Origin of the sequence: Sodalis praecaptivus (assembly GCF_000517425.1) — a bacterium.
Lineage (GTDB): Bacteria > Pseudomonadota > Gammaproteobacteria > Enterobacterales > Enterobacteriaceae > Sodalis_A > Sodalis_A praecaptivus.
Map to the genome: position 1 here is coordinate 3049279 of NZ_CP006569.1, position 115343 is coordinate 3164621.

At 60.4% G+C, this 115343-nt stretch carries 99 protein-coding genes and 1 riboswitch (2 of these 100 only partly in view); of the genes, 40 read left to right on the forward strand and 59 right to left on the reverse strand.

The window, feature by feature from the left end; genetic code table 11:
* Nucleotides 1-991, reverse strand: partial view of a 3-phosphoserine/phosphohydroxythreonine transaminase gene (serC, locus tag SANT_RS13430; protein ID WP_025422807.1) — the 5' portion only. It extends 95 nt beyond the left edge of the window; 991 of the gene's 1086 nt are visible here — the first part of the coding sequence; it begins with the start codon at nucleotides 989-991; the stop codon falls past the left edge of the window.
* A gap of 159 nt (nucleotides 992-1150) precedes the next feature.
* Here serC and ycaO point away from each other — a divergent pair, with 159 nt between their 5' ends.
* The 5 genes from ycaO to SANT_RS13455 all read left to right on the forward strand — a co-directional run bounded on the left by ycaO (nucleotide 1151) and on the right by SANT_RS13455 (nucleotide 9380).
* Nucleotides 1151-2917, forward strand: coding sequence for a 30S ribosomal protein S12 methylthiotransferase accessory factor YcaO (gene ycaO / locus SANT_RS13435; protein ID WP_025422808.1), 1767 nt, complete (start codon nucleotides 1151-1153; stop codon nucleotides 2915-2917).
* A 408-nt stretch (nucleotides 2918-3325) separates the two neighbouring features.
* Nucleotides 3326-4183 carry a formate transporter FocA gene (gene focA / locus SANT_RS13440; protein WP_025422809.1) on the forward strand — a complete coding sequence of 286 codons (858 nt, stop codon included), beginning with the start codon at nucleotides 3326-3328 and terminating at the stop codon, nucleotides 4181-4183.
* A gap of 53 nt (nucleotides 4184-4236) precedes the next feature.
* The gene (gene pflB, locus SANT_RS13445) at nucleotides 4237-6519 is read left to right on the forward strand and encodes a formate C-acetyltransferase (protein WP_025422810.1); all 2283 of its coding nucleotides are present in this window, start codon (nucleotides 4237-4239) and stop codon (nucleotides 6517-6519) included.
* Between the two features lie 171 nt (nucleotides 6520-6690).
* Nucleotides 6691-7431 (forward strand): pyruvate formate lyase 1-activating protein, encoded by a 741-nt coding sequence (gene pflA / locus SANT_RS13450; RefSeq protein ID WP_025422811.1) that lies wholly within the window; start codon nucleotides 6691-6693, stop codon nucleotides 7429-7431.
* Between the two features lie 191 nt (nucleotides 7432-7622).
* Complete coding sequence (locus SANT_RS13455) at nucleotides 7623-9380, forward strand: ABC transporter ATP-binding protein/permease (RefSeq protein ID WP_025422812.1); 1758 nt, start codon at nucleotides 7623-7625, stop codon at nucleotides 9378-9380.
* Nucleotides 9381-9645: 265 nt separating this feature from the next.
* On the opposite strand, the gene SANT_RS13460 is transcribed toward SANT_RS13455, so the two are convergent.
* From SANT_RS13460 to lrp, 6 genes are all read right to left on the reverse strand, one after another.
* Nucleotides 9646-10791, reverse strand: a complete 1146-nt coding sequence (locus tag SANT_RS13460) for an MFS transporter (RefSeq protein ID WP_025422813.1) — start codon at nucleotides 10789-10791, stop codon at nucleotides 9646-9648.
* Between the two features lie 171 nt (nucleotides 10792-10962).
* Nucleotides 10963-12255, reverse strand: a complete 1293-nt coding sequence (gene serS / locus SANT_RS13465; RefSeq protein WP_025422814.1) for a serine--tRNA ligase — start codon at nucleotides 12253-12255, stop codon at nucleotides 10963-10965.
* Between the two features lie 120 nt (nucleotides 12256-12375).
* Nucleotides 12376-13719 (reverse strand): replication-associated recombination protein A, encoded by a 1344-nt coding sequence (locus tag SANT_RS13470; protein WP_025422815.1) that lies wholly within the window; start codon nucleotides 13717-13719, stop codon nucleotides 12376-12378.
* A 7-nt stretch (nucleotides 13720-13726) separates the two neighbouring features.
* Nucleotides 13727-14338 carry an outer membrane lipoprotein chaperone LolA gene (gene lolA / locus SANT_RS13475; RefSeq protein ID WP_025422816.1) on the reverse strand — a complete coding sequence of 204 codons (612 nt, stop codon included), beginning with the start codon at nucleotides 14336-14338 and terminating at the stop codon, nucleotides 13727-13729.
* 152 nt (nucleotides 14339-14490) lie between these two features.
* Nucleotides 14491-18039, reverse strand: a complete 3549-nt coding sequence (locus SANT_RS13480) for a DNA translocase FtsK (RefSeq protein ID WP_025422817.1) — start codon at nucleotides 18037-18039, stop codon at nucleotides 14491-14493.
* A 124-nt stretch (nucleotides 18040-18163) separates the two neighbouring features.
* Complete coding sequence (gene lrp, locus SANT_RS13485; RefSeq protein WP_025245352.1) at nucleotides 18164-18658, reverse strand: leucine-responsive transcriptional regulator Lrp; 495 nt, start codon at nucleotides 18656-18658, stop codon at nucleotides 18164-18166.
* A 509-nt stretch (nucleotides 18659-19167) separates the two neighbouring features.
* Between lrp and trxB the strand changes: the two genes are divergently transcribed.
* From trxB to infA, 5 genes are all read left to right on the forward strand, one after another.
* Entirely contained in the window at nucleotides 19168-20136 is a 969-nt protein-coding gene (gene trxB, locus SANT_RS13490; RefSeq protein WP_025422818.1) for a thioredoxin-disulfide reductase, read from the forward strand.
* A 451-nt stretch (nucleotides 20137-20587) separates the two neighbouring features.
* Complete coding sequence (gene cydD, locus SANT_RS13495; protein WP_025422819.1) at nucleotides 20588-22351, forward strand: heme ABC transporter permease/ATP-binding protein CydD; 1764 nt, start codon at nucleotides 20588-20590, stop codon at nucleotides 22349-22351.
* Between the two features lie 2 nt (nucleotides 22352-22353).
* Complete coding sequence (gene cydC / locus SANT_RS13500; RefSeq protein WP_025422820.1) at nucleotides 22354-24147, forward strand: heme ABC transporter ATP-binding protein/permease CydC; 1794 nt, start codon at nucleotides 22354-22356, stop codon at nucleotides 24145-24147.
* Between the two features lie 11 nt (nucleotides 24148-24158).
* Entirely contained in the window at nucleotides 24159-24881 is a 723-nt protein-coding gene (aat, locus tag SANT_RS13505; protein WP_025422821.1) for a leucyl/phenylalanyl-tRNA--protein transferase, read from the forward strand.
* 92 nt (nucleotides 24882-24973) lie between these two features.
* On the forward strand, nucleotides 24974-25192 hold the full coding sequence (gene infA / locus SANT_RS13510; RefSeq protein WP_002211347.1) for a translation initiation factor IF-1: 219 nt from the start codon (nucleotides 24974-24976) through the stop codon (nucleotides 25190-25192).
* Nucleotides 25193-25617: 425 nt separating this feature from the next.
* Here the strand turns inward: infA and clpA are convergent, their stop codons facing one another.
* Both clpA and clpS read right to left on the reverse strand, forming a co-directional pair.
* On the reverse strand, nucleotides 25618-27891 hold the full coding sequence (gene clpA, locus SANT_RS13515) for an ATP-dependent Clp protease ATP-binding subunit ClpA (protein WP_025422822.1): 2274 nt from the start codon (nucleotides 27889-27891) through the stop codon (nucleotides 25618-25620).
* Between the two features lie 27 nt (nucleotides 27892-27918).
* Complete coding sequence (gene clpS, locus SANT_RS13520) at nucleotides 27919-28239, reverse strand: ATP-dependent Clp protease adapter ClpS (RefSeq protein ID WP_025245344.1); 321 nt, start codon at nucleotides 28237-28239, stop codon at nucleotides 27919-27921.
* A 317-nt stretch (nucleotides 28240-28556) separates the two neighbouring features.
* On the opposite strand from clpS, the gene cspD reads away from it, so the two are divergent.
* From cspD to ltaE, 4 genes are all read left to right on the forward strand, one after another.
* Nucleotides 28557-28778 (forward strand): cold shock-like protein CspD, encoded by a 222-nt coding sequence (gene cspD, locus SANT_RS13525; protein WP_025245343.1) that lies wholly within the window; start codon nucleotides 28557-28559, stop codon nucleotides 28776-28778.
* A gap of 283 nt (nucleotides 28779-29061) precedes the next feature.
* A complete protein-coding gene (locus SANT_RS13530) occupies nucleotides 29062-29973 on the forward strand; it encodes a lysine exporter LysO family protein (protein WP_025422823.1) in 912 nt (303 codons plus the stop codon).
* Nucleotides 29974-30095: 122 nt separating this feature from the next.
* A complete protein-coding gene (gene poxB / locus SANT_RS13535) occupies nucleotides 30096-31817 on the forward strand; it encodes a ubiquinone-dependent pyruvate dehydrogenase (protein WP_025422824.1) in 1722 nt (573 codons plus the stop codon).
* A gap of 81 nt (nucleotides 31818-31898) precedes the next feature.
* A complete protein-coding gene (ltaE, locus tag SANT_RS13540) occupies nucleotides 31899-32951 on the forward strand; it encodes a low-specificity L-threonine aldolase (RefSeq protein WP_025422825.1) in 1053 nt (350 codons plus the stop codon).
* Here ltaE and SANT_RS13545 read toward each other — a convergent pair.
* On the reverse strand, nucleotides 32913-33761 hold the full coding sequence (locus SANT_RS13545; protein WP_025422826.1) for an N-acetylmuramoyl-L-alanine amidase: 849 nt from the start codon (nucleotides 33759-33761) through the stop codon (nucleotides 32913-32915). The two genes, ltaE and SANT_RS13545, sit on opposite strands and share 39 nt — an antisense overlap.
* A 145-nt stretch (nucleotides 33762-33906) precedes the next feature.
* Between SANT_RS13545 and SANT_RS13550 the strand changes: the two genes are divergently transcribed.
* From SANT_RS13550 to artM, 5 genes are all read left to right on the forward strand, one after another.
* Nucleotides 33907-34458 (forward strand): lipoprotein, encoded by a 552-nt coding sequence (locus SANT_RS13550; protein ID WP_025422827.1) that lies wholly within the window; start codon nucleotides 33907-33909, stop codon nucleotides 34456-34458.
* A gap of 208 nt (nucleotides 34459-34666) precedes the next feature.
* Nucleotides 34667-35395 (forward strand): arginine ABC transporter ATP-binding protein ArtP, encoded by a 729-nt coding sequence (artP, locus tag SANT_RS13555; RefSeq protein ID WP_148296293.1) that lies wholly within the window; start codon nucleotides 34667-34669, stop codon nucleotides 35393-35395.
* Between the two features lie 20 nt (nucleotides 35396-35415).
* Entirely contained in the window at nucleotides 35416-36147 is a 732-nt protein-coding gene (artJ, locus tag SANT_RS13560; RefSeq protein ID WP_025422829.1) for an arginine ABC transporter substrate-binding protein, read from the forward strand.
* 9 nt (nucleotides 36148-36156) lie between these two features.
* The gene (artQ, locus tag SANT_RS13565; protein ID WP_025422830.1) at nucleotides 36157-36873 is read left to right on the forward strand and encodes an arginine ABC transporter permease ArtQ; all 717 of its coding nucleotides are present in this window, start codon (nucleotides 36157-36159) and stop codon (nucleotides 36871-36873) included.
* On the forward strand, nucleotides 36873-37541 hold the full coding sequence (gene artM / locus SANT_RS13570; protein WP_025422831.1) for an arginine ABC transporter permease ArtM: 669 nt from the start codon (nucleotides 36873-36875) through the stop codon (nucleotides 37539-37541). The genes artQ and artM overlap by 1 nt, the downstream gene beginning before the upstream one ends.
* Before the next feature lie 82 nt (nucleotides 37542-37623).
* Here artM and rlmC read toward each other — a convergent pair whose 3' ends face one another.
* The 8 genes from rlmC to rimK form a co-directional block, all read right to left on the reverse strand.
* Nucleotides 37624-38772, reverse strand: coding sequence for a 23S rRNA (uracil(747)-C(5))-methyltransferase RlmC (rlmC, locus tag SANT_RS13575; protein WP_025422832.1), 1149 nt, complete (start codon nucleotides 38770-38772; stop codon nucleotides 37624-37626).
* Between the two features lie 62 nt (nucleotides 38773-38834).
* Nucleotides 38835-39332: a YbjO family protein gene (locus SANT_RS13580; protein WP_025422833.1), complete on the reverse strand. Its 498-nt coding sequence runs from the start codon at nucleotides 39330-39332 to the stop codon at nucleotides 38835-38837.
* A 70-nt stretch (nucleotides 39333-39402) separates the two neighbouring features.
* Complete coding sequence (gene potI / locus SANT_RS13585) at nucleotides 39403-40248, reverse strand: putrescine ABC transporter permease PotI (RefSeq protein WP_025422834.1); 846 nt, start codon at nucleotides 40246-40248, stop codon at nucleotides 39403-39405.
* Nucleotides 40245-41204, reverse strand: coding sequence for a putrescine ABC transporter permease PotH (gene potH, locus SANT_RS13590; RefSeq protein WP_025422835.1), 960 nt, complete (start codon nucleotides 41202-41204; stop codon nucleotides 40245-40247). The genes potI and potH overlap by 4 nt, the downstream gene beginning before the upstream one ends.
* Before the next feature lie 14 nt (nucleotides 41205-41218).
* Nucleotides 41219-42355, reverse strand: a complete 1137-nt coding sequence (potG, locus tag SANT_RS13595) for a putrescine ABC transporter ATP-binding subunit PotG (protein ID WP_025422836.1) — start codon at nucleotides 42353-42355, stop codon at nucleotides 41219-41221.
* A gap of 126 nt (nucleotides 42356-42481) precedes the next feature.
* On the reverse strand, nucleotides 42482-43591 hold the full coding sequence (gene potF / locus SANT_RS13600; RefSeq protein ID WP_025422837.1) for a spermidine/putrescine ABC transporter substrate-binding protein PotF: 1110 nt from the start codon (nucleotides 43589-43591) through the stop codon (nucleotides 42482-42484).
* Between the two features lie 710 nt (nucleotides 43592-44301).
* Nucleotides 44302-44781 (reverse strand): YbjN domain-containing protein, encoded by a 480-nt coding sequence (locus SANT_RS13610; RefSeq protein WP_025422839.1) that lies wholly within the window; start codon nucleotides 44779-44781, stop codon nucleotides 44302-44304.
* Between the two features lie 244 nt (nucleotides 44782-45025).
* Nucleotides 45026-45916, reverse strand: a complete 891-nt coding sequence (gene rimK / locus SANT_RS13615; RefSeq protein ID WP_025422840.1) for a 30S ribosomal protein S6--L-glutamate ligase — start codon at nucleotides 45914-45916, stop codon at nucleotides 45026-45028.
* Between the two features lie 284 nt (nucleotides 45917-46200).
* On the opposite strand from rimK, the gene SANT_RS13620 reads away from it, so the two are divergent.
* Nucleotides 46201-46467 carry a GrxA family glutaredoxin gene (locus SANT_RS13620; RefSeq protein WP_025422841.1) on the forward strand — a complete coding sequence of 89 codons (267 nt, stop codon included), beginning with the start codon at nucleotides 46201-46203 and terminating at the stop codon, nucleotides 46465-46467.
* 76 nt (nucleotides 46468-46543) lie between these two features.
* On the opposite strand, the gene SANT_RS13625 is transcribed toward SANT_RS13620, so the two are convergent.
* A complete protein-coding gene (locus SANT_RS13625) occupies nucleotides 46544-46912 on the reverse strand; it encodes an inner membrane protein YbjM (protein ID WP_025422842.1) in 369 nt (122 codons plus the stop codon).
* Nucleotides 46913-48589: 1677 nt separating this feature from the next.
* Here SANT_RS13625 and SANT_RS13635 point away from each other — a divergent pair.
* Nucleotides 48590-49873, forward strand: a complete 1284-nt coding sequence (locus SANT_RS13635; protein ID WP_025422844.1) for an HAAAP family serine/threonine permease — start codon at nucleotides 48590-48592, stop codon at nucleotides 49871-49873.
* 132 nt (nucleotides 49874-50005) lie between these two features.
* Here the strand turns inward: SANT_RS13635 and SANT_RS13640 are convergent, their stop codons facing one another.
* The gene (locus SANT_RS13640; protein WP_038668579.1) at nucleotides 50006-51199 is read right to left on the reverse strand and encodes a serine hydrolase; all 1194 of its coding nucleotides are present in this window, start codon (nucleotides 51197-51199) and stop codon (nucleotides 50006-50008) included.
* 531 nt (nucleotides 51200-51730) lie between these two features.
* Between SANT_RS13640 and SANT_RS13645 the strand changes: the two genes are divergently transcribed.
* Nucleotides 51731-52357: a glutathione S-transferase gene (locus tag SANT_RS13645; RefSeq protein WP_025422846.1), complete on the forward strand. Its 627-nt coding sequence runs from the start codon at nucleotides 51731-51733 to the stop codon at nucleotides 52355-52357.
* A gap of 14 nt (nucleotides 52358-52371) precedes the next feature.
* On the opposite strand, the gene SANT_RS13650 is transcribed toward SANT_RS13645, so the two are convergent.
* Complete coding sequence (locus tag SANT_RS13650) at nucleotides 52372-53487, reverse strand: PQQ-dependent sugar dehydrogenase (protein ID WP_025422847.1); 1116 nt, start codon at nucleotides 53485-53487, stop codon at nucleotides 52372-52374.
* 246 nt (nucleotides 53488-53733) lie between these two features.
* Here SANT_RS13650 and SANT_RS13655 point away from each other — a divergent pair, with 246 nt between their 5' ends.
* Complete coding sequence (locus tag SANT_RS13655; protein WP_025422848.1) at nucleotides 53734-54564, forward strand: 5'-nucleotidase, lipoprotein e(P4) family; 831 nt, start codon at nucleotides 53734-53736, stop codon at nucleotides 54562-54564.
* 75 nt (nucleotides 54565-54639) lie between these two features.
* Here SANT_RS13655 and gsiD read toward each other — a convergent pair whose 3' ends face one another.
* Genes gsiD through SANT_RS13680 form a run of 5 tightly spaced genes read right to left on the reverse strand, consistent with a single transcriptional unit; the run spans nucleotide 54640 to nucleotide 60958 of the window.
* Nucleotides 54640-55545 carry a glutathione ABC transporter permease GsiD gene (gsiD, locus tag SANT_RS13660; RefSeq protein ID WP_025422849.1) on the reverse strand — a complete coding sequence of 302 codons (906 nt, stop codon included), beginning with the start codon at nucleotides 55543-55545 and terminating at the stop codon, nucleotides 54640-54642.
* Between the two features lie 9 nt (nucleotides 55546-55554).
* A complete protein-coding gene (gene gsiC, locus SANT_RS13665) occupies nucleotides 55555-56475 on the reverse strand; it encodes a glutathione ABC transporter permease GsiC (protein ID WP_025422850.1) in 921 nt (306 codons plus the stop codon).
* 11 nt (nucleotides 56476-56486) lie between these two features.
* Nucleotides 56487-58025 carry a glutathione ABC transporter substrate-binding protein GsiB gene (gene gsiB / locus SANT_RS13670; RefSeq protein WP_025422851.1) on the reverse strand — a complete coding sequence of 513 codons (1539 nt, stop codon included), beginning with the start codon at nucleotides 58023-58025 and terminating at the stop codon, nucleotides 56487-56489.
* 30 nt (nucleotides 58026-58055) lie between these two features.
* Nucleotides 58056-60002 carry a dipeptide ABC transporter ATP-binding protein gene (locus SANT_RS13675; RefSeq protein ID WP_025422852.1) on the reverse strand — a complete coding sequence of 649 codons (1947 nt, stop codon included), beginning with the start codon at nucleotides 60000-60002 and terminating at the stop codon, nucleotides 58056-58058.
* A complete protein-coding gene (locus SANT_RS13680; protein WP_025422853.1) occupies nucleotides 60002-60958 on the reverse strand; it encodes an isoaspartyl peptidase/L-asparaginase family protein in 957 nt (318 codons plus the stop codon). The genes SANT_RS13675 and SANT_RS13680 overlap by 1 nt, the downstream gene beginning before the upstream one ends.
* Nucleotides 60959-61308: 350 nt before the next feature.
* On the opposite strand from SANT_RS13680, the gene moeA reads away from it, so the two are divergent.
* Nucleotides 61309-62550, forward strand: coding sequence for a molybdopterin molybdotransferase MoeA (gene moeA / locus SANT_RS13685; protein WP_025422854.1), 1242 nt, complete (start codon nucleotides 61309-61311; stop codon nucleotides 62548-62550).
* 9 nt (nucleotides 62551-62559) lie between these two features.
* A complete protein-coding gene (moeB, locus tag SANT_RS13690) occupies nucleotides 62560-63315 on the forward strand; it encodes a molybdopterin-synthase adenylyltransferase MoeB (RefSeq protein WP_025422855.1) in 756 nt (251 codons plus the stop codon).
* A 20-nt stretch (nucleotides 63316-63335) separates the two neighbouring features.
* Here the strand turns inward: moeB and rlmF are convergent, their stop codons facing one another.
* The 3 genes from rlmF to ompX form a co-directional block, all read right to left on the reverse strand.
* On the reverse strand, nucleotides 63336-64376 hold the full coding sequence (rlmF, locus tag SANT_RS13695; RefSeq protein WP_025422856.1) for a 23S rRNA (adenine(1618)-N(6))-methyltransferase RlmF: 1041 nt from the start codon (nucleotides 64374-64376) through the stop codon (nucleotides 63336-63338).
* A gap of 220 nt (nucleotides 64377-64596) precedes the next feature.
* Nucleotides 64597-66192 (reverse strand): ABC-F family ATPase, encoded by a 1596-nt coding sequence (locus SANT_RS13700; RefSeq protein WP_025422857.1) that lies wholly within the window; start codon nucleotides 66190-66192, stop codon nucleotides 64597-64599.
* Nucleotides 66193-66781: 589 nt separating this feature from the next.
* Nucleotides 66782-67300, reverse strand: a complete 519-nt coding sequence (ompX, locus tag SANT_RS13705) for an outer membrane protein OmpX (RefSeq protein WP_025422858.1) — start codon at nucleotides 67298-67300, stop codon at nucleotides 66782-66784.
* A 1493-nt stretch (nucleotides 67301-68793) separates the two neighbouring features.
* Here ompX and dps point away from each other — a divergent pair.
* From dps to SANT_RS13725, 4 genes are all read left to right on the forward strand, one after another.
* Nucleotides 68794-69297: a DNA starvation/stationary phase protection protein Dps gene (gene dps, locus SANT_RS13710; protein WP_025422859.1), complete on the forward strand. Its 504-nt coding sequence runs from the start codon at nucleotides 68794-68796 to the stop codon at nucleotides 69295-69297.
* Between the two features lie 122 nt (nucleotides 69298-69419).
* Complete coding sequence (locus SANT_RS13715) at nucleotides 69420-69686, forward strand: DksA/TraR family C4-type zinc finger protein (RefSeq protein WP_025422860.1); 267 nt, start codon at nucleotides 69420-69422, stop codon at nucleotides 69684-69686.
* Nucleotides 69687-69922: 236 nt separating this feature from the next.
* Nucleotides 69923-70564, forward strand: a complete 642-nt coding sequence (locus SANT_RS13720) for a flavin reductase family protein (RefSeq protein WP_025422861.1) — start codon at nucleotides 69923-69925, stop codon at nucleotides 70562-70564.
* Nucleotides 70565-70716: 152 nt separating this feature from the next.
* Entirely contained in the window at nucleotides 70717-70947 is a 231-nt protein-coding gene (locus SANT_RS13725; protein WP_025422862.1) for a hypothetical protein, read from the forward strand.
* A gap of 114 nt (nucleotides 70948-71061) precedes the next feature.
* On the opposite strand, the gene SANT_RS13730 is transcribed toward SANT_RS13725, so the two are convergent.
* The 9 genes from SANT_RS13730 to osmF form a co-directional block, all read right to left on the reverse strand.
* Entirely contained in the window at nucleotides 71062-72921 is a 1860-nt protein-coding gene (locus tag SANT_RS13730; RefSeq protein ID WP_025422863.1) for a M3 family metallopeptidase, read from the reverse strand.
* Nucleotides 72922-72955: 34 nt separating this feature from the next.
* Nucleotides 72956-73936: a DNA-binding protein YbiB gene (ybiB, locus tag SANT_RS13735; RefSeq protein ID WP_025422864.1), complete on the reverse strand. Its 981-nt coding sequence runs from the start codon at nucleotides 73934-73936 to the stop codon at nucleotides 72956-72958.
* A gap of 32 nt (nucleotides 73937-73968) precedes the next feature.
* The gene (locus tag SANT_RS13740; RefSeq protein WP_038668583.1) at nucleotides 73969-74589 is read right to left on the reverse strand and encodes an FMN-binding negative transcriptional regulator; all 621 of its coding nucleotides are present in this window, start codon (nucleotides 74587-74589) and stop codon (nucleotides 73969-73971) included.
* Nucleotides 74590-74684: 95 nt separating this feature from the next.
* Nucleotides 74685-76826, reverse strand: coding sequence for an ATP-dependent DNA helicase DinG (gene dinG / locus SANT_RS13745; RefSeq protein ID WP_038668586.1), 2142 nt, complete (start codon nucleotides 76824-76826; stop codon nucleotides 74685-74687).
* Nucleotides 76827-76829: 3 nt separating this feature from the next.
* Complete coding sequence (locus SANT_RS13750; protein WP_071882027.1) at nucleotides 76830-77378, reverse strand: GNAT family N-acetyltransferase; 549 nt, start codon at nucleotides 77376-77378, stop codon at nucleotides 76830-76832.
* A gap of 243 nt (nucleotides 77379-77621) precedes the next feature.
* Nucleotides 77622-78365: an ABC transporter permease gene (locus SANT_RS13760; RefSeq protein ID WP_025422866.1), complete on the reverse strand. Its 744-nt coding sequence runs from the start codon at nucleotides 78363-78365 to the stop codon at nucleotides 77622-77624.
* Nucleotides 78362-79303: an ABC transporter ATP-binding protein gene (locus tag SANT_RS13765; protein WP_025422867.1), complete on the reverse strand. Its 942-nt coding sequence runs from the start codon at nucleotides 79301-79303 to the stop codon at nucleotides 78362-78364. The genes SANT_RS13760 and SANT_RS13765 overlap by 4 nt, the downstream gene beginning before the upstream one ends.
* Nucleotides 79300-80448 (reverse strand): ABC transporter permease, encoded by a 1149-nt coding sequence (locus SANT_RS13770; protein ID WP_025422868.1) that lies wholly within the window; start codon nucleotides 80446-80448, stop codon nucleotides 79300-79302. Before SANT_RS13770 ends, SANT_RS13765 begins: the two co-directional genes overlap by 4 nt.
* Before the next feature lie 97 nt (nucleotides 80449-80545).
* Nucleotides 80546-81478 (reverse strand): ABC transporter substrate-binding protein, encoded by a 933-nt coding sequence (gene osmF / locus SANT_RS13775; protein WP_038668589.1) that lies wholly within the window; start codon nucleotides 81476-81478, stop codon nucleotides 80546-80548.
* 215 nt (nucleotides 81479-81693) lie between these two features.
* Here osmF and SANT_RS13780 point away from each other — a divergent pair, with 215 nt between their 5' ends.
* Nucleotides 81694-82008, forward strand: a complete 315-nt coding sequence (locus tag SANT_RS13780; protein WP_025422870.1) for a hypothetical protein — start codon at nucleotides 81694-81696, stop codon at nucleotides 82006-82008.
* Here SANT_RS13780 and idi read toward each other — a convergent pair.
* The 3 genes from idi to bglX all read right to left on the reverse strand — a co-directional run bounded on the left by idi (nucleotide 82005) and on the right by bglX (nucleotide 86101).
* Nucleotides 82005-82547, reverse strand: coding sequence for an isopentenyl-diphosphate Delta-isomerase (gene idi, locus SANT_RS13785; RefSeq protein ID WP_025422871.1), 543 nt, complete (start codon nucleotides 82545-82547; stop codon nucleotides 82005-82007). The genes SANT_RS13780 and idi overlap by 4 nt on opposite strands.
* A 373-nt stretch (nucleotides 82548-82920) precedes the next feature.
* Entirely contained in the window at nucleotides 82921-83796 is an 876-nt protein-coding gene (locus tag SANT_RS13790) for an oxygenase MpaB family protein (RefSeq protein WP_025422872.1), read from the reverse strand.
* 13 nt (nucleotides 83797-83809) lie between these two features.
* Nucleotides 83810-86101 carry a beta-glucosidase BglX gene (gene bglX, locus SANT_RS13795; RefSeq protein ID WP_025422873.1) on the reverse strand — a complete coding sequence of 764 codons (2292 nt, stop codon included), beginning with the start codon at nucleotides 86099-86101 and terminating at the stop codon, nucleotides 83810-83812.
* A 444-nt stretch (nucleotides 86102-86545) separates the two neighbouring features.
* On the opposite strand from bglX, the gene SANT_RS13800 reads away from it, so the two are divergent.
* From SANT_RS13800 to SANT_RS13810, 3 genes are read left to right on the forward strand one after another with little or no spacing between them, the layout of a single operon-like run.
* Nucleotides 86546-87523 carry a Gfo/Idh/MocA family protein gene (locus SANT_RS13800; RefSeq protein ID WP_025422874.1) on the forward strand — a complete coding sequence of 326 codons (978 nt, stop codon included), beginning with the start codon at nucleotides 86546-86548 and terminating at the stop codon, nucleotides 87521-87523.
* Nucleotides 87523-88002, forward strand: coding sequence for a GNAT family N-acetyltransferase (locus SANT_RS13805; protein WP_025422875.1), 480 nt, complete (start codon nucleotides 87523-87525; stop codon nucleotides 88000-88002). Before SANT_RS13800 ends, SANT_RS13805 begins: the two co-directional genes overlap by 1 nt.
* 21 nt (nucleotides 88003-88023) lie before the next feature.
* Entirely contained in the window at nucleotides 88024-88716 is a 693-nt protein-coding gene (locus SANT_RS13810) for a glutathione S-transferase family protein (RefSeq protein ID WP_025422876.1), read from the forward strand.
* Between the two features lie 112 nt (nucleotides 88717-88828).
* Here the strand turns inward: SANT_RS13810 and pbpG are convergent, their stop codons facing one another.
* Complete coding sequence (gene pbpG / locus SANT_RS13815; protein WP_025422877.1) at nucleotides 88829-89791, reverse strand: D-alanyl-D-alanine endopeptidase; 963 nt, start codon at nucleotides 89789-89791, stop codon at nucleotides 88829-88831.
* 323 nt (nucleotides 89792-90114) lie between these two features.
* Here pbpG and SANT_RS13820 point away from each other — a divergent pair, with 323 nt between their 5' ends.
* The 4 genes from SANT_RS13820 to SANT_RS13835 all read left to right on the forward strand — a co-directional run bounded on the left by SANT_RS13820 (nucleotide 90115) and on the right by SANT_RS13835 (nucleotide 95034).
* The gene (locus SANT_RS13820; RefSeq protein WP_025422878.1) at nucleotides 90115-91488 is read left to right on the forward strand and encodes an HlyD family secretion protein; all 1374 of its coding nucleotides are present in this window, start codon (nucleotides 90115-90117) and stop codon (nucleotides 91486-91488) included.
* Nucleotides 91485-93053: a DHA2 family efflux MFS transporter permease subunit gene (locus tag SANT_RS13825; RefSeq protein WP_025422879.1), complete on the forward strand. Its 1569-nt coding sequence runs from the start codon at nucleotides 91485-91487 to the stop codon at nucleotides 93051-93053. The genes SANT_RS13820 and SANT_RS13825 overlap by 4 nt, the downstream gene beginning before the upstream one ends.
* Before the next feature lies 1 nt (nucleotide 93054).
* Nucleotides 93055-94626: an efflux transporter outer membrane subunit gene (locus SANT_RS13830; RefSeq protein ID WP_025422880.1), complete on the forward strand. Its 1572-nt coding sequence runs from the start codon at nucleotides 93055-93057 to the stop codon at nucleotides 94624-94626.
* Nucleotides 94627-94746: 120 nt separating this feature from the next.
* Nucleotides 94747-95034, forward strand: coding sequence for a YjcB family protein (locus SANT_RS13835; protein ID WP_025422881.1), 288 nt, complete (start codon nucleotides 94747-94749; stop codon nucleotides 95032-95034).
* A gap of 344 nt (nucleotides 95035-95378) precedes the next feature.
* On the opposite strand, the gene SANT_RS13845 is transcribed toward SANT_RS13835, so the two are convergent.
* Nucleotides 95379-97817: a membrane-bound PQQ-dependent dehydrogenase, glucose/quinate/shikimate family gene (locus SANT_RS13845; RefSeq protein ID WP_025422883.1), complete on the reverse strand. Its 2439-nt coding sequence runs from the start codon at nucleotides 97815-97817 to the stop codon at nucleotides 95379-95381.
* A gap of 221 nt (nucleotides 97818-98038) precedes the next feature.
* Here SANT_RS13845 and gpmA point away from each other — a divergent pair, with 221 nt between their 5' ends.
* A complete protein-coding gene (gpmA, locus tag SANT_RS13850) occupies nucleotides 98039-98812 on the forward strand; it encodes a 2,3-diphosphoglycerate-dependent phosphoglycerate mutase (RefSeq protein WP_025422884.1) in 774 nt (257 codons plus the stop codon).
* Nucleotides 98813-99117: 305 nt separating this feature from the next.
* Here the strand turns inward: gpmA and SANT_RS13855 are convergent, their stop codons facing one another.
* The gene (locus SANT_RS13855) at nucleotides 99118-100029 is read right to left on the reverse strand and encodes a DMT family transporter (RefSeq protein ID WP_025422885.1); all 912 of its coding nucleotides are present in this window, start codon (nucleotides 100027-100029) and stop codon (nucleotides 99118-99120) included.
* A 37-nt stretch (nucleotides 100030-100066) separates the two neighbouring features.
* Between SANT_RS13855 and SANT_RS13860 the strand changes: the two genes are divergently transcribed.
* Nucleotides 100067-100609 (forward strand): MarR family winged helix-turn-helix transcriptional regulator, encoded by a 543-nt coding sequence (locus SANT_RS13860; RefSeq protein ID WP_420480344.1) that lies wholly within the window; start codon nucleotides 100067-100069, stop codon nucleotides 100607-100609.
* Between the two features lie 370 nt (nucleotides 100610-100979).
* Here the strand turns inward: SANT_RS13860 and SANT_RS13870 are convergent, their stop codons facing one another.
* From SANT_RS13870 to moaA, 14 genes are all read right to left on the reverse strand, one after another.
* Nucleotides 100980-101693 (reverse strand): amino acid ABC transporter permease, encoded by a 714-nt coding sequence (locus tag SANT_RS13870; protein WP_025422888.1) that lies wholly within the window; start codon nucleotides 101691-101693, stop codon nucleotides 100980-100982.
* Nucleotides 101683-102441, reverse strand: a complete 759-nt coding sequence (locus SANT_RS13875; protein ID WP_025422889.1) for an amino acid ABC transporter permease — start codon at nucleotides 102439-102441, stop codon at nucleotides 101683-101685. Before SANT_RS13875 ends, SANT_RS13870 begins: the two co-directional genes overlap by 11 nt.
* Complete coding sequence (locus SANT_RS13880; protein WP_420480360.1) at nucleotides 102438-103256, reverse strand: amino acid ABC transporter ATP-binding protein; 819 nt, start codon at nucleotides 103254-103256, stop codon at nucleotides 102438-102440. The genes SANT_RS13875 and SANT_RS13880 overlap by 4 nt, the downstream gene beginning before the upstream one ends.
* Nucleotides 103257-103270: 14 nt before the next feature.
* Entirely contained in the window at nucleotides 103271-104098 is an 828-nt protein-coding gene (locus SANT_RS13885) for an ABC transporter substrate-binding protein (RefSeq protein ID WP_025422891.1), read from the reverse strand.
* A 714-nt stretch (nucleotides 104099-104812) separates the two neighbouring features.
* Nucleotides 104813-105619: a class I SAM-dependent methyltransferase gene (locus SANT_RS13890; RefSeq protein ID WP_025422892.1), complete on the reverse strand. Its 807-nt coding sequence runs from the start codon at nucleotides 105617-105619 to the stop codon at nucleotides 104813-104815.
* A gap of 119 nt (nucleotides 105620-105738) precedes the next feature.
* Nucleotides 105739-106686, reverse strand: a complete 948-nt coding sequence (gene dusC, locus SANT_RS13895; protein ID WP_025422893.1) for a tRNA dihydrouridine(16) synthase DusC — start codon at nucleotides 106684-106686, stop codon at nucleotides 105739-105741.
* A 225-nt stretch (nucleotides 106687-106911) separates the two neighbouring features.
* Complete coding sequence (rhlE, locus tag SANT_RS13900; RefSeq protein WP_025422894.1) at nucleotides 106912-108396, reverse strand: ATP-dependent RNA helicase RhlE; 1485 nt, start codon at nucleotides 108394-108396, stop codon at nucleotides 106912-106914.
* A 216-nt stretch (nucleotides 108397-108612) separates the two neighbouring features.
* On the reverse strand, nucleotides 108613-109365 hold the full coding sequence (gene tcyN / locus SANT_RS13905; protein WP_025422895.1) for an L-cystine ABC transporter ATP-binding protein TcyN: 753 nt from the start codon (nucleotides 109363-109365) through the stop codon (nucleotides 108613-108615).
* On the reverse strand, nucleotides 109362-110360 hold the full coding sequence (locus SANT_RS13910; RefSeq protein ID WP_025422896.1) for a D-cysteine desulfhydrase: 999 nt from the start codon (nucleotides 110358-110360) through the stop codon (nucleotides 109362-109364). The genes tcyN and SANT_RS13910 overlap by 4 nt, the downstream gene beginning before the upstream one ends.
* 17 nt (nucleotides 110361-110377) lie before the next feature.
* Nucleotides 110378-111088 carry a Bax inhibitor-1 family protein gene (locus SANT_RS13915; RefSeq protein ID WP_025422897.1) on the reverse strand — a complete coding sequence of 237 codons (711 nt, stop codon included), beginning with the start codon at nucleotides 111086-111088 and terminating at the stop codon, nucleotides 110378-110380.
* Nucleotides 111089-111239: 151 nt separating this feature from the next.
* Nucleotides 111240-111731, reverse strand: coding sequence for a molybdopterin synthase catalytic subunit MoaE (moaE, locus tag SANT_RS13920; RefSeq protein ID WP_025422898.1), 492 nt, complete (start codon nucleotides 111729-111731; stop codon nucleotides 111240-111242).
* Complete coding sequence (gene moaD / locus SANT_RS13925; RefSeq protein ID WP_025422899.1) at nucleotides 111732-111977, reverse strand: molybdopterin synthase sulfur carrier subunit; 246 nt, start codon at nucleotides 111975-111977, stop codon at nucleotides 111732-111734. It lies immediately after the preceding gene.
* Nucleotides 111974-112456 (reverse strand): cyclic pyranopterin monophosphate synthase MoaC, encoded by a 483-nt coding sequence (gene moaC / locus SANT_RS13930; RefSeq protein ID WP_025422900.1) that lies wholly within the window; start codon nucleotides 112454-112456, stop codon nucleotides 111974-111976. The genes moaD and moaC overlap by 4 nt, the downstream gene beginning before the upstream one ends.
* A 19-nt stretch (nucleotides 112457-112475) precedes the next feature.
* Nucleotides 112476-113462, reverse strand: coding sequence for a GTP 3',8-cyclase MoaA (gene moaA / locus SANT_RS13935; RefSeq protein ID WP_025422901.1), 987 nt, complete (start codon nucleotides 113460-113462; stop codon nucleotides 112476-112478).
* Nucleotides 113452-113593, reverse strand: a riboswitch (molybdenum cofactor riboswitch). It overlaps the preceding gene by 11 nt.
* Before the next feature lie 250 nt (nucleotides 113594-113843).
* On the opposite strand from moaA, the gene SANT_RS13940 reads away from it, so the two are divergent.
* The gene (locus SANT_RS13940; protein WP_025422902.1) at nucleotides 113844-114755 is read left to right on the forward strand and encodes a gluconeogenesis factor YvcK family protein; all 912 of its coding nucleotides are present in this window, start codon (nucleotides 113844-113846) and stop codon (nucleotides 114753-114755) included.
* Nucleotides 114756-114981: 226 nt separating this feature from the next.
* Here SANT_RS13940 and uvrB read toward each other — a convergent pair whose 3' ends face one another.
* Nucleotides 114982-115343 carry the end of an excinuclease ABC subunit UvrB gene (uvrB, locus tag SANT_RS13945; RefSeq protein WP_025422903.1) on the reverse strand. It continues 1648 nt past the right edge of the window, so the window shows 362 of its 2010 coding nt (coding positions 1649-2010); the start codon falls outside the window, past its right edge; it ends in the stop codon at nucleotides 114982-114984.

Consider the following 115343-nt stretch of genomic DNA (forward strand, 5'->3'; position numbering starts at 1 on the left):
CCACCACCCGGTGTCCCTTCAGGGCATGCAGGCCGGAGGCCTGGGCCTCCTGCAAGAACAGCGCGTCCAGATTACTGTCCGCCAATTGGAACGGCACATTCATGCGCGAACGGTTGGCCGGCGCGACGCGATTACGATAAAAATCGCTCTCGTCGATGGTGCTGTACAGCAAGGACGCCTTGGCCTGATTGCGTTTATCCATTTCCGCCAGCCCGCCCTGCGCTTTCAGCCATTTGAATACCAGCCCCGAGAGATACCAGGCGAAGGTCGGCGGCGTATTGAACATGGAATCGTTTTCGGCCAGCACGCTGTAATCAAGAATGGACGGCAACGCTTTGCTCGCGCGGCCCAGCAGATCCTCGCGCACGATGACCAGCGTCAGCCCGGCCGGCCCGATGTTTTTCTGCGCGCCGGCGTAGATTACGCCAAAACGGCTGACGTCCAGCGGGTGCGACAAGATCGTGGAGGAGAAATCCGCCACCACCGCCCGATCGCCGAAATCCGGCAATTCATCAATGGCCAGGCCATCAATGGTTTCATTCGGGCAATAATGGACATAGGCGCCATCAGCGGATAAGGCCCAGTCGCGCATCGGTTTAATTGCGCGCAGGCCGTCTATGTCGGTGGTGACATCAATCACCCGCGGGTCGCAATATTTTTGCGCTTCTTTTATCGCGCTGTGCGCCCAATAGCCGCCATCGATATAATCGGCGCTGGCGGCATCCCCCAGCAGATTCATCGGCACCGCGGCGAATTGCGCGCGCGCGCCGCCGTGGCAAAACAGCACCTTATAATTGTCGGGGATCGCCAGCAGCTCGCGCAGGTCTTGTTCTGAGGATTGCGCCACTTCGAGAAATTCTTTACTGCGATGGCTGATTTCCATGACCGATGTGCCCAGGCCATGCCAATTACACAATTCCTGCTCCGCCTTGCGCAACACTTCCGCCGGCAGCATTGCCGGGCCAGAGCTAAAATTAAACACCTGATTCATTTTCCCTCACCACGATTTGCCAGTAATACCGCGAAATAACCTACCATGGTTGTAACACCGCCCACGGCCGGCCGCAACGCCTGATGCTTAAGAGAATACATGGAGCCGGGGGAGAAAACACCGTATTATGGCGGTTTCCGTTGATAATAAGTGACCCTGATGACACAGACCTTTATTCCAGGCAAAGATGCGGCGCTGGAAGACTCCATTGCCCGCTTTCAGGCGCAGCTCGGCGCACTTGGCTTCACTATCGAAGAAGCCTCCTGGCTTAATCCCGTGCCCCATGTCTGGTCGGTGCATATCCGCGATCGCGACTGCCCGCTATGCTTTACCAACGGCAAGGGGGCGACCCGAAAAGCGGCGCTGGCCTCGGCGCTGGGCGAGTATTTTGAACGCCTCTCCACCAACTATTTTTTCGCCGATTTTTATCTTGGCGCAACGGTCGCCGGCGGCGAGTTTGTGCATTATCCCAACGAACGCTGGTTCGCGCTGCCGGCCGACGGCGGGCTGCCGGACGGCATCCTGGACGATCATCTGCGCGCCTTTTACGATCCGGACCAGGAATTGACCGGGCGCGATCTGGTGGATTTGCAGTCCAGCCATAGCGAACGCGGGATTTGCGCCCTGCCCTTCAGCCGCCAGTCCGACGGCGCCACGGTCTACATTCCGATGAACATTGTCGGTAACCTGTATGTTTCCAACGGCATGTCGGCGGGCAATACCGCCAGCGAAGCCCGGGTGCAGGCGCTGTCTGAGGTGTTTGAGCGCTACGTCAAAAACCGCATCATCGCAGAGGCTATCAGTTTACCGGCCATTCCGCAGCCGGTTCTGGCGCGCTATCCCGGCGTGGTGGAAGCCATCGCCACCCTTGAGGGCGAGGGGTTTCCCATTTTTGCCTTCGATGCCTCGCTGGGCGGGCAATTTCCCGTTATCTGCGTCGTGCTGTTCAACCCCGCCAACGGTACCTGTTTCGCCTCTTTTGGCGCCCATCCGGATTTCGGCGTGGCGCTGGAGCGCACGGTAACTGAGCTGCTGCAGGGGCGCGGCCTGAAAGATCTCAACGTCTTCACGCCGCCGACGTTCGATAATGAAGAGGTCGCCGAACAGACCAATTTGGAAACCCACTTTATCGACTCCAGCGGCCTGATTTCTTGGGATATGTTTAAGCAGGAGGCGGATTATGCCTTCGCGGACTGGGATTTCAGCGGCACCACCGCAGAAGAGTTCGCCACGTTGATGGGGATATTCCAAGCGCGCGGAACCGAGGTTTATATCGCCGATTATCAGCATCTGGGGGTTTATGCCTGCCGTATCCTGGTTCCGGGTATGTCTGACATTTATCCGGCGGAAGATTTGTTGCTGGCCAACAATGCCATGGCCATCGATCTGCGCGCCACCCTTTGCCAACTGCCCGCCAGCCGGTGGCCACAGGCGCGCTATCTGGCGCTTATCGAGCAGATTGACGCGCTGGGTCTGGACGATTTCGCCCGGGTGCGGGAACTCCTGGGTCTCGCCACCGGCAGGGATAATGGCTGGTTTACCCTGCGGGTGGGCGAATTGAAAGCCATGCTGGCGTTGGCCGGCGGCGACCATGAACAGGCGCTGCTGTGGACCGAATGGACCCGGGATTTCAACGCGTCGGTGTTTAGCGCGGAGCGGGATAATTATTACCGCTGCCTGCATACGCTGTTGCAATTGAAAAACGAGGGCGGACGCGCGGCGGCATCCTACCAGCACGCCTTTGCCCGCATGTACGGCGCCCAGACGCTCGCCGCCGCCACGGCGGCGCTCGCGGGGGAAAACCCTTTTTACGGCTTGATGCCGCTGGATGAAGACCTGCGTGCGCTGCCGGCGCATCAGGCGCTGTTGGCTGCGTATGAAAAATTGCAGCAGGCTAAGCGCCGCTTTTGGTCGGCGCAGCGGTAGCGGCCGCGGGGCGACGCCGGCGACGGGAGGCGATCTGCGGCCACCCGTCGCCGCCCGTTTTCGTGCGCTGAGTTGACTTAAGCCACGCGACTCTTTTATAGGTGACAGGCTAAGGCCAATTGTTTCAATAAAGTAAAATCCAACAGATAATAAAAGCAAATAACTACAACTGCGCCACAATTTTTATAAATCCAGCGCGATAATTGGTGCAAAAAATGTGATTTTCAACTCATTTTATAAATTTTAAAAATTATTTTTTCGATATTAATCAATAACTTAAACTAGAAACCCGTACTGAATGTGGTGTATTTCCCCCTTCAAGTTTGGCCGCCTATGATCCATGTCAATTTTTGCCCTATACTGACTTGGTAGAATTAACCCGTAAATTAATTCCACGAAAGAGTTAGCATGAAAGCCGACAACCCTTTTGATTTGTTATTACCTCCGGCGGCAGCAAAAGTGGCTGAGGAGGCGGGCGTCTATAAAGCGACGAAACGCCCCAGCACCACCTTTTTCCTGGCGATAACCGCGGGCGTCTTTATTTCCATCGCGTTCGTCTTTTACATTACCGCGACCACCGGCACCGCCGCCGTTCCTTACGGCTTCGCCAAACTTATCGGCGGTTTTTGTTTCTCTCTAGGGTTAATGTTGGTCATCATCAGCGGCGCCGATTTGTTTACCTCGTCGGTACTGATTGTCGTGGCCCGGGCTAGCGGCCGTATTAGTTGGGCGCAGCTGGTGCGTAACTGGATCAATGTTTATATCGGCAACCTGATCGGCGCGCTGTTATTTGTGGCCCTCATCTGGTTTGCGGGTCAGCATATGGTGGCCAACGGCGCCTGGGGTCTGAACGTATTGCAGACCGCCGATCATAAAATGCATCACACCTTTGTCGAGGCGGTCTGCCTCGGCATTCTGGCAAACTTGATGGTTTGCCTGGCGGTCTGGACCAGTTATTCCGGCCGCAGCATGTTCGATAAAATGTTCGCCATGATTATGCCGGTCACGATGTTTGTCGCCAGCGGGTTTGAGCATAGCATCGCCAACATGTTTATGATTCCGATGGGGATCGTTATCAAGAATTTTGCCCCGCCAGCGTTCTGGCAGGCCATAGGGACGGCGCCGGAGCAGTTCGCCAACCTGACGGTCGCCAATTTCATCACCGACAATCTGATTCCGGTCACGATCGGCAACATTATCGGCGGTGGTTTACTGGTAGGGTTAACGTATTGGGTAATTTATCTGCGCGGTGACAACCAGCACTAAGTTGTGCCGCCAAAGCCGGATTGTCGAAATCCACATTAGAAGGTAGGTGTATAATGACCGATCTGAATAACAAACTGTCCACGGCCTGGGAAGGTTTTGCCGCAGGCGACTGGCAGAAAGAAGTCAACGTGCGTGACTTCATCCAAAAAAACTACACTCCCTATGAAGGCGACGAAGCTTTCCTGGCGGGCGCCAGCGCCGCCACGACGTCGCTGTGGGAAAAAGTGATGGAAGGGATCAAAATCGAGAACCGCACCCATGCGCCGGTCGATTTTGATACCGATGTCGCCGCCACCATTACCTCCCATGACGCCGGCTATATCAATAAAAAACTGGAAAAGATCGTCGGCCTGCAAACCGATGCGCCGCTTAAACGCGCCATTATTCCGTTCGGCGGCATCAAAATGGTGGAAAGCTCCTGCAAAGCGTACGATCGCGAGCTGGATCCGGGCCTGAAGAAAATCTTCACCGACTACCGTAAAACCCATAACCAGGGCGTTTTCGATGTTTACACCCCCGATATCCTGCGCTGTCGCAAAGCGGGCGTGCTGACCGGTCTGCCCGACGCTTACGGCCGTGGCCGCATCATCGGCGATTACCGTCGTGTTGCCCTGTACGGTATCGACTATCTGATGAAAGATAAATTCGCCCAGTTCCAGTCGCTGCAAACCAAACTGGAAAACGGCGAAGATCTGGAACAGACCATCCGCCTGCGCGAAGAAATCGCCGACCAGCACCGCGCACTGGCTCAGATTAAAGAGATGGCCGCCAAATACGGCTGCGATATCTCAGGGCCGGCCACCACCGCGCAGGAAGCCGTGCAGTGGACTTACTTCGGTTATCTGGCCGCCGTGAAATCCCAAAACGGCGCCGCGATGTCCTTCGGCCGCGTGTCAACCTTCCTGGACGTGTTCATCGAACGCGATCTGAAGGCCGGCAAATTGACCGAAGACCAGGCTCAGGAACTCATCGACCATCTGGTCATGAAACTGCGTATGGTGCGCTTCCTGCGTACGCCGGAATACGACGAACTGTTCTCGGGCGACCCGATCTGGGCAACCGAATCCCTCGGCGGTATGGGCGTCGATGGTCGTACCCTGGTAACCAAAAACAGTTTCCGTTTCCTGAATACCCTCTACACCATGGGTCCGTCGCCGGAACCGAATATGACCATCCTGTGGTCGGAAAAACTTCCGATGAACTTCAAGAAGTTCACCGCGAAAGTGTCCATCGACACCTCGTCCGTGCAGTATGAAAACGATGACCTGATGCGTCCGGACTTCAACAACGACGACTACGCTATCGCCTGCTGTGTCAGCCCGATGGTGGTCGGCAAACAAATGCAGTTCTTCGGCGCTCGCGCCAACCTGGCGAAAACCATGCTGTACGCTATCAATGGCGGCGTGGATGAAAAACTGAAAATGCAGGTCGGTCCGAAATGGGAACCGCTGGCGGATGAAGTACTGGATTATGATCGCGTGCTGGAACGTACCGACCATTTCATGGACTGGTTGGCCAAACAGTATGTCACCGCGCTGAATATCATCCATTACATGCATGACAAATACAGCTACGAAGCCTCGCTGATGGCGCTGCACGACCGTGATGTCTATCGCACCATGGCCTGCGGCATCGCCGGTCTGTCCATCGCCGCCGACTCGCTGTCCGCTATTAAATATGCCAAAGTCACCCCTATCCGCGACGAAGACGGCCTGGCTATCGACTTCAACATTGAAGGCGAATACCCGCAGTTTGGTAATAACGACCCGCGCGTCGACGACATCGCCTGCGACCTGGTTGAACGCTTCATGAAGAAAATCCAGAAGCTGACCACCTACCGCGGCGCGGTCCCGACCCAGTCGATTCTGACCATTACCTCCAACGTGGTGTACGGTAAGAAAACCGGTAATACCCCGGACGGCCGGCGCGCCGGCGCGCCGTTTGGACCGGGTGCCAACCCGATGCATGGCCGTGACCAGAAAGGCGCCGTCGCCTCGCTGACCTCGGTGGCTAAACTGCCGTTCGCCTATGCGAAGGACGGGATTTCCTACACCTTCTCTATCGTGCCGAAGGCGCTGGGTAAAGACGACGACGTACGTAAGGCCAACCTGGCGGGTCTGATGGATGGTTATTTCCATCATGAAGCCGGCGTTGAAGGCGGTCAGCATCTGAACGTCAACGTGATGAACCGGGAAATGCTGGTGAAAGCCATGGAACATCCGGAAGATTACCCGAACCTGACCATTCGCGTGTCCGGTTATGCGGTACGCTTCAACTCGCTGACCAAAGAGCAGCAGAAGGACGTCATCACCCGTACCTTCACTGAATCAATGTAATTTCCCACACCGTCTTAAAGGGCGTAAAATAAAGGCTCCACGAAAGTGGGGCCTTTTTACTCGGCGCGGCGCGCCCAATGGAACAGCGCGTTTTGTCTGACGGCTATACTTACCGTAAGCAGGCTTTCAGCCAAAACTTATTATTCCATTATCAATGGAGAACTCCCTGCCATGTCTGTTACTGGTCGTATCCATTCCTTTGAATCCTGCGGTACCGTCGATGGCCCCGGCATTCGTTTTATCATTTTTTTCCAGGGCTGCCTGATGCGCTGTCTGTATTGCCACAATCGCGATACCTGGGATACCCACGGCGGGCGAGAGATCACCGTTGAGGAGATCATGCGCGAGGTGATCACCTATCGCCATTTCATGAACGCGTCCGGCGGCGGCGTTACCGCGTCCGGCGGCGAAGCGATTTTGCAGGCGGAGTTCGTGCGCGACTGGTTCCGCGCCTGCCATGCCGAGGGCATCAACACCTGTCTGGATACCAACGGTTTTGTTCGGCGCTACGATCCTGTGATTGACGAGCTGCTGGAGGTCACCGATTTGGTGATGCTGGATATCAAAGAGATGAATGACGATATCCACCAGAATCTGGTCGGGGTGTCCAATCACCGTACCCTGGATTTCGCCCGCTATCTGGCCAAGATCAACAAGCGTACCTGGCTGCGTTATGTGGTGGTGCCGGGCTGGTCGGACGACGATAAATCGGTCCATATGCTTGGCGAGTTTACCCAGCATATGAGCAATATCGAGAAAATCGAGCTGCTGCCTTACCACGAACTGGGCAAGCATAAATGGATCGCCATGGGCGAGGAGTACAAGCTGGAAGGCGTTAAACCGCCCACTACCGAAACCATGAATCGCGTACGCGATATTTTGGCGGGCTATGGCCACAAGGTGATGTACTAAGGCGAGCGCGCCGAGCGGCAGCCCGCCGTGGGCGGGCCGCGACCTGTCGCCCCCCCCCCCGTGACGCGCTCTGGCGTTTCGCCAGCCCCGGTGTATTACATGTTTACTTACTAATCCTGCAAATTTATGAACAAGGCATAATGTCTAATGTCGTATCATATTTGTTTGAACAATAAATGTGATTAGAGGTTATGAAAGCAAACCACATTAAAGCAGCCCGCTGGCGGGACATTTGGCGGCTCATTGCGCCGTATTGGCGTTCAGAAGAAAAATGGCGAGCCTGGGGCCTGTTGGCCGTCATTATCATTCTGTCTTTGGCTATCGTTTATTTAAGCGTGTTATTCAACCAGTGGAACCGGGTGTTTTATGACGCGCTGCAAACGAAAAACTTCCCGGTGTTTAAAAGCCAACTGTTCAAATTCACCTGGCTGGCGCTGCTGTATATCCTGCTTTCCATCTATAAGATCTATCTCACTCAAGGGTTGCAGATGCACTGGCGCCGCTGGATGACTCGGCAGTACATGGAAAAATGGTTGTCTCATCACGTTTACTATCATACGGAACAGCAGCAAACGGTGGATAACCCCGATCAGCGTATCGCCGAAGACTTGAACGCCTTGACCAACGGCACCCTTTCGCTGACCCTCGGCCTGCTGTCCAGTGTGGTCACTTTCGTCACCTTTATTTCAATTCTTTGGTCGGTAAGCGGCCCGCTGAGTTTTGTGTTCAGCGGCCATCACGTGACCATCCCGGGCTATATGGTCTGGTTTGCCATTTTGTACGCCGGCGTCGGTTCCCTTATTATTTGGAAAGTGGGCCGCCCTCTGGTGAGCTTGGGCTTTATGCAGGAGAAGTTTGAGGCAAATTTCCGTTTCGGGCTGATCCGCATTCGCGAAAACAACGATGCCATTGCGCTTTATCAAGGTGAACCGCGCGAGGCGACACAGCTGGACGACCGCTTTGAGTCGATCAAGGATAACTGGTGGTCCATCATGCGCGTCGGTCGCCGGCTGAACGTCGCCAGCAACTTCTATGGGCAGTTTGCCATTATTTTTCCCATCCTGGTGGCCGCCCCGCGCTACTTCTCCGGCGCTATCCAGCTCGGTACGCTGATGCAGATTAACTCCGCCTTCGGCCAGATTCAGGGCTCGCTGTCCTGGTTTATCGATGCCTTTACCCAATTGGCTAATTGGAAAGCCTGCATCAACCGTTTGGCGGGTTTTAACGCCGCGGTAGACCGCCATAGCAGCCAAAATACGCCTATCGAACGTGCGCGAGACCCGCTTCAAGCGCTATCTTTGCGGGCGTTAACGCTCAACGTTCCCGACGGCCGTGCCCTTTTTGCGCCGGTCACCGCGTCCATTGCTCCCGGCGAGCGGGTGCTGGTGGCCGGGCCGTCCGGCTGTGGTAAATCCACGCTGCTGCGGGCCATTGCCGGCATTTGGCCCTATGGCAGCGGCGGCATTTCTCTGCAAGAGGATCGTAAGCTGCTGTTTTTACCGCAGCGCAGTTATATTCCCATCGGCACACTGAAAGGCGCGCTGTGCTACCCCGATGCGCCGGATCACTTTACCGAAGCGCAAATGCATGAAGTGTTGGTACAGTGTCGCCTCAAACATCTGCTGCCGCGCCTCAATCACGAGGCCAATTGGAGCCACTGGCTTTCGCCCGGTGAACAGCAGCGGCTGGCGTTCGCCCGCGCCCTTCTGATAAAGCCGGAGATTCTGTTTTTAGATGAAGCGACCAGCGCGCTGGACGATGAGAATGAGCAGCTTATGTATCGTCTGCTGATTGACACCTTGCCGCACATTACGCTGGTTAGCGTGGCGCATCGCAATAGCGTCGCGCGTTATCACACCCGCTGCTGGCGCTTCACGCGTCACGATGATGACGAGCAGGCGCAAATGCAACCGAGCGCGCTGCCGCAAACGCTGGCGGAAAACGTTTAGTACCAGGGCGCGGTGCCGCCCCCCTCAACCGCGCAACGGCGAGTCAGACCGCGCTGGCGGCAAAAGCCGACGGCAGGACCGCCGCCGCGGCGTAAGCCAGCCGGCGCCAGAGCGGACTCGGAGGCGGCAGGCCTGGCCGTTTCTGGTGCGAGAAAAGCGCGTCGGCGGCGAATCGGTACGCAGGGCAAAAGCGTGCCGGCGCCGGGAGCAGACGCGCTCACGCCGGCTAAGTCATTGGCAGGATGCCCCTCAGCCGGCGTCGCTCTCAGGCGGTGGCCACCGGCGTATGGTGGCGATCCGGTTTGCGCAGCAGCATCACCAGATACACCAGCGCCACCGCCGCAATCATGACAAACAGCAGATGATCCGAATAACGCTGCATCAGCATGGCGGTCATCGACGGACCGAACAGGCTGCCGAGGGTATAGCTGAGCAATAGCGCCTGGTTCATGGCGACCAGTTCATCCGGGCTGACCTTTTCGCAGGCCCAGGACATCGCCACCGGATAAAGAGTAAAACCGGAGCAGCCAAGCACAAACAGCGCCGGCGCCATCGCGGCATGACTCAACATCGCCAGACTGCCGAGGATAACCATAAACACCAGCACCCGCAGCACCATCAAACGACCGTAGCGGTCCGCCAGGCGCCCGACCGGCCATTGGCCAAGGATACCGGCGCTGACCAGCAGCGCCATCCAATAGCCGACGTGACCATCGCTCAGGCCGAGGTGGGACAGATAAAGCGGCATCAGGCCGTACAGCGAGCCGAGCACGATGCCCGAAATGATACAGCCGTTGACACCCAGCCTGGCGTTGCGGCGCAGCAGCATCGGCCAGAGCGCGACCCGCGGCGCACTCGCGCTGGGAGGCGCCAGTGGGGCGAACCACAAGGGGAGCATCGCGCTCACCATCAGGCTGACCGCCCACGGCAGTACCGCCGTCAGCGCGGTGGCGACGCCGCTTAGCAGCAACTGCCCGACGACGGTGCCCAAATAATAAATCATCATATAGGCCGCCAATAGCTGGCCGCGGCTATGAACGGTACCGCTGCGCATCAGCGCGCTTTCCACCACCACCCAAATCAGCGCGCAGGCAACGCCGGCCAGGAACCGCAGCAGCAACCAGCTAGGGAACCCATCCGCCAGCCCCAACGCCGCGGTGGCCAGCGCGAACAGCAAACAGGCCATATGATAACTGCGGGTGAAGCCGAACCGTTTAATCAGCACCCCGGCGAGCAAGGTACCGGCCAAATTACCGGTAAAATAGGACGAACTGACCAGGCCGACCTGCCAGGTGGGCAGCGAGGCGTGGCTGAGCCAGAGCGGCACCAGCGTGTTCAGCACGGCAATGGAAATCGTCAATAACAAGAGGCCCGCGAGCAGTAAGAGCACCGGGCGAGAATAGGCGGACATGGTATGGGAAACGCAGCCTCAGAGAAGAGATTGCGCGCATCATGCCACTACGGCATAAAAAGTCAATCGGCCAAAATCTGTCGCCGCATTTTTTGCGCAACAACAGGAAACAGGCCTGATGGTGCGCAAAAAAAAACGCGCCTCGGCGGGCGCGTTGCGATCGTCGGACCCTTAACCGATATGGGTCAGCCCGTTCATGTAGGGCCGTAGCACCGCCGGTATTTCAATGCGGCCATCGGCCAGTTGATGGTTTTCCAGCACCGCCACCAGCGTGCGGCCAACCGCCAAGCCAGATCCGTTCAGCGTATGCACCAGCTGCGGCTTTTTGTCGGTCCGGCTGCGGTAACGCGCCTGCATACGGCGCGCCTGGAAGTCCCCGATGTTGGAGCACGAGGAGATTTCGCGGTAGGTATTCTGCGCCGGCAGCCAGACTTCCAGATCGTAGGTTTTACAGGACGCGAAACCCATATCGCCGGTACACAGCAGCACTTTGCGGTACGGCAGTTGCAGCAGTTGCAGCACCTTTTCGGCATGGCCGGTCATCTCTTCCAGCGCTTGCATCGACTGCGCCGGTTTGACCACCTGCACCATTTCCACTTTGTCGAACTGATGCATACGGATAAGCCCGCGGGTATCGCGCCCGTAAGAGCCGGCCTCGGAGCGGAAGCACGGCGTATGGGCGGTCATTTTCAGCGGTAGCGCGTCTTCCTCGATGATCTCGTCGCGCATCAGGTTGGTCAGCGGCACCTCCGCGGTCGGGATCAGCGCATAGGCGCTGGTTTCCGCTTCTTCGCTGAGCGGCTGGGTATGAAACAAATCCTCGGCAAACTTCGGCAGTTGGCCGGTGCCGTACAGCGAGGCGTGATTGACCAGATAGGGCAGATAGTGCTCCAGATAGCCGTGCTGCTCGGTGTGCAGGTCCAACATGAACTGCGCCAGCGCCCGGTGCAGGCGGGCGATTTGGCCGCGCATCACCACAAAGCGCGCGCCGGTCAGCTTCACCGCCGCGGCAAAATCGAGCCCGCCCGCCATTTCACCCAGCTCCACGTGGTCGCGGATGGGGAAATCGTACTGGCGCGGTTCGCCCCAGCGCGACACTTCCCGATTGTCATTTTCATCACGGCCGTCGGGCACCTCGTCGGCGGGGATATTGGGCAGCGACAGCGCGTAATCGCGGATCGCACCCTGCAGGGCGTCCAGTTCCGTCTTGGCGGCGCTCAAGCGCTCACCCAGCTGATTGACCTCCTGGCGCAGTGGCTCGATATCTTCCCCGCGCGATTTCGCGGCGCCGATGGCCTTGGAGCGGGCATTGCGTTCAGCCTGCAGATTTTCGGTTTCCACCTGGAGCACTTTGCGGCGCTCCTCCTGCTGGCGCAAGGTCGCCACATCCAGTTTGAATTTCCTGCGAGCCAATTTTTCGGCGACTGCGTCGAGCTCGTTACGCAGTAGATTGGGATCGAGCATGCTAGTCCTGTGCTTATGATTATCTGATGTACGTTGACGATGTAAGTCTATGGCCGCGCGGCGCCCAGGGCGGGGCCGCGTCATGAATTCAGCACTGCTAACCTTACCGCAACGGTGGGGTTATCGGTAGCGTTTTGTCGGGCTATTTTGATCCAGCGCGCCCAGCCAGGCGAGCTTTTCAGCGATTTTGCCCTCCAGCCCGCGTGAGCTGGGCTGATAGTAACGGGTATGCGCCATCTCGGGCGGGAAATAGTCCTCGCCGGCGGCGTAGGCGTTGGGTTCATCGTGAGCGTAGCGGTATTCGGCCCCCATTCCCATCTCCTTCATCAACCGGGTCGGGGCATTGCGCAGATGCGCCGGCACATCGTAATCCGCTTTCTCGCGCGCATCGCGCATCGCCGCTTTGAAAGCGGTGTAGACCGCATTACTTTTTGGCGCGCAGGCCAGATAAACAATCGCCTGGGCAATGGCTCGCTCCCCCTCCGCGGGCCCCACGCGGGTAAAACAGTCCCAGGCGGCGATGGCGACCTGCATGCCGCGCGGATCGGCGTTGCCCACATCTTCCGAGGCGATAGCCAGCAGACGGCGCGCGACATACAGCGGATCGCCGCCGGCGGTGATTATGCGCGCGTACCAATACAGCGCCGCATCGGGGGCGGATCCGCGCACCGATTTATGCAGCGCCGAAATCAGATCGTAATAGCGATCCCCTTTGTTATCAAAGCGCGCGTTGCGCTCGCCGGCTATCTCGTTTAACAGCGCGGGAGTAAGCACCCGTTGGCCCTCGGCGTCGGTTTCCGCCATGTCCGCCATCATCTCCAGGCTGTTGAGCGCCCGACGCGCGTCGCCGTTCACCCACGCCGCCAGCAGGCGGCGGGTTTCCGGTTGCAGCACGATATTCTGGCCGCCGTAGCCGCGCGCGTTGTCCTGCATGGCCTGATCGAGCACCAGGCCGATGTCGTCGGCCGTCAGGCCTTTCAGCAGATAGACCTTGGCGCGGGAAAGCAGCGCCGAATTCAGCTCAAAGGAGGGGTTTTCGGTGGTAGCGCCGATGAAGGTGATGGTGCCCTCTTCAATATGCGGCAAAAAGGCGTCCTGCTGGCCTTTATTAAAACGATGCACCTCATCGACAAACAGGATGGTGCGTCGCCCGGCATCGCGATTGCGCCGCGCCCGTTCGATGGCCTCGCGGATCTCCTTGATACCGGAGGTCACCGCCGACAGGCGCTCCACGTCGGCCTGGCCATAGCGGGCAATAAGTTCCGCCAGGGTCGTTTTGCCGGTCCCCGGCGGTCCCCACAAAATCATCGAATGGAGCTGGCCGTTTTTGATCGCCCGCGGCAGCGGTTTGTCCGCCGCCAGCAGATGGCTCTGACCGATATACTCCTCAAGCGTCGACGGGCGCATGCGCGCCGCCAGCGGTTGGAATGCGTTTTGGGAAAAGTCCAGGGACAGGTTACCCATAGTTACCTCACTGGCGCTGGTCGTCCAGCGTCACGCCTTTCGGCAACGTAAAGTGGAATTTGGCCTCCTCCACCGGGCCGTTCTTTTGGCTTTTCAGCTCATAAGCACTGCGCTGGCCATCCTGCTCCACGGCGGTGAAACCTTCAATAGTACCGTTGGCGGTCACTTTAATCGTAAACTGCTTCAGATTACCGTTATCGGACTTCGGCACCAGCGAGAAACTGTCGCCCTGCTGCTTCACGTTGTACTGACGCCAGTCGGCGGCGCTGTTGCGGGTTATCAGCATGAACGGCGTATTGCCGGTGGCGTTTTTCAGCCAGTTGGCGGTCGCTTGTTCAACGAAAGGATTATAGAACCACAGGGTTTTGCCGTCGGAGACCAGCACGCTTTCATCCGGCGCGGTCATATGCCAATTGAACAGATTCGGCCGTTTCACCCACAGTTCCCCTTCACCTTCCTGGACCGCGCCGCCTTCGGCGCCGGTCACCCGCTGGGTAAAGCTGGCGTGGAAACTATTGACCTGATTCAGGCGGCTTTGCAGCGCGTCGGCATCGTCGGCAAAAGCCGGGGCCGCCAGCACGGCGGCAAACAGACAAGCGGTCATCAACCGTTTTTTCATTATGGGCATTCCTTGAAAGAGTGAACCCGCGCGCTCCCTTTCGAGGCGCGGCGACAGCGTTAACTTTATCGGAAGACGGGCGGGACGCCATAGGAATATCCTCTGAAACGTCCCGGTTTACGCATCTTTGCACGCGCGCTCCGGCGTGGGGCCTACTCCTGCGACGGCGGGGACAGCACTTCGCGGTTGCCGTTGTGCCCGGGCGAGCTGACAATGCCCTGCAATTCCATTTGCTCAACGATGCGCGCGGCGCGGTTGTAGCCGATGCGGAACTGGCGCTGCACGCCGGAAATCGACGCCCGGCGTTTGTCGATAACGAAAGCCACCGCCTGGTCGAACAGCGGATCCAGCTCTTCGTCGCCGTCCAGACCGCCGCCACCGCCCTCGCCCTCATCGCCGGCGCTGGTGATGCTGTCGATATATTGCGGCCGTCCGCGGGCTTTCCAGTCGTTGACCACCGCATGCACCTCTTCATCGCGGACAAAGGCGCCATGGACGCGCACCGGCAGCGAGGAGTTGGGAGCCAGGTAGAGCATATCCCCCATACCCAGCAGCGACTCCGCGCCGGTCTGGTCGAGAATGGTGCGGGAATCGATTTTGCTTGAAACGGTAAAGGCAATGCGCGTCGGGATGTTGGCCTTGATAAGACCGGTGATAACGTCCACCGACGGCCGCTGCGTCGCCAGTACCAGATGAATACCGGCGGCGCGCGCCTTCTGCGCCAGGCGAGCAATCAGCTCTTCCACTTTCTTGCCGACCGCCATCATCAGATCGGCGAATTCATCCACCATCACCACGATATAAGGCAGCTTCTCCAGCACCGGCGGCGTTTCCGCCATGCCGTCGCCCGGTTTCCAGAAGGGATCCGGCACCGGCCTGCCCATGCCGTCCGCCTGTTCAATACGCTCATTGTAGCCCGCCAGATTGCGCACCCCGAGGGCCGACATCAGCTTATAGCGCCGTTCCATTTCGCCCACGCACCAGCGCAGCGCGTTGGCGGCGTCCTTCATATCGGTAACCACTTCGGTCAGCAAATGGGGGATGCCTTCATACACCGACAGCTCCAGCATTTTCGGGTCGATCATGATAAAGCGCACCTCTTTTGGCGTCGCTTTATACAGGATGCTGAGGATCATGGCATTGACCCCCACCGATTTCCCGGAGCCGGTGGTTCCCGCCACCAGCAGATGCGGCATTTTGCCCAGATCGGCAATCACCGGCTGACCACCAATGTCCTTACCGAGCACCAGCGCCAGCGGCGAGGCGGTGTCGCGGAATTTCTCGCAATCCAACACTTCGCGCAGATAGACCGTTTGACGCCGTTTGTTGGGCAACTCCAGGCCGACGTAGGGTTTACCGGGGATCACTTCCACCACCCGCACCGCCATCGCCGACAGCGACCGCGCCAGATCGCGCGACAGATTGGAGATGCGCGCCGCTTTCACCCCGGGGGCCAGATCCAGCTCGAAACGGGTAATGACCGGCCCCGGCGATATGCCCACGACTTCCGCCTTGACGCGATAATCAGCCAGCCGGGCTTCCACCAGACGCGCCGTCTGCTCAAGTGCGAACATGTCCACCGGCTCTTCCTCACGCGGCGGCGGCGTGAGAAGATCCATGGTCGGCAGCGGCGTGGACGGTTTTTGCCGCGGCTGCTCCTGACGCATCAGGAACGGATGAATCAGGCTATCCATGGCCGGCGTCTGCGGCGCGGGCTGGCCGAAGGGGTTGTCCTGCGGCGGCGCGTCATCGTCGTGCCAGGGGGCATCGTCGTCCGGCCAGCTATCGTCATCGCTCGGATAAGCGGCGGATTGCCCGCGTTCATCGTGGCGGGACGGCGTAAACCGCGCGTCCGGCGCCGCGAAACCCGCCTCATGGCGGCGATCCATACCGGCCGCTTCACGGCCGCGATTATCATCGCCCGCCGACGCAAACCCTGACTCAGGGCCGCGGTCGTTGCCGGGCGCAAACTTCACCTCATGGCGGCGGTCATTGCCGGGCGCCGTCGATAGCGGCGAGGCGCCGCCGTCAAGATCACTGTCGTGCCCCGCCGGGGCGGCGCCGGGATAGCGCTGCCTCTGCTGTTGGGCAAAATCTTCCGCCAGACGCTGCTGCTCATCCCAGGCCGCGGCTTCGTCCGGGGAGGCGAACGCCGGTTTCGACGCGCCGTCGGCTGATGGCGCGTCGGAGTACTGCGCCACCGTCTGGCGATCGTCGACGTCGGCAGCCGGCGCGTCCCCCGCCTGAGGTGCTTCTTGCCGTTCCTCCAGCGCGGGTCGCTGCTGAGAGGGGATCTTGATCCCGTACGAGGCGAGTTCGCGTCGCGTCGGGATGCGCACCGGTTTCGGGCGCGGCAGTTCCGGGCCGATGCCCTGTTTTACCTGCGGATTGTAATCGTTGCCGCTGGCGGAAAAAGCCGGCATGAAGGTCAGCGGCGTGCCGCTTTGCCCCGCGGCGGCGGCGCCGGCCGCCAGCGCACCGCTGTTTTGCTGGGCTACGGTGAAATCATAAGGGGTATGGGGCGCATCCAGATCCCGTTGCCAGTCGCCCAGACGCGGCCCGTCGTCCTCCGCGGCCAAAGCGTGCGAATCGGCCGGCGTGCCGGGCAATTCAAAACGGTAATGCGGCACCTGGTCGGCCTGCGTCGGCGGCAGGGCGGAGGATGGCGCCTGTTCGGCCCAGGCGCCCTGCGCGGGATAATCCATGCGTGCACCGTCGGCACCGACCTGACCCGTCGCGCCGGCGGCCGGCGACATGGCGCTCGCCCCCAACGCGCCGGACAAGGCCTGGGGAGCGACGCTGCCGGCGCTGGGGGGCGTCGACAGCGGGTCATCGCTGGGCGGCTCAACCTGCGGATAAGCAGCGACGGCCGGCCCGGCCAGACCGTGGCCGCTCTGCGCCGCCTCGCTCCGGCGCGCCGCGATCGCCGCGGCCGATGGCCGCAGCAGCGGATCCGGGTTTACTTCCTGCGCCGCGTACGGACGCAGCAGCGGGTCGTCGTCGTCGCCGAAGTGGCGCGCATCATCCTCATCATCGTGCGCGGCGCGGGAGCGGCGGCCGCCGTCATCCTCTTCATCATCGCGCCGGCTGCGGTTGGAGACAAACGTCAGACAGCCCAGCACCACCGCACCGATTTTTTCGGCGATGGTCAGCCACGACCAGCCGGTGAACAGAGTAAGCCCCGACGCCCAGACGCACAGCAGCGCGAGGGTGGCGCCGATACCGTTGAACCACGGCAGAATCGCGTTGCTCAGCAGGCTGCCGATAACGCCGCCGGAGGCGAAATAGTAGAGATCGTCGACGTTAAGCGCGGCCAGGCCGCAGGAGGTGAGCAGCAGCGCCAGGCTGCCGATAAGCCGCAGCGACAGGCCGAATAAATCCACATAGTCACGCCTGTCGCGCTGGGCGAAAGCGCTCCAGCAGAAAAACAGCATGATAGGCGGCAGCGCATAGGCCAACACGCCGAAGGTGAAAAACAGGGTATCGGCAAACCACGACCCTACCCCGCCGCCCAGATTGTGTATCGGGCCATGCCAGGCGGTCTGCGACCAGCTCGGATCGGAGGGGCTGAAGCTGACCAGCGCCACCATCAAATAAAACGCAAAAATACCCACAACAACCAGCACAGCCTCCAGTAGCCGGCGGCCGCTGCTGAGTTTTTTGAGGGCGATGTCTTTATCTTCTGTATATTCCTGGCTCAAGAAAGGCTCTCCAGGTTCCTGTTAACCGATATAATAACAGCGCCGAGGTGCTGTCCGGCGCTGGGACTGTATGAATTCACAGGAGTGTAACCAAAACAAACCGTATTTGCACCTGGAATGCTCCTTAACGCGTCTTTATGACCAGACGATTACTCTGTTTCACTTCTTCCATGACCACATAGGTCCGGGTGTCGTTCACGCCGGGCAGGCGCAGCAGCGTCTCGCCGAGCAGTTTACGATAGGCGGACATATCCGGCACGCGCGTTTTCAACAAATAGTCGAAATCGCCTGAAACCAGATGGCACTCCTGAATTTCTTCCAGCTTCTGCACCGCGGCGTTGAATTGCTCGAACACATCCGGCGCGCCGCGGTTGAGGGTAATCTCAACAAACACCAGTAACGACGCATCCAGATAGTGCGGGTTCAACAGCGCGGTATATCCCTGGATGAAACCCTGGCGCTCCAGGCGGCGCACGCGTTCCAGACAGGGGGTGGGCGATAAGCCGACCCGCTTCGATAACTCGACATTGGAAATCCGTCCGTCTTTTTGCAGCTCGTTCAGGATATTGCGGTCGATACGATCGAGATCTTTCCCCGGGCGCTTTTTATTGTCTACCATCATTAGTGTCTCTCTCAATTCCTTCCCTGTACTTGCCATACCCTTACTTACTTCATTGTGTCAGGGGTTGTCTAAAGACCTATTATCGGTTTTTTTTAAGGTCAACCTTTTCTGGAACCATTTAGAACCTGTCTGTCAACATACTAAACGGCATCAGGGAGCGCGTGACGCGCCTTAACGGCTTAACGCGCGCGGCAGCGCAAACCCACCGTGCTGCCCAGCACGGGCGGCCAGCCTCGGCCTGTTTATTTGCCCGTCTAGATGTTTTCGCAAAAGCGCAGCCGATTGTCAAAGTAAAACGTTAAAAATCAGAACAACATACCGATTGTTAGCGACAACCTTCGCCACAGGGCGGGTTTAGCGGGGTTTTTTCCCCGATTATGCCCTGCTGGCGGCATCGATAGCCGCGATTAATTGGAAAAATCGTTAACTACTTTTTGCATCCTTTTTTAACTCTGGTAATTTTCTTACAATGCCCTGGTTATTGAGGCGATGACAACGAGGAAAACATGTCTACGGTGAAACACAGTAAATTACTCATATTGGGTTCAGGGCCGGCGGGCTATACCGCCGCGGTCTATGCCGCACGCGCCAATCTGAATCCGGTTTTAATCACCGGTATGGAGCAAGGCGGGCAGCTGACCACCACCACCGAGGTGGAAAACTGGCCGGGCGACCCCGAAGGGTTGACCGGGCCGCTGTTGATGGAGCGCATGTACGCCCACGCCACAAAATTCAACACGGAAATCATTTTCGACCACATTACCCAGGTGGATCTGCACAACCGTCCGTTCCGCCTGGTCGGCGACAGCGGCGAATACACCTGCGATGCGCTTATTATCGCCACCGGCGCCTCCGCGCGCTATCTGGGCCTGCCGTCCGAGGAAGCCTATAAAGGGAAAGGGGTGTCCGCCTGCGCCACCTGCGATGGTTTCTTTTACCGCAACCAGAAAGTGGCGGTGGTCGGCGGCGGCAATACCGCCGTGGAGGAAGCCCTGTATCTGGCCAATATCGCCGAAGAGGTGCATTTAATCCACCGCCGCGATACCTTCCGTTCGGAAAAGATCCTCATCGACCGGCTGATGGATAAAGTCAATAATGGCAATATCGTCCTGCATACCAACCGGACGCTGGAAGAGGTGTTGGGTGACGAAATGGGCGTCACCGGCGTGCGGCTGAAAGAAGTGGCCGGCACTGCTCATGAAGATTTGGCGGTCGCCGGGGTCTTTATCGCTATCGGCCACAGCCCCAATACCGCCATTTTCGGCTCGCAGCTGGCGTTGCAAAACGGTTATTTGCGCGTGCAGTCCGGGATTAACGGCAACGCGACCGCCACCTCGATTCCGGGCGTTTTCGCGGCCGGCGACGTCATGGACCATAACTACCGCCAGGCGATTACCTCCGCCGGGACCGGCTGTATGGCGGCGCTGGACGCCGAACGTTATCTCGACGGTCTGGCGCAGGCCGGCTCACTCTAACGTGCAACGTCTGTGTGCGGCAGGGCGAGTGGCGCATGCGATGGCCGCCTCGCTCAGCAGGGCGGCCTCGGCCGCCTTTTCTTTATCTTTGCCTGGGTGGAGGAACACGCCTACGCTCGGCCGCCGACCGCACGCGTCCGTACTCTCTCCTGTGCGTTGCATGCGCCAAGGCGCAATAAGCGGGTCCGGGCGCTCATCTTCACGGCCGCTTGGCGCGCGCCGGCGCAACCCTCGGTGGCGCGTTAAGATTATCCGAGCGCTCCCCCCCTCCGTCGACCGCGGCGCAGCCTGAAGGCCCCATCCGCGCTAATTGCCCGGCAATGATTTTCACCTCGCGCGCAACAGGGTAAGATGTCGGCGCACCGGCAAGCTTCAGGTCATTCCGGTCTCGCTTCCCGGCATGGGATTTCCAATGTTAACGCTTGCCGCTCCGGCTGGAAACTGACGTTCAATGAATAAGAATCGACAACACATCCTGGTACGCTGGCTCAATTCGCAAAGTCAGCGGGTGAACCGCTGGCTGCGCCTTTCCATGCTGCTCGGCCTGCTAAGCGCCTTAATTATCGTTGCCCAGGCCTGGGCACTGGCCGCCCTGCTACAGGCATTGATCATGGAGAATATCCCGCGCGCCAGCCTGACCGGCCACTTTGTGGTTCTGGCGGCGTTATTCGCGCTGCGCGCGGCGGTCAACTACGTTCGTGAGCGGGTAGGCTTTATCGCCGGCAGCGTGCTGCGCCGCCAAATCCGCGCTCAGGTGCTGGATCGCCTCGAGCGGCTGGGGCCGGCCTGGATCCGCGGTAAACCCGCCGGTAGCTGGAGCAGCATGCTGCTGGAACAAATCGAGGATATGCACGACTACTACGCCCGCTATTTACCGCAAATGACGCTATCGGTACTGGTACCGTTAATGATCCTCATCGTGGTATTTCCCCTCAATTGGGCCGCCGGGCTGATTCTGTTTTTGACCGCGCCGCTCATTCCACTGTTCATGGCGTTGGTGGGCATGGGCGCCGCTGACGCCAACCGGCGCAACTTTCTGGCGCTGGCGCGCCTGTCGGGGTATTTCCTCGACCGGCTGCGCGGGCTGGAAACCCTGCGGCTGTTTTTTCGCGCCGAGGCGGAAACGGAGGATATCCGCCGCGCCACCGAGGCCTTCCGTCAGCGCACCATGGAAGTCTTGCGGCTGGCGTTCCTGTCGTCCGGCGTATTGGAATTCTTCGCCTCGATATCCATCGCCGTCGCGGCGGTGTATTTCGGCTTCTCCTACCTGGGCGAGCTGCATTTCGGCAGTTACGGCACCGGCGTCACGCTGTTCGCCGGCTTTTTGGTGTTGATCCTGGCGCCGGAATTTTTCCAACCCTTGCGCGATCTGGGCACCTTTTATCACGCTAAAGCCCAGGCGGTGGGCGCCGCGGAATCGCTGGTTTCTTTTTTGGAACACGACGACGCAAGCCAGGGCGCCGGCCAGGAAACGCCTGCCGCGGGGGCGGTCGGTTTACTCGCCCGCGATCTGTGGGTGCTGGCACCGGACGGAAGCGAGCTCGCCGGGCCGCTGAATTTTTCCCTCGCGGCGGGCCAGCGGGTGGCTATCGTTGGCGCCAGCGGCGCGGGCAAGAGCTCGCTGCTCGGCGTGCTCCTGGGGTTCTTGCCCTACCGCGGCTCGCTGCAGGTTAACGGCCTGGAGCTGCGTGCGCTATCGCCGCGCCTGTGGCGTGAACGGTTAAGCTGGGTCAGTCAGAGCCCGGCGCTGCCGGCGGCGACCCTGCGCGACAATGTTCTGCTCGGCGCCCCGACGGCGACGGCCTCGCAGTTGGCGCAGGCGCTGGAGGAGGCCTATGTGACGGAGTTCCTTGCGGGGCTGCCGGACGGCCTGGACAGCGCCGTCGGCGAAGATGCCGGTCTTCTGTCCGTGGGCCAGGCGCAGCGTGTCGCCCTGGCGCGCGCGTTAATCCGCGCCCCGGGGCTGCTGTTGCTGGATGAACCCACCGCCAGCCTCGACGTCCACAGCGAACGGCTGGTTATGCGCGCGCTGGACAGCGCCACGCGTCGCCAAACCACGCTGCTGGTCACGCATCAGCTACAGGCCATAGCGGATTACGACGCCGTGTGGGTGATGGCCGGCGGTATCATCGCACAACAGGGCCGCTATGCCGACCTGGCCGCCTGCGACGGGCCGCTGGCAGATTTGATTGCTTCCCGAGCACAGGAGCTGTAACCATGCGCGCCTTACTGCCCTATTTGACCCTCTATCGCCGCCATGGCGGCCAACTTGCCCTTGGCGTTGCGCTCGCTATCGTCACGTTGCTGGCCAGCATTGGTCTGCTGACCCTCTCCGGCTGGTTCCTCGCCGGCGCGGCGACGGCGGGCGCCGCCGGCCTCTACAGCTTCAACTACATGCTGCCCGCCGCCGGCGTGCGCGGCGCGGCGATTACCCGCACCGCCGGCCGCTGGGCGGAGCGGGTGGTCAGCCACGACGCCACCTTCCGCGTGCTGCAGCATTTACGGCTTTATACCTTCAGCCGTATTCTTCCCCTTTCTCCCGGTGCGATTGCCCGCTTCCGCCAGGCGGAACTGCTTAATCGGCTGGTGGCGGATGTGGATACGCTGGATCATCTTTATCTGCGGGTGATCTCTCCGCTGGCGGGGGCGCTGGTGGTAACGGTTGCGGTGACGGCCGGCCTATGTCTGCTGGACCCGCGATCGGGCCTGGCGCTCGGCGCGGTAATGCTGGTGATTCTGGCGCTGTTCCCGCCGCTGTTTTACCGCGCCGGCAGGCCGGTGGGCGAAGCGCTGACCGCACTACGCGCCGAATACCGCCTGCGGCTGAATGCCTGGCTTTCCGGCAACGCCGAACTCACGCTGTACGGCGCCGCCGAGCGCTACCGCCAACAATTGGAGGCCACTGAGCAACGCTGGCAAGGGCATCAGCGCCGCCAGAGCGGCCTGGGCGCCGGCGCGCAAAGTTTGCTGCTGCTGCTGACCGGCTTGACGTTAACGCTGGTGCTATGGCTCGCCGCCGGCGGCGTGGGCGGCGATGGATCGTCCGGTCCTCTCATTGCGCTGTTCGCCTTCGCCACGCTCGCGGCCTTTGAAGCGCTGGGTCCGGTGGCTGGCGCGTTTCAACATCTGGGGCAGGTGATGGCCGCCGCCGCGCGTCTCAACGTGGTCATCAATCAGTCGCCAGAAGTGGTTTTCCCCGCCGCCGGCCCTGCGCCGGCCGCGAGCGTCGCCCTCAGCGCCAGCCGGGTGCGGTTTCGCTATCCAGGGCAGGCGGCGCCCGCCATCGATGAGCTGTCGCTGACGGTTGCCGCCGGCGAGCATATCGCCCTCCTCGGCCATACCGGTAGCGGGAAATCCACTTTGCTGCAATTATTGACCCGCGCCTGGGATCCCGAGGAGGGTGATATCGCGCTCAACGGCGTGCCGCTGCGGGAGTGGAGCGAAAGCGCGCTACGCGCGATGACCGCCGTGGTGCCGCAGCGCGTGCATATATTCAGCGCGACATTGCGCGATAATCTTCGCCTGGCGGCGCAGGACGCCGACGATGAACAACTGTGCGCGGTAGTGCGGCAGGTCGGCCTGGAGAAGCTACTGGCGGGCGAGGGATTGAACGCTTGGCTTGGCGAGGGCGGCCGCGCGCTCTCCGGCGGCGAACAACGCCGTATGGGCATCGCCCGCGCGCTGCTGCACGCCGCGCCGCTATGGCTGCTTGACGAGCCAACCGAGGGGCTGGATGCCGTCACCGAGCAGCAGATACTGCAATTGTTGACCACGCTCGGCCAGGGACGGACGGTTATCATCGTCACCCATCGGCTGCGGGGATTGGAACGTTTAGATCGTATTTGTATTATGGATCGCGGTAGCCTGATTGAACAAGGTAGCCATCAGGCGCTGATGGCGCAGCGCGGGCGCTATTATCACTATCACCGGCCGCTAGAGAGAGAGGCGACGGAGGATAGCCGACGCCCGTCGGTCTCGCCACGCCGATTGTATTCAGACGGATTGGAGTAATTAACGGCAGCATGCGACTTTACCGGCTTTCACCCGATTCTGTGCATTTTCCACCGCCGCAGACGGCGCTTAGCGAGCCCAACGGCCTGCTGGCCTTCGGCGGCGATTTGTCGCCACAGCGGCTGCTGGCGGCCTATCGGCAGGGGATTTTCCCTTGGTATTCCCCTGGCGACGCCATTTTGTGGTGGTCGCCGGATCCGCGCGCGGTGCTGTTTCCCCATGAGTTCCATCAAAGCCGCAGTTTTAGCCGCTTCGTTCGCCGCTGCCGCTGGCGCGTCACGTTGAATCAGGCGTTCGCCGAGGTGGTCTCCGCCTGCGCCGAACGCGGTGCGGAGGGAAGCTGGATCGGTAGCGAAGTCGAAATCGCCTATAGTCATCTGCATCAGCTCGGCCACGCCCACTCGATCGAGGTGTGGGACGATGAGACGCTGGTCGGCGGCCTGTATGGCGTAGCGCAGGGGGCGCTGTTTTTCGGCGAGTCGATGTTTAGCCGACGGCCGAACGCATCAAAATTGGCGCTGGGGTGTTTTTGCCGTTATTTTATGCATCAGGGCGGAAAAATGGTAGACTGCCAAGTATTGAACTCGCATACCGCATCGCTCGGGGCGCATAATATTGCGCGCGGCGATTTTCTGGCTATGCTTACGCAATTACTACCTTTATCGCTGGCGGCCGGCTGCTGGCAACCGCAAACCCTCTTTACCGTCCTTCCTGATTCTGAAAGCGGCAGATGATGCGGCTTTCTTCATCATTTCTTTACATAATGAGGGTTTTTCGGCATTATCTTGCCGGTTAAAAACTATGGTATTCACACCTAGAGGATTCGATGGCCAAAGAAGACAATATTGAAATGCAAGGCACCGTACTGGACACGCTGCCTAACACCATGTTCCGCGTGGAATTGGAAAACGGACATGTGGTGACCGCACATATCTCCGGTAAAATGCGCAAGAACTACATCCGTATCCTGACGGGCGACAAAGTCACCGTTGAGCTGACCCCGTACGATCTGAGCAAAGGCCGCATTGTCTTCCGCAGCCGCTGAGATTATCTGAGCGCGTTGCCCGGCCGGTTCCGGTGACGATTATCCTCGGCATGATGCGCGATAATTCCCCCTGCCGCGACGCCGGTGAGTATTTCTACCCGCCATAACGGCTGAAGAAGGCGATGACCCCAGCACCGGCTATCCGGCTGCGCTATCCGGGCTATCGCCCCTCTCCGGCTTGAGGGCGTGTGCCGCCCCGTTTTCCCCCTGACGCACGGCTTACCCGCCGAGCCGGTATTCCGCCTGAGCTGCTGTTTCGTTCGCCCCCGGCATCTTCCTGCATCCCCTTATGCATCGCGCCCTATAGCGCCACCGCGTTGCCACGGCCAACGCGCAGCAGATTGCGCGCTCCCGCGGGCGCTGGCATAAAAAAAGGCGATACCCTAAGGTATCGCCCTGCGTAGCTCCTGCTCAACCGCCGGGAGTTAGTGCACCGCCCCTTCGGCCTTACGTTTTTGCGCGCTGAGGAACTGGTATTTGAGCGTTTGGCTCTCTTTGTCCAGTTCCACCCGCACCGAGCCGCCATCCACCAGCGAACCAAACAACAGCTCGTTGGCCAACGGTTTTTTCAGGTTCTCCTGCATGACGCGGGCCATCGGACGGGCGCCCATGGCTTTGTCGTAGCCTTTGTCGCTGAGCCAGTTGCGCGCGTCGTCGCTGACTTCCAGCGAAACGCCCTTGGCATCCAGCTGCGCCTGAAGCTCGACGATAAATTTGTCGACCACCTGCTGGATAACCTCGGTAGAGAGATGGTTAAACCAAATCACATTATCAAGACGGTTGCGGAATTCCGGCGTAAACACCTTCTTTATCTCCGACATGGCGTCCGTGCTGTTATCCTGCTGAATCAGCCCTATCGACTGGCGCTGGGTTTCCTGCACGCCGGCGTTGGTGGTCATCACCAGTATCACATTGCGGAAATCCGCCTTGCGGCCGTTATTGTCGGTCAGCGTACCGTTGTCCATCACCTGTAACAGCAGATTGAAAACGTCCGGATGGGCCTTCTCGATTTCATCAAGCAGCAGCACGGAATGGGGATGCTTCAATACAGCATCGGTCAACAGGCCGCCCTGATCGTAGCCGACATAGCCGGGAGGCGCGCCAATCAGGCGGCTGACGGTGTGTCGCTCCATATATTCAGACATGTCGAAGCGCAGCAGCTCAATATCCAGCGCTTTGGCCAACTGCACCGTCACCTCGGTTTTACCGACGCCCGTGGGACCGGCAAACAGGAAAGATCCCACCGGTTTATGCTCCTGCCCCAGCCCGGCGCGGCTCATTTTGATCGCCTCGGTCAGCACCTCGATGGCTTTGTCCTGACCAAAAACCAGCATCTTCAGCCGGTCACCCAGATTTTTCAGCACGTCGCGATCGCTCGCTGAAACCGTTTTCTCCGGAATACGGGCGATGCGCGCCACTACCGACTCGATATCCGCCACGTTGACGGTCTTTTTACGCTTGCTGACAGGCATCAGCCGACTACGCGCGCCCGCCTCATCGATGACATCGATAGCTTTGTCCGGCAAATGGCGGTCGTTAATGTATTTCACCGCCAGCTCCACCGCTGCCCTCACCGCCTTGGCGGTATAGCGCACATCGTGGTGGGCTTCATATTTGGTTTTCAGCCCGGTCAGGATCTGCACCGTTTCCTCCACCGTCGGTTCCGTAATGTCTATCTTCTGGAAACGACGCGCCAGGGCGCGATCTTTTTCAAAAATATTGCTGAATTCCTGGTAGGTGGTGGAGCCCATCACGCGGATTTTGCCGCTGGAGAGCAACGGTTTAATCAGGTTAGCGGCATCCACCTGCCCCCCTGAAGCCGCACCGGCGCCGATGATTGTGTGGATTTCATCGATAAACAGAATGCTGTTCTGGTCCTGCTCAAGCTGTTTGAGCAGCGCCTTGAACCGTTTCTCGAAATCGCCGCGGTACTTGGTGCCGGCCAGCAGCGAACCGATATCCAGGGAGTAAATGGTGCAATCGGCGATCACCTCGGGCACTTCGCCGCGCACGATCCGCCAGGCCAGCCCTTCCGCGATGGCGGTTTTACCCACCCCAGATTCGCCCACCAGCAGCGGGTTGTTTTTCCGACGGCGGCACAGGACCTGAATGGCGCGTTCCAGCTCACGATCGCGGCCAATCAGCGGGTCGATGCCGCCGACGCGCGCCAGTTGATTAAGGTTGGTGGTGAAGTTTTCCATACGCTCCTCCCCGCCTGACTGCTCTTCGTTGACCGGCGTTTCAGGCCCGGGTGCCTGCGTCTCGTCTTTACGCGTACCGTGGGAGATAAAATTCACCACATCCAGCCGGCTGACGTCATGCTTGCGCAGCAAATAGGCCGCCTGGGATTCCTGCTCGCTGAAAATCGCCACCAGCACGTTGGCGCCGGACACTTCGCTACGCCCGGACGACTGGACATGGAACACCGCGCGCTGCAATACGCGCTGAAAACTGAGCGTGGGCTGCGTTTCGCGCTCTTCATCACTAGCGGGTAAGGTCGGTGTGGTTTGTTCGATAAAGGCTTCCAATTCCTGGCGCAGGGCCACCAGATCGACCGTGCACGCCTCCAGCGCTTCACGCGCCGCAGGGTTGCTGAGCAGGGCAAGCAGCAAATGTTCCACGGTCATAAATTCATGCCGGTGCTCACGCGCTCTGGCGAAAGCCATGTTTAAACTGAGTTCCAGTTCTTGATTGAGCATTGGCACCTCCCCAAATAGATTGCCCTTTCAGGCTTTTTCCAGCGTACAAAGCAACGGATGCTCGTTTTCCCGGGCGTAGCGGTTGACGTGAACCGCCTTGGTTTCCGCGACCTCAGCGGTATAGATACCGCAAACGGCCTTTCCCTGATAATGCACCCTAAGCATCAGTTGCGTTGCACGTTCAACATCATAAGAAAAGAACTTTTGCAATACGTCAATAACAAATTCCATTGGAGTATAGTCGTCATTGATAAGTATGACTTTATACATAGACGGGGGTTGTACCGCATCTTTCACCTGTTCTTCAGCTAGATGGCGCTCATCCAGCCTGTCGCTTGTCTTACCCATCGTGTTGTTCCAACGCTAAATCATCACCGCTGCGCTAGAGCAGCCCCTTTCTTTCATCTTACCATTGGATAATCAAAATAGCCGCCGGCGGCGTCAGGATTTTGTCCGGGTGTGCCGGCAACCGTCCGGAAAAAACGGGTTAAAGCGTTAACTGCTTCAAAGTTTGATAATGTCGTCAGCCAACTCTTTAGCCTTCGCTTGATCTCTTATCGCTATCCTCTAGAGTGTAGAGGCATAAGCGGATGCGGGTAATCAGCCGCTTACGACGTCAACTATCCTCATCACATAAAAGCTTCGGTTGCGAGGGATGTAGAAACATGGAGACGGGTAAAGTTAAATGGTTCAATAACGCCAAAGGTTTTGGTTTTATCTGCCCGGAAAACGGCGGCGAGGATATCTTTGCGCACTATTCAACGATCCAGATGGACGGTTACCGGACGCTGAAAGCGGGGCAAGTCGTCAGATTCGAGGTTCATCAGGGGCCCAAAGGGAACCATGCGAGCCTGATTGTGCCTGTTGAAGCCGAGACTGTTGCCTAATAACGCGCCTCGCAATTAAAGGTGTCACCGCATGAAATGCCAGCCTGACGCTGGCATTTTTTTGCCGCTTGCGCCTGCATACTATCAAGTTATAACACTTTTCTTTTACGACGCAAGTTTAATTATGCGATAAATCCCCCGGCGCGGCGCCATCGCCGCCGCCTTATGGCCCTCGTGGAGGGTGAGGTGTTTTTTCCACAGCGCTGCCCTTTACAGCGCCGGCGCTTTTCGCTAGCGTGTGGCGGTCCGTCGCCTCGCGGCGTCATAAGGAAGTGGTCCGTTCATGTATGCCAGTCTGTTGCTCATTCTCGTCCCGCTGATTATCGGCTATCTGCTGCCCCGTCCGCCCGTCCGCTGGCTACAGGCCGTGAACCGCGCTTTAAGCGCCATGGTGTACGTTATCCTGTTTTTGATGGGCATCAGCCTGGCGTTTTTACCCAATCTCGCCAGCAACCTGCTGCGGATCGGCATGATTACCGCCGTCAGCGCCTTATGTATTCTGGCGATGAATGCGCTGGCGCTGGCAGTGCTGGAAAAACTCCTGCCCTGGCCCGCCGCCGCCGCTCTCGCGCCGCCGCCCTCACGCTGGCGCATGGTTCTCGACTCGCTCAAGCTTTGCGCCGTGGTGGTCGCCGGCTTCGCGCTCGGTCTCACGCATTGGTCCGGGTTCAGCCTAGCGACCCAGGCCAGCGAGCTGCTGCTGATCCTGTTGCTGTGGCTGGTGGGCATCCAGCTGCGCAACAGCGGCATGACGCTCAGACAGATCATCCTCAACCGCCGCGGATTGCTGGTGGCGCTGGTGGTCGCGCTAAGCGCCCTGGCCGGCGGCGCCCTGGCCGCCATGCTGCTGGGGCTGCCGTTGACCACCGGGCTGGCTCTTGCGTCCGCCTATGGCTGGTATTCGCTATCGGGTATTCTGATGACCGATGCATTCGGGCCGGTTATCGGCAGCGCGGCGTTTTTCAACGACCTGCTGCGTGAACTGCTGGCGATTATGCTGATCCCGCTGCTGATACGACGCCGACGCCATACGGCGCTTGGATTGTGCGGCGCCACCTCGATGGATTTTACCTTGCCGGTGCTGCAGCGCAGCGGCGGGATGGAAATCGTGCCCGCGGCGATCGTACAGGGCTTTTTGCTCAGTTTGTTGGCGCCGGTCCTCATCGCCCTGTTTTCGGTGCACGCCAGCGGCTAAGCGGCCGCGGGCACCATGCCGCGCGGTCATATTGGCTTACCCCATGCCGTCGATAAGGTCTACCCTATAACCAGACGGCCGCCCAGCACGGTGCTGCCGCGACATTCTCTGCGGAGGTAGGCATGAAATACACTGTGGCGGCAATGATTGCCCACACGCTCGAACGGGCGGGGGTGAAGCGAATTTGGGGTGTCACCGGCGATTCGCTTAATGGTCTGAGCGACAGCCTTAACCGAATGGGTACGATAGCGTGGCAGGGCACGCGTCATGAAGAGGTCGCCGCGTTTGCGGCCGGCGCCGAAGCGCACGTGACCGGCGAGTTGGCGGTGTGCGCCGGCTCCTGCGGTCCCGGTAACCTGCATCTTATCAACGGGTTATTCGACTGCCACCGCAACCAAGTTCCGGTTTTGGCTATCGCCGCCCATATTCCCTCCAGTGAAATCGGCAGCGGCTATTTCCAGGAGACGCATCCCGAGTCGCTGTTCCGTGAGTGCAGCCACTACTGCGAATTGGTGTCCAATCCGGAACAACTGCCGCAAATACTGGGCATCGCCATGCGCAAAGCCATTATCGATCGGGGCGTATCGGTGATTGTCCTGCCCGGCGATGTCGCGCTCAAGCCGGCGCCGGAAGGGCAACGGCCTGACTGGTACTCCCCGCGCGCGCCGCTGGCGGTGCCCCCGGTGGACGAACTCTCGAAGCTTGCCGCCCTGCTCAACGAGGCCGAAAATGTCACCCTGATGTGCGGCAGCGGCTGCGCTGGCGCCCATGATGAGGTCGTGGCGCTGGCCCAGCAGTTAAAAGCGCCGGTGGTGCATGCCCTGCGCGGTAAGGAACATCTTGAGTGGGACAATCCGTATGATGTGGGCATGACCGGCCTTATCGGTTTTTCGTCCGGTTATCAGGCGATGATGAATGCCGATACGTTGGTGCTACTGGGAACCCGCTTTCCGTATCGCGCCTTTTACCCTCAAGATGCCCGCATTATCCAGATCGATATCGCGCCGGGCAGCCTGGGCGCCCATTGTAAGCTGGACATGGCGCTGCTGGGGGATATCAAGTCCACCCTGGCGGTGCTGTTGCCGCGGCTGCGCGAGAAAACCGATCGGACGTTTCTCGATAAGGCGCTGGCGCACTACCGCGACACCCGCCGCGATCTGGATGCGCTGGCCCAGCCCAGCGGGGAGAAAGCGATCCATCCGCAATACGTCGCGCGCGAAATCAGCCGGCTGGCGTCCCAGGACGCCGTGTTTACCTGTGATGTGGGAACGCCGACGGTGTGGGCAGCCCGCTATTTGACGATGAACGGCCGCCGCCGGCTGCTGGGATCGTTCAATCACGGCTCAATGGCCAACGCCCTGCCGCAGGCGCTGGGCGCGCAGGCCGCCTGTCCCGGTCGGCAGGTGGTGGCGCTGTGCGGCGACGGCGGCTTTACCATGCTGATGGGGGATTTTTTGTCGTTGGCGCAGATGAAATTGCCGGTGAAAATCGTTATCTTCAATAATAGTGTGCTGGGTTTTGTTGCGATGGAAATGAAAGCTGGCGGCTATCTAACCGACGGCACCGATCTGCAAAACCCCGACTTCGCCGCCATCGCCCGCGCCGCGGGCATCAAAGGTCTGCGGGTGGAAAAATCCGCTGCGCTACCCGCCGCGCTGACGGAGGCGTTTGATCATGACGGTCCGGTGGTGGTGGACGTGGTCACCGCCAAAGAAGAGCTGGCGATGCCGCCGCAAATTAAGTTTGAACAAGCCAAAGGCTTCAGTCTGTATATGCTGCGCGCCATCATCAACGGCCGTGGCGATGAGATTGTGGCGCTCGCCAAAACCAACTGGCTGCGTTAAGCGCCGGCCGGGATTGCCGTTTGCCGCAGTGCCGGGCCCCCTTGAGCGGCCTTCGGTCCAATACGTTAGGATGGGATTAGCATGATTGATTTACGCAGTGATACCGTGACCTTGCCCACCGACGCAATGCGTCAGGCAATGGCCGCCGCTGAAGTCGGCGATGATGTGTATGGCGACGATCCCACGGTAGCGGCGCTCGAGGCCGACGGCGCGCGGCTGGCCGCCAAAGAGGCCGCGCTGTTTTTCCCCAGCGGCACCCAGGCCAATCTGGTGGCGCTGATGACCCATTGCCAGCGCGGCGAAGAGTATATCGTCGGGCAAAAAGCCCATAATTATCTGTTCGAGGCGGGCGGCGCCGCGGTGCTCGGCAGTATCCAGCCGCAACCGCTGGACTTTGCCGATGACGCGACGCTGCCGCTGGACAAAGTGGCCGCCGCCATCAAACCGGACGATTTTCATTTCGCCCGCACCCGGCTGCTGAGCCTGGAAAATACCCACAACGGTAAGGTGGTCCCCCAGGATTATCTGCGCCAGGCGTGGGCATTGACCCGCGAACGGCGGTTGGCCCTGCACATCGACGGCGCGCGGGTGTTTAACGCCGCGGTAGCGCAGGGCATTGCCCTTAGCGAAATAAGCCAATATTGCGACACGCTGACAATATGCCTCTCCAAGGGGTTGGGCGCCCCGGTGGGATCGCTTCTGTGCGGCAGCGAAGACTACATCGCCCGCGCCAGGCGCTGGCGCAAGATGGTGGGCGGCGGAATGCGCCAGGCGGGTATTCTGGCCGCCGGCGCACGCTATGCGCTGGCGCATCATGTGACCCGTCTGCAGGAGGACCACGATAACGCCCGCTGGCTGGCGCAGCAACTGGCGCAACTGGGGGTCGACATTGTCGCGCCGGGCGCGCAGACCAATATGTTGTTTATCCGCCAGTCCGCCGATTTAGCGGCCAGACTGACGCCCTGGATGCGCGACCACGGTATCATTATCGCCTCGGGTACCCTCACCCGGCTGGTGACGCATCTCAACGTCAGCCGCCAGGACCTGGAGAAAGTGGTTGACCGTTGGCGCGAGTTTCTCGCCCACCATGACAAATTAGCCGCCGCGCCGCTCACCGGCGTCTATTTCCAATAACGCCTGCAGGACCGCCAGCGTCTGAGCATCCGGCAAGCCGCGGTAGTCGCTGGGTCGATAATGCATCTGAAACGCCCGCAGCGCCCGACGCTGCAGCGTTTGCGGCATATCGGGCGTGACGTCATAGCCCAGTTGCGCCATACCGCGCAGTATCGCCGCCGCCGGTACCGGCGCCTGCGGGTCGCGGCCCGCCAGGAAGTAGCGCACCCGTGCCGCCGGCGGCCAGACGCCAATACCTGCCGCCGCCAGTTGCTGCCAGGGAAACAACGGGCCTGGGTCCTGCTTGCGTCGCCAGGCGATGTCGCTGTGCCCCACGACATTGAGCGGCGTGATGGGATGGCGGCGCAGAATGTCGCGACACAGCGCCACCACCACCGCCACCTGCTGCGGCGGCCAGGGCGCCCACTGCAACGCGCCGTCGGCGCCGCGTCGGTAGCCGTCGTTTTCCATTTCGATGCCGATGGAGGTATCGTTAAGATGCGTGCGTCCGCGCCAGCTGCTCTCTCCCGCATGCCAGGCGCGGCGCGATTCATCCACCAATTGCAGTACCGTCGGCGCCCGGCCGTCCTGCGGCACGGGCACCAGATAATGGGCGCTGACCGGGCCCTGGGCCAGCGTGGCCAATGAGCGATCGAAGTCGTCAGCGGTATAGTGCAGCACCAGCACCGTAATGCGGTCATCCTGACTGCGCGCCTGATGCGACGTGTCCAGCCGGTAGCCGCGCGGCTGACAGCCGGCCAGTAGCCATAGCGCCATAAACAGCGTAAATCCCAGGGGGCGCCACGGCGCGCGCGGGAAGAAGGGTGACATAAGGTTCCTCATTTCACGGGCCCGGGGGGCGGCCACCGGGGCGGGCAACCCCCTGCGCAATAGCACGGCGGGTGCTACAACCCCCTGATAATTATCTATACTGTAGAAGAACAGGCTCCCTTACACTTCACTTTTAAGGCCGACAATGAAAAATAAATCGCTGGTCCTGTTTCCCGTGATGCTGGCCCTCAGCGCGTGTAGCGCGGTCGACCCCGCCTATCCTGACGTGGGCAGCCGCAGCGCGCCCTGCGTGCAGGGCGGCCCCGATAGCGTGGCGCAGCAATTCTATGATTTGCGTCTGCAACAGGGCAATCAGGGCAAACCTGATGCCGCCACCCTGGCCCGCTATCGCCCCTATTTGAGTACCGCGCTGTATCAAAGTCTGGCCGAGGACGGCCACGGTACGCAAAAGCTGGCGCGTTTGCCGGCGATGGACATTTTCAGCGGCGACAGCCTGGGCCCTACGTCGGTGACGGTGCGCAGCGCGTCGCGTATCCCCAATACCGACGCTAAAAATATCCCGCTGCGGGTCGCTATGTCGCGGCATCAGGCCGGCGACCGGCCGGATGTCGCTTGGCAGGCCGAAGCGCTAATGATCCGTGAAGGCACCTGCTGGGTGTTGGACGATGTGCGCTACCTGGGGGCCGCGCCGCCCGCGACGGCCGGTACGCTGCGCCAAACGCTGGAGACACGTTAACCTGTCTGTTTCGCCCCGGCGCACCGGGGCGCTATAGCGCGTTCGCGCCCCCCTGAAGCATAACCCGACGGAAAAACGGCCGTTGCTGCTGCTTTGTACTGTCATTCGTATTATTATCTTCCTAATTGTAAATTTTCAACGTGGTGGATTGCATCGACGCTGGCGCGACGGTACCATCTGCCCCCCAATGGCTATTCAGTTTATTCGCATGAGTATTCAACTTAACCGCATCAACTGCTTTTATGGGGCGTATCAGGCGCTGTTCGATGTCACCCTGACCTGCCCGGCGGGTGAGACGCTGGTATTGCTCGGCCCGAGCGGCGCCGGGAAAAGCTCGCTGCTGCGCGTGCTTAACCTGCTGGAAATGCCCCGCGACGGTGAACTGGATATCGCCGGTAATCATTTCGACTTTCGCCGCACGCCGGACGTGAAGTCTATCCGCGCGCTGCGCCAAAATGTCGGCATGGTGTTTCAGCAATACCATCTGTGGCCGCATCTGACGGTGCGCCAGAATCTGATTGAAGCCCCTTGCCGGGTCCGCGGCCTGGACCGTCCGGCGGCCAATGCCCGCGCGGACAATTTGCTGGCGCGCCTGCGGTTGCAGGATTATGCCGATCGCTTCCCGCTGCATCTGTCCGGCGGCCAACAACAGCGTGTGGCTATCGCCCGCGCGCTGATGATGGAGCCGCAGGTGCTGCTGTTCGATGAACCGACGGCGGCGCTGGATCCGGAAATCACCGCGCAAATCGTCAGCATCATTCGTGAGCTGGCGCAGACCGGCATCACCCAGGTGATCGTCACCCATGAAGTGGAGGTGGCGCGCAAGACTGCAAGCCGGGTGGTGTATATGGAAAACGGCCGCATTGTGGAACAGGGCGACGCCAGCCATTTCACGCAACCGCAAACCGCCGCGTTTGCGCAGTATTTATCGCATTAATCTTTTCGGGAATCACACCAATGAAAAAGACCGTTATTGCCGCGCTGCTGGCCGTTGTATCCACCGGCGTTAGCGCCGCGCAAACCGTGCGTTTCGCCACCGAAGCCACCTATGCGCCGTTCGAGTTTGTCGGGGCCGACAATAAAATCCAGGGCTTCGATATCGACCTGGCCAATGCGCTGTGTAAGCAGATGGAAGTGGAGTGTACATTTACCAATCAGGCGTTTGACAGCCTGATCCCCAGCCTGCGCTTCCGCCGCTTTGACGCCGTGATTTCCGGTATGGATATCACCCCGGATCGTCAAAAGCAGGTCGCGTTCACCCAGCCCTATTATGAAAATTCGGCGGTCTTTGTCGCCCAGAAAGGCAAATTCACCGATTTGGCGTCCCTGGCCGGCAAACGCGTCGGGATGCAAAACGGCTCCACCCATCAGAAATACCTGATGGATAAACACCCCGAAATCACCGCGGTGCCCTACGACAGCTATCAGAACGCGATCCTGGATCTGAAAAACGGCCGCCTGGACAGCGTGTTCGGCGATACCGCCGTGGTGAACGAATGGCTGATGAAGGACGCAAGCCTGGCGACCGTCGGCGAAAAAGTGACCGATAAAGCCTATTTCGGTACCGGCCTCGGTATCGCCGTGCGGCTGAATAATACGGCGCTGGTAGATAAGTTCAATCAGGCGCTGGACAAGGTCAAGCAGGACGGTACCTATCAGAGCCTGTATCAGAAATGGTTTAAGCAGTAAGTTACTTTGATGACGGAACTCTACCCCATCGCCACCGCCGCGGGCACGACCCTCGGCCTGGCGCTGTGCGCGCTGGTCATTGGTCTACTATTGGCCATGGGCTTTGCCGCGCTGGAATCGGCGCGCTGGCGCTGGCTTGCGTTGAGTGGGACCGCGCTGGTCACGTTGCTGCGCGGTCTGCCGGAAATCCTGGTGGTGCTGTTTATCTACTTCGGCGCCTCGCAGCTGCTGGTGACGCTGGCGGATGGCGTTACCTTGTCTTTGGGATCATTGCGCTTCTCGCTCGCGCTGCCCATCGACAACTTCGATGTCAGTCCTTTTCTCTGCGGCGTCATCGCGCTGGCGCTGCTGTATGCCGCCTACGCCTCGCAGACCCTGCGCGGCGCGTTGAAAGCCATTGCGCAGGGTCAGTGGGAGTCGGGGCAGGCGCTGGGCATGAGTAACGGCGCAACGTTTTTTCGGGTGATTCTGCCGCAAATGTGGCGCCACGCCCTGCCCGGTCTGGGAAATCAGTGGCTGGTGCTGTTAAAGGACACGGCGCTGGTGTCGCTGATTAGCGTTAACGATCTGATGCTGCAAACCAAAAGTATTGTTAGCTTTACGCAACAGCCGTTTACCTGGTATCTGCTGGCGGCGGGGGTCTACCTGGTGATTACGCTGTTCAGCCAGGCCGTCCTGCGCGCCTGCGAAAGGCGCGCCACGCGATTTGACAAGAGGGCATCCTGATGGCCGGTTATTTGCTGGCGCTGCTGCCCGGCCTACCGGTCAGCCTGTCGCTGACGGCGGCCGCGGTGCTGGTGGCGCTGTTGCTGGCGCTGCTGTTTACCCTGATCCTCTCGCTGCGTACGCCGGTGCTCTCGCCGCTGGTGACGGGGTATATCACGCTATTTACCGGCACGCCGCTGCTGGTGCAGATTTTCCTTATCTATTATGGACCGGGTCAGTTTGCCTCCCTGCGCGACATCCCCTGGCTCTGGTCGCTACTGTCACAGCCCTGGTTATGCGCCATGGTAGCGCTGGCGCTTAACAGCGCGGCCTACAGCACGCAATTGTTTGCCGGCGCGATGCGCGCCATTCCTGATGGTCAGTGGCAGTCCTGTGCGGCGCTGGGCATGAGTCGGTTCCAGTCGCTGCGGCTGCTGATGCCGTTTGCCATCAAGCGCGCCCTCTCCTCTTACTCCAACGAAGTGGTGCTGGTGTTCAAAAGCACCTCGCTGGCCTATACCATCACCCTGATGGACGTGATGGGACAGAGTCAGCTGCTTTATGGCCGGACCTATGACGTGATGGTGTTCGGCGCGGCGGGGATTATCTATTTGTGCGTCAACGGCGTGTTGACGCTGCTGATGCGCACGCTGGAGCGGCGGGCGCTGCGCTTTGAGCGCCGCAACTGATTTCCGGCGGCGGGCGCGCTGACCGCACCGCGTTAAGGGGATACGGCCAGCCCGCCTCTGACACTGGCGGGCGGCCGCGGACTTAGCCTGCCGCTATCGGCGTCGCCGCGCGGCGCTCCAGCAGCACCAGCGTTTCATAATGGGCGGTATGAGGAAACATATCGAATAGCCGGACGCGGCACACCCGATAATCCTCCAGCTCGCCGAGATCCCGCACCAGCGTCGCGGCCTGGCAGCTGGAGTACAGGATCCAGCGCGGCGCCGTGGCGCTAAGCCAGGCGCACAGGTCATGGCCGATGCCGCGCCGCGGCGGATTGACCAGCACCAAATCCGGCGCCTCGCCGTTTTGCACGGCAAATTGGGTGGAATCCAGCGCCTGAAACGAAACCTGCTCCAACCCTAATTGATGTGCCGACTGACGCGCGCTGGCGATGGCCTCCGCGCTAATTTCAATGCCGGTCAGCTGCATGCCGGGACGGCAAAGGTGCAGGCCGAAGCAGCCCACGCCGCAAAACAGATCCCAAAGCCGCGTCACCGGCAGCGCGGCGACCCAATCGCGGGCGGTAGCGTACAGGCCGGCGGCGACCTGTGGGTTGGTCTGGAAGAAGCTCTTCGGCCGAATATACAGCGGTACCTGGTTAAGCCGCTCCTCCAGCGCACGGTCCGGCGTCAGCACGATTTCCCGCTCCCCTTCGAGGACCGCCATCGGTACCGGCTGTAGGTTGACCGAAATCACCCGCAGCTGCGGCAAGCGCGCCTGTAGCCAGGGCAAGGCCGCGCGTAACTGCGCCAGCTTGGCCTCGGAACGCAGCACAAAGCGCAGCATCATCGCGCCATCATGGCGGCTCTCGGTCAACAGCAAGAATTTGAGTTCGCCGCGCCGACGCGCCACATGGTAAGGCGTCAGCCCCGCGCGCGGGATAAACTGTTTCACAACGGCGAACACCGGCGCAAAACTGGCCGGATAAAGCGGACAGGCGCACAGGTCCACCCCGCCATCGGCATCGGCAATGCCCAGTAGCGGCCGCTCAACGCTGCCGCTCACCACCATTTTGGCTTTATTGCGCATCCCCTGCGGCGCGGAGCCCATCGCCGGCTGCCAACCGTCGTCGGGTACGGCAGGCAACAGCGCGGCCAGCCGGCGCTGTTTTTCCGCGAGCTGCTGGCCATAGGGCATGGCAAGCCACTGGCAAGAGCGGCAGCGTTCGGAGGTGAAAAGTTCGCAATGCATGGGCGGTTTCGGATATTGGCAGGCAGAACGGGGGCGCATTGTAGCACCGCCCCCGCGTCAAATCATCTACGGCGGGCGAAAAAACGGCGGCTGGACGGGGCACCGAACAGCAGCGCGATAATCAGCAGATCCGGCAATTTCAGCATCAACACCTCATAGCTGATTTGCCCGGCGCTGTCGCCCGGCAGCATAAACATTTCCGGATAAAAACCCCGCCAGGTGGCGAAAAACAGATAGAGGGCGCTTATCATCTGGCAGCCTAAATAGCACCAGCGGGTCCAGGGCACGGCGCGCATGACACCAAAGCCGCAGCGGATTTCGATGAATACCATGGTCAGGCTGGCCAGGAAGAGGCCGGTCAGATCCCAAGCGCGGCTGCTGTTGCTGACAAAACTGTGCATCCCGTTGACGCCAAACGCATTAAACAGCAGCACCACGTCCAGACAACGAATGGTAATTAGCGCGATCCCGGCTATCATCACCGCCACCGGCGTGCCGATGGGCACCCGAACCCGGGGCCGGGCGCCAATGGTGGTGCTGTTTCTCAGTATCTCCGACATCGCCTCTCTCCTTCATGCTCGCGCCGTTTGCCGCCGGCGCACTCCCTAAGATTAGCAGCGATTCCGTTTATCAGCCACGCGCGGCGCGCTGACGATCGCGCTGATGCTGTTTTTCCTTACGGGACATCAGCCACCAGGCAATAAGGCCTATCACCCCCACCACCGCTAGGATGAGCGTGGCCAACGCATTAATCTCCGGATTGACCCCCATGCGCACGCTGGAGAAAACCAGCATCGGCAGCGTGGTGGAGCCGGGACCGGCGACGAAACTGGCGATAACCAGATCGTCAAGGGACAGGGTAAACGCCAGGAGCCAGCCGGAGATGATGGCCGGGGCGATCATCGGCAGCGTAATGATGAAAAACACTTTCACCGGGGTCGCGCCTAAATCCATCGCCGCCTCTTCGATCGACTGATCCAGCTCGCGCAGGCGCGAGTTCACCACCACCGCCACATACGCGGTGCAAAAGGTGACATGCGCCAGCCAGATGGTAAACATACCGCGCTCGGCGGGCCAGCCTATCGCGTGCCCCAGCGCCACAAACAGCAGCAGCAGGGACAGACCGGTTATCACGTCCGGCATCACCAGCGGCGCGGTCAGCATAAAGGCAAACCCGCCGGCGCCGCGAAAACGGCCAAAACGGACGATCACCACCGCCGCCAGGGTCCCCAGCACCGCCGCCATGGTGGCGGTCGACGCCGCCAGGGTCATACTCAGCGTCACGGCGCTAATCATCGCGTTGTCATGCACCAGCACGTGGTACCACTGGGTGGACCAGCCGGCCCAGACCGTGACCAGCCGCGAACTGTTGAAGGAATAAATCACCAGCATCAGCATCGGCGCGTAGAGAAAGGTGTAGCCCACCAGCAAGATCACGATGCGCCAGGGCGAACGGACCACCGGTAACTGATTCATCGCTGATCCCCCATGGCTTTGTTCTGATGTTTATGGAACCACATGATGGGCGCTATCAGCAGCACCAGCATCACCACCGCCACCGCCGAAGCCACTGGCCAATCGCGGTTATTGAAAAACTCCTGCCACAAGATCCGTCCGATCATAATACTGTCGGGCCCGCCGAGCAGCTCGGGGATCACATACTCCCCCACCGCCGGAATGAAGACCAGCATCGAACCGGCGATAATGCCGCCTTTGGTGAGCGGCACAATAACCTGGAAGAACGTTTTCAGCGGCCGCGCGCCCAGATCCAGCGAAGCTTCCACCAGCGAATAATCCAGGCGGGTCAGCGCGGTATAGATAGGCAGGATCATAAAGGGTAAATAGGCGTATACCACGCCAATATACACCGCGAGATTGGTGTGCAAAATGACCAGCGGTTGGTCGATAACCCCAAGCCACATCAACACATTATTCAGCACGCCGTTATTCTTTAAAATGCCCATCCAGGCATAGACCCGAATCAGAAACGAGGTCCAGGAGGGTAAAATCACCAGCAGCAGCAAAATATTACGCGTCGATGCCCGGCTGTGCGCCACCGCCCAGGCCATGGGATAGCCCAGCAGCAGGCAAAAGAAGGTCGACACCGCCGCGACCTGCAGGGATTGCAGATAGGCTTCGATGTAGAGCGGATCGTCCAGCAGCTGCATGAAATTGGCGAGGTTGAGCGAAACGGTCAGCGTACCGTCCAGCCACGCAACCAGATCGGTATAGGGCGGAATGGCGCGCGCCATTTCGGCCAGACTGATTTTAAAGACAATCAAAAACGGCAACATAAACAGCAGCAGCAGCCACAGGTACGGCAGAAGAATCACCGCCTTGCGGCCGTGGGCCATCTGCAAGCGCGTCAGCAGGCCCGGGATCACCACGCGCCGCGCGCCGCCGATCGGCGATTTAGGGTTGGCGTTGGACATACAATTCCCCTCCCCTAGACGGTAAGCACAATACAGCTATCCGCATCCCAGCACAGGTTTACCTGGTCGCCCCAGGTGGGCGCGCCCTTGCGGTAACGGTGGGCATTGGTCAGCTGGGCGCTGATAATCTGGCCGCTGTTCAGGCGGACGTGGTAAATGGACAAATCCCCCAAGTAGGCGATATTGATCACTTCCCCGACGGCGAAGTTACAGCCGTCCGCCGGCGCGCCCTCGCACAGCATAATTTTTTCCGGCCGCAGCGCTACGTGAACCGGCACGCCGTCCACCACCGAAACATCGGTATTGACCCGCAGCGGAGACAGCAGGCCCGGGCTTTGCAAAATCAGCGCATTGTCGGAACGCGCTTTAAGCAACCCCTCGAACATATTTACCGAGCCGATGAATTCGGCGCTGAACCGGCTGTTGGGGTGCTCATAAATTTCCTCCGGCTCGCCGATTTGCACAAACTTGCCGCGGTTCATGATGGCGATACGGCCCGCCATGGTCATCGCTTCTTCCTGATCGTGGGTGACCATGACGCAGGTCACGCCGACCCGCTCAAGAATGTCCACCACTTCTAGCTGCATGCGATCGCGCAGTTTCTTATCCAGCGCGCCCATCGGTTCATCCAGCAGCAGCAGCTTGGGCCGTTTGGCCAGGCTGCGCGCCAGCGCCACCCGTTGCCGCTGGCCGCCGGACAGCTGATGGGGTTTACGCGCCGCGTATTCCTGCATATGCACCATCGCCAACATCTCATCCACCCGCTGTTTTATCTCCGCGCGCGGCAGCTTGTCCTGTTTCAGGCCGAAGGCAATATTCTGCTCCACCGTCATGTGGGGGAACAGCGCATAGGATTGGAACATCATATTGATCGGACGCTGATAGGGCGGCGTATGGGAGAGGTCCTGACCATCAAGAACAATGGCGCCGTGAGTCGGCGTCTCGAATCCCGCCAGCATCCGCAGCAGAGTGGACTTGCCGCAGCCGGAAGCCCCCAACAGGGCGAACATCTCCCCTTTATAGATAGTCAGACTGACATCATCCACCGCCATCTGTCCGTCAAAGCTTTTGGTCAGATTGCGGATTTCCAGCAAAGGCGTCACCATTTTGCGGGCGCTGTTGGACGGCGGACGGGGTAGTGCATCGTTCACTAACATCACTCTCCGGTATCGGCGGGGACAGCGGACCGGCTCGGCCGGCGCATTGCCGCGAACAAAGCATAACAGGCGGGGGTGAGCCGCCTGTCGGTTAAGGTAAGCGTAGCGTAATTCGCCGGGTTATTTGCCGCTTTTTACTTTCGTCCAGGAGCGGGTAATCACGCGGTCGATTTTCGGCGGCTGCACTTTCAGGGTAAACAGTTTGGCGCGCACCTCCGCCGGCGGGTAAATACCTGGGTTGTCACGCACTTCCGGGTTTACCAGCGCCGTGGCCGCTTTATTGCCGTTTGCGTAAAAAATTTGATTGCTGGCGTCGGCAATGACCTGCGGCTCCAGCAGATAGTTGATGAACTGGTAGGCTTCATCGAGGTTTTTGGCGTCCGCCGGAATAGCCAGCACGTCAAAGAACGCCAGCGCCCCCTCTTTCGGAATCGAATAGGCGATATTAACGCCGTTTTTCGCTTCCTTGGCCCGGTTGGCGGCCTGCATCACATCACCAGCCCAACCGATGGCGACGCAAATATCACCGTTGGCCAGATCGTTAATGTACTGCGAAGAGTGGAAGTAGCGAATGCTCGGCCGCAGTTTCAGCAGCAAATCGGTGGCCGGCCCGGTGTAGTCGGCAGCGTTGTCGCTGTTGGGGTCTTTACCCAAGTAGTTGAGCACCGTTGCGTAAATCTCGGAAGGAGCGTCGAGGAACGAGACGCCGCAACTTTTCAGTTTCTCCAGGTTCTCCGGCTTGAGCACCAGATCCCAGCTGTTAACCGGCGCATCTTTGCCCAGCACCGCCTTCACCTTATCGACGTTATAGCCGATGCCGGTGGTAGCCCACATGTAGGGAACGGCATATTTATTATCGGGATCGTGGCGGCTGATAAGCTTGAGCAACTCTGGGTCGAGGTTTTTGTAATTGGGCAGTTTGCTCTTATCCAGCGGTTGGAATACCCCGGCCGACAGCTGGCGCTCCAGGAAACTGGCGGAGGGCACAACGATATCGAAGCCGGTGCTGCCGGCCATCAGTTTCCCTTCCAGCACCTCATTGGAATCGAAAACGTCATAGACCACCTTGATGCCGGTTTTCTTTTCAAAATCAGGCACCGTATTCGGCCCGATATAGTCCGACCAATTATACACGTGCAGCGTTTTCTGCTCCGCGAACGCAGAGGCGGAAACGGCCATCAGTAAGCCGGCAATCGCACCGGTAAGCCATGTTTGACGTTGGGTGAACATCCGTTACTTCCTCCCTAAACCTTCATCTAAAGGCGGCGTTAATGTCGCTGCACCGATCCCGCCGATTGGCAATAAGCGCGAGCCCGGCATTCAAGGGTGGCCCGTGCGGTAAAACCGCCGCTCAACGGCCGGTGGCTTGCGCGAGGCGGCGCCGCGGTTGCACGCGCTAACCTCCCGCGTCAGACGCCCGCAGAGCCGATCGCCAGCATAACCGTACAGGCGTTCCCGCGCCAGTATTCGGCGTAAAAAACGACTTTAAGTGATTAATTATGCATTTCCCCGCATTTTCGGGCGTAACCGGCCGGCGTAAGGCAAATAAAATAGCGCATACTGTCCCTTAGGCAGTATAAAGGAATACGACACTTGCGATCGGCAGGATAACACCTTGGCGCGGCCGATAGGACCATCGGCCATGATGCGGCCAATCAGGCCGCGGGCCGGGCGGCAGCGGTTAAGCCTGGGGTAATGCAACACGCGACGGTGGTAGGAACGGGCGGAACGCGGCAGACCCGATCGCGGGCCGGGCGGCAGCGGTTGAGCCTGGGGTAATGCCACACGCGACGGTGGTAGGAACGGGCGGAACGCGGCAGACCCGATCGCGGGCCGGGCGGCGGCGGTTAAGCCTGGGGTAATGCCACACGCGACGGTGGTAGGAATGGGCAGAACGCGGCAAACCATGAGGTATGCCGGGCACGCGGACCCGAGGCGAGTTAATGAATCACCGGCGTTGAAGGGGCATGGGCGTCGCTGTCGTCCTCTTCACCCATAAATAACAGATCGTTGGCGCGCGCCTCCATAATCAGCATGGAAATCTGCTCCTCCGCCTGCTGCATAAAGTGGCGAAACTGGCCGAGGGTCACCCCGGCGGCGCTGACCAGGGCCTGGCAGGCCACAAGTTTGGGCAAGTTGTCGTCTTGAATATCGATGAACGCTTTCACCGTCAGCGAACTGGCGTTGATCTGGCTCAAATCCCCCACCAGGGCGATAAGGGCCGTCGGCCGTACCTCCGCCATAGCGGAAAACAAGATGACATTGTCAACCAGATCGACCTTGGCATCAAAAATACCGTCGAAATTCTGCATATGCGGCAAGTGCAACGCCTGGCAAGAGTCACATTCATAGAATGATAAATTCAGCTTCTCCAGCCAGCGCCTCAGGATATCCAGATCCGGTACGACAAGTGAATCCATATAAGGCCAACCTCTTCTCTAGTATGAAACGGGGCATAGCTTACGGAATAATAAATAGTAGCGCTATGGTCAAATGCAGCAATTTCACCTTCCCTTACCGGAGATTGGCGACGACGAGACAAATCCGGCCGCCGCTGACCGCGTCGGCCGGGGAACAGGCGATTGATTTTTAAGCAATCCCCAGGCGCGCGGCGGCGACGACGCCCCGCGCGCCGGTTTTATCCGAAAAACGGGTTATTCTAGCTTACCGGCAGGGTCGAGCGGCGAGACGGGCTTCAATAAAGGCGATCATCAGCGTGGCGATATCGAGATCGCTCGCGGTTTCTATGCCTTCCAGCCCCGGTGACGCATTCACCTCCATGATCAACGGCCCCCGCTTTGCGCGCAGGATATCCACGCCGGCCACGTTCAGGCCCAGCGTTGCCGCCGCGCGAATCGCCATCGCCCGCTCCGCCTCGCTGATGATTACCGGCCGCGCGCTGCCGCCGCGATGCAAATTGGAACGAAAATCGCCCGCTTTGGCCTGGCGCTCAATCGCCGCCACGACTGTATCGCCTATCACCAGACAGCGGACATCGCGCCCATCGGCTTCGGCGATAAACTCCTGCACCAGAAACTGCGCTTTCAGGCCGCGAAACGCGTCGATGAGGCTTTCCGCCGCCTGTCGGGTCTCCGCCAGCACCACGCCTATCCCCTGCGTCCCCTCCACCAGTTTGACCACCAGCGGCGCGCCCCCCACCATCGTTATCAGATCGCCGGTATCGTCCGGCGAGTCGGCAAAACCGGTGATAGGCAGGTCAATCCCCTGGCGCGCCAGAAGCTGTAGCGAGTGCAGTTTGTCGCGCGCGCGGGTAATGGCGGCGGACTCGTTCAGGGCATAGCTGCCCAGCATCTCGAACTGGCGCAGCACGGCGGTACCGTAAAAGGTCGTCAAGGGACCGATACGCGGAATGACGGCATCGTAAAACTTAAGCCGCCGGCCGCGATAGTGAATCGAAGGGGCCGCGCTATTGATATTCATATAACAGGAAAGCGGATCGATAATGTCGACCTTATGGCCTCTGGCCTGAGCGGCTTCGCGCAGCCGGCGGCAGGAGAACAGGGTCCCATCGCGGGAGAGAATGGCTAGTTTCACACTTTATCCAGGCAAAATATCGCGTTGGCGACATCATAATCCCCCCGCCGGCGGGGGTCGAGAAAAGATTCGGGCGGCGCCCGGGGCTACCACAGGGCAGCGTTGCGCCCGCGGTTCACGCCCCGCGGACGCCCGCTTGACGCCAAAGATTGGCTACGGCCATGAAATCGAGAGGTAATTTCTGCTTTTTTTTACCCGCCGGGGCAGGCATAGTGAATCGCGGCAAAACAGCGGCGTACGTCGCGCTTGCCGTTTCGATATTCGTTCATGTAAGAGGAGTGGTTATGTTTGCAGTCATTTTCGGTCGTCCGGGTTGTCCTTATTGTGTTCGCGCTAAATCGTTGGCTGAAAAACTGACCGCGGAACGGGATGACTTCACCTACCGTTATGTTGATATCCACGCCGAAGGCATCTCCAAGGCCGATCTGTCCAAAACCGTTGGAAAACCGGTGGAAACGGTGCCGCAGATTTTTGTCGATCAAATTCATATTGGCGGCTGCACCGATTTTGAAGCCTATGCCAAGGAAAATCTGAGCCTGTACCCGTCCTGACGGCGGCTACCGCCCGCCGGTGGGGTGCTTTCACCCGGTGGGACGTCGGCGCCACGCCGCCGTTTCAGCCGGCGCTTCAATGGGCCGGATGGTGCATCAGCATCCCGGCGAAGCAGCAGCCCAGCGCGCCAAAACCGCACCAGAACACGGCGCTCAACAGATAAGTCAGCTGATGCCACAGGCTGTAGCCGGTCGTAACGCCGATATTGAACAGCAGCCAACAGACCGCCGCGGCCAGCAGTGCGCCCAGCGACGGGTAAACCAGCTTATTGTTGCCCGCCAGCAGTGCGCCGAGTATACCGGGCAGCATAAACAGCAGCAGGCCGAATTGCCCGCCGTGGCCCTCTGCGGCCAAGGACAGCAGAGCGGTTTTTTGACTGATGAAAATAAGCACAAAAACCAGCGAGCTGACCGCAATGCCCGCGTTATACCGATGAATCGCCATAGTTGCCTCCCTCATAGATACCCGCCACGATGGCGGCAATAATGCCTGTTTCCCGGTGAAAAAAAGCAAGCGCCCCCGGGTGGCGGGGGCAGAAATCCCGGCAGACGGCCGTTACGCCCGTCTGACTTTTGGCATTCATGTGCCTGTATGCGCGTCGCAGCAAGTAACGTCGCGGGAGGTCAGGCAAGCCTGGCCGCCGGTGAGATTGGTCAAGTAAATTTAACGGTTAACTTCAACTATATCAAGGCGTTGCAGGTAAAATATCGGTTACGCGTTCGGGTAAATCCGGTCATATTTTTGTTACGGCGCGCTGCAAAAGTGTTAGTGATTTGCTGCCGGGCGCGGGCGTCAATGGCGGTGACGACAGTGCAACGTCCCGCCAACACGATAAAAGGATTGAGCTTTTCCCCTGTTAACCCGATGGCCCAACGCCATCAACGCCGGCGCTATTTTTTCCGGCGACGTCCCCGGGGGTTATTTACTGGTTAACGGACTGTCACCGTTTTTGAGGGACTTTTGCCCCGGCGAGCGCAATTTTCGGAAATTTCCCTAATACATGGACGTTCAATCAGGCAGGGGCATTGGGCAAGTGTGGTCCGTCGCGCTACGGCTATGACCGCCAGTCAGGTTCAGTTACCTTGTCAAGCAAGGAGTGCGGCAGTCGCCAGACGCCGTGGCGACAACGTTACGCAAGCGTCACCCTCAGAAGCGGGTTAGGAGTGTTTGCTGTCAGGCCGCGCGGGCCGCGTGGGTCTCGAGGGATCCCGCCGACAGGCTTAGGCCGATAGCGGCCGCGTTAAGCAGCCGATGATAGCCGGACCCGCGCCGCCGATACGCGGCGGCTTAACGGAGAGTAAAAAATTATTTCTCGCGGCGGCAGAACTTTTGCCCCGCCTCCCGGTCTTACTTTATGCCACTGCTTTTCTTTGATGTCCCCATTTTGAGGAGCCCGAGCGTCCCGCCTATTAGGTTCAAGACGCTCGGGTTTTTTATTTTGCTTCGTCCCTGTCCTTTTATCATCCTCGCCGCCGCGACTTCCTTGGCCGTAATATCGATTTGCGTTACACCAATAGACACGGCGAGCGTCAGCAACTTGCGCCAAACGGTCGCGTCACAGGCACTAACCCGTCAATAGCGACCGTACAAGGCGTGTTATCAACCAAACAAAGCCAGCATTTTATGCGCTGTTGTCCTTATTGCACAATTAATCACCACAACTGGGGTGTATTTTCTTCACGTGATATATTTCCCGGAATAGCGTCCCGTTATGCGTATTATTTAGCCACTCTTCATGACACGTAAATTTTACATGTAACCTGCGCAATTAACAAAAAATAACCTAGAGACGAAAAAGAGAAAACTAAATTTTAACCTATTGAAATATAAGCACTACCTTTAAACTTTTATAGCATGAACGCCAATGTATTCGCTCATTGATTGACTCATGCCAGAGAATATTATGCCATAATCGGTTATTGCAATTAAATATTCGACCGGTGTCAAAAAAAATGGCATTAACGCTGGCAGTGGCAAATAAACGCATTATTATTCCCCCGAAGATTTTCGATAAATCCAAGACGGATAATTGAACCACCTCAATATAATTATTCAAAACAGAGTAACGGCGGCGGCGAGAATTTATTGCCCGCCAGCCTTTGCGTTTTATTCGGAGAATTTATGGACATAACAAAAGCTTCCCCCGCGCGGGCTATCCCGTCCGACGCGGCCTGGCGCAAAACCGATACGGTATGGATGTTGGGACTTTATGGCACGGCTATCGGCGCCGGCGTTTTGTTCCTGCCCATTAATGCAGGTATCGGCGGGCTGCTGCCGCTGCTTATCATGGCGCTTATTGCCTTTCCCATGACCTTTTTCGCCCACCGGGGCATGACGCGGTTCGTGCTGTCGGGCAACGGTAAATGCAACGACATTACCGATGTGGTGAAGGAGCATTTCGGTAACCGCATGGGTAACCTTATTACGCTACTGTATTTCTTCGCCATCTATCCGATCCTGCTGGTCTACAGTGTCGCTATCACCAATACCGTCGAGAGTTTCATCGTGCATCAGCTCGGCTACAGCGCGCCGCCGCGGGCTTTGCTGGCGCTGCTGTTGATAGTGGGGCTGATGATGATTATCTGGCTCGGGAAGGACATTATCGTCAAGTCAATGAGCGTGCTGGTGTTCCCTTTCGTCGCGGTGCTGGTGTTTTTGTCGTTCTATTTAATTCCGTACTGGAGCGGCGCGATATTTCATGCGCCGCTGGTGCAGCCGCAGGCCGACGGCGGCGGGCTGCTCAGCACCCTGTGGTTAGCGGTGCCGGTCATGGTGTTTTCCTTTAATCATTCCCCTATCATCTCGTCATTCGCCATGTCTAAACGCGAAGAATATGGCGATGCGGCCGAATCGAAATGCTCCCGCATCCTGGCCTGTAGCCATGTAATGATGGTGTTGACCGTGATGTTTTTCGTTTTTAGCTGCGCTTTAAGCCTTTCGCCGGAAAACATGCAGGAGGCCAAGGAGCAAAATATTTCTATGCTGTCGTATCTGGCCAACCATTTTGATAATCCCTTTATCGCCTCGCTCGGGCCGATTATCGCTTTTGTCGCCATCGCCAAATCCTTTTTGGGGCACTATCTCGGCGCCAGCGAAGGGTTTAGCGGGCTGGTAACCTCGGCCCTGCAGGCGCGCGGCAAGGAAATTTCCGCCGGCGCCATGGGCAAGATAACCGCCGTATTCATGCTCTTGACCGCTTGGCTGGTCGCCACTATCAACCCAAGCATTCTCGGGATGATTGAAACCTTGGGCGGCCCGGTTATCGCCATGCTGCTGTTCTTGATGCCGATGTACGCCATCAACAAAGTGCCCGCTATGGCGCGCTATCGCGGATTGGCGAGCAATTATTTTGTTTGGGCGGTTGGGCTCGTCGCGCTGACCGCGACCGTCTATAAGCTCATGTGAGGCGTTGCGCCGGCGATGTCTGTCTAAAGCGGCAGCGTCGCCCGACGGCACAGCGCCGGCGCAATCAGCCGACGGGCGCTAACGGGAGGCGCCCGCGGCGGTGCCAGCGTCGGCAGATTGCATAGGCGGAGTTTAGCTGAACAAACCGTGGATCTTCAGTAAGATCCAGTCCCACAGCGTGCGGAAAATGCCGCCTTTCTTCACCTCCTCCATCACCACCAGCGGGCGCTGCTCGATGACATTGCCGTCCAGACTGAAGTTGATGGTGCCCACCACCTGATCCTTGGCCAGCGGCGCTTCCAGATGCGGGGAGGAGAGCGTGAAGGACGCCTTCAGGTTTTTCAATTGCCCTTTCGGCAAGGTAATCGCCGCATCCTGCGCGACGCCTAAATTCACCTGGCTGCGATCGCCAAACCACACCCGCTGTTGAGTAAAGGGGCGGTCTTTCGGAATAGGCATCACGGTTTCATAAAACCGGAATCCCCAGGTCAACAACTTCTCACTCTCGCGAAAGCGAATACCATCGGTCGGCGCGCCCAGCACCACGGAAATGAGCCGCATGCCGTTATCGGTGGCCGACGCCACCAGATTGTGACCGGCGCCGCTGGTATAACCGGTTTTCACGCCATCGACGGCCAAATTACCGCTCCACAACAGACGATTACGGTTAGGCTGTTTGATTTTGTTGTAGGTGAACTCTTTCTCTTTGTGCAGCGCGTACTCGTCCGGCGCATTGCGAATCAGCGCCTGGCTGAGAATGGCCATGTCGCGCGCGGTGCTGTACTGCCCTTGCGCATCGAGGCCGTGTACCGTCAGAAAATGGGTGTTCTTCAGCCCCAGCGCCGCGGCGTACTGATTCATCAAACTGACAAAGGCGTCCTGGCTACCGGCAACGTGGTCCGCCAGCGCGATGCTGGCGTCATTGCCGGATTGGATAACAATACCTTTATTGAGATCATCGACCGTCACCTGTTCGCCCGGTTTCAGGAACATCAGCGACGAGCCGCGCAGAACCGGATTGCCGGTGGCCCAGGCGTCTTTACCGATCGTCACTTTGTCCGCCGGATGAATTTTGCCGGCCTTCATCGCCTGCCCAATGACATAGCTGGACATGATTTTGGTGAGGCTCGCGGGGTCTAGGCGCTGATCGGCATTGGCTTGTGCCAGCACCTTGCCGCTTTGGTAATCCATCAGGATATACGCGCGGGCGTTGATTTCCGGCGCGGCGGGCGGGGCCTCAGCGGCGTGGGCAACAGGGATGGCAAGAACCAGTAAGGTGCCCAAAGCAAGGGCATAACGTTGAGTGCTGAAAACAGGTTTCATCATGACGAGGCCAGAGTATCCATTCAATAAGAGTCACCGCGGGTAATCCGGTGGCGGATGTTGCGCGCATGGCCGGCAGGGGCCGCGCGCATGTCTATATCATGTTCTAGCAAATCTACTCTAATCGAAACCGTTTAACTTTGCCGCATTGGCGCGCGCCTGTCAGCCCTTTTATTGTCAATTTTTTCAGCGACCACGCGGTATTGAGGAAATAAAACCCTTCCGGCGCGGGCAATTGATTAAACGCCGCTAATACGTCACAGTATAAGAATTATTAACTAATAACTCCATTTGCAATCAAATAGATTGCAAATAGACATAATCAGTCAAGCCGGCGGCATCCCCGCGCCGGACGAGGCATCATCACCTGCGTAGCGTCCAAGAACCCGCCCGCGCCGTCTGCCGTGTTTTCTGGCGATCGGCGCGCGGCCGTCGGCGCCGCGGCTTGGGCAGGGCACATCGCTGAACGTAGCCTACCCGCCGTAATTGCCGACAGGAAAAGCGTAACAACCATCATTTCGCTGTGGAGGCGTTATGTTAACGATTTGGGGTCGTGAAAATTCGGTCAACGTCAAAAAGGTACTGTGGTGCGCGGCGGAGCTGCAGCTGGTGTTTAATTTCATCCCGGCGGGGGGCCAATACGGTAAGAATCAGGATGCCCCCTTCTTGTCGCTGAATCCCAACGGGCTGGTCCCCTGCCTGCAGGATGATGAAAACGATTTGGTCCTGTGGGAATCCAATACCATTGTACGCTACCTCGCCGCTCGCTACGGTCAGGATGTCTGGCTGCTCAGCGATGCCGCGGAGCGGGCGCGCAATGAAAAATGGATGGACTGGACGCTGTCGTTACTGGCCCCCGCGCTGCAGCCGCTGTTTGTCAGCCTGGTGCGCACGCCCGCCAAACAACGCGACCCGGCGGCCATCGAGCGCGGTATTGCGGCCTGTGAGAAGCTGTTCGCCATCGCCGACGGCGCGCTGGAGAAGCAGCCGTGGTTTGCCGGCGACGCTTTCGGCATTGGCGATATTCCTCTCGGATGCCTGGCCTATAATTGGTTCAACCTGGCCATTGAGCGGCAACCCCGCCCGCGCTTGGAGGCCTGGTATCAGGCGTTGTGCGAACGAACGGCCTATCAACAGCGGGTCATGCTGCCGCTCAGTTGAAGCCGGCGCGCGACTTAGTCCTCCTCCAGGCCCACCCGCAACAGCTTACCGTTGCGATCATCGGTCAGCACATAGAGGTAACCGTCGGGGCCGGCGCGGACATCGCGGATACGCTCGGCGCGATCCGTAAGCAAGCGCTGCTCCGACACCACATCGTTTCCCTTCAGGCTAAGGCGCAACAGCGCCTTGGTTTTTAGCGCGCCGATGAACAGCGAATGGCGCCAGGCGGGAAAGCGCTCGCTCTGATAAAACGCCATTCCGCTTACCGCCGGTGAATGTTGCCAAAACCAAACCGGCTGATCGGTCCCCTCGACGATGCCGCCGCGCGCCTCGGGGATCTTCAACCCGGAATAATTGATGCCATAAGTGGCGATCGGCCAGCCGTAATTGGCGCCTTTATGCAGGATATTTATTTCGTCTCCGCCGCGCGGGCCGTGTTCATTCTCCCACATATCGCCGGTCCAGGGATTCATGGCCAGCCCCTGCGGGTTGCGGTGGCCGTAGGTCCAGATTTCCGGCCGCGCGTTCTCCTGATGCACAAAGGGATTGTCCTCCGGCACCTCGCCGTTGGCGTGCAGGCGCACTACTTTGCCCTGATGCTTGCTGAGGGACTGAGCGGTGGGGCGGCGATTGTTTTCCCCCAGGCTGATATAGAGCATGCCCTGGCGATCAAACGCCAGCCGGCCGCCGAAATGCTCGCCGCTGGACAGTTTCGGCCCCTGGCGAAAAATGATGTTGAAATCGGCGAGATGGCGGTTGTCTTCCGACAGACGACCATAGCCGACCGCGGTGCCCGCATCCTGTTTGCCCTGCTCGGCGAAGCTGAGGTAAATCCGTCGGGATTGGGCGAAATCCGGCGCGGGCAGGACGTCGAACAGCCCTCCCTGCCCGTGGGCATACACCGCCGGCACGCCGCTGATCGGCGGCGACAGCGACGCACCGGGCTGCCAATAGCGCAACCGGCCCGGTCGTTCGGTGATAAGCATCCCGCCGGCATCGTTTAGAAACGCCAAAGACCAAGGGTGTTCCAAACCGCCGAGTACTTCCGTGACCTGGGTGCGGGCGGCATTGGCCGCCAGGGGCAATCCCAGCAGGCCGGTGGCAAATAACAAAACGAGCAACCCTCGCATGGTGAATTCTCCCGGTGACATGATGTGTTAAGCGTAGAAATGTTGCGTCGGATCCGCGACAGCGAAACGGCGGTTTTACATTTACTGACACAGGACTTTCCTCGTCGCGGGCTTTTACTATTTATAATTAATAACTAGCGTGTTATTAATTATTTAAGGCTTTTATTGCACAATAGGATTATTTGCGCCGGCGTGACGCGTCACGCAGCGGCGGTGGATGATGTTGGGAAAGCAACAGGAGTGACAATGCAGAGGTTAACCCGCGGTATCGCCCTACTCGCCCTTGGCTGCCTAATAAGCGGCTGCGCCCCGCGTCAGCCACCCGCCGCGACGGCGTCGACGGCCCAGGCGCAATTGACCAGTCAAACGGTCATGGCGGTGAACTGGATGCAGCAATCCGGCGAAATCAGCGCGCTCGCCTATCAGGCGTTTAACAGCGCCCAAACGGCGTTTTTACAAGCCAAGGCGCGGCCGGGGATGAAGAAAGCCGTGGTGGTGGATTTGGATGAAACCATGATCGACAACAGCGCTTATGCCGGTTGGCAGATTAAACACGCGCAACCGTTTAGCGAGCAAACCTGGAGTCAATGGACCCAGGCGCGCGAAGCCAAAGCCATGCCGGGCGCCGTGGCCTTTTCCCAATTCGTGGCCCAGCATGGCGGACGCATGTTTTACGTCTCCAACCGCGCGCAAGCGGATTTCGTCGCCACCGTGGATAATCTGAAAGCGCTGGGCTTTGCCGACGTGACGCCGCAAAGTCTGCTGCTAAAACCCTCCAGCGGCAGTTCCGACAAAACCGCCCGCTTCCACGAGGTGGAGCAGCAGGGCTACGACATTGTCGTCTATGTCGGGGACAATCTGAACGATTTCAGCGGCGAGCCCTATCACCGGCTTAATAGCGAACGTCGGGATTTCGTCAACCGTCATCAGGGCGATTTCGGCCGTAAATACATTGTGCTGCCTAACCCGAGTTACGGCGATTGGGAAGGCGGGCTGTCGAAGGATTATTGGCCCGCCAGCGATGAGCAGAAGCTGAAAATCCGCGCCGAGCGCATTGATGCCTGGGACGGCAAATAACCCGCGTCGCGCCTCGGCAGACGCGGTCGGCCCGCGCCGCGCCGGGTGACGCCGGCGCGGTCATCGCGCGGCCCCTCAGCCCTTTAGCCGCGAGTCCAGCGCATCGCGTAAACCGTCTCCCAGCAGGTTAAACGCCAGGACGGTCAGAAATATCGCCAGACTGGGGAATAGCGCGACATGGGGCGCAACGACCATATCGGCCCGCGCTTCATTAAGCATCGCGCCCCATTCCGGCGTCGGCGGCTGTGCCCCGAGCCCGAGGAAGGACAGACTGGCGGCGGTAATGATCGACGTGCCGATACGCATCGTGAAAAACACCACAATGGACGACAGCGTGCCCGGCAGAATATGGCGCAGAAGAATGGTCCTGTCCGTCGCGCCGATACTGCGGGCGGATTCGATATAGGTCTGGTGCTTGAGCACCAGCGTATTGCCACGCACCAGACGGGCGAAAGCCGGGATGCTGAAAATGGCCACCGCGACAATCACATTCGACATGCCGCTGCCCATGATCGCCACCACCGCAATCGCCAGCAAAATACCCGGGAAGGCGAACAGCACATCACAGATACGCATGATAATGCGGTCCCAGGCGCCTTCATAATAGCCGGCCAGCAGGCCGAAAAAGGTGCCGGCGGCCATCCCGATAATGACTGAAAACACCCCCGCCGCCAAAGAAATGCGGGCGCCCATCAGTATCCGGCTAAAAATATCCCGTCCCAGCGAATCCACCCCCAGCCAGTGAACGGCCGAGGGCCCCTCGTTCAGGCGGTCGTAATCGAAGTAGTTTTCGGCGTCAAACGGCACCAGCCAGGGCGCCAGCAGCGCCGCAATAATGAGCAGCACCACGAATATCCCCGCCGCCACCGCCACCGGCTGCTGGCGGAAGCGACGCCAGAATTCGCGCCAGGGCGTGCGTATACGCTGGGGAGCCACCGTGGGCATCGCCGCCAGCGCGGCGTTGCGTCGCCAAAATTGCATCACGTTTCGTTACCTGTAGCGAATGGAGGGGTTAATGGCGGCATACAGCATGTCCACCATCAGATTAATGAGGATAAACTCCAGGGAAAACAACAGCACCTCGGCCTGGATAACCGGATAATCACGCAGCGTGACCGAATCCACCAGCAGACGGCCCAGGCCGGGCCAATTAAATACCGCTTCCACCACGATCGATCCCCCCAGCAGGAACCCGAATTGTAAACCCATCATGGTCACCACTGGGATCATGGCGTTGCGCAGGCCGTGCTTAACCACCACCAGACTCTCGCGCACCCCTTTGGCACGGGCGGTGCGCATATAATCTTCTTGCATCACTTCGATAAACGAAGCGCGGGTAAAACGCGCCATAATCGACGCCACCGCCGCGCCAAGGGTAATCGACGGCAGGATATAGTGGCGCAGCGAGTCCGCCCCGACCGTGGGTAGCCAGCCCAACTGCACCGAGAAAATTTGCATCAATAGCATGCCGAGCGCGAAAGCGGGAAAGGAGATACCCGATACCGCAAGCGTCATCCCTAATCGATCGGGCCAGCGGTTACGCCACACCGCGGACAGAATGCCCAGCGACATGCCAAAGATAACTGACCAGACCATACTGGTCACGGTCAGCCACAGCGTGGGCATAAACCGGCTGCTTATCTCGCTGCTTACCGGTCGCTTGGAAACCATCGAGGTACCAAAATCGCCCCGCACCGCATGGGTGAGAAAGCGCCAGAACTGCGTCGGCAGCGGTTGATCCAGCCCGAGATCGTGGCGCACCAGAGCCACCACCGACGCATCCGCTTCCGGCCCCGCCGCCAGCCGGGCGGGATCGCCCGGCAACAGATGGACAAACCCGAACACCAGCACCGCCACAATCAGCAGCGTCGGGATGAGCCCCAACAATCGCTTGATGAAATAATTCAGCATAACGGCCTGGATTATTTCATATCGGCGTGCGAGAACTCGAAGGAGCCGTCCGGCATCACATAGAAGTCGCTCAGGTTTTTATTGCGCGCATACACCAGCTTTTCGGTCGCTAGGAAAATCCAGGGGGCATCGGCCCAGAGGGTATCCTGCGCGTCTTTATACAGCCGGGCTTTTTCTTCGCGCGAGGTAGTTTTCAGCGCGGCGGCCAAATCCTGATCCACTTTCGGACTGCTGTAAAACGCGGTGTTGAATAACGCCGGCGGCGCCGATTGGCTGGCGAACAGCGGTGAAATGGCCCAATCCGCCTCGCCGGTGGACGCGGACCAGCCGGAGTAGAACATCCGCACGCCGGTCTCTTTCACGCCCTTGCTCTCCACCTGCGCCACGCGCTGGCCGGCGTCCATCGCCGTTACCGTGGTTTTCACCCCCACCTGATTCAACTGCTGTTGCACGAACTGCAACACTTTCTGGCTGGTGCTGCTGTTGTTGTACGACCACAGCGTGGTGGCGAAACCGTTGGGATAGCCGGCTTCTTTCAGTAACGCGCGCGCCTTGGCCACGTCATAAGGCCAGGGCTGGTATTGCGTCGAGAAATCAATGCCTTTCGGCACCGGCCCCTGCGCCGGCGTGGCGTAGCCGGAGAACGCCACTTTGATCAGCGCGTCTTTATTGATGGCGTAGTTTAACGCCTGGCGCACTTTGACGTTATCAAACGGCTTTTGCGTGACGTTGAGGCTGATATAGCGCTGCACAATCGACGGCGCGGAGATAAGCTCCACCTTGCTATTATTGTCCAATACCTTGGCCTGCTCATAGGGAATCGGATACGCGAAGGTCGCTTCGCCGGTCGCCAACATGGCCGCGCGCGTGTTGTTATCCACCACCGGGCGCCAAGTGATGCTGTCGAGCTTGTTTTCCCCCTGCTGCCAGTAGCCGTCGAAGCGCGTGACTTTGACGAAGTCGGTTTGATTCCAGGTATCAAACCGATAGGGACCGGTACCGACCGGGTGGAAACCGATCTCTTTGCCGTATTGTTTCAGCGCCGCAGGAGAGATCATGGCCGCCGCCGGGTGCGCCAGGTTATTGATAAAGGCCGAGAACGGGGTTTTTAGGGTGACTTTAACCTGATAGGGATCAATGACCTCCGTCTTGGCGATCATTTTAAACAGGTTATAGCGCTTGAGATGGTTATCCGGGTTGCTGGCGCGATCCAGGTTCACCTTCACCGCTTCGGCATTGAAATCGGTGCCGTCCTGGAATTTCACCCCCTGGCGCAGCTTGAAGGTGTAGGTCAGGCCGTCATCGCTGGCGGTATAACTCTCCGCCAGGACATTTTGCCGCTTCATATCTTTATCGAAGCCGAACAATCCCTGATAAAACGATTTGGCCACCGCCTGCGACAGCGTGTCGTTGGCGTCATAGGGATCCAGGGTGGTGAAATTGGAGTTCACCGCCACGACGACATCTTTGGCGGCCCAGGCCGGCGCGGCGGCCAGCGTGGTTAACACCGCCGTGGCCATCAGCCAGTTACGCTTACCATGTTGCTGCATCATTCGCTACTCTCTCCTTGAAAAGACCTGTCAGTAAGCGCCGCCTATCCCGTGGCGGGCGACATAATGTCCCTCGCCCACCCGTTCGAGCGGCGCAACCACCGGTTCATCATCCAGCGCCCGGATGGGGCTGGGGATTTCGTCTGCCTGTAACACGCGATCGCGGCGACGGCGCTCGGGATCGGCCACCGGTACCGCGGACATCAATTTGCGGGTATAGGGATGGCTGGGATGCTCGAAGACCTGCCGGCGCGGACCGATTTCCACGATCTGCCCCAAATACATCACCGCCACCCGGTGGCTGACCCGCTCCACCACCGCCATATCGTGGGAAATAAATAAAAACGCGATGCCGTATTCCCGCTGCAGATCCAGCATCAGATTGACTATCTGGGCCTGGATGGAGACATCCAGCGCCGACACCGATTCGTCGGCAATCACCACCTTGGGATTAAGGGCCAGCGCGCGAGCGATACAGATCCGCTGCCGCTGTCCCCCGGAGAATTCGTGGGGATAGCGCGCGGCGTGCTCCGGCAACAGGCCGACACGTTCAAGCAGCGCCGCGACCCGCAGCTCGGCCTGCTTGCCCTGCGCCACGCCGTGTACCAGCAGCGGCTCCATAATGGAATAGCCTACCGTGAGGCGCGGATCCAGTGATGCGTAGGGATCTTGGAAAATAAACTGAATATTGCGCCGCAAATGCTGCAACGCGTTACCGTGCAGGCGGTTGATGGACTGGCCGTCAAACACGATATCGCCGCCCTGACTTTCCACCAGACGCAATAACGCGCGGCCGGTGGTGGATTTACCGCAGCCGGATTCTCCCACCAGCCCCAGCGTCTCGCCGGGGTAGAGAGAAAAGCTGACCTTTTCCACCGCGTGTACCCGGCGCTGGATGCGGTTAAAGATACCGCCGCGGATATCGAAGCGCGTGACCAGATTGCGCACCTCCAGTATCGGACCGCCGTCGGTGCGCACCGTATTCTGCGGCCAAAGGGAGTGCGCCGCGGCGTCAACGGGCGCTGTAGCGGGAACAGCAGGCGACGGCGCTGCCGTGGCGCTGGCCGCGCGCAGGAGCGGGAATTTCGCCGGGTAATCGCTGTCCGCCATCGAGCCCAGCCGCGGCACGGCGGCCAGCAGCGCTTGCGTATAGGGATGGCGCGGCCGGTGAAACACGTCGCTGACCGCGGCGGATTCCACGTCATTGCCCTGATACATCACCAGCACCCGATCCGCCATTTCCGCCACCACGCCCATATCGTGGGTAATAAACATCACCCCCATGCGCATCTCTTGCTGCAGCAGCCGAATCAATTGCAGGATTTGCGCCTGAATGGTGACATCCAGCGCGGTCGTGGGCTCATCGGCAATAAGCAGCGCCGGCCGGCACGACAGCGCCATGGCAATCATCACCCGCTGGCGCATCCCGCCCGAAAGCTGATGCGGGTAGCGATCGAGAATATTGCGCGCTTCGGGGATCCTCACCAAATCCAGCATATGCAGGGCTTCTTGTCTGGCGCTGCGATGATCTTTACCCTGGTGCAGACGCAGGGATTCCGCTATTTGTTCCCCGACCGGGAATACCGGATTCAACGAGGTCATCGGCTCTTGGAAAATCATCGCCATATCCGCGCCGCGCAGCGAGCGCAACGTCGGCGCAGAGGCGCGGCGCAGATCCACCACCTGCCCCGAGCGCCGGCGGAACAGCAGCGTACCGCCCTCGATGCGCCCGCCACCGAGCTCCACCAAACGCATCACCGACAGCGACGTGACGGATTTCCCCGACCCCGACTCGCCGACGATAGCCAGCGTCTCACCGCGGTTGACGTCGAAAGAGAGGTTACGCACCGCTTCGATACGCCGTCCTTCCCGCTGGAACTGGACGCTGAGATTGCGCACCGATAATACCCGGTCCCCCGGCAGCGCCAGGGCGCCGTTGTCGGCGGCGAACGTCGCGGCGGCATCTGACGGCGCCATCAGCGGTAAATTCCTACGTCCGGCGCCTGGCCCACATAGCCGACCGCGCGATACATGCCTTCGCTGTTGAACGGCAGCGCCACATGACCGGCGGCGTCCACCGCGATAAGCCCGCCCGACCCGCCCAAGGGCAGGATTTGATCAAATATTACCCGCGCGGCCGCCTGCTCCAGCGTCAAGCCGGCATAGGCCACCAGCGCCGCCACGTCATGCGCCGCGGCGGTGCGGATAAACACTTCGCCGCTGCCGGTGCAGGAGACGGCAACGGTGGCGTTATCGGCATAACAGCCGGCGCCGATGATCGGCGAATCTCCGACCCGCCCCGCCTGCTTATTGGTCATTCCGCCGGTGGAGGTGGCGGCGGCCAGATTACCCTGGCTATCGCAGGCCACGGCCCCGACGGTACCCAATTTCCGATCCGGGTCGATAGGATCCGTCGCGGCGGCCGCCCCGTCGTGATCGAGCAGCGCCCCGCTGTCCGCGGCCAGGGCGCGCTGGAGTTGCTGATACCTTTCAGGCGTCGAGAAAAAGGCGTTCTCCACGCGCGCCAACCCCCGGTTGAACGCGAACTGCTCCGCGCCCTCGCCGGTAAACATGACATGGGGGCTGTGCTCCATGACCGCCCGCGCGGCCAAGATGGGATTGCGAATATGCCTGACCCCGCAGACGGCGCCCGCCGCGCGGTTGCGGCCGTCCATGATGCTGGCATCGAGTTCGTGGGCGCCCTGATGGGTGAACACCGCCCCGATGCCGGCGTTGAACAACGGGCACTCCTCAAGCAACCGTACCGCTTCCGTAACGGCGTCCAGAGCGCTGCCGCCGTCGGCCAGGATCGCTTGGCCGCTGCGGGTGATAGCGTCAAGCGCCCGGCGGTAGTCGCGTTCTTTTTCAGCGCTCATCGTCTGACGCGACAGTGCGCCGGCGCCACCGTGGAGTGCTATCACTGCTTTGCTCATTGCAACGGTTACCCTGTCGATACGTAATGATGGGCTCGCCCTGCCAGGGTTCCGGCACGGGTCGCGGACAATAACGGTTCAGGCTATTAAGTGTTAGGCTAAACGTTAACATGTTATCGATTTTGACTATATGGACGCGCTTGGCTGCTGTAAAGTAGAAATACGTGATATTAATCACTGAGGTGATATTGTTCCCGAGCGCAATGCTCCGCCAGCGCGTCGGGCATCACGTCCTGAACCTGAGCGCAGCATCGCCGGCCCGGTTCTCTGGTATCGGGTTCTCTGCCATAATAGGGGCAGCTTAAAACCCGGCGGCTCGCGAGGAGTACTCGCCGCCTACAGGAGTTGTCATGGTTACCCCCTCTTCTTCTCTGCTGACGCTTGAGCAAGCGTTGGCCACGATGCTCGACGCCGTAGCCCCCGTCACGGTGGCCGACACCGAAAATGTGCCGTTAACCGAGGCCTGCGGCCGTATCAGCGCCGAGTCCATCGTGTCGCCGGTCAACGTCCCGCCGTTCGATAACGCCGCGATGGATGGCTATGCCGTCAGGCTGGCAGACCTTACGCCGGGCGCTCTCCTGCCGGTCGCGGGCCGGGCGCTGGCGGGCGTCCCCTTCACCGGCCAATGGCCTGCGGGCAGCGCGCTGCGCATCATGACCGGCGCCCCCACCCCGGCGGGCGCCGAGGCGGTGATCATGCAGGAATATGCCCAGGTCGATGAACAGGGCGTACGGTTTAGCGTTGCCCCGGCCGCCGGCGAGCATATTCGCCGGGTGGGCGATGATATTCGCCAGGGAGATGAGGTGTTGCCGGCGGGCCGGCTGTTGCAGGTGGCGGAGCTGCCGCTGCTCGCCTCCCTGGGCATTGCCTCGGTGCGCGTTTGTCGCCGCCTGCGCGTGGCCCTGTTCTCCACCGGCGACGAATTGCGGCCTATCGGCGCACCGCTGGCCGCCGGCGAGATCCACGATACCAATCGCTTCGCCATCAGGCTGATGCTTACCCAATTGGGCTGCGAGGTTATCGATTTGGGCATTATTGCCGATGACGCCGCCGCCCTGCGCGAAGCGTTTCGCCAGGCGGACAGCCGGGCGGACCTCCTCATCACCAGCGGCGGCGTGTCGGTCGGCGAAGCGGACTATACCAAAACCATGCTGGAAGAGTTGGGGCAGATTCATTTCTGGAAACTGGCGATGAAGCCCGGTAAACCCTTTGCCTTTGGCCGCCTGGGCCAGGCCTGGTTTTGCGGCCTGCCGGGCAATCCGGTATCGGCAGCGATCACGTTCTATCAGTTGGTGCAGCCGCTCATTGCCCGACTGGGGGGCCGTCGGGACTGGCGCACGCCGCCGCGCCTGCGCGCGCGCGCGCTCACCCCGCTCGGTAAAACCCCCGGCCGCCTGGATTTCCAGCGCGGCCGCTACCGCCTCGACGACGCCGGCGAGCTCACGGTTGAAACCACCGGGCCGCAGGGATCCCATGTCTTTAGCTCTTTTGCCTGCGCCAACTGCTTTATCGTACTGGAGCAGGCGCGCGGCGACGTCGCCGCCGGCGAATGGGTGACGATTGAACCGTTTAACGCCTTGTTGCAGGGCTAGGGAAGCAGCGTGGCGGAGGAATTGAGTCATCAGGAAATGCTGCGCTATAACCGCCAGATAATACTGCGCGGCTTCGATTTTGCCGGCCAGGAACGGTTAAAAGCCAGCTGTGCGCTGATTGCCGGCCTGGGCGGGCTGGGCAGCGCGGCGGCGCTGTATCTGGCCGCCGCCGGCATTGGCCGGCTGGTGCTGTTGGATTTCGATACCGTCTCGCTGTCGAATCTACAGCGTCAAGTGTTGCATACCGATGAGCGTATCGGCCAGACGAAAGTCGCCTCGGCCCGCCAGGCGCTCGCGGCGGTCAATCCGCACGTCACGCTGACCACGGTGGACGACGTGCTGGACGATGACGGGCTGTCCGCGCTACTGGCCGAATGCGATATCGCGCTGGATTGCACCGATAATGTTGCGGCGCGCGAACAGCTCAACCGCTGCTGTTATCCGCGGCGCCTGCCGCTCATTTCCGGCGCGGCGATCCGAATGGAGGGGCAAATCAGCGTCTTTCGCTATCGGCCGGATGAACCCTGCTATCGCTGTCTGAGCCGGTTATTCGGCGCCGAAAGCCTGACCTGCGCCGAAGCGGGGGTGATGGGGCCGCTGGTGGGGATCATCGGCGCGCTACAGGCGATGGAAGCCATCAAGGTGCTAACCGATTACGGGCAATCGCCCTCGGGAAAACTTCTGATGTTGGATGCGATGACGCTGCAACTGCGGGAAATGCGGCTACCGCGACATCCCGATTGCGAGGTGTGCGGCGCGCCCTAACCTTAGCACCCGCCGCGCCATCAGTCGCGCCAGCGGCGCGCGGCCCACTCCGCCTGGCCCGTTGCATCATAAAAACTCCAGGCGACAAAACGGCTGATTTTCTGTCCCTGCCCCATTTGCACCGTGCGCACCGCGCTGGCGCCCGCTTGCTCGATGGCGCGATACAGCGGCGCTAACGAACTGCTCTTCGACAACAACGCCGTGAACCACAGGCAGTGACGCGCATAGGCAACGCTTTCCGCGACCATACGGCGGACAAATGCCAGCTCGCCGCCTGGACACCATAGTTCATTATGCCGACCGCCAAAATTGGCTGCCGCCGCGTCGGTGTGGCGCACCGGGAAACCGTCGCCCGCTGCGCCACCCCGATCCCCCGCACCGAGGGTGCTTCCCCGCCGGCGCTGCGTCGACCGTGCCAATTGGATCTGCTTACGTCGCGTGCTGGCCTCGGCCTCGCGCGCCGATGCGTGAAACGGCGGATTGCACAAGGTGGCGTCGAATCGTTCCGCCGCACCAATGATACCGTCAAAGATAGCCGCCGGCTGGGATTGTCGACGCAGGCGCAACGCGCCCGCCAGCGAGGGATTCATGTCGGCGAGGTGTCGCGCCCAGCGCAGCGAGGGCGGATCGATATCCGAACCGGTGAAGCGCCAGCCGTATTCATGATGGCCTATGATGGGGTAAATACAATTGGCGCCGACGCCGATATCCAGCAGCATCACGCGCCGACCGCGCGGAATGTTGCCGCCGTTGCCGGCCGCCAGTAGGTCCGCCAGGTGATGCAGATAATCCGCCCGTCCCGGGACCGGCGGGCAGAGAAACCCGGCGGGGATATCCCAGTGCCGCAGGCCGTAATGGTGCAGCAACAGCGCGCGGTTGAGCAGGGTCACCGCCGCCGGCGAGGCGAAATCCACCGAGGGCGTACCGCCGGGCGTCGGCCGGACAAACGGGGCCAGCGGCGGGCAAGCGGCCACCAGCGCGGCGAAATCATAGCGGCCACGGTGGCGATTGCGCGGATGTAAGGACGTCTTTTCCGCTGTGGGCGGAACGGATTTTTTCACGGCAAACTCATTGGGCTAACGGCCGGCGCCCGCAAGTGCGGGACGCCGGCGCGGGGTAAGGCAAACCTTGGCCGCGGCAATAATAACCCGAGCAGGTTCGGCGCACGCTTGGCCGCGCAGGTGAATAATGTCGCGGGCGCAACCCCTACCTGGGCCGCGCGCAGATTACGCCTGAAGATTCGGCGCACGCGTGACCGCGCAAGGAGAGGCCATTACCGATTCAGTTCACACCCTGACTGCGCAGGTAGTCTTCATAGTTGCCGCTAAAATCGACCACCCTGTCCGGCAGGATTTCCACGATACGCGTTGCCAGCGAACTGACGAATTCGCGGTCATGAGAGACAAACAGCAGCGTCCCCTGATACAGCTCAAGGGCGGCGTTCAGCGATTCGATGGACTCCATATCCAGATGGTTGGTGGGCTCGTCCATCAGCAAGATATTGGGCTTTTGCATCATCAGCTTACCAAACAGCATCCGGCCCTTCTCGCCGCCGGACAGCACGCCAACCGGCTTTTTAATATCATCCTGGCCAAACAGCAGCCGGCCAAGAATGCCGCGCACCGCCTGCTCATCGTCGCCGGCCTGTTTCCACTGGCTCATCCAGTCGAACACCGTCATCGTCTCGGCGAACTCGGCGGCGTGATCCTGGGCGTAATAGCCGATATTGGCGTTTTCCGACCATTTTATCTCACCGCTTTGCGGCGTCAGCTCGCCCATCAGCGTTCTGAGCAGGGTGGTCTTACCGATACCGTTGGCGCCGAGAATCGCCACTTTCTCACCCACCTCCACCATCATATTCAGGGCGCGAAATAGCGGCGACGCCGCCTCGAAGCCCTGGGTCACCTGCTCTACCTGTAGAGCATTACGAAACAGTTTCTTCTCTTGCTCAAAGCGGATAAACGGATTTTGCCGGCTGGAGGCTTTGATTTCGTCAAGCTTGATCTTATCGATCTGCCGGGCGCGAGAGGTCGCCTGGCGCGATTTGGACGCGTTAGCGCTAAAGCGGCTGACGAACGACTGCAGCTCGGCAATCTGGGCTTTTTTCTTGGCATTATCCGCCACCAGCCGTTCGCGCGCCTGCGTCGATGCCGTCATATACTCGTCATAGTTGCCCGGATAGATGCGCAACTCGCCATAATCCAAATCCGCCATATGGGTGCAGACCATGTTCAGGAAATGCCTGTCATGGGAGATGATGATCATCGTGCTGTTGCGCTCATTCAGCACCTGCTCCAGCCAGCGGATGGTATTGATATCCAGGTTGTTGGTCGGTTCGTCAAGCAACAGAATGTCTGGATTGGCAAACAGCGCCTGCGCCAACAGCACGCGCAGCTTCCAGCCGGGCGCCACTTCGCTCATTGGACCGTAATGCTGTTCCAGCGGAATGCCGACGCCCAGCAGCAGCTCGCCGGCGCGCGCCTCCGCGGTATAGCCATCCATTTCACCGTACAGCACTTCCAAATCCGCCACCCGGTATCCCTGCGCTTCGCTCATCTCCGGCAGGGCGTAAATGCTATCGCGCTCCTGTTTGACCGCCCACAACTCGCCATGGCCCATGATGACGGTATCCAACACGCTATTTTGTTCAAAAGCGAATTGATCCTGGCGCAATTTACCGAGGCGCTCGTTGGGATCCAGGCTGACGTTGCCGGCGGTAGGCGTCAAATCGCCGCCCAAAATTTTCATCAGGGTAGATTTACCGCAGCCGTTGGCGCCAATGAGGCCGTAGCGGTTGCCGCCGCCAAACTTGACGGAAATGTTCTCGAACAGCGGTTTACTGCCGAATTGCATGGTGATGTTATTACTGATCAGCAAAGGAGAGACTCTTAATAAAGTGTGACATTCGCCATATTATGCCATAAAGCGGCGCGAGATGGCGCCAAATCTGTCGTCTGTTGCGATAGGATGACGACACGACGCGCAACAGGGCCGTTTCGCAAGCCGGGCGGCAAAATGGCAAAGCCCCACCCCAGAGAAGGAGGACCGAACGCAGGGGGGAAATGCGCCAGAGGCGAAAGGGTCTCGGCCACGCGCCTGTCAGCGAGGCCCGCGCGCGGGTGGGGTCGATAAACGCAAAGCGCATTACGGGTAACCAAAGGGGAAACGCCAGTGGCGTTATGTCAGGCACGAAGGAGGTCGGCGTCCAATCACGCTGCGGTAAGTGATGCATGACAGCGACGCGTCAAGCATGGGTAGTCTTCGCTTCAGGAAGGGTGTCGTCAGGCAGATTGCGGGAGAAAGCAAGTAGAGGCGTCTGGCTCGAGGACGAAACGGTTGCCAAGGCGCGGGGCGATCATAAGGCGCGCAAAAAAAACGGCGCGCCTTCACCCGGTGAAACGTCAAACCTTCCACCGGAGCAGTCATCAGGCGGCAAAGCCACGAAGGGTTGCCGCCCGCATGAGACTTAGAAGCGGTAACCTACACCGGCAATCCAGGTACCGACGTCGGTGGAACGGATACGGCTTTGTTCATAGGAGACGTCAAGCGCAACGTTTTCCATCGGGTTGAACTGCAGACCGGCACCGTAGGCAACGCCGACATCGCTGCTGCCGCCACGGCGATTACCGTCCTGGGCATTCGAGATGGATTTGCCATAGCCCAGACCGACGACGCCGTACAGGCTGGCCCAATCATTGATGCGCCAAGCCGGACCAGCGGTGAAGCCGTAGTATTGACCTTTATCGTAATCGCCGCTTTCAGCGCGGTTTTTTTCGATATAGGTGAACGAGGAGATCACGCCCAGCGGCTGGTCATTGTCCCACTCGTAGCGGTATTTTAAGTTAAAGCCGTTAGCTTTGTTCGCTACGCCCTGCAGGTCACCCTGTGCGTAACCGGCGGAAACGGTGCTTTCACCTGCTGTTGCGGAACCTGCTGCCACTGCCAAAACGCAAGCTAAAGCTGAAAGACATGCAATTTTTTTCATAACCACCTCAAATGTGAATGTACGTCCTAACCATGAAAATATACCAAAACCTAGCATGAAACTCTGCTTAATAATTGTTGTCCAAGTAAAGGTATCGTGTAACATAAGTTTTCAGACACTTCTATCCTATTCATTTTACTTATGTTTTGAACCGCCGTCCCAAAAGGACCTTTACTTATCCTTACAACATATCCAGAACATTCCGAATCGACCGTTTAAAAAATAGACCTTTACCGATGATTTTGCCTATTTTTTTACGTTTTTTTTTCACGCTTCCGTACAGGCGAAACGGCAAAAAAAGAAATCTCATTTAATAAGTATTTAATTTCATACCTTGCCGGCGGGCTTATTTTCGCCCTCAACGGCAGAAAAAGCACTTTTGCGCCGCGCGCAAGAAGGTCTTAAAACGAAATAATAATTATTCCCAACGCAGTGCCACGCAGTGGGTGTCCAAAAATAGATTCCCTGCCTTTAAACAATAGCGGCGGCGCGGTGCTGAAAAGGGCGTTATATCTCGCTCACCGCCTGGGCGTTATCCCGCTGCCGAGGAAAGAATAGAGCCAAATAGCGGGGAATAAAAGCGCCACCTGCACTGAAAATATAAGATGTCTTCATTAAACCCGCCGCTTTTTATTCCCGCTGGCTATAACCTCATCGCCCGTAGCCACCATGCCCCCGTGAGAGGCGGTTGCGCAAGGGGAAGAATCGGAGGAGGATAGAACCTGCCCTTATTCCCTACCCGCATCCTCGCCGGCAGGGCGTGGCAGCGCAGCCTACCGTCGCAAGCGCGGACGATTACGCAAAACCCCCGGCGCCGTCGCGGCATCCGAAAAACGCGCGCAGGCCAGTGCTGATACACAGGTCTGACTGTCAGCCGGCATTGCTATTGCGCCCCGTCTGCTGCATGGCGCAAACGGTCGGCATGCTTGAAGCGCTAATTTGGCCGCTGTGGATGACGTGTCCCACGTGCTTGCTGGGCTGATGTTGCCGCTAGGAATGACGCGTCCAACGTGCTTGCTGGGCTGATGTTGCCGCTAGGGATGACGCGTACAACGTGCTTGCTGGGCTGATGTTGCCGCTAGGGATGACGCGTTCAACGTGCTTGCTGGGCTGATGTTGCCGCTAGGGATGACGCGTTCAACGTGCTTGCTGGGCTGATGTTGCCGCTAGGGATGACGCGTCCTGCATAAATGGCATAGCCGGCAGCGTAGCGGCGAGTAATGCTACCGCGCGTCGCCAGCGCCGTACGCTGGGCCTACAGCGCCAATCACGCCGGCGTGGACGGCGCCAGAGGGTGTCATTGCCTCACCGTCCTTTCCGGCGGTTATAGGCGAGAGACTGTGGTGGCAGCGGATGCGGCCGCGGCCAAGTCGATTAAGATAATAAATCAGCGATAGCTTTGATAGGGAGCAAGATTCTAAATCGCTGCTATAATTATTATCTGAATGAAATTAAAAACGAGCCGTTACGAACTAATAAGAGGATGAGTAATTATGAGTACCGCTAAACTGGTTAAAACGAAATCTTCTGAACTCATTTTTACGCGCAATGATGTGGACGAACAGGTTAAAACCTCGACTATCGCCACGCTTAACCGTATTGTGATTGAACTGGTGGATCTGGCGCTAATCACCAAACAGGCGCATTGGAATATGCGTGGTAACAACTTTATTGGCGTGCATGAAATGCTGGACGGTTTCCGTACCGCTATTCTTGACCATCAGGATACGATTGCCGAACGCGTGGTGCAACTGGGCGGCGTCGCGTTGGGTACGGTGCAGGTGACCAATGATAAAACCCCGCTGAAAAGTTATCCGACCACTATTCATACGGTGCAGGATCATTTGAGAGCCCTGGCCGACCGTTATGGTATTGTCGCTAACGATGTACGCAAGGCAATCACCGAAGTTGAGGATGAAGATACGGCTGATATCTTCACGGCGGCTTCCCGCGATCTGGATAAATTCCTGTGGTTTATCGAGTCTAACATCGAATAAATCCGCGTCAGTGCCAACGCGGGTTGGCACTGGCTTGCGTAATACCCTAAAGGCCGACGGCACGATCGTCGGCCTTTTTTACTGACTCATTTTTCACTGACTTAATGGCCGGAGGTGACACCATGGCAAGTGGATGGGCGCCGGAGGGTGCCGTGCAGGATCAAATTGATGCCACTCTCAACGATGCGGTACAGCGCGTTCGACAGGGGCTTACCGGCGGCGTAAGCGCGCAATATTGCCAGGAATGCGGCGATCCCATTCCCGAGCCGCGCCGTGCTGCAGTGCCTGGCGTGCAGTTATGTCTGACCTGCCAACGCGAACAGGATAAACATCGAGCGAGTTATGCCGGCTACAATCGCCGCGGCAGTAAAGATAGCCAGCTGCGTTAGGGTAGCGCTGACCGTGCATGGCGACCGTGCCGCCCCAACGCGGTACACGTCCGGTGCAGAGGGCGCATCGACGGCGCAGGGGCGAGAAGGACCTGCACGGTCTGGCCCCGCTCTTGGCACCCTCGGATAAGCGCGCCGGCCGCAGGCCGCCTATAATCGACGTTTTACGATTCGGCCTGTGGCCTGCGCACGGGCGAGCCACATGGTGGCGTAAGCATTGGCTGGAGGATGCCGATATGACCCGCAGTTCGCACTACTTTTACGAACCGGCGCTAGGCCACGGTTTGCCGCACGACCCGTTAAACGCCATCATTGGCCCGCGGCCCATTGGCTGGATAGCGTCGGTTAATGCCAAAGGCCAGCGCAATCTGGCACCCTACAGCTTTTTCAATTGTTTCAACTATCATCCGCCGATCATCGGCTTTTCCAGCGCCGGCTGGAAAGATAGCGTGGCGAATATCCACGCCACCGGGGAATTCGTCTGGAATCTGGTCACGCGTCCCTTGGCCGCCGCCATGAACGAGACCTCCGCCTCGCTTCCCGCCGGCGAGGACGAATTTGCTGTTGCCGGCCTGACGCCTGTCCAAGGGGAGCGGGTGAAGGCCCATCGCGTGGCCCAAAGCCCGGTCAATTTTGAATGTCGTCTGAGTCAGTGTATTGCGCTGGTGGACGCCAGCGGCCACGAAACCGGCAGTTGGCTGGTATTAGGGGAAGTGGTGGCGGTGCATATCGATCGCCGGCTACTGGATGCCGACGGCGTGTATCAGACCGCCGCCGCGGAGCCGGTACTGCGCGGCGGCGGTCCTAGCGCCTATTTTGGTATCTCCGCACAGCAGCGCTTTGACCTGGTGCGTCCCGACGATCGCAACCGTCGCTAAGCCGACGCCGACGGACGCTGCGGCAGGTGTAAAGATAATGGGACGGTGTTATCAAAAAAAATGATGGTCTCGTTCAAAAATTTTTTAAGCAAAATCGTATCAGCCAGCGTATTATACGCTTCCGTTATGATATAGTTTACAGAGTGATTAGTATGAAACTCTCATTTAAGACTGCTATTATTCTCTGCGCCGTGGCCCTAAGTCAGGGCGCCGTCGCTTCCCGTCTCACGGATATGCCGCGCGATCCGCGCAGCGACAGCGCCTGCATGGCGCAGACCACCGCCGACACCGCCGGCCGCTGCCCCGCCCAGCGGTTTTCCGCCGAAAATAACCAGGCCATCAAAGGCTACAGCCCGGAATACCATCAACAGCACGGCGCTTAACGCCGGCCGCTGCACTGCCCGCGCTTCGCCGCCGAGAATCAACTCACCCGGCCAGCAAAGGCTACCTCTCGGGGTACCCTCGGACAGCGCGGCGCCTAGCGCCCGGCCTTTTGCTCAGCCGTAGCGCCGCCGTATCGCTTGCGCGAATTGCCGGCACATCGTGTCATCTCCCTCGGCATTGCTTGCCAGGACCTCATCGCCATCCACGACCTGTATCTCGGCCTGCCAGGCGAAATCCGCCGGCGGTTGGGGACGCGTCTGCGCCTGCGCCATGCGGTCCTGCGCCTGCCGCCACGCCTGCTCGACGGTCTGGTTGCAGGCGTTGGCCAGATAGGCCGGATTAAAGCCTTCGCCGGTCAGACTGACCAGGGTGGCGTCATGGCTGACGCTGTTGCCCGGTTGCCAATAATGCCGCGCCAAACTCGGCCCAATCGTCGGATTATCGGTCAGGTAACCGTCACGCTGCATAAAGAAATGCCGGGTCTGTTCCACCGCCATCAGCGCCAGTAAGTAGCCTTGATAGGAGCAGGCGGACTCCTGCGACAGCAAATGCGGGATCGCCATGGTTGGCCGTGGACTGCCGTCGATGCCCAGGATGCGCCGTTCATTGTCCCGCGCCAGACGGGTGATGGCCTCAGGCGTTAATTGTGCGTCATCCCATTGATACAGCGCCCACTCAAAATAGGGCACCAGCAGGATATGGCGCTCGTTAAAAGCGCGCATCGGCTGGCGCGCGGCGATAGCGTCGTGGATAAGCGCGTCCGGTACCGCCTCGCCACGATCGTTGACGGCGTAGCGTTTCAACCAGTCCGCATCGTCAAGCAGACTGTCGCAAAACATTGATTGCGTTTCCGCATAGGCCATCGAAGTGGGCGGAAACTCCTGTGAAAAGCAGGGCGCATTCTGGCGGATATTGGCGAAATGGGCGGCATGTCCCCCTTCATGGAATAAGGTGGCAATGCCGCTAATGCCGCTGCCGAGCTGATCGGGCCGCGCCAGGCTGGTAAAATTGATGCGCGCCGGCACCCAAGTGCCCTGCGCCAGAAACGGCGGCACCGGGCCGTGCATAAAACCGTTTTCATATTTACCCTGCCGCACCAGCAGATCCAGCTGCATGCGCGCGCCGTTGAAACCGATATGCAGCCGCTTGAAACTGTTCACCCAGCGGCGTAGCGAATCGGCAAACGGCAAGTAGGGATCCAACTGCCGGGTAACATCGCCCGCGCTGGCGTAGCGAATATTCCAGGGCGCCAGCGCCGCATCGCCCTTTTCGCTCGCCAGCCGCCGCAGGCTGGCCTGCATGCCGTCGCGGGTCTGCCGCTCGAAGCTGTCGAGGATAGCGAACAGCTGCTCCGGCGTCATCTGCTCGGTTTTGTTTACCTTATAATCAAAAAAATTGCGGTAGCCCATCTGCCGGGCGAAGCGGTTACGCAGGCTGACCAGTTCGGGAAAACCGTTATGCAATAGCCACTGCTCCAAATCCCGCAGCGCCTGCTGCGAACTTTGCCGGCAGCGTTCGCTGTCGTTATTGGCCTGATTGGTCAGCAATTCGCCCAGGGTTGCGGCGACGGGAGGGTCCTGCTCGGCCAACAGATGTTTGAGCGTGAGCGTTTTACGCCGCGCGTAAAGATCGTTCTCTGCGGCGATAATCTCATCCATCAACCCCTGCGCCAGCGGATCTTCGATGACGTTGCAATCAAAAAAACGCGCCCAGCCGCGTAAGCCATGCAACATCTGATCCCGTTCGGGCGAGGACGGCGCCGTCGCCAGCTGGCTGATTAAATGGCGCAACTCGGCGGGGCGCGTTGGCTCGGCGATAAAGCGTTTGTAGGCGGTTTCCGCCGCGGCGAATCGCCCTGACACCACCGCTCCGCCGGTGCCCATATAGTGTTGCCAGAACAGGTCTTCTTTGGCCTGGTGCACCGCCAGATAATCCTGATTCAGGCGGTTGAAATAGTCGATAGCATGTTGCATGTGGTGTGCTTCCGGTTAGCGGCAAAAAGGGTATTCAACGGCGGGCCAGTCGGTTATCCACGTCGAGGAGCGCCGTCGGCAGGTCGGCGCTCTGCCCGGTGGCGATCAGACAACAGCCGAGCTGCAAACGGATGGCCTCGGGCAAAGGCCGATGACCGTCCAGACAGGATTCAACCCAGCGGGCGGTGGCGGCGGCCTCGCGGCTATCCGGCAGACTTTCCAACGGCGGCAGCGCATTGAGTGCGGGATCCAGCAGCAGCCGCGGCTCGCCCCCTTGAACATGATAGATACGCGTTAGGCGCTTGGGATTGGCATAGCTTTCGCCTTCGGTGCCGTTCATCAACAGAGCAGTGGCGTTGATAGCGCTGAAAAATCCCGCGACGCGCGGTATGTATTCCGGATGGGAAACGCTGCACAGCCGCCAATGGGGATGAAAAGGAAACGGCGTCGCCAATTTCGCCAGCGTGTGGGCGCTGTTGCGCACCCCCAGCCGCCAGCGTAGCTTCAGCTGGCGCGCCAACGGCGGCGAGAGCACCTCCACCGGAATAAACAGCACCCGCGGCGCTTGCGCCAGCGCGGCCTGCGCCTCGTCGCGCGAGGTAACGCCGTGAACGCCGAGCTCGCGGAAGATAGCGGCGCTGGTCACCCGGCCGGGATCCTCGGTCACGCCATGCACCACGACAGGAAACCCGAGCCGGGCGAGCGCCAGCGCCAGCAGCGGGGTCAGATTCGCCTGCTTACGCGCGCCGTTGTAACTGGGAATGACGATAGGCGGCGGCAGCGATGCGGAGGCCTGTAGCGCCATCACCTGCTCCTGCATCGCCTGATAAAAACCGAGCAACTCCTCGGGGGCTTCCGCCTTGATGCGCATAGCGATGAGCAAAGCCCCCAGCTCCAGCTCCGGTACGTCGTCGGCCAACATGGCGCGATAGAGGGTATAGGCCGTTTCGCGGTCCAGATCCCGGGCGTGATGTTTGCCGCGCCCGATCTCTTTAATAATTTTGTTGTAATCCATTCATCACCTATTCATGGCAGGGGAGAGGCCTGTCAGCCGCGCCCCATCGCCCGGGCCAGCGGCCCATTACCGTCGGCCATCAGTCCGGCTATCGCGCCGTCTCGGTCCGCGCGGCTGCGGTTTTGGCTCAATTTCCATTTTGCCTCGGTGCGCGTCACGCGAATTTCAATCCCCACAATAGCGCCTATCAGGGTGTCGATAAACCCCGCGGGGGCATCTTCAACCCGCCAGGGCGCCTGCCGCCGCGCCTCCTGGTTGTCGGTCAACGCCCGCAGCAGCGCCATCAGCCACGCCGGGTCGTTTATCATCTGCGCCTGGCCGTGGCAATGCACCGTTTGGTAATTCCAGGTCGGCACGACTTTGCCGTGCTCCGCCTTGGCCGCGTACCAGCCGGGAGAAATATAACCGGCCTCCCCTTGAAAAATCACCAGACAGGCGCCATCGCGCGCCAAAGATTTACCGTGAGGATTGGCACGCGCCAAATGCCCGCGCAGCCGCCAGGCGCCGTCGGGATAACTGTCCAGCAGCAGCGGCAGCGGATCCGCCTGCAAGCCCTGTTCGCCGAGGCTTATCAACTGCGCCAGCGGATGGGCCGCGATAAGGGCGCGCTGCGCCTCGACATCCGTCTGTCGGAACGCGGGAGGAATATACATGTGGCTCTCCTGAACACTAAAGCCTAGGCCTTAAACATTGACTTTATCCTGCTGTTAAAGCAATAACACTTCATCCGGCCGCGCGTTTGCGGCTCTTAGTCGCTCGACGCGGCCGGTTGCGTGTTGGCCCCCGCCGCAGGGGCCAGCGCCGGCTGGACAATAGGAAATACCGGCAGCGCCGCCAGCAGACGAGCGCCATAGGATTTGGTCAATAACCGCCGATCATAGATGATCACCTCGCCGTGACAGTCGTGGCTGCGGATAAGACGGCCGACCTGCTGAATCAAATTGAAAGAGGCGCTGGGCAAACTCTGTACCTCAAACGGATGGCGCTGCTGAGTTTTCAGCCACTCGCCCTCGGTCAATATCACCGGACTGTCCACCGGCGGAAAAGCCACCTTATGAATATGTACCTGGGTGAGCCATTCCCCTTTCAGATCCAACCCTTCGGCAAAAGATTGCAGCCCCAAAAGCGCGCTGGTCCGCCCGCGGTCAACGCGCCGGCGATGTTCCTCCACCAGACGGTAACGGGGCTTATCCCCCTGCACCAGCAAATGCGGGCGCAGATCGGTCACCTGGTCCAAAAACAGCCGCAGCGCGCGATGGCTGGCGAACAATACCAGCATGCCCCGGTGCGACGCCTTCTCCCATTCGGCGCGAAAATAGCGCGCCATCCAGGCGATATGGTCCGCTTCCTGCGCTATGACCGGATCCATCGGCATACGGGGGATAACCAGACGGCCCTGGCGGCGGTGATCGAAAGGCGACGCCAGCGTGACGAAGCGATCGCCGTTGCGCTCATGCAGGCCGGACAGCTCCTGAAGACGCGCGAAACTTTCGAGGGACCGCAGCGTGGCGGAGGTGATAACCACGTGGGGGATCCTTGACCACAGCAGTTTTTCCAACTGATCGCTGACGCGGATGCCGACGCAGTGCAAAAAGAGTTGGACGCCGTTATCGCCCTGCTTTCGGGTCAACCATTTGGAAATCGGCGCATTTGAAGCCTTCTCGAGGGCGGCCAGCCGCCACAGCCGGCTGGTGGCCTCCCAAAATCCCTGAATACGGCTGGTCTGCAGCAGCGCCTGGCGCAGGCGCACAATATCGTGCTTGCCGGTTTTTTCGCCCAGGTCCGCCAGCAAAAACTCCGCCAGCATCCGCAGCCTGTCCGACAGTTTGCAGAGTTGCGCCGCCGCCTCGCTCATCGGCGCCGGCAGTATGCCCAGCGCAAAGCGGTGCTCACCCTGCACGCTGTCGTGAGGCAAATACGCTTCGGCCTGCTGCTCGAACAGGCCGATAAGCGCCAGCAGCTCGTCGCAATGGGCCTGAAGGCGCGTCTCCTGACTGAGCTGCGGCGGGCGCGCGGGCCGAAACTGGGTCAGGATCAGCGCCGTTTGCCGCCGGAACTGCTCTAGCTGGTGGGCAATAAAGCGGCTGGATATCTCGCCGTCCATTTCCAGCGCATCCCGCGCCACGTCCGGCAGATGGTGACCTTCATCAAGCACCAGCAGCATGTTTTTCGCCTCCGGCAGCACCGACTCGCTTTCCAGCGCCGCCATGACCAGCGCATGGTTGGCCACCACCACATCGGCGTTTTCTATCTCTTTGCGCGCCAGATAAAACGGACAGTTGCGGAAATAGTGGCAATTACGCCCGAGACAGTTCGCTTTATCGGTGCTGAGCCTGGCCCAGAGCGGATCGCTCACGGCCTGGGGATAGTGGTCGCGTAAGCCGTCCCAGCTGGCGTTGTTCAGCGACGTTTGCAGCGCCACACATTGCTGATGTTCGGCGCCGCTGGCGGGGGCCAGCGGGTCATCGAGAAAGAGCAGCAGATCGCCCTGACTGACGCCATCGGCCGCCAGCGCCGCCAGATTGCGCGGGCAGACATAGCGCCGGCGTCCGAATGCGCCGATAAAGGTCAAATCCGGTATGAGCTTTCTCAGCAGCGGCAGATCCTTACTGAAGATTTGATCCTGTAGAGCGACATTGGCGGTGCTCACCACCAGCGGTTTTTGCTCGGCGCGGCCGATGGCGATGCCCGGAATCAGATACGACAGCGTTTTGCCGACGCCGGTGGGCGCTTCGATCACCAAATGGCGTTCAATATCCCCCGCCAGCGCGCGAGCCACTTCCGCTATCATCTGCCGCTGCGGTTCGCGGGGGATAAAATCAGGAATCTGCTGCTGTAGCGCTTTATACCAGTCGTGGATTTGCGCTTTGGTTGCTACGGAGAGCGCCATCGTTCAGGCCTTATCGCTTGGGAATGCGCCATTGTCCCACAGTCGCGGCGCGGCGTCAGCTTGTGCTGTATAAAACTGCAGGGCTTTTCCCAAACAGAGCGATTCCGGCCGGTCGCGATAGTGCCGGTAAGGCGCCACCGGCAGATAGCCATGGCGGCGATAAAAAGCTACCGCGCGCCGGTTGATACGGCGGGTAGACAGCCATACTTGCCGGTAACCCCCCGCGCAAGCCTGCTGTTCTAAAAACTGCAGCAGCGCGGCACCCACGCCCCGCGTGCCCCGACGGGCATACAGGCGTTTCAATTCCACGACGCCGGGCGCCAGCGGTTGCAACGCGCCGCAGCCCAGCGCGCTACCGTCGGGCAGGGCGTAGGCGATGGCGAAACAGCCGCCCGCGCCGAGCGTCTGCGCCGGATCGAATGAGGTGCGACCATCGTCGCCGGTCAGCACGCTTAAGGCGGCGGAAAGTTCATCCATCAGGCTGCGCGCCGCGGCGCTGTGCGGCGACGCCAGACGGATCGCCAGCGGCGTCGGCGTCACACGGCGCTCCATGTTAACGGCGAGCGCCCGCGCCTTTGCTTTCCCCCGGGGAAGGTCACCTCCCTACCCTCATCATTCCGCCCTGGCTGCGAGAGCGCCGCAGCGTCAACCTTGTATCGCCGCGGCGAATATTTATAATGTCTGATGCCCTGCATATAAGGATGCCCATGAAGCTTATCAAAACCGCCGTTTTCGGCGTGATTTCCCTGCTCTCGCTCGGCGCCATCGGCGGCGTCATGCTGGCGGGCTATATCATCATCGTCCATAGCTAACGTCCAGCGCCCGCAGCCAGCGTTCAAACAGCATATCGCTGATGATCGCCAGCAGCGCCACCAATAGCGCGCCCTGTAGCACATAGGCGGTATTGAAGCCGCTCAAGCCGATAATAATCGGTGAGCCCAGGCTTTTTACCCCTACGGTGGACGCTATCGCGGCGGTGCCAATGTTGATAATGACCGACGTCCGAATGCCGCTGATGATAACGGGCGCCGCCAGCGGCAGTTCCAGCCGTCGCAAAATTTGCCCGCGGCTCATGCCCGCCCCGGTCGCGATATCATGTAAGGACGCCGGCACCGTCTCAATACCGGCAATCGTCGCCTGGACGATGGGCAGCAGGCCATAGAGGACCAGCGCGATTACCGCCGGCTCGGCGCTAAAGCCCATGACCGGCACCGCCACCGCCAGCACCGCCACCGGCGGGAACGTTTGCCCCACCGCCGCCACGGTTTCCAGCAGCGGGCGGAACGCCCGGCCCGCCGGCCGCGTCACCCAGATGCCGGCGCCAACGCCGATAACCACGGCAAGCATACTGGACACCAGCACCAGCCACAGGTGGGCGAAGGCCAGCGAGGCGAAACTGTCCTGCCGGTATACCGGGCGCTCGAGCGCGGGGAAGAGCGCCGCGAAGAGCCGCGTCATATGCGGCATGCCAAACACCAGCGCCAGCAGCAACAGCAGACACCATAACAGCGGATCGGTCAGAATGCGCCGCGTCATCATTCCGTTTCCTTAAGCGGGCGCAAGAGGTCGGCGAAGTGCAGCACGCCCAGCGCGCCTCCCTGTTCGTCCACCACCGGGAGTCGATCGGTTGCGCGGGCGATGAATTCGGATAGCGCCGCGCGTCGGGACATCGCGGCCGAAATCGGCGGTCCCGGCAGAGGCTCCCCCGGACGGGCAAGCTCACCGGCGGTGCCCAGCGACAACAGGCGGATCCCCCTCTCGCCGCCGCCGAAGAAATCGCGCACCAGCCTGCTTGCCGGGCGTAACAGCATTTGTTGCGGCGTCCCCTGCTGCACAATCCGCCCGCCGTCCAGCAGCAGGATGCGGTCAGCCAGGATCAGCGCCTCATCGATATCGTGGGTCACCAGCACGATGGTGCGGCGTGAGATCTGATGGATGCGGGCAATTTCCCCCTGCAGGGCGCTGCGGGTCACCGGATCGAGCGCGCCGAACGGCTCGTCCATCAGCAGCACCTCCGGGTCGGCGGCCAGCGCGCGCGCCACGCCGACCCGCTGCTGCTGGCCGCCGGAGAGCTGGTGCGGATAGCGGTGACGAAACTGCTCCGGATCGAGATGCAGCAGCGCCAGCAATTCGCCCACGCGCTGGTGAATGCGTTGACGCGGCCATTTCAGCAGTTGCGGCACGGTGGCAATATTCTGCTCCACGGTCCAGTGGGGAAATAACCCGATAGACTGTATCGCGTAGCCCATGCGCCGGCGAAGCTGCTCGGCGGGCCAGCGGCCAATCTCCTCGCCGGCAAACAAAATGTTACCCGTATCATGCTCTATCAGACGGTTTATCATCTTCAGAGTGGTGGATTTGCCGGATCCCGAGGGGCCTATGAGCACCGTGATGTCACCGGCGGGCAGCGTGAAACTCACCTCCTCCACCGCCGGCTTGCCGTGGAAAAATTTACTGACCCCTTGAAATTCAATCACAGGCGCACCTTCTGTAACATCGAGATAATCACTTTAAACAGGGTATCGACCAACAGCGCCAGCGCGATAGCCGGGATCACCCCCAGCAGTACCAGCTCCAGCGCGCTGCTCAACAGTCCCTGAAACATCAGGGCGCCGAATCCGCCGGCGCCAATAAGCGCCGCAACCATCCCCATGCCCACCGTTTGCACGGCGATGACCCTCACTCCCGACAGCATGACCGGCAGCGCCAGCGGCACTTCCACCCGCCAAAAAAGCTGCCGACGGCTCAACCCCATGCCGCGCGCGGCGTCAACCACGCTGTCCGGTACCTGGGCCAGACCGGCATGCACGCTGCGTACCAGCGGCAACAGCGCATACAGCACCAGCGCGATCAACGCCGGCGCCAGGCCGATACCGCCGATACCCCATTCGCGCAGCCATGGCCAAGCGGCGGCCAAACCGCTTAGCGGCGCTATCAGTAAACCGAACAGCGCGATGGCGGGCAGCGTCTGGATGATATTTAGCACGGCGAACAGCGAGGGACGCCACCTGGCCGAGCGGTGGCAGACGAAACCCAGCGGGATACCGATAAGCAGCGCCGGGGCCAATGTACCGAATAACAGCGTAAGGTGCTCCCCCAACGCCTGATGAAACACCTGCGCGCGGTTGGCATACTCTTTCATCAGCGACAATTCGTCCAGCCGGCCGCTGGCGAGCAAGAGCGCCAGCGGCAGCCACAATTGCCCGTTGCCCAGCGCCCGCAGGCACGGGTTGGCGGTGAGGCGGCCGACGGCCTCGGCGGCGGTCAATAAACACAATGCCGCCATAAGCCAGAAACCGCTGCCGAACGAGGTGCGCACCAGCCTACCGCCCTGCGCAGCCAACTCGCGGGCGCCTTCGCCCGCCAGCCAGAGCAAACCGCACAGCAGTCCCTCCGCCAGCAGCAACACGATGAGATAGCGCACGCGGGTGGGCGCCACGAAACTCAGGGCCAGCAGCCCGAGCGCCGGCAAAAGCAGCAATAGCCGAGCGCCGCTCAGCAGTTCCGCCAGCCCGATTCCGCGACCGGACACCAGCCGGTTAGGCGCGAAATTCACCAGCGGCAGCAGTCCCCCCGCCGCCAATAGCAGCACTGTAAGGGTCAATATCACCCGATTTTGCATGACGCAACGCCTCTTGCGGCGGCCAGCCCCCTCAAGGACCGGCGGTGTCACCAAAGGGCTTCACCGCCGCCGCGTTATCCATCCAGTGCTTACCCCGTCAAGAGGGGATAAAGCCCTTTTGCTTGAGGAAATCCGCCGCCACCTTGCTGGCGTTTTGCCCCTCGACGGCGATACTGGCGTTCAGTTGTTGCAGCGTCTCGGTGTCCAGCGCGGCGAAGACCGGTTTCAACCATTGGGCGATTTCCGGATGCTGCTTAAGCACCGCTTCCCGAATAATCGGCGCCGGGGCGTAAATCGGCTGCACGCCCGCCGGATCCGACAGGGTATGCAGCCCCAGCGCGGCCACCGGCCCGTCGGTACCATAGGCCATGGCGGCGTTAACGCCGGAGGTCTGTTCGGCGGCGGCCTTGATGGTCACCGCGGTATCGCCCCCCGCCAGCGACAGCAACTGATCCTGCTGTAAGGTGAAGTGATAAGCCTTTTCAAACGCCGGCAGCGCATCGGGCCGTTCGATGAACTCCGCCGACGCGGCCAGTTTGAATGTGCCGCCCCCCTGCAAATAGCGGCTCAGGTCGGCCAGAGAGTCGAGATGCTGTTCTTTGGCCAGCTCATCGCGTACGGCAATGGTCCAGGTATTATTGGCCGGTGCCGGGCTAAGCCACACAATATGATTTTTGTCATAGTCCAGCTGTTTGACTTTTTGATAGCCGGCGTTGGTGTCCTTCCAAGCTTTATCCTGCTCCGAGGAGAAGAAAAAGGCGCCGTTGCCGGTGTATTCCGGATAAATATCGATCTCGCCGGCGGTAATCGCCCCGCGTAATACCTGGGTCGCGCCCAGTTGCAGTTTATTAACCGTTTTAACCTGATGGGATTCAAGAACTTGTAAAATGATATTGCCCAGTAGCGATCCTTCCGTATCAATTTTCGACCCCACGCGCACCGCCGTATCCGCAGCCTGCGCCGCTGGCGTGATGCCGAGCATTATGGCGGCGAGCAACACCGCGCGGCCATAATTAACCCTGGTTGCCATAGACATTGTTTCCTTTTGGAAGTGACGATAATCGGCACCGAACGGGCATCGCCGGTCGGCGGTTTTGCAATAATAGCCCAAAATAGCGGGTCGATAGCGAAAATGCGCGCGTTAACCGCACGTTAGGGGCGAAATAATCCCTCCACGGCGCGGCAGCGCCGCGGTCCCTATCGCTATCAACCTGGATAGCCGGCGCCGCAACGGCGAGTTGCATTGTGCTGCCGACCGCCTCGGCGGCAAGCGGGCTCAGCGTTGCCGGCACCCTACCGGCAGGAGAGCATAAAGGCGGCGAAGGCGCTGGCGCCACAGCGGCGAGAAGCATCGTTCTGCCGACCGCCTCGGCGGCAAGCGGGCTCAGTTTTGCCGGCACCCTACCGGCAGGAGAGCATAAAGTCGGCGAAGGCGCTGGCGCCACAGCGGCGAGAAGCATCGTTCTGCCCACCGCCTCGGCGGCAAGCGGGTTCAGCGTTGCCGGCACCCTACCGACAGGAGAGCATAAAGTCGGCGCAGGCGCTGGCGCATCGGATTAGCTGGCTTGCCGAGCGCGTAGAAACGCGGCGTACTGGGCCGGAATTTTCTCCATGGTCAATCTGAACCAGGGCGTGAACACTTCGGGTTCGCTGGCGAGTTGCGCCACCACCGACGGCATCGTTTGCCAGCGCCAGGCCATCGCTTCGTCGGGATCGGGCGTTGGCGCCAACGGCGTGACGCCAAAAAACACATGGCCGTATTCGTGTTCAATCAGCCCATTGGGCAGCGGCAGGCGGTAGCGCAGTTGCAATACCGGCGTTAACGCCACCCGCATGCCCATCTCTTCATACAGACGGCGGCGGGCGGCGGCGGCGCTCTCTTCCGCCGGCATGGGGTGGCCGCAGCAGGTGTTGCTCCAAAGACCGCCGCAGTGGTATTTCTCCCGCGCGCGCTGCTGCAGCAGCAGTTGGCCGTCGGGGTTAAACAAGTAAACGGTCACCGCGCGGTGCAGCGCGCCTTCACGGTGGGCCTGCAGTTTTTCCATAGTGCCCACCGCCCGGTCCCGTTCATCGACCAGGATGACTTCCGTTAATGCCATATTCGCCTCGCTGCGTGCCACCCGTGTCGGCGTGCTTACCCATAAGCACCGATTTTTACCCGGGGGCGCTATTGTGCCTTTGAGCCGCTATTTTTGCCCGCAGGCATGCATTCACCTGTAGGTACACGTTTACCCGCAGGCATGGGTCTGCCCGCGGACATGCGTTTGCCCGCAGGCACGCATTCACCTGTGGGCACGCGTTTACCCGCGGGCATCCGTTCACCTGTGGGCACGCGTTATCGCCCGGGGCAGCTATTTTTGCCCGCGGCGCGTGGAAGTGATTAGTTTATCGGCCCGGGACGATAATGTCTGTGCGAGGAAGTGACATTCCCGTCCGCCATGCCCATTTTTTGCAAAAAGCCGGCTTCAACCGTTAGACGGGCTGGCGCCCCATGCGGCGCATGGCGCGATGCCAGGCGCCGTTGCGTACCGACCAGCGCAGGACGCGGGCCAGGTAATGTACCGCCGGAGTCACCAGAACCCGCCGCAGGGCCGGGCCGTCGAGGTGCAATTGGTCAATAGCCCAGTCCGGCAACAGATCAATGCCGGCGCGCATCAAGAGCCACCCCGCCGGCTGCGCCAATCGGCTGGGCATGGGCGCATGGAGCAGCAGCCGGGTCACCTCACGGGTGCGGTCATCGCACACCAGCCGCGGCCGCATCGCCTGCAAATAGGCCTCTACCTCGGCCCGGCTGGCGGGCACGTCGCGGGCGCCCAGGGCCCAGGCCACTTTCATCGCCTGGCGATAGTAAGCGTCTTGGTCGGCGCCGCTCAGGCGGGGATTGCGAAAGCGCAGATGCGCCGCCAGGAAGCTGCGCGCTTCCGCCACATGCACCCAGGTAAGCAAGGCCGGATCGCTTGCCCGGTAGGCGTTACCTGAAGGATCCACGCCATTCACCTGCCAATGGATTTGGCGCACGCGCGCGATAAGCCGTTCGGCCGCCGCGGTCGGGCCGAAGCTGGTAACGGAAATAAACTGCGCCGTGCGCCGCAGCCGTCCCAGCATGTCGCTGCGAAAATGAGAGTGATCCCAGACCCCCGCCAGCGCCGAGGGATGCAACATTTGCAGCAATAGCGCGCTAATGCCGCCGCACAGCATCGAGGTAAAGTCGCCGTGTACCCGCCAGATAATCGACTCCGGCCCGTACAGGCCCGGATCATTGGCGGGCTGCGTGAAATCCACGGTACCCAGACCGACACCGCTCAGGCCCAGCACCTGCTGTTCGATGCGGCGCCGAACCGGTTCCAGCAACCGGTCCACTTTATTGCAGCGTAAAGCGGGCACGGTTCACTCTAGCGGAATCGAGGCCAATCATAACGTCCACCTCACCCGGCTCGGTGACCTGCTGCATTGGCTGATTATAAAACCGCAGCATGGCCGGCGTGACGGTAAATTGGACGGATTGCGACGCCCCCGCTTTCAGAAAGACCTTGTGGAAGCCCTGTAGCGTCGCCACCGGCCGGCTGATGGAGGCGGTGACATCGTGCAAATACAGTTGCACCACGGTGGCGCCGTCCCTGTCGCCATCGTTGGTCAACGTGACCGTAGCGGTCAGACTGCCCGCCGGCGCCAACTGCGTCGCCGACAACGTCACCGGCGACAAGGTGAAATGGGTGTAGCTCAGGCCATAGCCGAACGGAAACAGCGGGCCGTTGGCTTCATCATAATAATGAGAAGTATACTTCTCCGGCTTCTGCGGGTCGTAGGGGCGACCGGTGGGCAGATGATTGTAATAGATAGGAATTTGCCCCACCGAGCGCGGGAACGACATGGGCAATTTGCCGGACGGGTTGTGATCGCCGAACAGCACGTCGGCGATGGCGTTTCCCCCTTCGGTACCGGGGAACCACGCCTCCAGCAGCGCGTCCGCCTGCTGGTTTTCCCGCACCAGCGCCAGCGGCCGTCCGTTCAGCAGCACAACCACCAGCGGCTTGCCGGTGGCCTTGAGCGCGCGCAGCAGCCTGCGTTGGCTTTCCGGGATGGTGATATCGCTGCGGCTGGAGGCTTCGTGGGCCATACCCTGCGCTTCCCCCACCGCGGCAATGACGACATCCGCCTGCCGGGCGGTGCGCACGGCGTCATCGATCATTGCCTGCGGGGTCCGCGGATCCACCTTGACGGTTTGTTCATATTGGTTGAGATAGGCTATCAAGTCCTGGTGGTCGGTGATATTGGCGCCGCGGGCATAGAGCACCTTGGCCTTATCGCCCACCGCGTGGCGGATCCCTTCCAACAGGGTAACGGATTGATCGGCGCGACCCGCGGCGGACCAGCTGCCCATGATATCGCGCTTACTGTCCGCCAGCGGGCCGATGACCGCCAGCGTACCCTGTTTTTTCAGCGGCAGCGTGCTGAGGCGGTTTTTTAGCAGCACCAGGCTCTCGCGCGCCACCTGACGCGCCTCGGCCCTGTGCAGTCGACTTTCCGCGTTGGTATCCGCCGGATCGCTGCCCGCCGGCCCCAGATGTACATAGGGGTCGCGGAACAGGCCCATGTCGTATTTGACGTTCAATACATGGCGTACCGCGTCGTCGAGCGTTGCCTGGCTTACCTCGCCGCGCTGAATCAGCCCCGGCAGATATTTCAGAAAATACTCATCGCTCATGCTCATATTGATGCCGGCGTTAATCGCCATTTTCGCCGCCTGCTCAGGATCGGCCGCCACGCCGTGCTTGATGAGCTCCTTGATCGCGCCGTGATCGCTGACCGTGATACCGGTAAAATGCCACGCTTTGCGCAATACATCCTGCAGCAGCCAGCGATCCACCGTGGCCGGCGTCCCGTTGATGGAATTGAGCGCCACCATGACCCCGCCGCTGCCGGCATCAAGCGCCGCTTTGTAAGGAGGCAGGTAATCCTGAAACATTTTTTGCGGGCTCATATCCACCGTGTTGTAATCCCGGCCCCCTTCCACCGCGCCGTAAAGCGCGAAATGTTTTACGCTGGTCATCAACGAATGACGATCACCAGGATGCTTCCCCTGTATGGCGCTCACCAGCGTGCGGCCGATTTCCTGCGTCAGAAAGGTATCCTCGCCCAGCCCTTCCGACACGCGGCCCCAGCGCGGGTCGCGGGTGATATCCACCATCGGCGCCCAGGTCATATTCAGACCGTCTTCGCTTCCCTCAAAGGCGGCGATACGTCCACTGGTTGCCACCGCCTGTAGGTCCCAACTGGACGCCAGCCCGAGGCTTATCGGGAAAATGGTGCGCTGACCGTGGACGATGTCGTAGGCGAAAAACAGCGGGATTTTCAAGCGGCTCAGTTGCATGGCCTGATCCTGCATGACCCGAATATCCGGGCGGGTGACGGTATTAAAGATACCGCCTACCTGGCCGCGTTGAATCATCTCGCGGATGGCCTCTTTCGGATTATCCGGCCCTACGCTGATTAAGCGTAGCTGGCCGATTTTTTCCTCGGTGGTCATCTTCGCCAGTAGCGCATTGACGAAAGCATCGCGGGGTAAGCTAGGGGAAGGGAGTGAATTATTGTCCGCCAAAGCGGGAGCGACGACACATGCCAGCATTAGGCCAAATGACCAAAGCCATCTCATAAAGGTTTCTCACAATCGCGCAAGCCAGCCGGAACGGAACGTCCCGGTCACGAAAAAATAAGGCATTACTATGCCATAAATGTGGCATAACAAGAGTATAGCGACTCACACAGCATAAAGCCTGCGTCAGATTTATTGAAACGGATTGTTTCCTTTGTGCTGACCGGCGCCGGGCGGCGCCCGTATGCTAAGCCTCTTCGTCGCAACCTTCTGGCGGGGGGGCTTGGCAAGCGCCGGAAGCTTTGCAATACTGCCTTACCGTGTAACAAAGTATTTTTCGCCTATACCGCGCTTTACGATTGCCGCTTCACGGCATCTGTCGCCTCCGCCACAGGATAAGGAAACTCGGGTTACTTCTACCGGGGGCGTAGTTTCAGGGATGATCGGGTCTGTTATCACTCTAGGGCACCGATATTGTATGAAATATGTCATTGTGGGTACATTGTGGGTACGGGGAATATCAGTGGCACCTACGCCGACGCGCTGCAGGCGGTCGCGGGGTGTGAGCTCACGGGATTTATTTCCCGCCGGCAGCCAAGCCACGGGCTGGCCGGCCACCCCTCCCTGCCCTGCTGGCCGACGCTTGCGGAGGTCGATAAACCCTTTGATGCGGTGATCGTCGCCACCCCTAACGGGCTGCATCCGCACAGCGCCATTGAGGCCGCCGGGTTGGGCAAACACATTTTAGTCGAAAAGCCGCTGGCCATTACGGTCGCGGCCATGGATAACATGATAGACGCTGCCCGCCAACACGGCGTGACCCTGGCGGTAAGCTACCAGCGCCGCAGTTATCCAGACAACCTGGCGGTGAAGGCCTTGCTGGCGCGGGGTGCGCTGGGACGGATTTACTCCGCCGATCTCAGTTGCCGCTTCTGGCGCGACCAGCCCTATTATGACAGCGCGGAGTATCGCGGCGGCTATCGGCTCGACGGCGGCGGCGTCTTCATGCAACAGGCAAGCCACGCCATTGACACCTATATTTGGCTGTTCGGCATGCCCGCACGGCTGCACGGCGAGCTGGCCACGTTCGCCCACCAAATGGAGGCGGAGGATCACGGCGCCGTCGTTTTGCGCTATGACAACGGCATGATAGGCACGATTGTCGCCTCGACCTGCGCGCGGCCCGGCTACCCGCCACGTTTAGAGGTGTGCTGTGAAAAAGGGACGTTTACCCTGCTCAACGACTGTATTGACGTCTGGCAGATTGAGGGTGTCGACAATCCCGCGCAGCCGCGCCCGCCGTTGGCGGATAACGGCGCCAGCAGCGCAACGCTCAACGACAGCCGTCGCCACCAGGCGATACTGGCGGATTTCGAGCGGGCCGTCGCCGAGGGGGAGCCACCGTTGGCCGCCGCCGACGACGCGCGACGCGCCACCGAACTCATTTTGCAGATTTACCATCAGCACGAGAGGAAAGAGTAATGCATCAGCTCAGAGAAGCACGCATTGAAGAGTTGGCCCAACTCACTGAGCTCTGTCTGCAATCCAAAGCGTTATGGGGATATGACGATGCGATTATGCAGTGCTGTCGACAAGAGCTGACCTTTCGGCCGGCTGATATGGAAAATTCGCTGATTTGCGTGGCGGAAAGCGATAGCCAACTGCTGGGGGTCGCCCAATTGCAGGTGGAAGAGGATGAGGCTTTCCTGGCGCGCTTATTTGTCTCACCCGCGCGGCAAAAAGCGGGGATCGGCAAGTCCCTGTTCGGCTGGTCGATCAAAGCGGCACACCGCGCCGGCGCGACTCGGCTGTTAATTGACGCCGATCCGCTGGCCGCCGGTTTTTATCAACGTATGGGCGCACGCCAGGAAGGCAGCGTAGATTCCGTCACGGTACCGGGCCTGCGCAAGCCCCGTTTCCGGGTAACGCTATCGACCTGTGCGTCGGCGCACGGTTTTTAACCCCCATGGGAGAACGCAAGGATGTATCAACTGCATATCGCCAACAAAAACTACTCGTCCTGGTCATTACGGCCGTGGGTGCTGATGAAAGCCCTGGCGCTGCCGTTCGAGGAGAGTCTGCACCCCTTTGAACCCCCGGCGGCCGGCTCCCCCTTCCACGGCTTTTCCCCTACCGGCAAAGTACCGGTGTTGATCGATGGCGCGCGGACGGTATGGGATTCGCTGGCCATCGTGGAATATTTGGCGGAACGCCACGCCCAAGTCTGGCCGGGTGACGCGGCGGCGCGGGCCTGGGCTCGCTGCGCGGCGGCGGAGATGCATTCCGGCTTTGTCGCGCTGCGCAATCAGTGTCCCATGTCCTGCGGTGTACGCGTGCGCCTGTCGTGCCCGTCGCCGTCGCTGAAAAAAGACATTGCCCGCCTGGATGCCCTGTGGCAAGACGGGTTGACCACCTTCGGCGGCCCCTGGCTGGCGGGACCGGCCTTCAGCGCCGTTGATGCGTTTTACGCCCCGGTCGTTTTTCGGGCGCAGAGTTTTGGCTTCAGTCTTAGCGCGCCGGCGCAGGCGTGGTGTGAACACATGCTGGCGCTGCCGGCGATGCGGCTTTGGTACCAGCAGGCGCTGGAGGAAACCTGGCGCGACGCCGACCATGAACAGGAAATGCGGGCCTGCGGCGAGGTGATCCACGACTTCCGCGTGGCGGTGCCCGACTGAGTAGCACGAGCGCAGCGGCAGGGAGTAGCACCTGCCGCGGTGAGCATGCCACCCGCTACATCGCCGCCTCTCTCTGCTGCAAACCGCCGCCGGTTCTATCGTTAACGGTACCTCACTCCATAATCTGCCCGTCGTCACGGCCGGCGTTGCGCGCGGTCTGGTCAACCTGGCGCGCTTTCTGCCGCTTATAGTCCAGCGCCGCCGGCGGCACCGGCGACGCTTTGCCGGTTTCAAGCCAGCTGCGGATGCGGTTGGCGTCGGCGAAGTGGGTAAACTTGCCGAAGGCATCAAGCACCACCAGCGCCACCGGGCGGTGATTGATGACGGTGCGCATCACCAGGCAATGCCCGGCCTGGTTGGTGAAGCCGGTTTTGGTCAACTGGATTGTCCAGTCATTGCGATAGACCAGATGGTTGGTATTACGAAACGGCAGGGTGTACGCCGGGTGACGAAAGGTGGCCATGGTTTCGTGGGTGGTACTGAGTTCGCTCAGCAGCGGATAGTTTTTGCTAGCCATTAGCAGCTTAGACAGATCGCGCGCGGTAGACACGTTGTGCATCGACAGCCCGGTCGGTTCTACATAATGCGTATGCATCATGCCCAGGGCGCGGGCCTTGGCGTTCATGGCATTGATAAAGGCGCCGTAACCGCCGGGATAGTGGTGCGCCAGGCTAGCGGCGGCGCGGTTTTCCGAGGACATCAGCGCCAGTAATAGCATGGTGCGGCGATCGATCTCGCTGCCGACCCGCACGCGGGAAAAGACGCCGCGCAGTTCCGGGGTTTGGTGGATATCCACCGATATCATCTCGTCCATCGGCTGTTTCGCGTCCAGCACCACCATGGCCGTCATCAGTTTGGACAGCGACGCGATGGGCACCACTTTGTCAGGGTGCGCGGCGTAGAGCAGATGGTTATCCGACATATCCAGCACCAACGCGCTGCCCGACGCGATTTGCAGCGGCGAGACCAGCGGCGCGGGCTCGGCGCTCAGCGCCGCCTGAGCGGGACCGATAACCAGATTGCCGAGGGTCAAAAGTGACACGCCAATATAAACCACACGTAAAAGTGAAAGCATTATCCGTTACCCGATCAATACCGCTGGAGCGCAGTGAATTGCGCATTAGTATATCCGATTAACAAAAAACGAGAATCATCAGGAAGATGTATTTTTTTGTCACCTTTTTGCCGCATCGTTGACTTGACAGAGGGGAATAGTTAGCGGTTGTCTTGTTAATTCTGCGCCGCTGCGTATGCTTAATCCCCGTGTTTTAGCTTTTAATGGCGTAACGGCAATTCTCGTCGTGCGCGGACTGGCGTTTAGCGAAAATCCTTTTACCCTTAATGACACAGTTTCCTTTTATTCTGGCGCAGCGCTTGCCACGTTAGTAGACGGAGCCTATGGATAGCCACAAACCCAATGATACTTCCGATACATCCCGACCCAATGATAACGATGATGTCAACCGCGCTTCTCCCCCTCCCGCCGGCACCGACAGCGGGGCGCGCCGCGCAGAGGATGACCGCCGGCATGACGATCACCGCGGCGGCGATGGCGACGCCCCTCGGCGCGACGACAACCGCAGCGATAGCGACAACCGCCGGCAGGACGACCACCGGGATAACGATGGCGACACCCGCCGGCAGGACGACGGCCGGAACAATGATGACGACGCCCGGGGCGGTGATGACGACGGCAATAATGACGGCGGCAATGACGACGGCGGCAATCAGCGCAAACGCCCCGGCAAAAAGCCGCTGATTATCCTGGCCATCGTGGGGGTCGTGATGCTGATCGTCGGCCTGTGGTTCTGGCTTTCCAGCCGCAACCAGGAAACCACCGATGACGCCTATACCGAAGGCAACGCGGTGACCATCGCGCCGAAAATCTCCGGCTACGTGGTGAAACTGCTGGTCAAGGATAATCAGCGGGTCCGTAAGGGGGATCTCCTGGTGCAAATCGACCCGCGCGACGCCACCGCCGAGCGCGACCGCGCGCGCGCGCAGCTGGGTCTGGCGCAGGCGCAGCTTCATCAGGCGCAGGCGCAGTTGGCGCTGTCAAAGGTGCAATATCCCGCCCAATTGGCCCAGGCCAAAGCACAGCAGGCCCGCGCCGAAGCCAACTTGCAGAATGCCGAGGCGGATTACCGCCGGCAGCGCGGCGTCGACCCCCGCGCCACCTCACAGCAAAACATCGATAACGCCAGCGCCCAGCTGCGCTCCGCCCGTGCCGAACTGGCCAACGCCCAGGCGCAGGTCGAGGTGGCCGCCCAGGTGCAGTTGCAGGTGCGTCAGGTCGAGACCAACGTAGAAGCGCGCGAACGCCAGGTCAGTCAAGCGCAGGCACAATTGGAAACCGCCGAACTGAATCTCTCCTACAGCGATGTCCGCGCGCCGTTCGACGGTTTCGTTACCCGGCGCAATGTCCAGCTTGGTACGCTGGTTCAGGCGGGCAGCTCGCTGTTCTCGGTGGTCTCGCCGGACATCTGGATTACCGCCAATTTCAAGGAATCCCAGCTTGAACGTATGCGCCCCGGCAATCAGGTGGAGGTGACGGTGGATGCCTATCCTAATCTGACCCTGCACGGCCATGTCGACAGTATTCAGCAAGGCTCGGGCTCGCGCTTTTCCACCTTTCCGGCCGAAAACGCCACCGGCAATTTCGTGAAGATAGTTCAGCGGGTACCGGTCAAAATCGTCATCGACAGCGGCCTGGATCCCAACACGCCGCTGCCGCTGGGGCTGTCGGCCGAGCCGAAGGTTACGCTTGAATGAGCGGCGATCGCCACTGGACGCCGTCCAGCAACCCCTGGGCGGTCGCCATCGTCGTTACCCTGGCGGTGTTCATGGAAATCCTGGATACCACCATTGTCAACGTGGCGCTCCCCCACGTAGCCGGTACCCTCTCCTCCAGTTACGACGAGTCCACCTGGGTGTTGACCTCTTACCTGGTGGCGAACGGTATCGTGCTGCCCATTTCGGCGTTTCTCAGCCGCGTGCTGGGACGCAAACAGTACTTCCTGATTTGCGTGGCCATGTTTACCGTCTGCTCTTTTTTGTGCGGTATCGCCACCGAGCTGTGGCAGATGATCTTGTTTCGCGTCATGCAGGGTTTTTTTGGCGGCGGTCTGCAGCCGGTCCAGCAGTCGGTACTGCTCGATTATTTTAAACCCGAAGATCGCGGTAAAGCGTTCGGCCTCTCCTCCATCGCGATTATCGTCGCGCCGGTAGTCGGCCCGACGCTTGGGGGCTGGATAACCGATAACTACAGCTGGCGGTGGGTATTTTTGATTAACATCCCGGTAGGCGTGCTGACCTTTCTGGCCATATACCAGATGCTTGAAGATCCGCCGTGGGAGCGCAAAGTGAAGAACGGTAAGCTCAATATCGATTATATCGGTATCGGGCTTATCGCGCTGGGGCTGGGCTGCTTGCAGGTGATGCTGGACCGCGGTGAAGATGATGATTGGTTCTCCTCGGGCTTTATTCAGCTCTTCGCGCTACTGGCCGTGGTCGGACTGGTGGGGGCGGTGTACTGGCTGCTTTATACCCGCAAACCGGTGGTGGATTTGCGCTGCCTGAAGGACCGCAATTTTGCCGTTTCCAGCCTGCTGATGGCGGGCATGGCGATGATTCTCTACGGCAGTTCGGTGGTCATGCCGCAGCTGGCGCAGCAGGAGCTCGGCTATACCGCCACCTGGTCCGGGCTGGTGCTTTCGCCGGGGGCGGTGTTGATCGTCATGTCCATCCCGCTGGTGCTGAAGCTGATGCCGGTGGTGCAGACCCGCTGGCTGATAGCGTTCGGCTTTACCTTAATGACGCTGTCGTTTATTTATTCCAGCCATTTGGTCCCGAATATCGATTTCAGCACGATGGTGAAAATGCGCGCCGCGCAGTCCATCGGCCTCGGTTTCCTGTTCGTACCGCTGACCACCCTGGCTTTTATTACGCTTGCCCCGCGGCTGAATGCCGATGGTTCAGCGCTGTTCACCATGTTCCGCAACGTGGCGGGCTCTATCGGCATCTCGCTGTCCACCGCCGCCATTACCGAGCGCTCCCAGGCCCACAGCGCCTATATGGTGCATAATATGTCGCCGTTCAACGAGCAATTCCAGCAGGCGATTCAGCGTGCCGCCCAGGCGTTCCGCGACGCCGGCAGCCTCATCGGCGATCCGACATCGCTTGCCACGGGACAACTCTACCAACAGATGGTGGCGCAGTCGCGGATCCTGGCCTACGTCGATGTCTTCAGTCTCTGCGCGCTGGTTTCGTTAATCCTTATTCCATTTTGTTTGCTGCTTTCGCCGGTGAAAAGCGAAGGCAACGCGGGAGCTCACTAATATGCCGGCTCGTATTCGCACCGTCAGGAAGCGGCCAACCCCCCTGTTACCGCTGCTCGGTTTGGCCGCACTGACGCTTAGCGCCTGTTCGGTGGGGCCCGATTACCAACCGCCCCAACCCTCTACGCCGTCGGCCTTTAATGACCTGCGCAGCACCGACCGCACCGCCTCCCGGGCGCTGGCCGCGCAGCCAGACCCAAAGTGGTGGCGCACCTTTAACGATGCGCAGCTCGATAGCCTTATCGACCGTGCCATCGCCGGCAATCTCTCTTTGCAGCAGGCGGTGTTGCGTATCGCCGGCGCCCGAGAACAAACGCTGCAAGCGGGCGCCGCCGGCCTGCCGACCGTGAGCGCCAACGCCAGCGCCACGCGCCAGCAGTTGGGCCTGAAAGGCGAACTGGACTCCTATGGCGTCCGCGCCCAGGTGGCTGAAAGCAGCGAAGAGCTCGCCTCGCGCCTGGATTCGCTCACGCGGCCGATTCACCTTTATCAAGGCAGTTTCGACACGTCTTGGGAGTTGGACTTATGGGGTCGGGTGCGCCGCTCCGTTGAAATGGCCAACGCGCAAACGCAGGCCTCGGTGGAAAGCCGCAATGATGCTCTGGTCTCGCTGGAGGCCGAAGTGGCGCGGGCCTATCTACAGTTGCGCGGCGCGCAAAGCGTCAGCGACACGCTGATGGCGCAAATCGACGTGGCGCAGCAGTCGCTGGAGCTGACCCAAAGCCGCGCGCACAGCGGTTTGGCGCCGCAGTTGGATGTGGAAAACGCCAGCGCTCAGATAGGGTCGCTGCGCGCCCAATTGCCGCAGTATCAAGCCCAACAGCGCCAGGCAATGAATGGGCTGGCGGTGCTGCTGGGGCTGCCGCCGGGGGCGCTGAACGCCGAGCTGACGCAGACCAAACCGCTGCCGCGCCTGCCGGCGGCGGTGCCGGTGGGCGTCCCCGCCTCCCTGGCGCGTCGCCGTCCCGATGTACGCGAGGCGGAAGCGCAGCTGCACGCCGCAACCGCCAATATCGGCGTCTCGGTCGCGCAGCTGTTCCCGGATCTGTCGCTGACCGGCCAATTCGGGATGCGCAACACCGATTCTGATTATCTCACCCATTGGAGCAGCCATTTTTATTCCTATGGTCCGCAGGTGTCTATTCCCATTTTCCAAGGCGGGAGGCTGGTGTCGAATGTGCGGCTGGCGCGGGCGCAACAGGCGAATGCCGTCCTCGCCTATCGCCAAACGGTACTGACCGCGCTCCAGGATGTGGAAAACGCCTTGGTCAGTTATCGCGCCGACCAGCAGCGGGTCGACGGGTTGGAACAAACCGCCGACGCGCTGCAAAATGCCTTCAATCTGGCCAGCAACAGCTATCGCCAGGGGATAAGCACCTTTATCGAGGTGTTGGACGCGCAGCGTCAGCTGGCACAGGCGCGGCAGCAGGCCGCCAGCGCCCGCGTACAATCCAGCGTGGACCTGGTCTCGCTGTATAAAGCGCTGGGCGGCGGCTGGGAGCTCTATCCGCAGGGAGATTTGCCCAAGTTTCAGGTATTTGGCCCGGCCGAGACGGTAAACGGAAAATCTTAAATCAACAGAAAGCAAGCGGCGGGGGTAATTATTATGACCCTCGTCACATATTTTTGTGGCGCAATGCAAAAAAACGAGGGAAAATTACACCATCAGTTGATGATTGGAGGAATTTTCACCGTGGGAACGCTTGCCGCAAGCTTTCTTGTGATGCGCTGGGAACTGCTCAGCGCGATGATGATGTTTTTTGCCAGCCAGCTGCACGTGCAGTGCCGCCGGTCCAGCCGCAACGCGATGGCGTTTATTTTCACCGGCGTGGGCATCGGTATGGCGTGCTGGTTTGTCACCGGGCTGCTGGGGATTACTTTGGCGCAATTGCTGATGATTCGTCACGAAATGTGGGAAAGCATGAAGCAAGGTATGCTGTTTATGATGGCCAACACGCCGCCCGATCTGCAGTTCACCTAACCCTAATCGTCTAAAGGATCACCGCTGGGGATAACGGATAACGCCTCCGTATCGCCCCTGCGCGGCGTAAAACGCCAGCGATACGGCGTCTGAGCCGCACGCCGCGCCGCGATAGGCCCCAACGCCAGCCCGCGAGACCCGTTTGCGCCCGCGTGCCGCGCCGCGATAGGCCCCAACGCCAGCCCGCGAGGCCCGTTTGCGCCCGCGTGCCGCACCGCGATAGGCCCCAACGCCAGCCCGCGAGACCTTTTGCGCCGGCCTGCCGCACCGCGATAGGCCCCAACGCCAGCCCGCGAGACCTTATGCGCCGGCGTCCCCGAGCGTGACCGACGTTCGCCGCGCCGTCATTTCCCTGCGGCGCGGCGAGCGGGCAGCGCCCAGGCCATCACGCTGTCGCCGGTACGGGTGCCGAGCCCGCCGTGTCCCCCGGCGGCAATCACCACATACTGGCGACCGTCGGCGCCCAAATAAGTGATGGGCGTCGCCTGCCCGCCGGCCGGCAGGCGGCCGCGCCACAGCTCTTTGCCGCTGGCTTCGTCGAAAGCGCGCAGATAGTCGTCGGCGGTGGCGCCCATAAAAATCAGCCCGCCCGCGGTGATAATATTGCCGCCCATGGTAAAGATCCCCGTCGGCAGCGCCGCATTGGTATGGGTATTTAAAATATTCATATCGCGAGTGGTGCCCACCGGCCGCTCCCAGCTGATTTTTCGGCTTTGCAAATCAATCGCCGCCAGTTTACCCCAGGGTGGCGCATTGCAGGGCGCGCCAAGGGGCGATAGCCAGGGACGCACAATCTCGGCATACGGCGTACCGTACTGCGGCCCCACCGCGAACTCCTTCGGTTTGGGATACGGCTGATTACTTTCCCAACCGGCCCAGGGTTGCATCAACCCGCGGCGTAGCGCTTTTTGCTCGGTGACGCCCTCGGCGATAAACGGGATATAGCTGGTATTGGCGATCAGTACGTGACGCGCCGGGTCAATCGAGGCGCCGTACCAGTCCATCACCCCGTCAAACGCCGGATAAGCGATACGGGTTCCCAGCCCCGGTGGCGTGTATTGCCCCTGATAACCGAACCGGCGGAACTGCACGCGGCACCAAAGCTGATCGAACGGCGTAGCGCCCCATAAATCCTTTTCGGTCAGATTGGCGGGCGCGAACGTTGGCATGCCGGTGGAGTAGGGCTGGGTGGGCGATAGACGCTCTCCCGGGAAGGGATCCGCCTGCGGCACCGGCCGCTCCTCGACCTGCGCTAACGGTTTGCCGGTACGCCTATCCAGCAGAAACAATTGGCCCATTTTGGTGGTCTGCACCAGCGCGGGCACCGTCCCTCCGCCGGGCTGGGGCAGATCCACCAGCGAAGGCCCGATGGGCAAATCAAAATCCCACACATCATGATGGACGGTCTGGAAATGCCAACGCTCTTTCCCCGTCGCCAAGTCCAGCGCCACGATAGCGCTGGAATACTTGTCATCAAACGGCCGGCGCTGTGCGCCGTAATAATCTGGCGTGGCGTTCCCCAGGGGGATATAGACCAGACCCAGCGCCGGGTCAGCGGTATAGGTGCCCCAGCCATTCGGCGTGCCGCGGGTGTAAGTTTCGCCGGGTTTCAACGGCGCGGTGGGATCGCTGCGGCCCATATCCCATGCCCAGGCCAATTTGCCGCTTTGGGGATCAAAGGCGCGCACCACGCCGGACGGCTCGCCGCGCGCCTGATTATCATAGATCCAGCCGCCCAGCACGACGCGATCGTTCACCACCAGGGGCTGTGAGGTGATGAAATGAAAGCCCGGCGGAACCTTGCCCATCAAATCGGTCAGGTTCACGCGGCCCCCTGCCCCGAAATCCTGACACAACCGCCCCGTGTCGGCATCAAGCGCGATGAGTTTGGCATCGGCGGTGGTGCTGATAATGCGCCGATCGCAAGGGGCATTGGTGGGAGTGGGCGATTGGTAATAGGCCACCCCGCGGCAGGCAAGATACTCGTTGGCGCGGGTGTCGTTGTGGGGATCGTAGGTCCAGAGGGTTTTACCGGTGGTCGCATTCAGCGCCAGCACCTGCCGATGCGGCGTACAGAGATAAAGCCGGTTGGCCACTTTAATCGGGGTAGCCTCAAAATTGAATTCGCGCCCTTTTTTATCTTCCCCCGGCTGCATGACATCGCCGGTGTGGATCGCCCAGGCGGGGGCGAGTTGCGCCACATTGTCGGGCGTGAGCTGGGTCAAGGGCGAATAACGCTCCCCGGCGGGGGTGCGACCATAGTGGCGCCACTCATTGCGCCCGGTCCTGTCTGTCTCGGTCTCGGCCGCCGCCGCAGCAGCCGCAGCCGGCAACGGTGCATGCTGAACGTACAGACGTTCGCTGGTTATGTAGCCTGCCCCTATCACACCGGCGCCGACCAGGAGATAGAACAGCCCCGCGACGGCGGCCAGCACCCGCTGCCGGCGCGACAGCGTCAGCGGCCGAGTAATGAATGGCATGCTGCACCACAGCCCGAGCACCGCCAGCACCAGCAAACGCGGCATGAGTTTCCAGCCGTCCAGGCCGACCTCATACAGTGCCCATAGCGCGGTCAGCACGAACGTCAGCAAATAGATCCAAAGCCCCAGAATGCGCCGTTCGATGATGAGAAACCCGCTCACGCTCAGCAGTATGCCGGCCGGCAGATAATATGCGGAGCCGCCAAGCGACAGCAGCCACAGGCCAACCACCAGAAAAAATAATCCACAGACACAAATCAGCAGACCGGTGAGGCCCGGCAAGGAAAAAAGACGACGTAGCATGGTCGCTCCTGAACAGTACCTGTAGAAAAAAAGCTTTGCCGCGGGCCGGAGATAGAAAAGCAACGCTTACCCGCCCTATCGCCGCACGGAACGCTTGCATGTCAAGATTTGTATAGAAATACTGATATTATAGTAGTCGTATAAGCCATACTCTGCAGACGTAATAGTGTTAATGATAATGTGGCGCTTATGCCCGCCAGGTAACCGAACGATTTATGATAATGACTCCTGCTACGACGGCGACGGCCGAAAAACGTCTGGTGATCGTGCGCCATGGCGAAAGTCTGTGGAATCGGGAAAATCGATTTACCGGCTGGACCGACGTCAAACTGACCGAACGGGGACGAATCGAGGCTATCGAGGCGGCGCGGCTATTGAAACAGCACGGCTACCGCTTCGACTTTGCCTGTACGTCGCTGCTGGTCCGGGCCGTGCATTCGCTCTGGCTGTTGCTCGATGAACTGGGTCAAAGCTGGCTGCCGGAAGAGAAAAGCTGGCGGCTGAACGAGCGCCATTACGGCGCGCTGGAAGGATTAAATAAAGCGGTTACCGCCGAACGCTACGGCCACGAGCAGGTCATGGCCTGGCGGCGCGGCTACCGCGCCGCGCCGCCGCCGCTGCTGCCGGACGATCCCCGCCATCCCGGACGCGATGCCCGCTACCGCAGGCTGGCCGTCGCGAGCCAACCGCTCAGCGAAAGCCTGGCGGCAACCGAACAGCGTGTCATCAACTACTGGCGCGAAGTTATCGTGCCGCGACTGCGGCGCGGTGAACACGTCCTGCTTGTGTCCCATTCCAATGTGATTCGGGCGTTGGTCAAGCACCTGGACGGTCTGGAAGAAGATGCCCTGACGGCGCTGTATATTCCGACCGGCGTACCTATCGTTTACGAATTCGACGACAAGATAGCGCCACGTCAGCGCTATTTTCTTGGCGATGAGCAGGACATCGCCAATCGTATTGCGGCGGTGATCCGTACCGGCAGTAAAAAATAAGCTACACCGACGGTGAAAAGATGTGCCGGCGGCAAAACGGCGTCCACACCCACGGTAAAAGGGTGTCGCCGGTGGCATAAAAGGCGTCCGCGCCGACGCTAAAAAGATGTCGCCGGCGGCAAAAAAGGCGTCCGCGCTGGCTGAAAGTCTTGCGCTGCACGGCGGCTCACGCGGGTGCGCCGGCCTGAGGCCTTATCGGCCCGCGGCGGCGCTTCGCCGGCGTTGGCCATGGCCTGCCGCGGACAGTGGCGCTCCGCCGTGAGAAACCGCCCAGATCGAATACCCCCGCCCGCGCGCCGTGGCTATCACCGCTGCTTGGAGCTGCCCTCAGGCCTGTCCGCGGCGGCGGCTGGCGGTACGCCCCTGACCGCTTTCGCGCGCACCGGTCGGCGCGGCGCAGTGGGAATTTTCATCAACAGCACGGCGAGCAAAATCAATGCGATACCGAGCCACTGCGGCCACGATAACCGCTCCGGCAACAGCATGACCCCCAGCAACACCGCGCTCAGCGGATTAAGTAACGACACTATCGACATCACCGCGGGGCCAAAGCGGTTCAGCGCCCATACCCAACACCAATACGCCAGCGCGCTGTTGGCCAGCACCAGCCAAATAAGTCCCGGCCAGGCGTGCGGCCGCGGCAGGGCCGGCGGCCCCGTCAGCGTCAGCGCGACCGGCAGCAACATCATGCCGCCGAGCAGCAGTTGCCAGGCGGTCAGCGCCAGCGCATCCCGATATTGCCAGCGACTCATCCACAGCGTGGACTGCGCAATCAACAGCGTCGCCGCCAGCGCCGCCGCGACCCCGACCGGATCCGGCGACGACGAGGGATTAAATAATAACGCCACGCCGGCAATCCCGGCCAATGACAGCAGCGCCATCCACCACGACGGCCTTTTTCCTTCCTGCAACCAGCGTAGCAGCATCACCTGCAGCGGCATGGTGGCGCTTAACGTGCCGGCAATCGATCCCGGCAACCGGTAGGCAGCGATAAAAAGCAGCAGAAAAAACGCCGCAATATTGCAAAAGCTTAGCGCCAGCATTTTTTTCGCCGGCAGCGGCGGTTTGGTGGGATGAATCATTAACAGCAGGATACCGGCCGGTAGCGCGCGCCAGACCGCCACCCAAACGGGAGATTGTTCTTGCAAAAACAATCCGACCGTCGCGTAGGTACTGCCCCACAGTATCGGGGCAAGCAAAGCGAGGAGAATAGGCATTTTATCTTTCCAAAAAGTATCTTTTATAAAAGATATAATGCTTGAAACATTTCAGCTTCTCAAGTATCTTTTGGTTACTGCACTGTCGGGGGAAATGATGAACCAGGATCACGTCGACCGCGTACTGGAACAATGGCGCAGCCAGCGCCCGGATTTGGATTGCCTGCCCATGGGTCTGGTTGGCCGTCTTGCCCGGATGAATAACCTGATCGGCGCCCAGGTCAATGCGCTCCATGCCCGCGCGGGCCTGGAGCCGGTGGAGTTCGATATTCTCGCTACCCTGCGCCGTAGCGGGGAAGAGGTGACGCCGACCCGGCTGTATCAGACGTTAATGTTATCCTCCGGCGCCATGTCGGTGCGGCTGGACAAGCTGCTCGCGCGCGGGCTGATTTACCGCCAGCCCCATGAGCACGATCGCCGCAGCTGCAAAGTCGGCTTGACCGATGCCGGGCTGGCGCTCATCGACAGCGCCATGACCGCCCATGTAAAGAATGAACAACGCCTGCTGGCGCCGCTTGATGTGGCGCAGCGCCAGCAGTTAACCGCATTGCTGCGCCTGTGGCTGCTGGCGAACGAATAGCGCCGGAGCACTGCCCTCAACGCGCACTGCCTTGCCTGCCCTCAACCCGCACCGCGCTGCCTGCCTTCAAAGCGCACCGCCTTGCTTGCCCTCAATGCGCACCGCGCTACCTGCCCTCAACCCGCACCGCGCTGCCTGCCCTCAACGCGCACCGCGCTGCCTTGCCTGCCCTCAATGCGCGCCGCGCTGCCTTGCCTGCCCTCAACCCGCCCGCGCTGCCTGCCCTCAATGCGCACCGCCTTGCCTAAAGCGAGGCCGCCGTTTGCCTCCTGCCAATCGCGTTCGCCGGTATGGCAGGCCGTAACGCACAACGGCGCCGGCGCCAAAGTCTTGCGCCGCGACACCGCCATCCAGACTGTCGGCGTTCGCCTTAAGCTCCCGGACGGCGTTCGCCACCGCGACGCAGCCCGGCGCTACGACCGGACCAGGCCGCCAGCGCGGTAAGCGAGGCGCACAAAACATAATACAGTGCGCCGACCAGCAAGAAGATTTCGGCCGGATAAATTTGCAGCCGGCTGTTGACCTGGCCTGCCACGGTGGTCAGCTCCGGCACATTGACGATAAACGCCAACGACGTATCCTTAATCAGCGACGTTAGCAGACCGGTCCAGGAGGGCAACAAATTCGGCCAGGCCTGGGGCAGCAGAATCAACCGCAGGACGTGCCAATGGCTTAGACCGCTGGCCAGGCCGGCTTCCACCTGACCGGTCGGCAAGGCCCGCAGACCGGCCAGCGTCGCGTGCATGACCGCCGCGGAGGTAAACCAGGCCAGCGCCAGCGTGACGGTCACCGCGCCAGGCAGAGAGTGGCCGAACGCCACCGGCAGCAGAAAGTAGAGCCAGAAAATGACGAAAATAAGCGGGATACCGCGGATAAGATCCGCCCAGACAAACAGTAAGCGACGCGTCCAGCCGCCGTAACGCCAGGCCAGCGCCGCCAGCAGCACACCCAGCGCCAGGGCGATGACGCCCGCAGCAAGCGCTATCAAAATCGTCAGCAGCAGGCCGCCGGGTTCCCCTTCCGCCACCCTGCCCCAAAGCAGATACGTCAGATTATCCTGCACCACCGCCCAATTAAAGTTCATGACCGGCCTCCCGCCCACCGGGCCGAGGCGGCCGCGGGCCCAGCCGCAGCAAGATGGCGCCCATCGCCAGCCCCAGCAGCAAATACAGCGCCGTACCGACGGCGAACCCCTCGAGCGCGTGGGCATTGTAACTTTCAATCTGGCTGATGTAGTAAGTCAACTCGCCAAAACCGATGGCGGAGGCCAGGGAGGAGAGCTTCATCAAGTTGAGGTATTGCCCAACCAGGGGCTGCCAAGCGTTGCGCACCCCCTGCGGCAACAGGATGTAACGCAGCATCGCCAGGCGGCTGAAACCTTGCGCGATCGCCGCTTCGCGCTGCCCCGCCGGCAGGGCGTTAAGCCCCGCCTGCAACTCTTCAAGCAGGTAAGCCGCGCTGAACACCGCCAATCCCCAGGCGGCACAGATAAATTCCGGCGTCAGCCAAGGAACATTACCGGGCAGTGTCGCCCAGCGGTGGTCGTCGGCCAAATAGTCGCGCCATTCGACCGGCAGCGCGCTCCAGGCGGCAAAATACCAAAAAAACAGCTGTACCAGCAAAGGCGTGTTGCGAAAAAGCGAAACCCAGCCCGCCACCAGCAACCGCCCGCTACGGCCCGGCATCATGCGCAGCGCCAAGAGCAGCAGCATCATCACCGTCGCCAAAAGCGACCCCACCAGCGTCACCAGCAAGGTAGTGACAAAGCCGGTACCAATCCACGCCAACGGCTGGCCGCTCAGCACGCCGGCCCAATCAGGATGCCAAATCATAACGGCGTCGGCTCCCCGACGCCGAGCGGCGACAGCACCCTTTCCAGAAAACGTTGGGCGCGGGGGTGCTGCGGCCGGGTGAAGAATAGCGCCGGCTCGGCCTGTTCGAGGATCTCGCCGCCGTCCATGAAGACCACCCGATCGGCTATCTCTCGGGCGAACTGCATCTCATGGGTGACAACCATCATGGTCATCCCGCTGCCCGCCAAATCGCGCATCACCGCCAACACTTCGCCGATCATCTCGGGATCCAGCGCCGAGGTAGGTTCATCGAACAAAATAATATCGGCGTCGGTGGCCAACGCGCGCGCGATAGCCACCCGCTGCTGCTGGCCTCCCGAAAGCTGATGAGGGAAATGCTGCGCCTTGTCCGCCAATCCGACCTGGCGCAGCTTCTCGCGCGCGTGCTGATGCGCCGCGGCCACGCTTAACTTCTGAATTTTGATAAGGGCCAGCGCGACATTATCCAGCGCGGTCAGATGGCTATAGAGATTAAACTGCTGGAAGACGAAACCGATGCCGGTACGCAGCGCCCGCAGCCGTCGGCCGCGCAGTCCGGCGGTGGCGCGCTGGTGAACAAAAATCTCGCCGCTGCTCAGGGTTTCGAGCTGATTGATAAGGCGGATCAGGGTGGACTTACCGGAGCCTGACGGCCCGCAGATCGCCACTACTTCCCCTGCGTTAACGTGAAAATTGATATCCCGCAGCACCGGCTGCTGACCGAAAACTTTACTTACCCGGCGAAACTCCACCGCTACCGGAACATCGCCCGCCCCCGGCGGCAACGTTGCCGCCGGGACATATAATGACTTCACCACGGCACCGCCTGTTAATGGGAGGTGATGGTGAACGACCGCGGTTGCGGCGCCGGGGATTGCGGTCCAAACCAGCTGTTGTAAATCCGCTGTGCCTCCCCGCTATGTTCAAGCGCGATAAGCTGCTGATTGACTGCATTCAACAGCGCGTCCTCGCCTTTTTTAACGCCGATGCCAATTTGCTCCTCGCTTAGCAACGCCGGCAAAATCTTGTAGCTCGCCTTATCCGGCGCGCCGGCCAACAGCCCGGCCAGAATGGTGCTGTCCTGGGTGATGGCTTTGACATTGCCGTTGCGCAGCGCCGACAGCGCCAGCGGAATATCGTCATAGGCCAGTACCCGGGCGTTGGGAAAACGGTGATGCAGCGCCTGTTCGCCGGTGGTGCCCTTCACGGCGCCGATCCTGGCCGAAGCATAGTCCTCCAGCTTATCCGACGAGGCGGCCGGCACCAGGAATTGCTGACCGGTGACAAAGTACGGGGTCGAGAAATCAATCACCTGTGCCCGTTCAGGGGTAATCGTAATATCGGCAATAATCAGATCGGCCTTGCCGGACTGCAGCAGAGGAATGCGGTTAGCGGGGTTGGTGGGCACCAGCGCCAGCTTTACGCCGAGCGCATCGGCGATGGCGCGGGCGAAATCCACGTCATAGCCAACAATACGATGGGTTTTGGCATCAATGGCGCCAAACGGCGGATTGGCGTCGAAGGTGGCGACGCGCACGACCCCCGCGCGCTGAATATCCGCCAACTGATCCGCCCGCGCCGCCAGCGGAGCGAGACTTAACATTAGCAGGGCGCCCGCCGCCCTGATCAACCTGGAGTTCTGCCTAAAATAAGCCATCGGTTTTCCTTATCGATCTTATTATCACTTGAGCGCTAACGCCCTTCCTGGGCGTGATTGATGGTGGGACGGCACGCCCCGTTCACAGCACTTCCGCCCGAAATCAGAGTGTTACACAGGATCCTCGCCGCCACTACGTACTTAAGCGCATAACATTATTCTGTCTGGTCATAAGAAAATGCTATGGACGCTGTTTTACGCTATCTCATGGACGACCCACTAGCGTGAAAACAGAGCCGTCATGCGCGCCGCTGGCGGCGGCCGGCGAAGACGGGACTGGCCGTACGCCGTGCCGTGGCGTGCGGCGAAGAGGAATGACCGCACGCCGTCGCGGCGGCGGCCGGCGAAGGCGGGAATGGCCGTACGCCGTGCCGTGGCGTGCGGCGAAGAGGAATGACCGCACGCCGTCGCGGCGGCGGCCGGCGAAGGCGGGAATGGCCGTACGCCGTGCCGTGGCGTGCGGCGAAGAGGAATGACCGCACGCCGTCGCGGCGGCGGCCGGCGAAGGCGAGAATGATCGCGGTCCTTTCTTTACCGCCGGGGGATGAAGATGACGCTCGTCTCGACCGGCTAGCGACGGATGGCGGGATAAGAAGCAATCCCATTTCGGCACTCGGTGAGCCAAACGCCCGCCCACCCGAGGCCGCGGCCCGCGCTCCAGCGGTTAGCGGCAAAGTGCGCGCCACGTGAAACGAGCGGGTCGCCGACTGGCGCTCACGATGCGCCCGGACCGGGATGAGGGAGCGCGGGCTCGCCCAGCTTGGTGAGTTGAATGTAAAATTCATCCTCGTACTGCTGCGGGGCAGAGACCGCAACGTTCAAAATGCCCAGTTCAACCACTTCGGCCAATAACGCCGCGGCGCTCTCGGGGGTGAAAACCGAGCAATGGGCATCAAAATAGTGGCCGGTCGTCCAGGCGTTCAACACGAATTCCAACGCTTGCTGCTGCGTATAATGCGGGCAGCGGGTGTTTTGGTAGGCTTCGGGGGTCAAATCTTTCAATCGCTCGTACATCTCGCCGTCGTCGGAGGTGCAATTGCGCAGGAAATCATACAGCTGCTGCGGCGCCGGTATTCGCTGGCGGGTCAACCACCATTGCAACCACTGCGCCGCGCTGCTGGTTTGACGAAACCGGTCAAAACAATACCGTTTATTGGGCAACACCAATGAAAAGATCGCCCCGTCGTTGAGTACCGCCAGCACCTCCAATATCCACCCCAGCGGGTCCGGGACATGCTCCAGAACGTGCGAAGCCACCGCCCAGTCGAAGCGCTGGTGCCCCGGCACACAGCTTTCAAGCGTCGCGTGAGGGTGCCAGATAAAATCAATGTCGACGATGTCATCGTGTTCATAATGCGCGTGTTTTTGTCGGGAATCCTCCGCCGAGGTATAATCGGTATAGCACACATTGTGCAGCGCTTTATCCGTGGCGGGACGAAACAGAGGTGAAATCTCCAGACCGGGGAGGTGTAGGGGCAAGTTCTGCAAAATGACTGTCTTGCGCAACGCGTTATCTTTCATGATCGTCCTTTGAACAAGCAAGACCGGTGACCGCGGCAATGCCGCGCTCTCAACGTAGTAAAGGATAGCGGCCGGCGTTGACGCAGGTCAGGAAAGGGGTGTTTGCCTGCGGCAGAAAGTCATTGCGCTTGGTCGGAAAGGCGGCAAAGCACATCACCTATCGCCGAAGAGGTTTTCAGCGCGCGCAGCGTGCTAAACAGCTCGCCGGCTTCGGGATAGTGCTTGCGCAAATAGTTAAGCCACTGCTTGATGCGCGCGACATGATACAGGCCGGTATCGCCCTGTTTTTCCATGCGGCTGTATTTTTGCAGCAGTACGACGACCTGAGACCAGCACAGCGGCGGCGCTCGGTCTTTGACCACCCGGCTCAGGTTGGGCACGCTGAGCGCGCCGCGGCCAATCATCAGCGACTGGCAACCGGAGACCGCCAGGCACGATTGTCCGCTCCGCCAATCCATCACCTCACCATTAGCGATAACGGGGATACGTAAACGCTGGCGGATCGCCGCGATGGCAGGCCAGTCGATGCTTTCGGCCCGGTAGCCATCCGCTTTGGTACGGCCGTGCACCGCGATTTCGCTGGCGCCGGCCTGCTCCACCGCATCGGCGATGTCCAGGCTGCGGCTAGAGGAGTCCCAACCGAGGCGGACTTTGACCGAGACCGGCAGGTCGGCGGGAACCGCCGCGCGTATCGCTTTCGCGGCCTGATAAATCAGCTCAGGATCTTTCAGCAGCGTCGCGCCGCCTCCGCTACCGTTGACGGTTTTCGACGGGCAGCCGCAGTTGAGATCGACCCCCCAGGATCCCAGCGCCGCCGCGCGCCAGGCATTCTCCGCCAGCCAAGGCGGGCTTTGCCCCAGAAGTTGCACCCGCACGGGGGTGCCGTCAGGCGTCCGGCTGTCGCGGCGCAATTCAGGGCAGAGTCGATAGAAAGATTTTTCCGGCAGCAGACCGTCCACCACCCGCAAAAATTCGGTGATGCACAAATCGTAATCATTTATTTCGCACAACAGCTCGCGGACCAGCGCGTCAAGCACGCCTTCCATCGGAGCCAACACGACACGCATAACGCCACCCGATCACTAGCAGGGGCGCAATAGTAGGGGAAAACCGTCGCGAAAAGCAACAGATAAGCGCCAACGCCCGCGCCCTGCGTCAAGCCCCTGCGGCCGAGGCAGGTCGGTCGACCGTCGGCGGTCGGGGAAAAACCACCGCCGGCGCCTGGCTATCCTGCCTCGGCGCAAGATACGCAGAGCCCTGACGCCCGCCGCGCGGGCGTCGGTTTAACGGCGTTATCGATTACCGCTGCGGGTGCCGCCGTTACCGGCATAATTGCCGCCACGGCCGCTGCGGGCACCGCCGTTACCGGAAGCACCACCGCTGCGGGCACCGCCGTTGCCGGAAGCGCCGCCGCTGCGGGCACCGCCGTTGCCGGAAGCGCCGCCGCTGCGGGCACCACCGTTGCCGGAGGCAGCACCGCGGCCGGATGCGCTGCGGCGAGGCTGCGCGCCATCGCGGCGCGGGCCGGAACGGCTATCGCGCGCGCCATCACCGGCGGGTGCGCCACGGCCGCCGCGGGTCGCGCCGCCGCGACCGCTACCCCGCCCCTGTTGGATGGGCTCGGCTTTGATGCTAGGGTCTGGATCATAGCCCGGTAACGCGATACGCGGGATCGGCTTTTTCAGCAAACGCTCGATATCGCGCAGCAGGCCCAGCTCATCGACACACACCAGCGACAGCGCTTCGCCGGTGGCCGCCGCGCGGCCGGTGCGCCCGATGCGATGGACATAATCTTCCGCCACCTGAGGCAACTCATAGTTCACCACGTGCGGCAGCAGATCGATATCCAGACCGCGGGCGGCAATATCGGTCGCCACCAGGACGCGGATGCCGCCCTGCTTGAAATCCGCCAGCGCCCGGGTACGTGCGCCCTGGCTCTTATTACCGTGGATGGCGGCGGCAGTGATGCCGTCCTTGTTAAGCTGCTCCGCCAGGTGGTTAGCGCCGTGCTTGGTACGGGTAAACACCAGCACCTGCTGCCAGTTGTTCCGACCGATCATGTCGGAGAGCAGCTCGCGCTTGCGCTTTTTATCGACCATGTGCACAAACTGGGTTATTTGCTCGGACGCGGTATTGCGCCGCGCGACCTCAACCGACGCCGGATTATCCAGCAGGCTGTTCGCCAGCGTTTTAATCTCATCGGAGAAGGTGGCGGAAAACATCAGACTCTGACGTTTTGTCGGCAGCAGCTTCATCACCCGGCGGATATCGTGAATAAAGCCCATATCCAGCATGCGGTCGGCCTCATCCAGCACCAGGATTTCCACCTGGGAAAGATCGACCGCGCGCTGCTGAGCCAGATCCAACAGGCGCCCGGGGGTCGCCACCAGCACTTCCACGCCGCCGCGCAGCTTCATCATCTGCGGGTTGATGCTGACGCCGCCGAACACCACCAGCGAGCGCAGGCCGAGATGGGCGCTGTACTCGGTAATGTTTTCGCCGATCTGCGCCGCCAGCTCACGGGTGGGCGTCAAAATAAGCGCCCGTACAGGCCGGCGCTGTTTACCGGCCGGCGCCGGGCGCTGCTCGAGCAGTTGCAGTATCGGTAAGGTAAAGGCGGCGGTTTTGCCTGTGCCGGTCTGGGCACTGGCCATGATATCGCGGCCTTGTAATACATAAGGGATGGCTTGTTGCTGAACCGGCGTCGGTTCGAGATAGCCCTTTTCCGCTAATGCGCGCAAAATCTCGGCACTCAGGCCAAGTGAATCAAATGACATAAACTGAAAAACTCCAGATCCGCCCCGACGACGCCGGCCGAAACCGCGCTCAGGGGGATAATCAGATGGGAGGCAAAGCCTTACCATGGTGAACGGACAAAACAACGATAACGGGATTGTAGCAAAATATCCGGCCGTTGGGCACGAGTATCCGGTAAATAACTGTAATCCTCCCCGCCGCAGCGGCGATCAACGCGGCGCGGCGGGCCCGCGCGACTATGCGCCGAGAAATTTATTGAGAAACAGCCGGGTGCGCTCATGACCAGGGTGCGCGAACACCTCGCGCGCGGGCCCTTGCTCAACGATGTTGCCCTCATCCATGAAAATCGCGCGGTCGGCCACGTCACGGGCGAACCCCATCTCGTGGGTAACGATAACCATGGTGCGCCGCTCCTCGGCGAGTGCGCGGATCGTGCTCAACACTTCACCCACCAGTTCGGGATCCAGCGCCGAGGTGGGTTCATCGAACAAAATCACCGCCGGACGCATCGCCAGCGCGCGGGCGATAGCCACCCGCTGCTGCTGGCCGCCGGAGAGCCGTTTGGGGAAAGCCTGTTCTTTACCGCTCAGCCCAACCTTGGCCAACAGTTCCCGCGCGCGTGCGACTACCTCCTCACGCGGCTCTTTCTTCACCACCAACGGCCCCTCGATGATATTGTCGAGCACCGAGCGATGCGGGAACAGGTTGAAATTTTGAAACACGAATCCCACCTGCTGGCGCAGAGCGCGGATCTGCCCTTTCTGGCCGTTGAGGGGGCGGTTGGCGTCAATGGTGATGTCGCCCACCTGAATGCTGCCGCCGTCCGGCGTTTCCAGCAGGTTAATACTGCGCAGCAACGTGGTTTTACCGGATCCGCTCGGGCCGACGATGGCCAGCACCTCGCCGGGATTCACCGCGAGGTCGATACCGTTGAGCACCCTATGGTCATTGAATGACTTCACCAGGCCTTTAACTTCAATAGCGCTCATCGGGTCTCCAAATGATGATAAGCAAACAGCGCCGGCGCGCCGCCGGTGTGTACGAACACGAGCGGCCCGTCGGGGAAGCGACCGCGGTCCAGGCCGTCAATAAGCCCCGCCATCGCCTTGCCGGTGTATACCGGGTCCAGCACGATGCCCTCGAGACGCGCCAGCAGCGCAATCGCCTCGCGCCCCTCGTCGTTGGCTACGCCATAGCCGGGGGCGTAATACTCGTCCCAGAGGGAAATGTCCGCCACCGGCGGCGCCTGCGACAAGCGTTCGCTCGCCTGCGCAATAAGTCCCGCAATCAAGGGCCGCTGCTGTTCCGCCCGGCGCGAGACGGTGACGCCGACCAGGGCCGTTTCCGGCAGTACGGCGCTCAGCCCGACCGCCAGCCCCGCATGCGTGCCGCCGCTGCCCGAAGGCACCACTACCGCCGCCGGTTGAATGACCCCCTGGCACTGGTGGGCGATTTCCAGCGCACAGCCGGCATAGCCGAGCGAGCCCAGCGCGTTGGAGCCGCCCACCGGCACCACATACGGCCGAAAGCCCTGCGCCTCCAGACGCAGGGCCGCATCGGCCAGCTGCTGGACAGGCTGGGTGAGGGCTTCGCACAAGATAACCTCGCACTGAAACAAATCCAGCAGCAGACGGTTGCCGTTGGTCAGGTAGTTACCGTCGTCGGTACCGGTCGGGTTTTCCAGCAGCGCGACGCAATGCAACCCCAGCTTGGCCGCCAGCGCCGCCGTCTGCCGCACGTGGTTGGACTGGATAGCGCCGGCGGTAAGCAGCGTATCGGCGCCCTGGCGCAGGGCATCGGCGGCAAGAAACTCCAGCTTGCGCAGCTTGTTGCCGCCCAGGCCCAGCGGGGTAAGATCATCGCGCTTGATGAAAATATCCCGCGCGAGAAAACTCGACAGCCGGGGGAGATGCTCGAGCGGCGTCGGCGGGCCGATAATATCCAGCCGAGGAAAAGCGGCCAACCGTTGGGCAAGATCGCACATGGTTCAATCGCTCCGGCTTAACGGCGGTTGCCGAAAATACGCAGCAGCATCAAGAACAGATTGATGAAATCCAAATACAGGCTCAGGGCGCCGACGATGGAATATTTGCGGAACTGATCTTTGTTTTCCAACGACAGCTGCGCGCCCATGTTCTTCAATTTCTGAGTGTCATAGGCGGTCAGTCCCACGAATACCAGCACGCCGATATAGGTCACCGCCCACATCAGCGCGGTGCTTTTCAGCCAGATATTCACCAGCGAGGCCAACACGATACCGATGAGCGCCATGAACAATAGGTTGCCAAAGCTGCTTAAATCCCGCTTGGTGGTATAGCCATAAAGCGTCATGGCGCCAAACATCCCGGCGGTCACCACGAAGGTGCTGGCGATGGAGGACGCGGTGTAGACGATGAAAATGCTGGCAAGCGTCAACCCGGTAAGCGCGGAGTAAAGCATGAAAAGCGATGTTGCTACCGCCCCGCTGAGGCGGTTAATCATGCCCGAAATGACAAACACCAGCGCCAATTGGGCAATGATCAGACCAAAAAAGGTTATCTGGCTTGAAAAAATGAATTGCAGCAGCACCGGCGTGCGGGAGGCGTACCAGGCTACGAAGGCGGTTAGCAGTAATCCGCAGGTCATCCAGCCGTAGACCTGCGCCATAAACGGCTGCACCGCGCTATTGGCGCGTTCTACGATGGAGCCCTGGGAGCGGGGAAAGCGGTCCATGACTATCACCTTTGTGGTAGCGAAATATACTAGGCCGCACGCGGGCGAAACATCCAGGCCGCGCGGACGACCCACCTTAGCCAAGCATACCATAAAAGTGTGGCTGGCGAAGAAGATCCCCTTCGCCCGCGGCGCACCGCGCGGCAAAAACTCAGCCGATACCGTCTGTCTCACCCGGCGTGAGATCTTCCCTCCAGCGTTCGGCCTCCCGCTGATCGCTGGCGCGCGCATCCAGCCAGCGGCTGCCGGCGGGGGTGGTTTCCCGCTTCCAGAACGGCGCTCGGGTTTTAAGCAGATCCATCATATATTCGGCGGCGCTGAACGCCGCGGCGCGGTGGGCGCCGCTCACGCCAACGAACACGATGCGCTCGCCGGCGCCGAGCTCGCCGACGCGGTGCAGCAGCGCGACCCGCGTCAGCGGCCAACGCGCGCGCGCCTGCGCCGCGATTTCCGCCAGCGCTTTTTCGGTCATGCCCGGATAATGTTCCAGGGTCAACGTACTGACATCGGCCCCCAAATTATGGTTGCGCACTTTGCCGGTAAACGTGACGACCGCGCCATCGGTATCGCTGGCGGACAACCAGGCATACAGCGCCGCCACGTCAAAATCCGCCGTGCCGACCTCAATCAAGGTAGCGTCCATTCAGCCTCCGGTGACCGGCGGGAAAAACGCCACTTCATCGCCGGCGCCCAGCGGGTGATCCACCGGCACCAGCGCTTGATTGACCGCCGCCAGCAACTTACCCGGCTCCAGCGCCAACGCCCAGCGGTCGCCGCGCCCCGCCAGCGCCTGGCGCAAGGCTTCTACGGTCGGGAAACCCGCCTCGAGCGTCAAGCGCTCGACGCCGGTTAGCTCGCGGACCTGGGCAAAAAACAATACCGTAATCACGCGTCGTCCCCCGTAAAATCGCCGGATTTGCCGCCGCTTTTGGCCAGCAGCCGTACCGGGCCGATAACCATATCCTTCTGCACCGCCTTGCACATATCATAAATCGTCAGGGCGGCCACCGAGGCGGCGGTCAGCGCCTCCATCTCCACGCCGGTTTTGCCGGTCAGGCGGCAAAGGGCTTCAATTCGCACGCGGTGCCGCTCGGTGTCCGCGGTGAGCAGCACCTCTACTTTGCTGAGCAATAGCGGATGGCACAAAGGGATGAGCTCCCAGGTGCGTTTGGCGGCCTGAATGCCGGCGATGCGGGCGGTGGCGAACACATCCCCTTTATGGTGCTGGCCATCGAGGATCATCGCCAGGGTGGCCGGCGCCATCGTGACATAGGCGCAGGCGCGGGCTTCGCGCACCGTGTCGGCTTTGGCGGAAACATCCACCATATGCGCGTCGCCGCGCTCGGTAATATGGGTCAGTTGCGACATAGGTTCTCTCCGGGCTGGCCTAACCGCCGATATAAGACAGGTTGCGGGTAATGCCGGTATTGCCCTGGTGTAAAAAATGGGTCTGCTTTTTGTGGTTCAATCCGCCGGCGATACGGGTTTTCAGCGCCTCAAGCGCCCCATCGCTCTCGAGCAAATCGCGCAGCGGTATCCCGCCATCGCCAAACAGGCACAGGTGCAGCTTACCCACCGACGACACGCGCAGGCGATTGCAGCTGGCGCAGAAATCTTTGGCGTAAGGCATGATAAGGCCGATTTCACCCCGATAATCCTCATGGCGGAAAACCAGCGCAGGACCGTCCGTGCGCCCGCGGGGCTGACACCGCCAGCCCCGTTGCTCCAGCCGCTGGCGAATAAGCTCGCCGGAAACGTGCCGCTCACGAAACAGCGCGTTACCCTCGCCGGTTTCCATCAGTTCGATAAACCGCAGTTGCAGCGGCCGCGGTTTGATCCAGGCCAGAAAGGTGTCCAAATGGATGTCGTTCACGTCGCGCAGCAGGACGGTGTTAACCTTCACTTTGTCGAAACCGGCCTCGAACGCGGCGTCGATGCCGGCCATCACCTGATGAAATTTATCCTGGCCGGTAATGGCCTGAAACTGGCGGGCGTCCAGGCTGTCGACGCTAACATTCAACGCGGTGAGACCGGCGTCGCGCCAGGCGGCGACATCGCGCGCCAGGCGATAACCGTTGGTGGTGACCGCCACGGTGCGGATAGCGGGATTGGCGCGCACCGTCGCGATGATCTCGGTGAAATCCCGCCGTAGCGAAGGCTCGCCGCCGGTCAGACGCACCTTTTCCGTGCCCAGTTCGGCGAAAGCGCGAGTGACGCGGCGGATTTCGTCCAGCGTCAGAAAACCGGTGTTGCGGGTTCCCTGCGGACGATAACCGTCGGGCAGGCAATAGGTACAGCGAAAATTACAGACGTCCGTGATTGACAAGCGCAGATAGTAAAACCTGCGCTCAAACGCATCGATAAGTTGTGACACAGTAACACCTTTCCAAATACGGGAGATGCCGGCATTTCTACCCTGCACCCTGGTGGCCATCGCCACGGCCAGAACCCCGTATGGCTCATCGGGAGCCACTTAGGCGTAAAGGCTAGGAGTTATGTTGCCTTTTCGCTCAAAGGTGCGAAAAGGAATGGTTGACTGTGTTCTATTCTAGCCCTAAAGCCGCGCTGATACCATGCGTTACGCACGAAAAACCGTTATATAACAATATATATAGCGTTGATATTACAATGATTTTCCCATTTCATTTCCTGAAAACTCCCGCCAGGCGCTTGTGCCGATTCGCTTTTGCCGGCAAATCCGCTATTTTATGCCACACTCAGCCTCAGTCACCCGTTTCACACCATCAGGAGAATTATGCGCAACCGAACATTAGCCGATTTGGACCAGGTGGTCGCCCTGGGCGGCGGCCACGGCTTGGGCCGGGTCATGTCTGCGCTTTCCTTTCTGGGATCACGATTGACGGGCATCGTGACCACCACCGATAACGGCGGCTCTTCCGGCCGTATTCGCCAGTCCGAGGGCGGCATTGCCTGGGGCGATACCCGCAACTGCCTCAATCAGCTTATCGCCGAACCGAGCATCGCCTCGGCGATGTTTGAATACCGCTTTGGCGGCCAGGGTGAACTGGCGGGCCACAACCTGGGCAATCTAATGTTAAAGGCGCTGGATAATCTCAGCGTCAGGCCGCTTGAAGCCATCAACCTGATTCGCAACCTGTTGAAGGTTAACGCCAGCCTGATCCCGATGTCGGAACAGCCGGTGGATTTGCAGGCCACAGCGCTGTCCGGCGACACCGTGTATGGGGAAGTGGCCATTGACCGGCTGAATGAACTGCCCTTACAGCTGAAGCTCACAGCGCCGGTTCCGGCGACGCGCGAAGCGTTGTTGGCTATCGCCGGCGCGGACCTTATCATTATCGGCCCCGGCAGCTTTCTCACTAGCCTGATGCCGCTGCTGCTGGTGGAAGATTTGACGCAGGCGCTGCGCCGTACCCCCGCGCCGATGATCTACCTGGATAACCTCGGCCGCGAGCTCAGCGTGGCGGCGGCGAATATGACGCTGGCGCAAAAAGTGCGCATGATGGAGGAGGCCATCGGCCGGGAAAAGGTTATCGACGGGGTGATTGTCGGGCCGGGGACGGCGACCGACGACCTGGCGGAACGCACTATCATACAGCGGCCGCTGGCGGCAGACGACGAACCTCATCATCACGATCGCGGGTTACTGCGCCAGGCGCTGGATCTGGCCCTACAGTCACTCGGCTAACCGCCGGAGACGGTGGTCAAGGCTGCAACCCAACGCCGGTCACTGCCGCCACAGACCCTGCCGGACAAGGTGGCTCGGGCTGCACACACCGCCGGTCACTGCCGCCGCCGGCTCTGCCGGACAGGGGGGCTCGGGCTGCACACACCGTCGGTCAATGGCGCCGCCGGCACTGCCGGACAGGGTGGCCTAAGCGGCGAGAAAGCGTCTACCGCGGGCGGCAACGCCGTCAGGAGACGGCGATGAATTGCTCGCGCAGGGCGTGAATTTGGTCGCGCACGCTGGCGGCCTCTTCAAATTCCAGGTTCTGCGCATGTTGCTGCATGCGGGTTTCCAGCTCGCGGATCTTCTGCTCCAGCGCTTTCGGCGTCAAATCGCCATACTTGGCCGCCGCTTCCATCGCCTTGCGTTTTTTATGCTTCGCGTGCGCCGGAGACTGCCCCAGTTCCATGATATCGGCGATTTGCTTATTCAGCGCCTGCGGCACGATGCCGTTGGCCAAATTATACGCATGTTGTTTCTCGCGCCGGCGCTCGGTCTCCTCGATCGCGCGCGCCATGGATGGCGTGATTTTATCGCCATACAGGATAG

Excerpts from the sequence above, each read along its gene's own strand:
- ycaO (WP_025422808.1), top strand. The coding sequence starts at position 1,151 with ATGACACAGACCTTTATTCCAGGCAAAGATGCGGCGCTGGAAGACTCC.
- focA (WP_025422809.1), top strand. The coding sequence starts at position 3,326 with ATGAAAGCCGACAACCCTTTTGATTTGTTATTACCTCCGGCGGCAGCA.
- pflB (WP_025422810.1), top strand. The coding sequence starts at position 4,237 with ATGACCGATCTGAATAACAAACTGTCCACGGCCTGGGAAGGTTTTGCC.
- pflA (WP_025422811.1), top strand. The coding sequence starts at position 6,691 with ATGTCTGTTACTGGTCGTATCCATTCCTTTGAATCCTGCGGTACCGTC.
- SANT_RS13455 (WP_025422812.1), top strand. The coding sequence starts at position 7,623 with ATGAAAGCAAACCACATTAAAGCAGCCCGCTGGCGGGACATTTGGCGG.
- SANT_RS13460 (WP_025422813.1), bottom strand. The coding sequence starts at position 10,791 with ATGTCCGCCTATTCTCGCCCGGTGCTCTTACTGCTCGCGGGCCTCTTG.
- serS (WP_025422814.1), bottom strand. The coding sequence starts at position 12,255 with ATGCTCGATCCCAATCTACTGCGTAACGAGCTCGACGCAGTCGCCGAA.
- SANT_RS13470 (WP_025422815.1), bottom strand. The coding sequence starts at position 13,719 with ATGGGTAACCTGTCCCTGGACTTTTCCCAAAACGCATTCCAACCGCTG.
- lolA (WP_025422816.1), bottom strand. The coding sequence starts at position 14,338 with ATGAAAAAACGGTTGATGACCGCTTGTCTGTTTGCCGCCGTGCTGGCG.
- lrp (WP_025245352.1), bottom strand. The coding sequence starts at position 18,658 with ATGGTAGACAATAAAAAGCGCCCGGGGAAAGATCTCGATCGTATCGAC.
- trxB (WP_025422818.1), top strand. The coding sequence starts at position 19,168 with ATGTCTACGGTGAAACACAGTAAATTACTCATATTGGGTTCAGGGCCG.
- cydD (WP_025422819.1), top strand. The coding sequence starts at position 20,588 with ATGAATAAGAATCGACAACACATCCTGGTACGCTGGCTCAATTCGCAA.
- cydC (WP_025422820.1), top strand. The coding sequence starts at position 22,354 with ATGCGCGCCTTACTGCCCTATTTGACCCTCTATCGCCGCCATGGCGGC.
- aat (WP_025422821.1), top strand. The coding sequence starts at position 24,159 with ATGCGACTTTACCGGCTTTCACCCGATTCTGTGCATTTTCCACCGCCG.
- infA (WP_002211347.1), top strand. The coding sequence starts at position 24,974 with ATGGCCAAAGAAGACAATATTGAAATGCAAGGCACCGTACTGGACACG.
- clpA (WP_025422822.1), bottom strand. The coding sequence starts at position 27,891 with ATGCTCAATCAAGAACTGGAACTCAGTTTAAACATGGCTTTCGCCAGA.
- clpS (WP_025245344.1), bottom strand. The coding sequence starts at position 28,239 with ATGGGTAAGACAAGCGACAGGCTGGATGAGCGCCATCTAGCTGAAGAA.
- cspD (WP_025245343.1), top strand. The coding sequence starts at position 28,557 with ATGGAGACGGGTAAAGTTAAATGGTTCAATAACGCCAAAGGTTTTGGT.
- SANT_RS13530 (WP_025422823.1), top strand. The coding sequence starts at position 29,062 with ATGTATGCCAGTCTGTTGCTCATTCTCGTCCCGCTGATTATCGGCTAT.
- poxB (WP_025422824.1), top strand. The coding sequence starts at position 30,096 with ATGAAATACACTGTGGCGGCAATGATTGCCCACACGCTCGAACGGGCG.
- ltaE (WP_025422825.1), top strand. The coding sequence starts at position 31,899 with ATGATTGATTTACGCAGTGATACCGTGACCTTGCCCACCGACGCAATG.
- SANT_RS13545 (WP_025422826.1), bottom strand. The coding sequence starts at position 33,761 with ATGTCACCCTTCTTCCCGCGCGCGCCGTGGCGCCCCCTGGGATTTACG.
- SANT_RS13550 (WP_025422827.1), top strand. The coding sequence starts at position 33,907 with ATGAAAAATAAATCGCTGGTCCTGTTTCCCGTGATGCTGGCCCTCAGC.
- artP (WP_148296293.1), top strand. The coding sequence starts at position 34,667 with ATGAGTATTCAACTTAACCGCATCAACTGCTTTTATGGGGCGTATCAG.
- artJ (WP_025422829.1), top strand. The coding sequence starts at position 35,416 with ATGAAAAAGACCGTTATTGCCGCGCTGCTGGCCGTTGTATCCACCGGC.
- artQ (WP_025422830.1), top strand. The coding sequence starts at position 36,157 with ATGACGGAACTCTACCCCATCGCCACCGCCGCGGGCACGACCCTCGGC.
- artM (WP_025422831.1), top strand. The coding sequence starts at position 36,873 with ATGGCCGGTTATTTGCTGGCGCTGCTGCCCGGCCTACCGGTCAGCCTG.
- rlmC (WP_025422832.1), bottom strand. The coding sequence starts at position 38,772 with ATGCATTGCGAACTTTTCACCTCCGAACGCTGCCGCTCTTGCCAGTGG.
- SANT_RS13580 (WP_025422833.1), bottom strand. The coding sequence starts at position 39,332 with ATGTCGGAGATACTGAGAAACAGCACCACCATTGGCGCCCGGCCCCGG.
- potI (WP_025422834.1), bottom strand. The coding sequence starts at position 40,248 with ATGAATCAGTTACCGGTGGTCCGTTCGCCCTGGCGCATCGTGATCTTG.
- potH (WP_025422835.1), bottom strand. The coding sequence starts at position 41,204 with ATGTCCAACGCCAACCCTAAATCGCCGATCGGCGGCGCGCGGCGCGTG.
- potF (WP_025422837.1), bottom strand. The coding sequence starts at position 43,591 with ATGTTCACCCAACGTCAAACATGGCTTACCGGTGCGATTGCCGGCTTA.
- SANT_RS13610 (WP_025422839.1), bottom strand. The coding sequence starts at position 44,781 with ATGGATTCACTTGTCGTACCGGATCTGGATATCCTGAGGCGCTGGCTG.
- SANT_RS13620 (WP_025422841.1), top strand. The coding sequence starts at position 46,201 with ATGTTTGCAGTCATTTTCGGTCGTCCGGGTTGTCCTTATTGTGTTCGC.
- SANT_RS13625 (WP_025422842.1), bottom strand. The coding sequence starts at position 46,912 with ATGGCGATTCATCGGTATAACGCGGGCATTGCGGTCAGCTCGCTGGTT.
- SANT_RS13635 (WP_025422844.1), top strand. The coding sequence starts at position 48,590 with ATGGACATAACAAAAGCTTCCCCCGCGCGGGCTATCCCGTCCGACGCG.
- SANT_RS13640 (WP_038668579.1), bottom strand. The coding sequence starts at position 51,199 with ATGATGAAACCTGTTTTCAGCACTCAACGTTATGCCCTTGCTTTGGGC.
- SANT_RS13645 (WP_025422846.1), top strand. The coding sequence starts at position 51,731 with ATGTTAACGATTTGGGGTCGTGAAAATTCGGTCAACGTCAAAAAGGTA.
- SANT_RS13650 (WP_025422847.1), bottom strand. The coding sequence starts at position 53,487 with ATGCGAGGGTTGCTCGTTTTGTTATTTGCCACCGGCCTGCTGGGATTG.
- SANT_RS13655 (WP_025422848.1), top strand. The coding sequence starts at position 53,734 with ATGCAGAGGTTAACCCGCGGTATCGCCCTACTCGCCCTTGGCTGCCTA.
- gsiD (WP_025422849.1), bottom strand. The coding sequence starts at position 55,545 with ATGCAATTTTGGCGACGCAACGCCGCGCTGGCGGCGATGCCCACGGTG.
- gsiC (WP_025422850.1), bottom strand. The coding sequence starts at position 56,475 with ATGCTGAATTATTTCATCAAGCGATTGTTGGGGCTCATCCCGACGCTG.
- gsiB (WP_025422851.1), bottom strand. The coding sequence starts at position 58,025 with ATGCAGCAACATGGTAAGCGTAACTGGCTGATGGCCACGGCGGTGTTA.
- SANT_RS13675 (WP_025422852.1), bottom strand. The coding sequence starts at position 60,002 with ATGGCGCCGTCAGATGCCGCCGCGACGTTCGCCGCCGACAACGGCGCC.
- SANT_RS13680 (WP_025422853.1), bottom strand. The coding sequence starts at position 60,958 with ATGAGCAAAGCAGTGATAGCACTCCACGGTGGCGCCGGCGCACTGTCG.
- moeA (WP_025422854.1), top strand. The coding sequence starts at position 61,309 with ATGGTTACCCCCTCTTCTTCTCTGCTGACGCTTGAGCAAGCGTTGGCC.
- ompX (WP_025422858.1), bottom strand. The coding sequence starts at position 67,300 with ATGAAAAAAATTGCATGTCTTTCAGCTTTAGCTTGCGTTTTGGCAGTG.
- dps (WP_025422859.1), top strand. The coding sequence starts at position 68,794 with ATGAGTACCGCTAAACTGGTTAAAACGAAATCTTCTGAACTCATTTTT.
- SANT_RS13715 (WP_025422860.1), top strand. The coding sequence starts at position 69,420 with ATGGCAAGTGGATGGGCGCCGGAGGGTGCCGTGCAGGATCAAATTGAT.
- SANT_RS13720 (WP_025422861.1), top strand. The coding sequence starts at position 69,923 with ATGACCCGCAGTTCGCACTACTTTTACGAACCGGCGCTAGGCCACGGT.
- SANT_RS13725 (WP_025422862.1), top strand. The coding sequence starts at position 70,717 with ATGAAACTCTCATTTAAGACTGCTATTATTCTCTGCGCCGTGGCCCTA.
- SANT_RS13730 (WP_025422863.1), bottom strand. The coding sequence starts at position 72,921 with ATGCAACATGCTATCGACTATTTCAACCGCCTGAATCAGGATTATCTG.
- ybiB (WP_025422864.1), bottom strand. The coding sequence starts at position 73,936 with ATGGATTACAACAAAATTATTAAAGAGATCGGGCGCGGCAAACATCAC.
- SANT_RS13740 (WP_038668583.1), bottom strand. The coding sequence starts at position 74,589 with ATGTATATTCCTCCCGCGTTCCGACAGACGGATGTCGAGGCGCAGCGC.
- dinG (WP_038668586.1), bottom strand. The coding sequence starts at position 76,826 with ATGGCGCTCTCCGTAGCAACCAAAGCGCAAATCCACGACTGGTATAAA.
- SANT_RS13750 (WP_071882027.1), bottom strand. The coding sequence starts at position 77,378 with ATGGAGCGCCGTGTGACGCCGACGCCGCTGGCGATCCGTCTGGCGTCG.
- SANT_RS13760 (WP_025422866.1), bottom strand. The coding sequence starts at position 78,365 with ATGATGACGCGGCGCATTCTGACCGATCCGCTGTTATGGTGTCTGCTG.
- SANT_RS13770 (WP_025422868.1), bottom strand. The coding sequence starts at position 80,448 with ATGCAAAATCGGGTGATATTGACCCTTACAGTGCTGCTATTGGCGGCG.
- osmF (WP_038668589.1), bottom strand. The coding sequence starts at position 81,478 with ATGGCAACCAGGGTTAATTATGGCCGCGCGGTGTTGCTCGCCGCCATA.
- idi (WP_025422871.1), bottom strand. The coding sequence starts at position 82,547 with ATGGCATTAACGGAAGTCATCCTGGTCGATGAACGGGACCGGGCGGTG.
- bglX (WP_025422873.1), bottom strand. The coding sequence starts at position 86,101 with ATGAGATGGCTTTGGTCATTTGGCCTAATGCTGGCATGTGTCGTCGCT.
- SANT_RS13805 (WP_025422875.1), top strand. The coding sequence starts at position 87,523 with ATGCATCAGCTCAGAGAAGCACGCATTGAAGAGTTGGCCCAACTCACT.
- SANT_RS13810 (WP_025422876.1), top strand. The coding sequence starts at position 88,024 with ATGTATCAACTGCATATCGCCAACAAAAACTACTCGTCCTGGTCATTA.
- pbpG (WP_025422877.1), bottom strand. The coding sequence starts at position 89,791 with ATGCTTTCACTTTTACGTGTGGTTTATATTGGCGTGTCACTTTTGACC.
- SANT_RS13820 (WP_025422878.1), top strand. The coding sequence starts at position 90,115 with ATGGATAGCCACAAACCCAATGATACTTCCGATACATCCCGACCCAAT.
- SANT_RS13825 (WP_025422879.1), top strand. The coding sequence starts at position 91,485 with ATGAGCGGCGATCGCCACTGGACGCCGTCCAGCAACCCCTGGGCGGTC.
- SANT_RS13830 (WP_025422880.1), top strand. The coding sequence starts at position 93,055 with ATGCCGGCTCGTATTCGCACCGTCAGGAAGCGGCCAACCCCCCTGTTA.
- SANT_RS13845 (WP_025422883.1), bottom strand. The coding sequence starts at position 97,817 with ATGCTACGTCGTCTTTTTTCCTTGCCGGGCCTCACCGGTCTGCTGATT.
- gpmA (WP_025422884.1), top strand. The coding sequence starts at position 98,039 with ATGACTCCTGCTACGACGGCGACGGCCGAAAAACGTCTGGTGATCGTG.
- SANT_RS13855 (WP_025422885.1), bottom strand. The coding sequence starts at position 100,029 with ATGCCTATTCTCCTCGCTTTGCTTGCCCCGATACTGTGGGGCAGTACC.
- SANT_RS13860 (WP_420480344.1), top strand. The coding sequence starts at position 100,067 with ATGCTTGAAACATTTCAGCTTCTCAAGTATCTTTTGGTTACTGCACTG.
- SANT_RS13870 (WP_025422888.1), bottom strand. The coding sequence starts at position 101,693 with ATGAACTTTAATTGGGCGGTGGTGCAGGATAATCTGACGTATCTGCTT.
- SANT_RS13875 (WP_025422889.1), bottom strand. The coding sequence starts at position 102,441 with ATGATTTGGCATCCTGATTGGGCCGGCGTGCTGAGCGGCCAGCCGTTG.
- SANT_RS13885 (WP_025422891.1), bottom strand. The coding sequence starts at position 104,098 with ATGGCTTATTTTAGGCAGAACTCCAGGTTGATCAGGGCGGCGGGCGCC.
- SANT_RS13890 (WP_025422892.1), bottom strand. The coding sequence starts at position 105,619 with ATGAAAGATAACGCGTTGCGCAAGACAGTCATTTTGCAGAACTTGCCC.
- dusC (WP_025422893.1), bottom strand. The coding sequence starts at position 106,686 with ATGCGTGTCGTGTTGGCTCCGATGGAAGGCGTGCTTGACGCGCTGGTC.
- rhlE (WP_025422894.1), bottom strand. The coding sequence starts at position 108,396 with ATGTCATTTGATTCACTTGGCCTGAGTGCCGAGATTTTGCGCGCATTA.
- tcyN (WP_025422895.1), bottom strand. The coding sequence starts at position 109,365 with ATGAGCGCTATTGAAGTTAAAGGCCTGGTGAAGTCATTCAATGACCAT.
- SANT_RS13910 (WP_025422896.1), bottom strand. The coding sequence starts at position 110,360 with ATGTGCGATCTTGCCCAACGGTTGGCCGCTTTTCCTCGGCTGGATATT.
- SANT_RS13915 (WP_025422897.1), bottom strand. The coding sequence starts at position 111,088 with ATGGACCGCTTTCCCCGCTCCCAGGGCTCCATCGTAGAACGCGCCAAT.
- moaE (WP_025422898.1), bottom strand. The coding sequence starts at position 111,731 with ATGGACGCTACCTTGATTGAGGTCGGCACGGCGGATTTTGACGTGGCG.
- moaC (WP_025422900.1), bottom strand. The coding sequence starts at position 112,456 with ATGTCGCAACTGACCCATATTACCGAGCGCGGCGACGCGCATATGGTG.
- SANT_RS13940 (WP_025422902.1), top strand. The coding sequence starts at position 113,844 with ATGCGCAACCGAACATTAGCCGATTTGGACCAGGTGGTCGCCCTGGGC.